Here is a 113,765-nt window from a genome sequence, read left to right on the forward strand (position 1 = left end):
CGGGAGAATTCAGGAACCGGCACGGACATTTGCGCAGCGATCGGCTAACGTTGCATCGGCGCCGTGGCGGCACGCCGACGTCCGTCGCGTGCGGGCCGGCGTTCGACCCACATCCAACAATCGACAAGGAGAACCGGTCATGACGAAGTCTCGCGTGGTTTCGGTGGCAGTGGCAGTAACGGCGTCGTTCGGTCTGCTGTTGACCGCGGCGCCGGCGGCATATGCGCAGGATCCGGCGTCCGCGCCTATTGAGAATCCGGCATCCGCACCGACGCAGAAGCAACTCGACAAGGCGCAGAAGAAAGCTGCCCGCAAGGCAGCGCGCGCGCGTCACGCGAAGGACCTGAAGGCGATCGGCACGGGCACCGGCTACCGGCTCACCAACGACCAGAGCAACTATCCGCAGAACGCGGTGGAGAAGGCGCCCGCGACGAAGGCGGCGCCGGCGCCGGCCGCGCCTGCATCGGGCCAGTAACGGCCGCAAACGGCTGCAAACGGCCGCAGGCGGCCGGCAAGGGCCGACGTTGGTTCAATGAAAAACGGCGCCGGGTTCGACCGGCGCCGTTCGCTCGTGTGTGTGCCGCGCAAGCGCCACGCGCCGCGGCCTCGGGGCCTCGGGGCTTCCCGGCACGCGCGGCATTCGTTCGCGTTACGACGCGAGCTTCGCGGCGAGTTCCGCGACGTGCTTGCCCTGGTAGCGGGCGATGTCGAGTTCGTTCGCGCTCGGCTGGCGGCTGCCGTCTGCGCCCGCGAGCGTGGTCGCGCCGTACGGCGTGCCGCCCGTGATCTCGTTCATGTTGACGAGCCCGCTGCATGCATAGGGCACGCCGACGATCACCATCCCGTGGTGCAGCAGCGTCGTGTGGAACGACGTGATGGTGGTTTCCTGGCCGCCGTGCTGCGTGCCGGTCGACGCGAACACGCTGCCGATCTTGCCGACGAGCGAGCCCTTCATCCACAGGCCGCCGGTCTGGTCGAGGAACGTGCGCATCTGGCCGGCCATGTTGCCGAAGCGGGTCGGCGTGCCGAAGATGATCGCGTCGTAGCCCGCGAGTTCGTCCACGGTGGCGACGGGGGCGGCCTGGTCGACCTTGACGCCGATCGCCTTCGCCTGGTCGGCGGGAATGGTTTCCGGCACGCGCTTGAGCGTGACCTCGACGCCGGGCACCGATTGCGCGCCCTCCGCGACGTGCTGCGCCATCGTTTCGACGTGCCCGTAGGACGAGTAGTAAAGAACGAGTACCTTGGCCATGTTGCGAATCTCCGATTAAGAAGGCCCCGCCTTCAGCGGGGCCCGAGGTTCCAAGCGGGCGTCATGCCCACTCGGCCGTCACTTCGACCGGACGCAGGTCGAATACCAGCACTTCGGCATCCTTGCCGTCGGCGAACGTCAGCGCCTGTTCGTCGCGGATGCGCGCGCCGTCGCCTTCGCCGAGCGTCACACCGTTGACCGTCACGCTGCCGCGTGCGACATGCACGTAGGCGAAGCGGCCCGGTGCCAGTTCGAGCGTGGCGCGCTCGTCGCCGTCGAACAGGCCCGCGTAGATCCGCGTGTCCTGACGGATCTTCAGCGAACCGCCGTTGCCGTCGGGCGACACGATCGGCGTGAGCTTGCCGCGCTTGTCGGCTTCCGCGATGTTCGTCTGCTGATAGCGCGGCTCGGCACCCTTCTCGGACGGTCCGACCCAGATCTGCAGGAAGTGGACGGGCGTCTCGTGCGAGTGGTTGAACTCGCTGTGACGCACGCCGGTACCCGCGCTCATCAACTGGACGTCGCCCGGCACGATCACCGACCCGGTGCCCATCGAATCCTTGTGCTCCAGCGCACCGTCGAGCACGTACGACAGGATTTCCATGTCGCGGTGCGGGTGCGTGCCGAAGCCGCGGCCCGGCGCGACGCGGTCGTCGTTGATCACCAGCAAGTCGGAGAAGCCGACTTGCTTAGGATCGTAGTAGTTCGCGAAAGAAAACGTGTGACGGGAGCTGAGCCAGCCATGCTCGGCACGGCCACGTTGGTTTGCTGCACGAGTCTCGATCATGATTTTTCCTGGATGTCGCCGGACCTCGGAAGTGGGCCCGGCCGTTCGTTGAGATGAATCTTAGGTCAATCTATTTGACAAATAAATGGCCGTGGAGATAATGACTGTCGCTATGGAGTGGACAATATGGAACTCAACGACCTGAGGATCTTCGTCGCGACCGTCGATGCGGGCAGCTTCACGGCGGCGGCCGACCAGCTGATGCTGTCCAAGCAGTTCGTGAGCCGGCGCACGATGGCGCTCGAGGCGTCGCTCGGCGTGCGTCTGCTGCATCGCAACACGCGCAATCTCGCGGTCACGGAATCGGGGCAGGAGTTCTATGCGCGCGCGCAGCGGATCCTCGCCGAGGTCGCCGACGCCGAGCAGGCGATGTCGGTGCGCAGCACCGAGCTGCACGGCTCGCTGAAGATCAGCGCGCCGCTGTCGTTCGGGATCACGCACGTGTCGCCGCTGATCGCGGAATTCCTGTCCGCGCATCCGGCCGTGCGGCTGAACGTCGACCTGACCGATCGGCGGGTCGACCTGATCGGCGAGGGCTTCGATCTCGTGCTGCGGATCGGCACGCTCGAGGATTCGACGCTGATCGCGCGAGCGCTCGGCGCGTGGCAGATGATCGCGTGCGCGAGCCCCGCTTACCTGAAGCGGCACGGCGCGCCCGCGACGCCGGCCGACCTCGCCGGCCATACGTGCCTGATGTACGGGCGCGAGCGGCGCGTCGGCTGGGAATTCCGGGTCGACGGGATGGCGCGCACCTTCGACGTGCAGGGGCCGCTCGTCGCGAACAACGGCGAAGTCGTGCGCGACGCGGCGATCGCGGGGCTCGGCATCGCGCTGCTGCCGCATTTCATCGTCGGCGCGGCACTCGACAGCGGCGCGCTGGTGCCGGTGCTCGACGCATACGCGCCGCCGCCGATCACGCTGAACGCGGTGTTTCCGCAGCACCGGGAAGGGTTCGTCACGCTGCGGACGTTCATCGGGTTTCTGGCCGAGCGGCTGGGGAAGGCCGTGCCGGCGGCGAACGGCGGCGCGGACCGGCGGCGGTAGAGGCGCGGGCGTGCGGCGCGTGCGGTGAATCGAAGCATAATCTCCGCAGGAGTTACGGAGATTGTTGAGTCATGCGGTGAATCGGTGGGATAATCTCCGCATCATGAGCGGAGATTACACCTTCATCTGGCAGTCGTCCGACTGGCCCGCCTGGCGCTTCGACCTCCCGGCACTCGCGACGTTACTGGTCGATGTCAGCCGTGCGCAAGGTGCGCTGGGCGGGAGACTGGCGGATGTCGGCCTTGCACTGCGCGACGAGGCCAGCCTGGCCGCATTGACGGAGGATGTCGTCAAGACCAGCGCCATCGAGGGCGACAACCTGAACGTCGCATCGGTCCGATCATCGATTGCGCGCCGGCTCGGCGTCGATATTGGGGCGCTGGCGCCGGTTGATCGCCATGTCGAGGGCGTGGTCGACATGGTGCTGGACGCGACGGCCCGTTCGGCGGAGGCGGTGACCGAAGCCCGGCTGCGCGGGTGGCATGCGGCGCTTTTTCCGACCGGCTATTCCGGGATGTCGCGGATCACCGTCGGCGCGTGGCGTACGGATGCGAGCGGGCCGATGCAGGTGGTGTCCGGGCCGATCGGCCGGCAACGCGTGCATTTCGAAGCGCCGCCTGCCGCGCGCCTGCCGAACGAGATCGAGCGCTTCCTGCGGTGGTTCAATGCGACGCCGGTCGAGCCCTTGCTGATCCGGGCCGGCCTGGCCCACCTGTGGTTCGTCACGCTCCACCCGTTCGACGACGGCAACGGCCGTATCGCACGCGCGCTCGGGGATCTGGTTCTGGCGCGCGCTGATCGGAGCCCGCAGCGCTTCTATAGCCTGTCGGCGCAAATCCAGCGCGAGCGCAATGCGTATTACGACGTGCTGGAGCGCACGCAGCGCGGTTCGCTGGACGTCACGGCATGGCTCGCGTGGTTTCTGGATGCGCTGGGTCGGGCCGTCGATCACGCGCACACGACGCTCGATGCGGTCCTGGTCAAGGCGCGCTTCTGGCAGCGATGTGCGGGCCTCGCGATGAACGAACGTCAGGTCAAGGTGATGAATCGCCTGCTCGATGGTTTCGAAGGGAAGCTGACGACCAGCAAGTGGGCCGCCCTCGCGAAGTGCTCGCAAGACACGGCGCTGCGCGATATCGAGCAGCTCGTCGCGCGCGGTGTGCTGCATCGCTCGTCGTCCGGTGGCCGGAGCACGAGTTACGAACTGGTGCCATTCGACGGCTGACGCCTGCTCGCGCTGCCGGCCTTCGCGCGTCGCCATCACGGCGCGAACAGGCAAGGCCGAGGCATCGTGCGCGTGATCGGTGTGGATGGCGCGCCCGGTTCGGGTTACGCTTCGGCGGGCGGGGCGAGTGCCGCATGCCGCGCCGGGCATTTTTACCTCGAACGTTGCGGGCATGGCGTTTCTACAGGCCCGCGAACCAGCGACGATCCAGGCCATGACAACCCAGAACCGATCGAGTGCTCGCGCCGGCGAGCGAGGGCAAGCTGCGCTTCGCGGCCGGCATGCGTGGAGCGTGACCCCGCGAGCCGCCATGATGTTGGCAATACTGACGATCGCGCCGATGGCCGCGCATGCGGCCGGCTTCGACTGCGCGAAAGCCGCTTCGCCGACCGAGAAGACGATCTGCGCGGACGCCGGGCTGTCGTCGCTCGACGGCCAGCTGGCGGCGGCGTGGAAGAAGACGCTCGCGAAAAGCGGCGATACCGCCGCGCTGAAGGCGGCGCAGTTGAAATGGCTCAAGCAGCGCGATCGCTGCGGCAACGATGCGTCGTGCCTCGGCGATCGCTATCGCGAGCGGCTCGCGAGCCTGAACGGCGCGCCGCTTGCGGCCGACCGCTGGCAACAGACGTGGTATCGCGACAGCGACAACCCGTCGTTCGGCGGCGTGCTGACGTTCACCGGCACGGCACCGCGTCTGCACTTCGAACTGAGTGGCAACAACGGCGCGAATACCGGCGGACTCGGCGGCGATATCGACCTGCACGGCGAGCGCGGCACGTTTCGCCAGGATCGATGCCGGCTCGATTTCAGCCGCAAGGGCGGCCGCGTGCAGGTCGCGCAGCAGGGCGGCGATGCCGATTGTGGCGCCGGTGCGGGCGTCGTGAATTCGGGCGAGTACGTGACGGCGTCGAAGGCGCAGGCGAGCCAGGCGGCTGACCTCGTGACGCTGAAGGTGCTGGCCGACGCGCACCAGAACGCGATCGCGCACACGCTGCTCGGCGCCGACTATCAGACGCTCGTCGATACGATCAACACCAGCGCGGACGAGCAGGATCTTGACGGCCTGAACGCCGACGTGAAGTCGTACTGGGTGCGCGGCATCGCGACGACGAACGCCGCGATCGTGATGCGCCGGGACACAGAATTGTGGATCGGGCTGCTCGTGTTCGATGCCCATGACAAGGTGCGCATGCGCTACTTCTCGAACGTGCCGGCGTGGAAAAAGACCGTGCCGAAGACCATTCGCGCCTGGCACGACAATCTCGACAAGACGCTGCCGATCGATTTGATGTGATCCGGCGGGCGGATGCGCCGTGCGTGACGAGGCCCTGGTCTTGGGCCAACGCGCTTCGCGATCGAGGGCCGGCCATCCTGGCGACTGTCTTCAAGCTCGGCCGTGATGCGAGCGGCATCCGGCAAGATGTCCGCACCGGAAGCGATCTACCTCGCTGTCTCGGGGTGGGGCAAATTCGGCGGCGAACCGTGGGTTCACGATTCGCTGATCGCTGATCGCCGACAGCTGCCCGTCATTCGAGCGTATACGTCAACGTGCCATATCCCAGTTGATCGAAGCCGCCGCTGTTGGGACCATAGTCGCCACCGCCGCCTTCCGGCGCGACCTTGCGGGCAAAGGCCTCGACGTCCGGCGCGGAGAGCCCTTTCAGCACGACGTAGTGGTTATAGACGAGTGCCCACACAGGGCGCTCGTTACCGCGCGAATTCAGCGAGATGACGGGCTGCGTGACATCGCTGTTCGTGTATTGCGTGTAAGGCACGTCCTTCCCGAGGTTGTATCGAGCGGCGTATTCCGCTGCGCGCAGGAACCGGTTGTCGTCATATCCGTAAAGATCGTCTCCCTGGCTCCAGGCCATCTGGCAGAACGCCCCGAGCAGCGCAATATCGAGCATGGCATGCCCCTGGTCGCGCCCGCTTTCCTGCAGCTGACCCAGCCCGTCCGGATACAACTTCCACACCACATGTTCGATCGAGCCGTTGCCGGCGCCATGCCTGAAATAGTCGACCGCTTCGGCGTAGATGTCGTGGCGATCGGTCAGGATCCCGATCGCCAGCATGGACGCCATGTTGGCGAGATCCCAGTTGGCCCAGTAGTGGTCGATCCTTGCGCCGTTGTGCCGAACCAGGAAGTCGTGGTTCATCGGATAGAACACGTCGAGCATCATCGACTGGAAGCGCCGGAAGTCGTCGGCGCGCCACAGGGGAGACGTGCGCAGGATTTCGCCCGCGTTCGCCAACTGGTAGCCGTAAATACCGGAAGCCAGGAACTTGTCGGAACTGCCGCCGATCGTCGTCAGCGTGCGCGACCACGCGTTCAGGACTCCTATCGCGTGTTGCGCGTAGGCGTCGTCGCCGGTGATCTTCCACCGAAGTGCCAGCGCGTAGGCCGCGGCGGCATCATTGAAGAGCGTCGCGTAATTTTCCGGGTGGTCGGGGTTTCGGCCGCGATAGATGGCCGGCTGCGGATTCGGCTTCCAGTCGAGCGAAGCATGCCGATTGGCAACCAGGCGTTGCCAGCCGTCGAACCACGGCTGCCGCCGCGCGGCGACGCTCTCGCGCATGCGCGTGAAATCGCGCTCCGTATGCAGCAGGCCGGGGTGCACAAAAGGCGCGCCGGCCATCCGGGCGCCGGGCACGGTCTTCAGCTGCGTGCCGGTGCGCGATCGAGATGAAACGGTCGCGTCGGCAGGGTGCTGCGCCACGGCGGCGCACGCGCCCAGCATCACCGCGCAAAGAACGGAAAGCGTGGCTGCTGTTCGCAAGGACGGACGAAATGCCATATGGCTCCGATGATGGTCGCGCGGTCTTGCCGAAAAGAACCGGCATGGATTCGAACCGGGACCGTCGCACGATGAACGGGCCGCCGGGAGAAAGCCGCGTTGCCGAGTATGAACGGTCATCGCGACGCGACGGTTGACAGTAAGCATGCCGTAAAGAATCGTTTGGATTCTTCGCATGCCTTGCGCCCGCCCGCTATCTCTTGTGCAACTGCCGCCCCCCCTCGAATGTCACATCCTGCGATCGATTTGGCGCGCATTGCATGTATCCGATCGCGGTTCAACAGCTAAGCTGTTACCGCACACCGGGCCCCGTCCGGCCATCATCGACTTTTGGTGCACACCCATGGCACGCAACCTCACTTTCTCTCTGGATATCGCATGGCGCACGCTGCTGAAGGACTTCGGCGTGCAGCCCGACCACGTGCTGCGCAGGGCGCGTCTGCCTGAAGACCTGTTTCATCGCGCAGATCGCGGGCTCGACACGGACGAGTACTTCCGCTTCTGGCGCGCGCTGGAGCTGGAAGCGAACGACCCCATGTTTCCGTTGCGCCTCGTCGAGATGGTCTCGGCCGAGGTATTCGATCCGCCGCTGTTCGCCGCCCTGTGCAGTGCCAACCTGATGCAGGCGGTGCAGCGCCTGGCCAAATACAAGCAACTTGTGGCGCCCATGAGGCTCGAGGTCGACGTGGATGAGGCCGGATCGCTGACGGTGTCGCCGCGCTGGTTGTCGGTGCAGACCGAGTTGCCCTATTCGCTGCAGGTGGCCGAGGTCGCGTTCTTCCTGCGGCTGGCTCGCCTGGCCACACGCGAGCCCGTGCAGGCATTGCGGGTGGCCCTGCCACAGCTTCCGCCCGCTAGCTGTGCGCCGCGCTACCAGCGCTTCTTCGGCGTGCCCGTTCAACGTGGCGAGCGTCCGGCCATTACCTTTGGCGCCGCCGATGCCCTGCGCCCGTTCCTGACCGTGAACGAAGGCATGTGGCGCGTGTTCGAGCCCGAACTGCGCCGTCGGCTCAGCGAACTGGACGCCACAGCCACGATGGCCGAGCGCGTGCGTGCGGTGCTGCTGGAGCTGCTGCCCGGCAACACGGCCACCATCGAGAAAGCCGCCGAGCGCCTGGGGCTGAGCAAGCGCACGCTACAGCGCCGCCTCGAAGACGAAGGGGAGAATTTCCGCTCGCTGGTGAACACCACCCGGGAAAGTCTTGCCCGCCACTACCTCGGGAGCACGACGATGACTGCCGGCGAAATCGCCTTCCTGCTCGGTTTCGAAGATCCCAACTCCTTTTACCGCGCCTTCCTGGAATGGACCGGGCAGACGCCGGATACCGCGCGCAATGCCATGCGCCTGAACTGAGAACGACACTCATGACCCTGCAAGAGAAACAACGCAAAGTGCTGCTGGCGGGTGCCACCGGACTCGTGGGCGGCCTGATGCTGAAGGCCCTGCTGGCCGACCGGACGGTCTCGGAGGTCCATGTGCTGAGCCGCCGCCCCCTGGCTGTGCGCGACCCCAGGCTCCAGGTCCACCAGGTGGATTTCGGCCGCTTGCCCACGCTGGCGCAGGTCGACGAGGTGTACCTGTCCATGGGCACCACGATCAAGGTGGCCGGCAGCAAGGAGGCCTTCCGAGCGGTGGACTTCGATGCCAACCTGGCCGTGGCGCAGGCCGCATTTGCGGCGGGCGCGCGGCGCGTGGGGCTGGTCAGCGCAGCAGGGGCGAATGCCCGGTCGTCCATGTTCTATACCCGCGTCAAGGGCGAACTGGAAGATGCGCTTAAGGCCATGCCCTTCACGGCGCTGGTCATCGCGCAACCTTCGCTGCTGCTGGACTACCGGGACGGCCTGGGCCAGGCCACGCGGTACGGCGAGATCATCGCGATCCCCGTCGCCAGACTGCTCGCGCCGATCCTCCCCGGCGCCTACAAGCCCGTACACGCCGAGGCCGTTGCCCAGGCGCTGGTACGAACCGTTCCCACGTCCCGGGGCGTGGTGGTCCTGCCTTCTGCCGAGCTGGTCCGGCTGGGCGCCGCGCAGAATTGAGCGAGATGGGAACGCGTTGGCTGCGCGCAGGCCTGCCTTTGATGCTGGCGATCGACGTGCTGATCGCTCCGCCGATCGCGCCCGCGGGCATGGACGATGCCGAGGGCCGGGAAACGGCACGGCGCCTGGGCTACGAGGCTGTCGTCGCGCAATTGCCTGCCATCCGGTCGGTCTTGCAGCGCCACGGCCTGGCAGCCCAGGTTGCACAGGCGCGAACGAAATCGCCCTGAGCCGCGTTCAGGCTGGCGCCGATCGCCATCCCTCTGGCGCGCGTGGCGAGTTCGCTGCGCAGCGTGGCAGTCTATGGTGAAGGCATCTTCACTCCATGAGGTTTCGCGATGATCGCCCGACGCAATCTTCTTTCCGCCGCCCTGCTGATTGGGCTGCTGGCCAGCCAGACGACCTTCGCGCAGGACGGCTGGTCGCTCGCCAGGCAGGCCGATGGCATCAGGGTCTACGTGCGCAACGTCGACGGATCGCCGCTGCGCGAATTCCGCGGCGAGGTGCAGATCCGGGCTACCCCCGATGACGTCGTCAAGGTGCTGCGTGACGCCGATGCCTACCGTCAATGGATGCCCGACGTGGCCGCTTCCGAACTGCTCAAGGCCACCGACACCGAGCAGTTCCATTACCTCGACAACAAGGCGCCCTGGCCGGTTTCCAACCGCGACGGCATCTACCACTTCACCTACACGAAGGCCGGCGACGGCGCGGTCACCGTGCGCGTGGAGGCGGTCCCCGACTACCTGCCGTTGCGCGAGGGCAAGGTGCGGATTCCGCAGGCCAAAGGTCAGTGGAAGCTGGTGCCCGACGCAGAGGGTGTGAAAGTCACCTATCAGATGCATGCATCCCCCGGCGGCGCCATTCCCGACTGGCTGGCCAACCGGACAGTGGTGGACACGCCCTACGGGACGCTCAAGGCACTGCGCAGCCGTGTGCAGGAGGCCGGCCGATGACCATCGCGCCTCGTGCGGCGGCGCGGATCGCAAGCCGTTTGGCGCATGACGCGAGGCAAGCGGCCTGCTTTTCCTGAAAAGCTAGCGGCAACTCAACAAACGAGGTGCGGCATGTCCACCACAGGAAAGAGAAAAACGGCTTTGGTCACCGGCGCATCGTCAGGCATGGGCAAGGCCATTGCCCAGCGCCTGATCAAGGACGGCTATCAGGTCTATGTCGCTGCGCGCAGTGTCGACAAGATGGACGACCTGGCGCGACTCGGCGCCGAGCCGCTGCGCATGGACCTCTCCAGGGACGACGAGATCGTCGATGGCGTCAAGTTCATCCTGTCCCGGACGGGCGGGGTGGACGTGCTGGTCAACAACGCGGGCTTCGGCCTGTATGGGCCGGTCGAGGAAATCGGCATCGACGAGGCGCGCTACCAGTTCGAGGTCAACCTGTTCGGCGCCGCGCGGCTCACGCAACTCCTGCTGCCGGCCATGCGGGCCAGGCGCTCGGGATACATCGTCAACATCACCTCGATGGGCGGCAAGATGTACAGCATCCTGGGGGCCTGGTACCACGCGACCAAACACGCACTGGAAGGCTGGTCGGACTGCCTGCGCCTGGAAGTGGCCGAGTTTGGCATCAAGGTCGTGATCGTCGAACCCGGCGTGATCGAGACGGGCTTCGGTGATGCCGCCACCGACAGCATCGTCAAGCGCTCGGCCAGCGGCCCGTATGGCCGGCTGGTGCAGATGGTGGCCAAGTCGATCAAGAACACCTACGGACACGGCACCGGTAGCGATCCGCGCGTGATCGCGGACGTGGTCTCCAAGGCCGTCTCCAGTCGCAAGCCGCGCACGCGCTATGCGGCCGGCAAGTTCGCCAAGATGCTGATCCGCATGCGCGTCTGGCTAGGCGACCGCATGTTCGACCGCATCATCCTCAGTCAGACGCGCTGACAGACCGTACGGCTTTTTTCCCCAACATGGAGGTATGCGATATGACATCGAAAGTCTGGTTCATCACGGGCGCCGCACGCGGATTCGGGCGCATCTGGGCAGAAGCCGCGCTGGCGCGCGGCGACAGGGTGGCTGCAACGGCCCGCAACGCGGGCTCACTGGACGTGCTTGCGGAGCGCCATGGCGACCGCGTACTTCCCTTGGCCCTGGACGTGACCGATGCGCAGCAGGTTGCGGACGCAGTCACGCAGGCGCACCAGCATTTCGGGCGACTCGACGTGGTGCTGAACAACGCCGGCTACGCGTTGGTCGGCGCCATCGAAGAAGCCACGGTCGACGACGTGAAAGCCGAATTCGAGACGAATTTCTTTGGCGCGCTGCGCGTCATCCAGGCGGCGCTGCCCGTCCTGCGCAGCCAGGGCAGCGGGCATATCCTGGGCGTCTCCAGCGTAGCGGGCATCGTGGCCGGTCCCATTTCCGGCCTCTACAACGCCTCCAAGTGGGCGCTGGAAGCCCTGCACGACAGCCTGGCGCAGGAAGTCGCCAACTTCGGCATCAAAGTGACGCTGATCGAGCCCGGTGCGTACGCGACCGACTTCGCGAGTCCCGCGTCCCTGAAGATCTCCGAGGGGCTGGAGGCCTACGCCGCGCTGCGTCAGCAAGCGTTCGCGCGGGGTGCGGCCATGGAATTCGGCGAACCGCAGGCCACGGCGCAGGCCGTGCTGCAGGTGGTCGATACGGACAAGCCGCCGTTGCGTCTGTTCCTGGGCACCGAGGGCATGCCCGTCGTGCGCGCGGCCTATGCGGCGCGACTGGCCGAGTGGGAGCAATGGGAGGCCGTATCGAATGCGGCCCAGGGCGTCTCGATCCGCCAGGCCATCGTTACCTGAGGTCATGCCGTGGCCGGTGCCATCGGCATGTCCGGCGGGTGCCGTTCGGCGTATTCGCGGGCCGAGGGGGCCTCGACGCTGCGCTGGCCGGCCCACCGCCGATCGCCGGCTGCCTTTGCATGGAAGGGAAAGCCGCGATAGCCCTTTCGTGTGAGATGCCCCGCCGGCCGCCTATGACGCGTTTGTTACGTGACAATTGTCCACTAAATCGAGACAGCCAATCTTGTTATGGCGGATTGATGATTTCCGGTGAGACAGTAGACTGCACCCGTGCTTCGCCAGAACCGTTCCGCAGCGCGCCACGACGGCGCGACCGGACGGATTCTTCGGCAGCGGGCCGGCCGGCCCGCGGTTCGATCGTGCGAGGCGGGTTCGTTGTCGATCCGTGAGTTCGCCGTTGCGGCGGACGTCGGCACCGAATGCGTCAAACCGTCAAATCAAGGTGATTGCTATGCGTTACGTTTCGCTGGAGTCGAAGAAGGACGAGCTGCTGCTGGCGGCTCGCGTGCTGCTGATGATCCTGTTCGTGCTGTTCGGCTGGCAGAAGCTGAACGGCTTCTCGGGCACGGTCGCGTACATGGCGTCGACGGGTGCGCCGTCGCCGGAGCTGTCGGCGGTGATCGCGGTGGCGGTCGAGCTGGTCGGCGGTGCGCTGATCGCGGTCGGCTTCTATACGCGTCCGCTCGCGCTGGTGTTCGCGGTCTATACGCTCGCGACCGCGTTGATCGGGCATCGCTACTGGGCGCTGCAGGGCATGGACCAGTACCTCGCGATGATCAACTTCTACAAGAACATCAGCATCATCGGCGGGCTGCTGTTGCTCGCGGTGAGCGGGCCGGGGCGGTATTCGTTCGACCGGAAGTAAGCGGGCGCGAGAATTCGTGCCGCACGACGGGCCCGGTGCGTGGAAGCGCACCGGGCCCGTGTTTCATCATCCGCCCGTCGTCGACGAGCGAGCGAAATCGACATCGGTTGCCGGTTCTCGTATAGATTGGGGCCCCTCATCCCCTTTCATCGTTGGCTACCGTGTCGCACCCGACCATCCTGCTCATCGGCGCGTCCGGCCTCCTCGGCCGTGCGGTTGCCGCATCGTTGTCCCGCGAAGCGTCGCTGACGCTCGTCGCAACCATCCGGAACCCGGACGCCGCGGGCGCGCGGCGCCTCGCGTTGCCGCCGGAAAACATCGTCCGACTCGACGTGCTCGATCAGCCGGCACTCGAGCGTCTGTTCGACACGCGCCGCCCGGCCGCCGTGATCATCTGCGCGGCCGAGCGCCGCCCGGACGTCTGCGAACGCGACCCCGCGGCCGCGCGCGCGATCAACGTCGACGCGCCGGCCCGCATCGGCGCGCTCGCCGCGCGCTACGGCGCGTGGACGCTCGGCATCTCCACCGACTACGTGTTCGACGGCAAGGCCGCGCCGTACCGCGAAGATGCCGTGCCGAACCCGCTGAACATCTACGGCCGCACCAAGCTGGAAGGCGAGGCCGCGTTGCTCGCCGCGTCGCCGCTTGCCTGCGTGCTGCGCCTGCCGTTGCTCTACGGCCCGATCGTCGACTGGCGCGAGTCGGCCGTCACGAGCCTCGTGCCGGCGATCGTCGCGTCCGCGCGAGCGGGCGCGGATGCGGTCGGCATGGACGCGTGGGCGATCCGCTATCCGACCTTCACGCCGGACGTGGCGGACGTGATCCGCGACCTGACGCTGCGCCAGCTCGCGGGCTCGCCGATCACGGGTATCCGTCATTGGTCGGGTGAGGAACCGATGACGAAGTACGACATCGCGCAACGGATCGCGGCCGCGCTCGGCATCGACGCCGCGCTCGCGCGGATCGACACGCCGGCCGATGCGACGCCGCGTCCGTACGACTGCCATCTGGATGCCGCGAGCGTGCGCGCACTCGGCATCGCGCATGCGACGCCGTTCGCGGCCGGGCTGCAAGCCGTGTTGCGCGACGGGCCGCCGCTGCCGTAAGCGCGGCGCGCCGCAATACCGCAACGTGTGGCAGCGGTCGGCGCCGGGGCGCGGCTGGACGTTACACTGCGCAACATTCCCGTTTGGCGGGAAGCGTCCGGGCCGCGAGGCGGCCCGTCCGGTTCGCCGATACCCTGGCGCATTCGAAAAATCACGCGAGCAAGCGAGAGCCGATCGTCGCGTGTCTTCGTATCGGATGCGATCGCGCGCGCGACCTCGTGCGTGCCCGTTTCCACCCGACTGCTTTCTGGCCGCGTTGCCGGACGAAGCGAAACGTTACGTCATCCATATCGATCTCGACACGTTCCATGCGCCGTGGCTCGGGACGAGCCCGGCTGAATCGGGGTTGATCGTGTCACCTGTCATCGTGGTTGCGTCCGCAACTGTGGGTTGCGGACGCAATCGTGGATCGATTCGGCAGTGCCGGCGACGTCCGGAGGATTTCGCGCTGACGACCCTACTGCGATTCGAGCCATGTGGCGACCGCATTGGCGTCGTCGGCATCCAGCGTATGAGCAACGGCTGTCATGACGGGGGAATTGGCACGTGTCTCGTTCTTGAAGAACTCGATCTGCCGAAGCAGATAGTTCACGTGTTGTCCGGCAAGCCGCGGGAACGCGCCGGCACCCTGGCCCTGCGGGCCATGGCACGACGCGCATGCCGGGGTCCCCCGGTGCGGTACGCCATGCTCGAAAATATCCTTCCCCCTGGCCATCAGCGCGGCGTTGCCTGCCTTGCCATGCACCGGTTCCTGATGCGAGTAATAGGCGGCAAGCGATGCAATCGTCGCATCGTCGAGCCGCGACGCAATACCCCACATATACTCGCGCGCATGCGTCTCGCCCCGCGTGTGCTCGCGGAAGCCCTTGAGCTGCACAGTGAGATATTCCGGTGTCTGAGCGCTTAGGCGCGGGAACATGGGTGATTCGCTGTGTCCCTGTGCACCGTGGCAAGTGGCACAGACCTGACGAGCCAGTTGCTCCCCGTCCTCGGCGCGTGCGTGCGACGGGACGCTGCCGATCGCGATGACGATCGGTAGCAGTGACATTGGCAAGAAAAACATCTTGTTCATCTTTCTTTGCTTCCAGTCGAACCGCGGTACAGCCAAAAAGCCGGTATCGGTCGCTTGCGTTGGTATCGATGTCTTCCCTGGCGAGCTCATGCTTGCGTAGCGATACTAAATACAGTGTGAGAGCGCCGGAGACGGATATCTTGACTGAAGTCAAATACGAGTGTATTTCGCCGCTCGCCGCGGCTGTTTCGCCGGTCCATCGCTGTCGTCCGTCTTTCACACGATCGCGCTGACGGCAGAGCGCATCCGGACCTCGAAAACCAGGTGCCGGATCGATGACAAGCACGAGCGATTCAGTCGGCAGGGCGCTTGTTCGAATCGGCCGACGCATGCCGACTTCGCGCGTTGCCGGGCCGGCACACTCTTTGATCTCCCTCAAAGCCGTCGCGTCGGCACACTTTGATGTCGAGCCGCAGCCGACCAAGATGGAAATTGTGGGCACTGGCTGACGGGCTCGCCGAGCAAGCGAGTCGATCGAGCGATCGCCAGTGCATTCCGCCTGTTTCCGTGAGGTCTGGTATGTCGTCGTTGGGGCCACGGGCCGCGATCACCGTCATCCTCCGTGAGCACGAGCGGCTGTCTGCCGTCGTCGAGGGCATGCGGCGCTATGTCCATCTGCTTGCGGCTGGCAAGCCCGTTCCGGGTCTCATGGTGTTCCGGGCGATGCTCTATTACATTCGAGAGTACCCCGAGCAGATACATCATCCGAAAGAGGAGCGCTACCTGTTTGCACCATTGCGGGATGTGGCTTCCGAATTCGACGGCGTGATCGACGAACTGGAGACTCAGCACGCGCGAGGTGACGGGATGTTGACCAATCTCGAACACGCGCTGACCCGGTACGAGTTGAAGGGGGCGCCCGCATTAGCGGCACTGGTGGCGCTGGTGGATGAATATGCCGAGTTCTATTCGGATCACCGGTTTACCGAGGAGACGCTGATTTTGCCGGCCGCGAGACGTTTGCTGTCAAACGAGGACTGGGCGGAACTTGACCTCGCCTTCGGAGCCAATCGCGATCCATTCGACGGGGTCAAGCTCGAAGCCGATCTCGGCAAGCTGTTCTCGATGATCGTCAACGCGATTCCGGAAACGGAAGATTAGCGGTTCGCGCGTCAGTCTCGGCCGAGGCTCTCGACCGAGCCAGGATGCCGGCTCCGTGTGTGCGACGCGCTCAGCGTGCGTCGTCTGCAAACAGCCGGTGCTCGGGTTCGGCCTGCTCGGTATCGAGACATTGCACGCGCCAGCGACCGGCATCCGGCGCGTGATGGGCATGCGGGTACCAGCGTGCCATGCCGGATGCGCCGACACTTGGCGCTTTGGCATTGCCGGACGCGAAGCCGTCAAGGACGATGAGCGGACGGCTGGCGTCGGGCACGGCAAGCCGGATGCCGTCGCCGGTCCGGGCAAGCGTCCCCCATGAGGGCATTGCCATCGCGTAGTGGCCTTCACACGACCACTTTTGCTCGTCGAAATCAAGCCAGACGATCGCATACGCCGACGGGCCGGCATGCGCGAACGTGTCGAGATGAACGGTGATGCGCATGGTGGATTCCTGTGATGAGTGACTGCGACATCCGGTGAGAGGGCATGGGTCCAGTCTAGGTTTGGCCGTGCGCCCGGCCTTGACGCACGTCAACCGGTCAAGCGGCATGACGGCCATCGACGATCGCTGGCTCGACGACTTCCGTCGTGGTTTTCTCGTAACGCTGACGACAAGCGTCGCGGGGGCTGCCGCCTGATCCTGACCAACTGGATCCGCCGCGGGCCGGCGTCGCGGAACCCGCGCCGCGCATCCGGATTTCCGCGGACATCTGGCCGGACGCGTCGGCCATGCAAGCGCGCTGAACGCCGCGCGCGGTCCGAAGCTGCATGCGCGGATCGCGCGGGACGGGTGCCGCTTCGGCACGTGAAACGCCGCGCCGGCGTCGAGGCTCGCGGGCCAAGGCCGGCGAGTGTGCGCCGGACCGCAAAAGTCCTCGAACATGACGGATGCGCACTGCTATCATTCGCGCCATGCCGCGCCTGTGCCAGGGTGCGGCGCCAGGCGGCGAGGAGGTCGCCGCCGAAGGCTCGCCGCGCGTTCGAACGCGGCGCGCCAGGTGTTGCGTGCCGATGTCATGCGGTTTTCGACGATGGTGTTGCGTTCGGCACACTTCGAAACCCTTACAGATGCCGGCAAACGATTCACACATCGCAACACAGATTGGCGGAACTTCGTGATAGGTTCTGCCATCGGAGGTTTTTTGAATAAAAACATGCCCAAAGAGGATGAATACATGACCCAGGCTCTGCAGGAACTCGAAGCACAACTTCGGGACCTGAACATCAAGCTGTCGGAAGCCAAGCAGAAGGAGAAGCAAGCCGCACTGGCGGCATTCAGGGAGCAGGTCCAGCTGTTGGGCATCTCGCAGCAGGAAGTGCTGAGCGCCCTCGGCTACATCGTCCAGCGAAAACGCAAGGCGCCTGCCAAGTATTACGATCCGACGACCGGCCGCTCGTGGTCGGGCCGCGGCCCGCGACCCAAATGGCTCGAAGGCCGGGATCTCGATACGCTGCTCGTCGACCGCGAGGCCAAAACCTGGTGGCCCGGGGACGATCAGGGCTGAGTCAGCACCGCGCCGGCACCGCGCCGGTGCCGTTCGACCCGCGCCGGCCTCACCACTCCCGCTTCATCCCGTTCTTTCGGTGTCCCGGCCTGACTGCGGGATCACCGGCTTCAACATCTTTCAAATTTATTACCGCCGCTGCCCGCTTCCGTTCCCGGAAGCGGGCAGCGCGGCGCTTTCTGCGTGCGCCCGTGCACGGGCCCGTCATGCGCGGGAACAGGCTTTAGAATGTCGCCCGGACATTTCCGGCGGGACACCATGGCAGCAAACATGAAATCTTCGGCGCTCGACGATCCGGCGGCGCCGCGCGGCGGGCAGGTCGGGGCGTACGCGTGGAAGGCGCTGGCCGGCTCGGCGATCGGCTACGCGATGGACGGCTTCGACCTGCTGATCCTCGGCTTCATGCTGCCGGCGATCACCGCGGCTTTGCAGCTGACGCCCGGGCAGGGCGGCGCGCTCGTCACGTGGACGCTGATCGGCGCCGTCGCGGGCGGCATTTTGTTCGGTGCCCTGAGCGACCGCTACGGCCGTGTGCGCGTGCTGACCTGGACGATCATGCTGTTCGCGGTCTTCACCGGCCTGTGCGCGTTCGCGCAGGGCTTCCGGGACCTGCTCGTGTATCGCACCATCGCGGGCATCGGCCTCGGCGGCGAATTCGGCATCGGCATGGCGCTCGCGGCCGAAGCGTGGCCGGCGAGCAAGCGGGCGCGCGTGTCGTGCTACGTCGCGCTCGGCTGGCAGGCCGGCGTGCTGCTGGCCGCGCTGCTGACGCCGCTGTTGCTGCTCCATATCGGCTGGCGCGGGATGTTCGTGGTCGGCGTGTTGCCCGCACTGCTCGCATGGGTGCTGCGCAACCGGCTGCACGAGCCGGAAGTCTTCGTGCGGCGCGCGACGCAGCCGCGGGCCAACGCGTTCCGGATGCTCGTCGCCGACGCGCGCACCGCGCGCACGAGCCTCGGCATCGTGATCCTGTGCTCGGTCCAGAACTTCGGCTACTACGGGATCATGATCTGGCTGCCGACCTTCCTGTCGAAACAGATGGGCTTCTCGCTGACGAAGTCGGGGCTGTGGACCGCGGCGACCGTCGTCGGGATGATGATCGGCGTCTGGACCTTCGGGCAGCTCGCCGATCGCATCGGCCGCAAGCCGACGTTCTTGCTGTACCAGCTCGGCTCGGTCGTGACGGTCATCGCCTACGCGCGCCTGTCGGACCCGACGGCGATGCTGTGGGCCGGCGCGCTGATGGGGATGTTCGTCAACGGGATGGTCGGCGGCTACGGCACGCTGATGTCCGAAGGTTATCCGACCGCCGCGCGCGCGACTGCGCAGAACGTGTTGTGGAATATCGGCCGTGCGGTCGGCGGCTTCGGGCCGGTGGCGGTCGGCGCGCTGGCCGCGCGCTACTCGTTCCAGACGGCGATCGCGCTGCTCGCCGGCCTCTACGTGCTCGACATGGTCGCGACGCTGTTCCTGATCCCCGAGCTCAAGGGCGTCGAACTCGAATGACGATGCGCGATGCGTGGCCGGGTTTCGCAGCCAGGTGCCGCGCCGCGGTTCAATTCAACGATTCATCACATCACCGGAATACATGATGCAACGCAACCACCGAACGATCGGCGTGATGGGCTCGGGCAAGGAACCGTGGCTCGCGTTTTCCGAGCCGCTCGGCGCATGGCTCGCGCAGGCCGGCTTCAACCTGCTGACGGGCGGCGGCCAGGGCGTGATGCTGGCGGTCGCGCGCGCGTTCGCCGGCGTGCCGGGGCGGGCCGGCCGGTCGATCGGCATCCTGCCGACGCAGGCCGATCCGCACGCGGGCTTCGTGCCGCTCGACGGCTACCCGCATCCGTTCGTCGAGATCCCGATCCTCACGCCGCTGCCGCGCCGCGAACCGGGCGCCGATCCGCACACCATCAACCGGAACTACGTGAACGTGCTGAGCAGCGACCTGATCGTCGCGCTGCCCGGCGGGCACGGGACCGCCGAGGAGATCGCGCTGGCGCAGCGCTGGCGCAAGCCGCTCATCTGCCTCGGGCCCAACGGCGCGTTTCGTGAGCTCGCCGCGGGCGCGACGTGCACGTCGTCGCTCGACGACGTGATCCGCTTCATCGACGCAGCGTTCGCGGCGGCGCTGCCGCATGCGGAGCCGGCGCAGCGATAGTGCGGCCGCGGCCGGGCGTCAGTCGCCGGGGGGGGCGGGTGCCGACGGCGGCTGGTCGTGCAGCCGGTCGGGCACGGCCCGTTCGGATTGGCGGTCGTGCATCCGCGGGCGTTTCCCGAACAGCGGGCGATCGTCGCGGGAGCGCGTCGGCGCGTGCCGGCGAGCGGCCGACGATCTGTCGGGGCGGCCCGACTGGCTGCCCCCGCACCGGTCAGCGCCCCGTCTTCAGTTGCGCCCACAACCGGTTCTGGAGCCGGCGAATCTCGGGCGGCATCGGCTTGAGCAGCGTCATCTTGCTCAGCACCTCGTCGGCCGGATAGACCGACGGATCGCGCGCGATCGCGGGCTTCACGAACTGGCGCGCGGCCTTGTTCGCGGTCGGATAGAACACCGCGTTGGTGATCCCCGCGTTGACCTTCGGGTCCTGCAGGTAGTTGATCCACTTCAGCGCGGCATCGCGGTTCGGCGCATCCTTCGGGATCACCATCATGTCGAACCACAGCAGCCCGCCTTCCCGCGGATTCGCGAAGCGGACCTCGTACGGACGCTTCGCTTCCGCCGCACGGCGATGCGCGATGCCGACGTCGCCGGAATAGCCGAACGACACGCACAGGTCGTTGTTCGCGAGATCGTTGATGTAACCCGACGAGTTGAACTGCGTGATGTACGGGCGCACCTTCTTGAGCACCTCGTATGCGGCGCGGTAATCGGCCGGATTCGTGCTGTTCGGATCCTTGCCCATGTACTGCAGCGTCGCGGCGAATACGTCGACGGCCTGGTCGAGGAACGATACGCCGCAGCTCTTCAGCTTCTCCATGTTGGCCGGGTCGAACACCAGCGCCCAGCTGTCGACCGGCGCCTTGTCGCCGAGCGCCTTCTTCACGGCCTGCACGTTGTAGCCGATGCCGTCGGTGCCATACGCCCACGGCACGCCGTACTGGTTGCCCGGATCGGCGTCGGCGACCATCTTCATCAGCAGCGGGTCGAGGTTCGACAGGTTCGGCAGCTTCGTCTTGTCCAGCGGCTGGTAGACGTTTGCCTGGATCTGCTTGGCCATGTAGTTCGACGTCGGCACGACGATGTCGTAGCCGGAGTTGCCCGACAGCAGTTTCGCCTGCAGCGTGTCGTCGCTGTCGTAGTTGTCGTAGCGCACGTGCAGGCCGGTCTGCTTCTGGAAATTCGGGATCGTGTCCGGCGCGATGTAGTCGGACCAGTTGTAGATGTTCAGCTCGCCGGCCGCCCGGGCGTGTGGGGTGACGACGGCGGCGATGCCCGCGACGGACATCATGGCGGCGGTTGCGATGGTGCGGCGAAGGGTGCGGAGTTGCATGGCTTGTCGTTCGTATCGGGGGGGGCTCGGCGGTTGGCTGCTCGCCGCGCCACGGTTCAAGGGATGGACGTGTGCAACCGGCCGGCGCGCGAAACGAACGCCGGCGGTGCCTGATGATCAGGAGTCCGTCCGGTCTACGCAGCGAATCGTGCCGACACGCAACGCGAGCCGATCCTGTCGCGAGTCACGCGACACGATGTGCAGGTCGAACGGAACGGAGGGGGCGCACTAAGGCAGCAGCGACGCCACGTCGTCGGTGTGGATCGCGACGTATGCGCGCGCGGCGACGGCGTTGTGACGGCGGACGGAACGGCGGGACAGGATGGTGTAGATCGACAGATGCAGGCGAGGACTTTGCCGGCGGTCACTGTCGCCGGTGGACGAGATCGATGCACGCACGTTGCGCGCATCGCCTCGTCTCCACCGCACCAGCGGGCCACGGATTCTCACGATTGCTCTCGACCGGGTTGTTGAAAGTATTGAACACCTGGCGACTCGCGGACGCTGGCCGTTTCACGTGTCGATCGCCGCATTTGCCGCGCGGCGGCAGCGGGACCGTCAGGCAAAACGAAAGCATGATGCAAAGCGAAATCGCCGAAACATCGCGTTCCTGTGAATCATCAGGTAAATCGCTGTAAGGATGTCTCCGGATTTTCCCTAGTGATTCGCACGTCGATGGATCGGGGCCGTCGAGCGTGAGTGCCAAGGCGTGCGTGACGTGTGCCGGCCGGGATGCGGCTGAAGTGATGAGAATATTCGACAGATTGCCGGCAGCACATGCGACATTTGCGGTTCGCGGCCGGCGTCACGAATGTCGGCCGCGGGGCGAAGCAACGCGCGTGCGGTCGTCAGGCGACCCGGATCCCCAGATTCTCGATCAGCATCGCGGCCTGGTCATACGAGATGGTCGCGCCGCGCAGCACGCCCGACGCGAGCAGCTTCGGCGTGCCGCCGAGCTCCACGTCGCGCAGGTCGGCCCCGTCGAACCGGGTGTCGTTCAGATGCGCGTTGCGCAGGCTGCCGCCTTCGAACACGGCGTCGCGAAAGTCCGTGCCGGCGAGATCGGCATCCGAGAAGTCGAGCGCCACGAGCCGCGTTTTCCGGAACGAGAAGCGGCGCAGGCTCGCGCCGACCAGCAACGTATTCGCGAATTCGATGCCGAGCGACTTGCATTCCTCGAAGTCGGCGCCGGTGAGCCTGCATTCGTCGAAGCGCGCCGAACCGAGCTTGCTGCGGCGCCAGCTCGTGTTGTTCAGATCGCAGGACTGAAACTGCGCGTCCTCGAGGTCGGCCGACGCGAAGCTCGTCTGGCGCGCGCGGCAGCGAATCCAGGCGGTCTGCGCGAGCGTCGCGCCGACGAACGACGCTTCCGCGAGCGCACAGCGCTCGAATCGCACGCCGCGCAAATCGAGCCGCGACAGGTCCGCACCTTCGAGATCGCAGTCTTCGAGACGAAGCGGCGCAGGCGAGCCTTCGACGAGAAGCAGCAGGTCGGCGCGATCGAGCGTTCGGCCGGAGACGGAAACTCCGCAGGTCGTCATGGGGTAGTCCGGTGTGAGTTGAAATGTTCGAGGCCGGTATCGGATGGTATCGGCCGGGCTGCGCGACATCGCGCGGGCGCCGCCGCTCAGCGCGCGGCCTTCATGCGGGCCGCGACCGGCTTGCCGGCCGGCTCGCGCTGGAACGTCCACAGGATGCGCATCTGCGCGCGCATCGCCTGCTCGTCAGCCGGAACCAGGCAGTACGCGAGCCCGATACGGCTGATCAGCGCGATGATGTCGTCGAGCGCGGGCACCCGCGCGCCGTGCATGGCGACATATTCACGGTACGGCTTTTCGAGCACGCGCTGCCACATCGGCGCGATGTTCTCGACGATGTAGCCGAACACGTCGGTGGACAGGCTCGTGGCCAGATAGTTGTGGTGAAAGCCGCCGTGATGACGGTCGCGATAGCGCACCGCGAAGCACACGCTCTCTTCGCAGTAGGCCTCGAAGTCGTGCTCGAAGGCGGTGAGCGCGCGCTGCATCTCGTCGAAGAACTCGGCGTTCTGGATGCCGATCACGCCCTGGATCAGCTCCTTTTTCGTGCCGAAGTAGCGGTACAGCGTGCGCCGCGAAATGTTCGCGCGGCGTGCGACGTCGTCGATCGACAAACGGTCGATCCCGTGCTCGATCATCGCGTCGAGCGTGGCGCGCAGGATCGCGCTTCGCCCGTCATTGACGCTGTCCATCCTGCTGGCGTCGCCCCAGCGCAGTTGCCGATCCATACCTTTCCTCGTTGCCGTGCGTTGCGCGGCGTGTGCCGATGAGCCGACCGAATGCGTCGGTTCGGAATTTTCGCATACGTTGTCACAAAAATGGAATTTGTGCCATTATGCGTCACAAAATAATCAGTTTGTGACATAGCGCCGGGTGCATCGACCTGCCCGGTGTGTTCCCGGCACGGTCCGCCACGCAGGTGCAGGGCTGCGCCTTTCGACTGGAAGGAGACGATCCATGACCGAATCATCCGCGCCGGCCACCCGGCATCCCGTTCACCGGATTCATGCCGCACCCATCGACGCGCGCTACGCGCGCGGCTGGCATTGCCTCGGGCTCGCCGACGACTACCGCGACGGCCGCGCGCACGGCCTGTCGATCTTCGGCACGCGCGTGGCGGTGTTCCAGGGCGAGGACGGGCAGTTGCGAATCCTCGACGGCTACTGCCCGCACATGGGCGCCGACCTCGGGCGCGGCCACGTCGACGGCAACGCGCTCGTGTGTCCGTTTCACGGCTGGTCGTGGGCCGGCGACGGCACCTGCACTGCGATTCCGTATTCGCAGCGCATCCCGCCGAAGGCGCGCATCAAGTCGTGGCCGGTGATGGAGCAGAACCGCCTGCTGTTCGTGTGGAACGATCCGGAGGGCAATGGGCCCGATCCGGCGGTCGAGATTCCGCGCATCGACGCGTGCTTCTCCGATGCGTGGAGCGACTGGGCGATCGTCAAGTGGGTGATCGACACGAACTGCCGCGAGCTGATCGACAACCAGTCCGACATGGCGCACTTCGGCCCCGTGCATGGCGCGCCGATCGACTACTTCTGCAACACGTTCGCGGGCCCGGTGGCCTACCAGAAGCTGCGCGGCGGCAGCACGCGGCTGGCCGGCAGCGGCGGGTTGACGGCCGACTCGGCCTACTTCGGCCCGGCATACCACGTCACGCTGATGACGGGCGAAGCGCAGGGGCAGCCGCTCAGGTCGATCCTGCTCAACAGCCACGTGCCGATCGACACGAACAGCTTCGAGCTGCGCTTCGGCGTGATGGTCGAGAAGAATCCGGCGCTGACGGACGAACAGAATCGCGCGATGGTCGACGGCTACGTGCTGGCCGCGCAGTCGGCATTTCGCGAGGACGTCGCGATCTGGGACCACAAGACGCGCGTCGACAATCCGCTGCTGTGCGAAGGCGACGGCCCGATCTATCGGCTGCGCCAGTGGTACCAGCAGTTCTACACGGACGTGGGCGAGCTGCCCGCGCGGCACGCGAGCGTCGAGGTGCACGAATACCGCGGCGAGCACGGCGCCTGGCGCCAACTCGCCGACGTGCCGGCCGATGCGGCAAGCTGCCTTGCCACGATCTGAGCGGAGGCGATCATGTACGACGATCGACACGATTCGTTCGGCGACGCCACGTACGACGTGGTGGTGGTCGGTTCCGGCGCGGGCGCGATGACGGCGGCGCTGCGCGCGCATGACCAGGGGCTGTCGGTACTGGTGGTCGAGAAGAGCACCGTCTATGGCGGCACCACGGCGGTGTCCGGCGGCGGCATCTGGATTCCGTGCAACGACCAGATCGCCGCGCTCGGCGGCAGCGATTCGTACGACGAAGCAATCATGTATTTGCGCGACGTGGTCGGCGAGGATTTCGACGCGCAGCGCATCGATGCGTATCTCGACAACGGCCCGAAGATGGTCGCGTATCTCGCGAAGCACGCGCACACGCGGTTCAATGCGGTGCCGCGTTATCCCGACTACTACCCGGACCGCAAGGGCGGCAAGCCCGGCTACCGGACGATGGAGCCGGCGGCGTTCGATGCCGCGCGTCTCGGCGCGCATTTCGACACGTTGCGCGCGCCTTCGCCGGCGACGCTGATCGGCGGGCGCGTCGCGATGACGCAGATCGAGGCGCACACGATCCTCACAAAGGAGCGCGGCTGGCTGCGGCTCGCCGCGCGCCTGATGCTGCGCTATGCCACCGATTTCAAATGGCGGCGCCGCACGCCGCGCGACCGGCGCCTGACGCTCGGCAATGCGCTCGTCGCGAGCCTGCGCGCGGCGCTCGAGCAGCGCGGCATCGCGCTGTGGCTCGCAACGCCGATGCGCTCGCTGCACACCGACGGCGTACGCGTGAACGGTGTGGTCGTCGAGCGCGACGGCCGGCCGTTCGGCATCCGTGCGACGCACGGCGTCGTGCTCGCGTGCGGCGGATTCGAGGCGAACCAGGCGATGCGCGACCAATACCTGCCGAAGCCGACGCGCGCCGAGTGGAGCGCGGCGCCGCCGATCAACACCGGCGACGGCATCCGCGCGGGGCTCGCGCTCGGGGCCGACGTCGCACTGATGGACTTCGTCTGGGGCGTGCCGACGGTGCGCGTGCCGGGCGAGGAGAAGCAGCGCGGGCTGTTCGTCGAGCGCTCGGCGCCGCGCTGCGTGATGGTCAACCGGCTCGGGCGGCGCTTCGTCAACGAATCGGCGCCGTATCCGGACGTGATCCACGCGATGTATGCGGACCATGCGAACACGCAGGCCAACGTGCCCGCGTGGCTGATCTTCGATGCCGAATATCGCAAGCGTTATCCATGCGGCGTGCTGCTGCCGGGCAGCGTGCAGCCGGACAGCAGGATCCCGCCCGGCTGGCTCGACTCGGTCATCTATCGCGCGGGCACGCTGGCCGAGCTGGCCGCGAAGATCGGCGTGGATGCGCAGGGGCTCGCGCAGACGGTCGAGCGGATGAACGGTTACGCGCTCACCGGCATCGATACCGAATTCGGCAAGGGCGGCAACCTGTTCGATCGCTACTACGGCGATGCGTCGTCGAAGCCGAATCCATGCCTCGGGCCGATCGAGCGTGCGCCGTTCTATGCGCTGCGGGTCGACCCGGGCGAGATCGGCACGAAGGGCGGCTTGCGTACCGATGCGCATGCGCGCGTGCTGCGTTCCGACGGTTCGGTGATCGACGGCCTCTATGCGCTCGGCAACACGTCGGCGGCCGTGATGGGCAAGACCTACCCAGGCCCCGGCTCGACGATCGGGCCCGCGATGACGTTCGGCTATGTCGCGGCCGATCACATCGCGGCCGCGCGGCGGGCAGCGGAGGCGGTTGCGCAATAGGCGAGGCGCGGAGGCGGGGCGGGACGCGATCGCCGGGTGCAGCGGATACGGGCGGCCGGCTGCTGCCGAAGCCGGGCGAGGGGCCGAGCGTCGCCGCGCAACTGGCCGGCCGTTTCGACCTGCGCTTCTTCGGCCGCGCCGACGACGGGCGGACGCTGCGCGTGAAAGTCACCGGCGATCGCGATCCGGGCTACGGCTCGACCGGGAAGATGCTGGGTCAGGCCGCACTCCGCCTCGCGCTGGATTGCAGCCGCGACGGTGAGAAGACCGGGCGCGGCGGGGGCTTCTGGACGCCCGCGACGATGTTCGACGAGCGCTTCGTCGAGCGCCTCGTGCGTCATGCCGGCTTGCGTTTCGAGGTGCTTTGAGCGTGTGGCGCACGCGTCCCGGTCGACAGGAATCGAAAAAACAAAGGATCGCGAATCAACGTGAGGAGGCAGCTTGCTGCAACCGCGGGTCCGACACGATCCCGCCGTGCTCGTAGATCTCGCGCGTGAGCCGCTGCAGGCCTGCGTCGCGGCGTGCGCGTCAGTGCGCGAACGTCTCGACGAGCGCGTCGACGACGACGCGCACCCGCGCCGTATGGGCAAGATCCTGATGGAGCACGAGCCACGTCTCGTACGGTTTCGTGCGGTGCCGTCCGGGCCAGATGCGTACCAGTTCCGGATCGCGCTGCGCGAGGTAGGCGGGCAGTTCCCCGAGCGCGAGACCGGCGCGCACGAACGTGGCCAGCATCAGGCTCGAATCGAGTTCGGCCACGACACGTCCGTCGGCGGCCGATTCGCCGGCCAGCGTGTCGTGCTGCTGTTGCATGACGCCCGGCTGGTAGCGCGCGATGTCGTGGCCCGCGAAGCGGCTGCCGGGCCGCGGTTCGCCGAAGCGATCGAGATAGCGCCGCGTCGCATAGAGCCCGACGTCCCAGCGCGCGAGCAGCCGCACGATCAGGTCGGGCTGGTCGGGACGCGTCGTGCGTACCGCGATGTCGGCCTCGCGGCGCGCGAGATCGACGATGCGCGTCGTGGTGCTCAGCAGCACGCGCACGTCGGGATGGTGTTGCTGCAATCGTTCGATCGCCGGTACCACGAAGTCGACCGCGAGCGCATCGGTCGTGGTCACGCGCACTTCGCCGGCCACGCGCGCGTCCGCGCCTTCGCTGCGCCGTTCGAACGACACGGCCAGCCGCTCCATGCCCTCCGCGGTATCGAGCACCTGCCGGCCGCTGTCGGTCAGCCCGAGCCCGGCGGTGGTGCGCAGAAACAGCCGGCTGCCCAGCGTGCGTTCGAGCGCACCGAGGCGGCGCCCGACCGTCGTCTGATCGATGTCCAGTTGCTCCGCCGCGCCGCGCAGCGTGCCGGCGCGATGCGCGGCGAGAAAGATGCGAATGTCGTCCCAGTTCATGTCGTGTCGTGGTGATGCAAATTTGCAGGGATGGCATGCGATTTCGTGCATTTTCACATGTCCGGTCGATCTCTACCATGCGGCGCCTGAGTTCAACCACATGCGCGCCGGGCGGACCGGCGTGCGAGGAGCCTTGTCGTGCCGCGTCTTTCCCTGATTCTCGTCATCGCGATGCTGAGTGCATTCGGCCTCATCGCGTCGGACGTCTACCTGCCCGCGATGCCGGGCATGGCCGCCGATTTCGGCGTCGCCGGCTGGCGGATGCCGCAGACCGTGTCCGCGTACCTGCTCGTGCTGGCGTTCGCGCAGCTGGCGTATGGGCCGCTGTCCGATCGTCACGGCCGCAAGCCGGTGCTGGTGGCCGGCATCCTGATCTACGTCGGCGGCTCGCTCGGGTGCGCGTCGGCCGGCAGTTTCGCGACGTTCGTCGCCTGGCGCATGGTGGAGGCGGCCGGCGCCGCGTCGGGGCTCGTGATCGGCCGCGCGGTGATCGCGGACACGTGCGACAAGCGGGTGTCCGCGAAGGTCTACGCGGTGATTTATCCGCTGGTGTCGCTGTCGCCGGCCCTGGCGCCGGCGCTCGGCGGGCATCTTGCCGCATGGGCCGGCTGGCGTGCCGACTTCCTGTTCGTCGCGGCATTCGGCGTGGCCGCGCTCGCGACGACGCTGGCGCTGCTGCCGGAAACCCGGCCCGCGCACGCACGCTCCCGCACGTCGCCGTTCGCCGGGTTCGGCAACGTGCTGCGCGATCCCGCGTTCCGCCGCTACACGGCGGTGGTGTGCGCGATCTACTGCGCGTGGTTCGTCTACCTGACGCAATCGCCGTTTCTGTTTGCGGCGGCGGGCGTGGACGAGGCGCGGCGCGGCTGGCTCTACCTGCCGCTGACGGCCGGCATCGTCGTCGCGAACGTCGTGGCGAAGCGCCTGCTCGACTGCTGGCCGTACGACCGCATCGTCGCGGCGGGCATCGTGTGCTTCGTGCTCGGCGGCGTCGCGTTCGGCGTCGCTCGCGCGTTCGGGATCACGGGCGTCGCCGCGACCGTCGTGCCGATGTGCATCGTCAGCCTCGCGAACGGTTCGTCGCTGTCGCTGGCCGTATCCGGTGCGGTGGCAGGCCAGCACGGCCATGCGGCGAGCGCGTCGGGGCTCGTCGGCTTTTGCCAGATCGGCAGCGCGGCGCTGGTCGCGACGCTCGTCAGTGCAACGGCCGGCACCGGGCAGACCGTGCTGACGATGTCGATCCTGGTGCTGTCGTTCGTTGCGCTCGCGGCATGCGTCGCGCGGCCGACGCGCGCGCGCGCGGTCGATCCCGCATGAGGCAGGAACAGGCGGAGGGCCGGGGCGCGGTGCGACCAGGGCGATCGCGGCAGTCGATATCAAAAGCAGTCCGAAGAAAGATCGCCACGCCGGGCGCGCAAGCCCGCTCGGTCCTGATCCTTCGTTCGCGGACGGCTCACGTGTCGTCGTTCGCGCCCGCTCGCGGCGTCTTGCCGGTCCAGCGCCGGTACGCATGGCGGAAGCTGCGCGGCTCGCTGTAGCCGAGCCGCTCCGCGATCGCGGCCACGCTCAGCGCGGGCTCGTCGAGCAGCCGCACCGCCTCCTGACGACGCACGTCGTCGAGCAGCGACTGAAACGTGATGCCGTCCTTGTCGAGCCGGCGTCGCAAGGTGCGCTCGGTCAGGTGCAGCGCGTTCGCGAGCGACGTCATCGACTTGAAGCGCGCGAGGTCGCGCGCCATCAACTCCTTCGCGCGATCGGCGAAACGCGTGCCGACCGACGCGGCCCACTGCCGTTCGAGCGCTTCGCATTGCCCGTGCAGCGCATTGAAGCTGACTTCGTTCGCGAGCCGCGGGGCTTCCGTGCCGTTCACGCTCGTGAACACGAGCCGGTTCTCGCCCGCATTGAACGTGACCGGGCAGTCGAAGTGGCGCGCGTAGTCCGCGCCGTTGCGCGGCGTGCGGCGGGCGAGATGCAGCTGCGCGGGCCATACCGGCTTGCCGACCAGATCGGACACGATCAGGCGCAGGCTCGACAGGCACATGTCGGTCTGGAACACCTCGAGGTCGGGTTCGCCGTTGTAGCGGCCGATCGTCACGCTCATCCCGTCCGCGTGCGCGTGCACGCGCACGTCGAAATACAGCCCCATGAACAGCGGAAACTGGCTCATGCACCGGAACGCCTGCATCACGGAGCCGCTGATCAGCATCGCGTAACCGGCGAGGCCGAGCGTCGACACATGGAGCCGCGCGCCGATCGACAGGCCGATCGACGGTACGCCGCTGCAGCGCAGCAGGTTGCGGAAGCAACGCTGCTCCTGGCCGCGATTCACGTGCAGGTTCGGCGACGCGACTTCGGCCGCGCCGAGGCCGGTGCCCTCGAGCAGCGCGGCGCCGTCAATGTGCCGGACGCGGCATTCGTCGAGCGCGACCGCGATCGCGTGCACGGTGGCGGGAATGTCTTCCTGGCGTCCGGCCGGACGCGCGAGGCCGAGCGCTGAACGCAGGCTGCGTTCGGCGCGGCTTTGGGGTCGATGGGACTTGCTGTCCATGGCGAAGGGCGGCAACGGGTTCGCGTAGAACATAGCCGGAATGTCCGCGAAACGCCAGAGGGCCCGCATCAGCGGGGGGGGCGGCCGCCCGCCACGCGTCCGGAAATATCCCCCGATTACGTCCGCTTTTCTCATTCGTCGTCGATTTTTTGGCGCACCACACTCGTTTCCGGATCGCGCAATGCCTGCACTGCCTGCATTGCCGACGAGACGAGTGTTGATGTCATGGACCACGCCACGTGAGGACAGCATGAAAGACACCAGGCCGGAGCAGCGCACGCCCAGCGCCGCGACAGACGACGTGCGGGCACGCACGGACGGGCACGCCGACGCAGGGCCACGCGCCGCGCATTCGCTCGGGCTGTTCACGCTGGTGATCTTCGGCCTCGCATACATGCTGCCGATGACGGTGTTCACGACCTACGGGATCGTCACGCGCGAAACCAACGGACACCTGACGATCGCGTATGCGGTCACGTTGGTCGCGATGCTGCTGACCGCGCGCAGCTACGGCCACATGGCGCGGCTGATGCCGAGCGCCGGTTCCGCCTATACGTTCGCGAGCCGCAACTTCGGCACCTCGGCCGGTTTCATGGTCGGCTGGGCGCTGCTGATGGACTACCTGTTCATCCCGATGATCAGCTATCTCGCGATCGGCATCTACATGAAACAGCTGTTCCCGGCCGTGCCGGCCAGCGTGTGGATCGTCGCGAGCATCGCGCTGGTCACCGGGCTGAACATCGTCGGCATCCGGCTCGTCAACCGCGTGAACCTGATCCTGATCGCGAGCCAGCTCGTGTTCATCGCGGTCTTCGTCGCGGCGGCCGCGCATGTCGCGAGCGGCGAGGGGCTGGCGCCGACGCTCGCGCTGCCGTCGTCGGACGACGCACGGGCGATCTTCGCCGGGTCCGCGATCCTGTGCCTGTCGTTCCTCGGCTTCGATGCGGTGTCGACGCTGTCGGAGGAAACGCGCGAGCCGCGCCGCACGGTGCCGCGCGCGATCCTGCTCTGCACGCTCGCAAGCGGCCTGCTGTTCATGCTGATCGCGTATGCGGGACAGGTGGTGTTCCCCGACTGGCATGCGTTCAAGGATCTCGATTCGGCCAGCCTCGAACTGATGCGGCGCATCGGCGGCGGCACGCTGTCGGCGCTGTTCGTCGCGGTCTACGTGGCCGGCTGTTTCGCGAGCGCGATGGCCGGCCAGGCGAGTGTCACGCGCGTGCTGTTCGCGATGGGCCGCGACCGGGTGCTGCCCGAGCGCGTGTTCGGCCACCTGCATGCACGGTTGCGCACGCCGGTGCGCGCGACGCTCGCGGTCGGCGTCGTGTCGCTGTCCGCGCTGTTCATCTCGCTCGATCTCGCGTCGACGATGATCAGCTTCGGCGCGCTCGTCGCGTTCGCAGTCGTGAACCTGTGCGTGATGCGCAGCTATCTCGGTCGCCCGGAACATCGCCGCTTCGCGGGCTGGATCAGGTTCGGCGCGGTGCCGGCGCTCGGCTTCGCGATGAACGTCTGGTTGTGGTCGGGCCTGTCGCGCCAGACCTTCTACGTCGGCATCGGCTGGCTCGCGATCGGGCTGTGCCAGCTGCTGTGGCTCACGCGCGGCTTCACGCGCCCGGCGCCGACGCTGTCGATGAACTGAATGACCGGCCGGCGGCTTCCGGCTGCGGGCCGCCGGTCTCGAATCCCTGAAGGAGGAATGACCCATGAACGGTATTGACGTCAATCTCGATGCGGACCTGCAGGCGCTCGGCAAGCGCCATCTGCTGATGCACTTCACGCACGCCGATGCGTATCGCGACCACGCGCTGACGGTGTTCGACCGCGGCGAAGGCTGCTGGCTCGTCGATCGCAACGGCAAGCGCTACTTCGACGGGCTCGCCGGGCTGTACTGCGTGCAGGTCGGCTACAGCCACGGCGCGGAGATCGGCGACGCGATCCGCGAGCAGATGGTGCGGCTGCCGTTCGCGACCAACTGGGGCTACGGCCACGAACCGGCGATCCGCCTCGCGCACAAGCTCGCGGCGCTCGCGCCGGACGGCCTGAACCGCGTGTTCTTCACGTCGAGCGGCTCGGAGTCGAACGAATCGGCGATCAAGCTGGTGCGCCAGTATCACCAGGCGCGCGGCGAGCCGCAGCGGCGCAAGTTCATCGCGCGGCGCGTCGCGTATCACGGCACGTCGTTCGGCGCGCTCGCGCTGAACGGGATGACCAACTTCCGCAAGCATTTCGAGCCGCTGATGGCGGGCGTGCGGCACGTGAGCAATACGAAGCGCTACGGGCGGCCGGAAGGCGAGACGGAGGCGCAGTTCACGCGCCATCTGCTCGACGAGATCGAAGCGCTGATCGTCCAGGAAGGGCCGGACACCGTCGCCGCGCTCGTCGTCGAGCCGCTGCAGAACGCGGGCGGCAGCCTGACGCCGCCGGCCGGTTATGCGCAGGGGCTGCGCGCGCTGTGCGACCGGCACGGCGTGCTGCTCGTGGCCGACGAAGTGATCTGCGGGTTCGGCCGGCTCGGCGAATATTTCGGGTCGACGCGTTACGGGCTGAAGCCGGACCTCATCACGTTCGCGAAGGGGATCGCGTCGGGCTACGTGCCGCTCGGCGGCGTGATCGCGAGCGACACGGTGGTCGACACCGTGCTCGCCGGCCCGCAGCAGATGTTCCTGCACGGCGCGACCTACGGCGGCCATCCGGTCGCGTGCACGGCAGCGCTCGCGAACCTGGCGATCATGGAGCGCGAAGGCGTGCTCGCGAACGTCCGCGCCAACGAGGCGGTGTTCCGCGAGACGCTCGACGGCCTGCTCGAGCTGCCGTGTGTCGGCGACGTGCGCGGCGACGGCTACCACTACTCGCTCGAACTCGTGACCGACAAGGCCGCGCGCCGCTGGGCGGCCGGCATCAGCGCGCAGACGTTCGTGTCGACGCTGCTCGCGCCCGCGATCTTCGAAGCCGGGCTGTTGTGCCGCGCGGGCGTCGACCACGAAGGCACGCCGATCGTGCAGTTCTCGCCGCCGCTCGTGATGTCGCGCGACGAGATCGTGTGGTTCGTCGCGAAGATCCGCGACATTCTCTCCGACACTTACGCGCGTGCGACGCGCTGAGCGCGGCAGCACCGTTCGTCATTCCAGGAGCCTTCGATGCGAACCTCACAACAGAGCTATATCGCCGGACAGTGGTGCGATCCGGCCGATGCGCGCGCGATCGACGTGATCGATCCGGCCACCGCGAAGCCGTATGCGCGGCTCGCGATCGGCGGGCCGGCCGACGTCGACCGCGCGGTCGGCGCGGCGAAGCGGGCATTCGACGCGTATTCGCGCTGGACGGTCGACGCGCGCGTCGCGCTGCTGCAGCGCGTGCTCGAGATCTACCGGCGCCGCTACGACGAAGTCGCGCGCACGATCAGCCAGGAGATGGGCGCGCCGATCGCGTTCGCGCGCGCGATGCAGGCCGCGGTCGGCACCGCGCATCTCGAACAGACGATCCGCGCGCTGCAGTCGTTCCGGTTCAGCACGCAGACTGATGCGCTGCTGGTGTCGCACGAGCCGATCGGTGTGTGCGCGCTGATCACGCCGTGGAACTGGCCGATCAACCAGATCGTCTGCAAGGTCGCGCCGGCGCTCGCGGCGGGCTGCACGATGGTGCTCAAGCCGAGCGAGATCGCGCCGTTCAGCGCGATCCTGTTCGCGGAGATCCTGCACGAAGCCGGCGTGCCGCCGGGCGTGTTCAACCTCGTGCACGGCTACGGGCATGAGGTCGGCGATGCGCTGTCGCGGCATCCGGACGTCGACATGGTGTCGTTTACCGGCTCGACGCGTGCCGGTGTCGAAGTCGCGAAGGCCGCGGCCGATACCGTGAAGCGCGTGCACCAGGAACTCGGCAGCAAGAGTCCGAACCTGATCCTGCCCGATGCCGACATCGAGGATGCCGTCACGCGCGGCGCGCGCAGCTGCTTCAGCAACAGCGGGCAGTCGTGCAACGCGCCGACGCGGATGTTCGTACACGTCGATCAGCTGGCCGCGGCCGAGGCGGCGGCGCGCGATGAGGCTGCGCGCACCGTCGTCGGCGATCCGCGTTCGCCGGAAACGGGCATCGGGCCGGTCGTCAGCCGCACGCAGTTCGACCGCATCCAGCAGCTGATCCGGCGCGGCATCGACGAGGGCGCGACGCTCGTCGCGGGCGGGCCCGGCCGTCCGGACGGGCTCCGCGACGGCTTCTACGTGAAGCCGACGGTGTTCTCGAACGTCACGCCGGACATGACGATCGCGCGCGAGGAGATCTTCGGGCCGGTGCTGTCGATCCTGACCTACCGGACCGAGGATGAAGCCGTGGCGCTCGCGAACGATTCGGTCTACGGGCTCGCGGCTTACGTGCAGACGAAGGATCTCGAGCGTGCCCGCCGCATCGCGGCGCGCTTGCGCGTGGGCAACGTGCACATCAACTATCCGGCGTGGAACCCGGCCGCGCCGTTCGGCGGCTACAAGCGTTCGGGCAACGGACGCGAGTATGCGGAGTTCGGCCTCGTCGAATATCTGGAGACGAAAGGCGCGACGGGGTACGCGTGAGCGGCGCTGGCCGACCGCCGCCGGACGGTCGGCTTTTGCCGCGAGCCGGCTTCGCGTGTGCCGACAGTCAGTTGTCCTCGCCATCCGCTGCGGCCGCGTCGGCGCCCGAAACGGGCGCGGCGGCCCGCCTGCGGATTTCGGAGTCGAGGATCAAGCGCCCGCGCAGCTTCCCTTTCATCCGTTTCACGTGCTTGGGCGCCTCGGTCATGTGCTCGACCATCAGCGCACGTACGCGCTCGGCATCGCGCGCTCGCGCGGCCAGCAGGATCTCCTTGTGGATCGACACGTTCGCTTCGCCGAAGCGCTTGTGCTCCGCGAGCGGCGTATCGTTCCTGAACTCGATCAGCTGCCGGATCATCTCGTTGATCAGCTCGCAGCTGAAGCGCAGGAAGGGGTTCGGGTTCGCGGCCGCGAGGATGTCGTGGAACGTCGTGTCCTCCTGCCGCTGGCGCAGCATGTGGCCGCGGTCGTGCACGCCCGACGCGCCGTCGCAGCACGCGATGTTCGCCTCCAGCGCCGCGAAGTCGCGCTCGGTCAGGTGCGGCACGGCGCCCGCCGCCAGCTCGGGTTCGAGGAGCTTGCGCACCGTGTAGATGTCGTCGATCGTCACGTCCTTGAAGAACAGGTAGTTCTGCAGAAGTTGCAGCGTGCGGTCGAGCGGCACCTCGACGACCATCCCGCCGCCCGACGGCCCCGTCGTGACCTTGATGAGCCCCTGCACCTCGAGCGACTTCAGCGCCTCGCGGATCGTGCTCTTGCTCACCGCGTACAGCTGCTGCAGTTCCGCCTCGCGCGGCAGGCGGTCGCCCGGTTTCAGATCCTTCTCGGTGATCAGCCGCTTGATCTCCTCGGCGACGAGATCCGCCCGCTTCGGCTGCTTGATTTCGACCGCGAGGCCCGCCCTGGCTCGGTCCATGACCATCTTCAAGACTCCTTTGTCTGACTGCGCGCCACATCGTCGTCGACGATCCGTTCGGGCGCGGGGTACGGAATTTTGCCTGATTGACACCAATTTTGATCAACTCTAGCATCAGGTTCATTCTATTTATCATGATAAATAGGATCAACCGGCAACGCGCATCCTGCAGGGCGTGGATACGGTTTGGGTTTGGCAGTCGGTCGCATCGTGTGTCCCCCTTTATCAGGAGCGTCAACTTGAATCGCCGAGAACTGTTGAAACTGGCCGCGCTGTCGGCCGTGCCGGGTGCGCTCGGCAGCATGTCGTCCCGTGCCGCATTCGCGCAGGGTTCGACCATCCAGCTTGCCTGCCCGGTGCCGATGTCGGGGCCGTTCGCCGCCAATGGCAAGTACGCCGATCTCGGCATGCAGCTCGCCGTCAGGCAATACGGCAAGGTGCTCGGTGCGCCGCTCGCGTATACGGCACTCGACACCGAGGGCAAGCCGGCGACCGCCGTGCGGCGCGTGCAGGAGATCGCGCAGCAGAAGGGGGCCCGCTTTTTCGCGGGCGGCATCCTGTCGTCCGAATCGCTGGCGATGGGCAAGGAAGTCCAGAAGGCGGGCGGCGTGTTCATCACGACGGCGGGCGCGGACGAACTGACCGGCAAGGACTGCAACGATGCGACGTTCCGCTGGTCGGTGCCGACCTTCGGCGCGATCGAGCAGACGGTGCGGCCGTTGCTCCAGATGCTGCCGAAAGCGAAGCGCTGGTACACGATCACGCCGCAATACGTGTTCGGCGAGGGCCTGCTGTCCGCCGCGAAGGCGATCTTCAAGGAGAAAGGCATCGAGCATGTCGGCAACAGCTACCACTCGCTCGCCGAGAAGGAGTTCAGCGGCTACCTGACGAACGCGGCGGCCGCGCAACCGGACGTGCTGCTGATCCTGAACTTCGGCTCGCAATCGTCGGACACGCTGCGCCAGGCCGTCAGCTTCGGGATGAAGCGCAACTGCACGATCCTGCTTGCGTGGGCGTCGGGCCTCGAGCAGTTCGAGGCGCTCGGCCCCGACATCTGCGACGGCGTGTATTTCGGCGCGCAGTACTGGCACGGCATCGATTCGCCGCTGAATCGCGACTTCGTGAAGCGGGCGAACGCCGCGTTCAAGGCGAACCCGAACTACAGCCTCGCCGGTTCGTACATCTGCTCGAAGATCCTGCTCGACGCGATGGTGAAGGCCGGCAGCGCCGATCCGAAGAAGGTCGTCGCGGCGATGGAAGGCATGAAGTACGACGGTCTCACGGGCCCGGAGGAAATCCGCAAGGGCGACCACCAGGTGCTGAAGAACTACTACCTGCTGAAGGGCAAGCCGAAGAGCCGGATGAAGAGCGCGGACGACTACGCGGATATCGTCAGCTCGGGCCAATCGTTCCTGTCCGTCGACAAGACGGGGTGCAAGCTCGCGTAACGCGATGCGCGCGTTCGCGGCCGTCGCGCGCCGCGGACGTCCGTTTCACTCCTTTCCGGTACGGAAGCCATGAACGTCTATCTGCTGCAGATCGTCAACGGCATCGGTGTGGGCATGCTGTATTTCCTGCTCGCCGTCGGCCTGTCGATCGTGTTCGGCCTGCTGCGCTTCGTGAACTTCGCTCACGGCGCGTTCTATCTGCTCGGTGCGTACCTGTGCTACCAGGCGCTGCAATGGTCGGCCAACTTCTGGGTTGCGCTCGCGGTCGTGCCGCTCGTCGTCGGCGCGTTCGCGTGGATCGTCGAGAAGCTCGTGCTGCGTCACGTGTATGCGCAACAGCATGAATTCCACATCCTCGCGACCGTCGGGCTCGCGCTCGTGCTGCAGGAGTGCGCGATCCTCGCGTGGGGCCCGCTCGGCGACAACGTGCCGCCGCCCGACGCGCTGAACGGTGTCGTGATCTGGGGCGGCTTCGTCTACCCGAAATACCGGCTGTTCGTGATCGCGTTCACGGCCTTGCTTGCCGGACTGCTGTGGTGGGTGCTCGAAGGCACGCGGCTCGGTAGTACGGTGCGCGCGGGCAGCGAATCGACGGAGATGGTGTCGCTGCTCGGTATCAACGTGACGCGCGTGTTCAGCCTCGTGTTCGCGCTCGGCGCGGCCACCGCCGCGCTCGCCGGCGTGCTCGCGGCACCGATCCGCGGCGTCGATCCGTTCATGGGCATCGAGGCGCTCGGCGTCGCGTTCGTGGTGGTCGTCGTCGGCGGGATGGGGAATTTTCTCGGGGCGCTCGTCGGCGGGCTGCTGGTCGGCATCGTGCAGAGCCTGATGAGCACGCTGTGGCCGGAAGGCGCGCGCTTGATGATCTACGTCGCGATGGCGGCCGTGCTGCTGCTGCGTCCGAACGGATTGCTGGGGAGGGCTGCATGATCGAATCGTCGAAACCGCTGCCGCCTGCGGCGGCAGCCTCGCCGCGCGCGCGGCCGTGGCACGGCGCGCTGCGGCGGCCGGAGGGCTGGCTCGCGGTGGCCGTCGCGTGCGTGCTGCCGCTGGCGCTGAGCTCGGGCTCGCTCGCGACCGAAGTGCTGGTGTTCGCGCTCGCCGCGCTCGGTTGCAATCTGCTGCTCGGCTATACGGGGCTGCTGTCGTTCGGGCAGGGCATCTTCTTCGGGCTCGGCAGTTACGCGGCGGGGCTGGTCCTGACGCACGGCATCCGGTCGATGACGGCTGCGCTCGTCGCGGCCGCCGTGCTCGGTGCCGCCGCGGCCGCGCTCGTCGGCTGGTTCTCGATCCGGCAGCGCGGCACTTACTTCGTGATGCTGACGCTCGCGTTCGGGCAGTTGTTCTACTTCCTCGCGTATACGACGCCGGATGTGACGGGTGGCGACAACGGGCTGCTCGACATCCCGCGCCCCGCGCTCGCCGCATTCGGGCATCCGCTCGTCTCGCTCGATTCGCCGTGGCGCTACTACGGCTTCGTCGCGGTGCTGTTCGTCGCGGTGTTCTGGCTGCTGCTGCGCGTATCGCGCTCGGTGTTCGGCCGGACGCTGCTCGCGATTCGCGACAACGAGGCACGCGCGGCGGCGGCCGGCTACGACGTGCAGCGCTTCAAGCTCGCGGCGTTCGTGATCTCGGGCGCGGTCACGGGCCTCGCGGGGGCGCTGCACGCGCTGATGACGGGCATCGCGCCGCTGTCGAACATCGACTATCACACGAGCGAGATGATCCTCGTGATGACGGTGATCGGCGGCACGGGCAACCTGTTCGCGTCGGTGCTCGGCGCGGCATTCTACGTGCTGTTCGCGGATTGGCTGTCGACGCTGTGGCCGCGCTGGCTGCTGTTGCTCGGCCTCGTGCTGATCGCGGTCAGCCTGTTCATGCAGCGCGGGTTGTGGGGACTCGGCGAACGCGTCGCGGCATCGCTGCGGCGCGCCGATCGCACTGAGGCTACGGCCAGGGAGCGGCAATGAGCGAAGCGATTCTCGAAGCGCGCGGCATCGTCAAGCGCTACGGCAAGTTCACGGCGCTGGGCGGCGTCGATCTGCGGATCATGCCGCGCACCGTGCATTCGGTGATCGGCCCGAACGGTGCCGGCAAGACGACGCTGTTCCATACGCTGACCGGCACACTGCCGATCACGTCGGGCTCGATCCTGTTCGATGGTCACGACGTGTCGCGCGAACCCGATCACAAGCGCGTGCGGCGCGGCATCGCACGTTCGTTCCAGGTGACGAGCCTGTTTCCGAACCTGAGCGTGCGCGAGAACCTGCGCGTCGCCGCGCAGGGCGTCGAATCGCGGCGCGCGCTGAATCCGTGGACACCGCCGCGCGGCGCACTCGCGCATGACGGCGTCGTCGACGAGGTGCTCGAGCGGCTCGGCCTGCAGCGCTTCGCCGACACGGCGGCGGGCGTGCTGTCGCACGGCCAGCAGCGCCGGCTCGAGGTCGGGATGGCGCTTGCGGCGCGGCCGCGCGCGATCTTCCTCGACGAGCCGACGTCGGGCATGGGCATCGACGACCTCGACGACATGAAGGCGCTGATCCGCGGCCTGCGCGACGACTACACGGTCGTGCTGATCGAACACAACATGGGAATCGTGATGGACATCTCGGACACGATCACGGTGATGCAGCAGGGGCGCGTGCTGGTCGAAGGCAAGCCCGATGCGATTCGCGGCGACGCGCGCGTACGCAGCGCGTATCTCGGCAACATGATCACCGGAGGCCGCGCATGATGCTCGACGTGAAGGAGGTTCACGCCTGCTACGGCAAGAGCCACGTGCTGCAGGGCATTTCGCTGAACGTGAACGAAGGCGAGACGGTGACGCTGCTCGGCCGCAACGGCGCGGGCAAATCGACCACGCTCAAGGCGATCGCGGGTGTCGTTGCGCCGACCGGCGGGACGGTGACGTTCGCCGGCCGGCCGGTGTCCGGGCAGCCCGCGCACCGGATTGCCGCGTGCGGTCTGTGCTTCGTGCCCGAGCATCGCGGCATCTTCCGGCTGCTGTCGGTCGAGGAAAACCTGCGGCTCGGCGCACGCCGCGATTCGCCGTGGCAGCTCGACGATATCTACCGGATCTTCCCGCGCCTGAAGGAGCGCCGCCGCAACGGCGGCGCGCAGTTGTCGGGCGGCGAGCAGCAGATGCTCGCGATCGGCCGCGCGCTGATGAACCACCCGCGGCTCTTGATGCTCGACGAGCCGGTCGAAGGGCTCGCACCGGTGATCGTCGAGGAGATCGTCGCGCAGCTGAAGCAGATCAAGGCGGCCGGCGTCGCGATCCTGCTCGTCGAACAGAACCTCGAAGTGTGCACGCAGCTTGCGGACCGCCACTTCGTGATCGAACAGGGCGTGATCGTCTACGAAGGCAGCAACGCGGCGTTCGCGGCCGATCACGAGGTGAAGGACCGTTACCTGGGTGTCGGCGTCGCGTAAGCGCCGGGCCCGTTCATTGCGAGGAATTCCACCGATGCAAGTTCTGGATTCGACACAGGGCGCCACGGCGTCCGGCCTGCGCGTCGACGGCGCGCGGCTGTGGGACAGCCTGATGCGTCTCGCGCGAATCGGCGCGACCGACAAGGGAGGCGTGTGCCGCCTCGCGCTCACCGAACTCGATCGCGAGGCGCGCGACCTGTTCGTCGCGTGGGCGAAGGAAATCGGCTGCACGGTACGCATCGATGCGATCGGCAACATCTTCGCGCGACGTGCGGGCGAACGCGACGACCTGCCGCCCGTGACGACGGGCAGCCATATCGACACGCAGCCGACCGGCGGCAAGTTCGACGGCAACTACGGCGTGCTCGCCGGCCTCGAAGTGCTGCGCACGCTCGACGACGCGGGCGTGCGCACGCGTGCGCCGCTCGAGGTCGCCGTGTGGACCAACGAGGAAGGCTCGCGCTTCGTGCCCGTGATGATGGGCTCCGGCGTGTTCGCGAGTGCGTTCACGCTCGACCACGCGCTCGCGCAACGCGATCGCGACGGCACATCGGTGGGCGATGCGCTGGCCGCGATCGGCTATGCGGGCGACGCGAACGGTGCGCATCCGGTCGGCGCGTATTTCGAAGCGCATATCGAGCAGGGGCCGGTGCTGGAGGCGCACGACACGACGATCGGCGTGGTCGAGGGCGCGCTCGGGCAGCGCTGGTACGACGTGACGGTACACGGGATGGAGGCGCATGCGGGACCCACGCCGATGGAACTGCGGCGCGACGCGCTGCTGGTCGCGGCCGATCTCGTGCGCGCGGTGAACGGCATCGCGCGTGCGCACCCGCCGCACGGGCGCGGCACGGTCGGCTGGGTCGACGTCCATCCGAATTCGCGCAACGTGATTCCGGGCCGCGTGACGCTGACCGTCGACTTGCGCGCGGCCGACGATGCGACGCTGGCGGCGATGGATGCGGAACTGCGCACGGCCTGCGCCGATCTGGGTGCGGTGGCCGACATGCGGATCGACGTCGAGCAGGTCGTGTATTTCGCTCCCCAGCCGTTCGACGCGGCACTCGTCGAGCGGGTGCGCGCGGGCGCAAGTGCGCTCGGGCTGTCGTCGATGAACGTGATCAGCGGCGCGGGTCACGACGCGGTGTATCTCGCACGCGTCGCGCCCACCGCGATGATCTTCGTGCCGTGCAAGGACGGGATCAGCCACAACGAAATCGAGGACGCCGATCCCGCCCACCTCGAAGCGGGCTGCAACGTGCTGCTGCATGCGATGCTCGGCGCGGCGGGCGTGGCGGAGGGCGCCACGCGATGAAGATCCTGATCGCCCGGATGAACCACGAAACCAATACGTTCTCGCCGGTGCCGACGCCGCTCGCCGCGTTCGGCCGCAACGGCCCCGACTGGGGTGACGACGCGTATCGCGCGAATCGCGGGATGCGCACCGCGATGGCCGCGTTCATCGATGCGGCGGCTCGCGCAGGCGCGGAGATCGTCACGCCGGTGTCGGCGGCCGCGAACCCGAGTGGGCCGGTTGCCGCCGACGCGTATGCGGCGATCTGCGACGCGATCGTCGCGGCCGCGCCCGGCTGCGACGCGGTGATGCTCGACCTGCACGGCGCGATGGTCGCCGAGCAGAGCGCGGACGGCGAGGGCGACCTGCTCGCGCGCGTGCGCGCCGCGCTGCCCGATGCGCCGATCGCGGTCGCGCTCGACCTGCACGCGAACGTCACGCAGAAGATGATCGACCATGCGGACGTGATCGTCAGCTTCAAGACCTATCCGCACGTCGACATGTACGAGACGGGCGAGCACGCGGCGCGTGTGCTGCTCGACCGGCTGCACGGCCGCGCACGGCCCGTGCTCGCGTGGCGGCAGCCGCCGCTGATGACGTCGACGCTGCGCAGCGCGAGCGCCGAAGGCGCGATGCGGCGCGCGGTGGAGGCCGCGCGCGCGGCCGAAGCCGACGGGATGCTGGCAGTATCGGTGCTGCCCGGCTTCTCGCTCGCGGACATTCCCGCGCCGTGCATCAGCATCGTCGTGGTCGCCGACGGCGACCGCGCGGCGGCCGACGCGGTGGCCGAGCGCATCGCCCGGCAGATCTGGGACGCACGCGACGAATTCGTCTACCGCAGCGCGCCGCTCGCGGAATCGGTCGCGCAGGCCGCGGCGCTGGCGCGCGGTGCGGACCGTCCGGTGCTGATGCTCGATCACGGCGACAACTGCATGTCGGGCGGCCCGTGCGACACGATGGACCTGCTGGAGGAAGCGCTCGCGCAAGGGCTCGACGGGATCGTCAGCGGGCCGCTGTGCGACCCGGATGCAGTCGCGGCGCTGATCGGCGCGGGCGTCGGCGCGACCGTGACCGTGCCGGTCGGCAACCGGATGCCGTCGCACGCCGGCGCGCGGCGCGCGCCGTTTCGGGCGACGGGCATCGTGCGCGCGATCACCGACGGCGAATACGTGATTACCGGGCCGACGTATACGGGCCAGCGCGCATACATGGGCCGCGCGGCGGTGCTCGATATCGGCGACGCGACGCTGGTCGTCACCGAGCGCACGCAGGAGCCGTGGGATCTCGGCGTGTTCGAGAGCGTCGGCATCGATCCGCGCCGCGCGCGATTCCTGCTGCTGAAGTCGCGGATGTACTGCCGCCCGGTGTTCGTGCCGATCGCGGCCGCGCTCGTCGAGTGCGACAGCCGCGGCGTGACCGGTTCGGACTACGGGCTGTTTCGCTACGAGCGGCTCGCGCGACCCGTGTATCCGCTCGACGACGTCGATCGGTGGGACAGCGCGGACGTGCGCACGACCTGAGCGGCGGGCGCGAGACGCCGGTTTCGCGCGCTTTCGTGCATCATGCGGTGGCATCGACCCGTCGAGCAGCAGGGTCGTGCCAGTCCTTGCGTCCGCAACCGATCCGGAGAACCGACCGCCATGCATTCGAATCGCTTTCGCCTTCGTCGCGCCCGCCTGCTCGCCGCGCTGACGCTCGCTACCACCGCCGTCACCGCCGTCACCGCGCACGCGGCCGACTGGATCGTGTCCGGCAACGACGGCAAGTATCAGCGCGTCGAAGGGCGCGACACCTATCTCGCGTCGCCGCCCGCCGACACGCTGACGCTGCTCGACGCGAGCGTGTTTCCGCCGAAGGTCGCGCTGCAGGTCGACGTCGAGAACGGCATCCAGGGCCCGCCGCAGGCCGTCGCGATCGCACCCGACGCGAAGCTCGCGCTGGTCGGCGCGCCGACGCGCTACGACCAGGGGGCGAGGCAACTCGTGTTCGATACGTTTGTGCAGGTCGTGAACCTCGCTGCGTCGCCGCCGGCGATCACGCGCATCGAACTCGGCACGCACCCGCAGGGGATCGCGATCGATCGGTCGGGCCGGCTCGCGCTGGCGGCGAACGTCGACGGCAGCGTGTCGATCCTGCGGATCGACGGAACGCAGGTGACGCTCGACGGCAACCTGAAGATCGGCAAGAAGCGGCTCGCCGGGATCAGTTTCACGCACGACGGCAAGCATGCGCTCGTGTCGCTGCGCGACGAGCAGGGCATCGCGGTGCTGAACGTCGACGACGGCAAGGTGACCGACAGCGGCACGCGGCTGAGCACGGGCGTCGCGCCCTACACGATCGACGTGTCGAGCGACAATCGCTGGGCCGTCGTCAGCAACGTCGGGCTCGCGGGGCTGCCGGGCTATACGGGCACGCTCGCGGGCGATGCCGATTCGGTCGCGCTGATCGACGTGTCGCGCACGCCGTTCCGCACGGTCCAGTACCTGACGGTGCCGTCGCTGCCGGAAGGCGTCGCGATCTCGCCGGACGGAAAGTGGATCGCCGTGCAGGCGATGGACGGCTCGAACCTGACGCCCGACAACCCGGGTCGCCACAAGCTCGGCAAGGTGGTGCTGTTCGAGATCCGCAACGGCCGTGCGGTGCAGACGAGTGAAGTGCCGGGCGGCGAAGCCGCGCAGGGCATCGTGTTTACCGCCGACAGCCGGCACGTGATCGTGCAGTTCAACGTCGAGCGGCAGCTCGCGCTGTATGCGGTGGAGGGCGGCAAGCTGCGCGATACGGGCAAGCGCATCGCGCTCACGGGCGGGCCGTCGTCGTTGCGGACGTTGCCGCGGTGATGGGTTGAAGCGTTCGACGGGCTGGCCGACGCGTGCGTCGCGCCGGTCCGGGATGCCGGGCTGCGCACGCAGCCCGAAGTTGCGACGACGGCGACGGTCAGCCGCCATCCGCTAGCCGAACTGCTCGCGCCGCTACGCGTTGCGCAGCGCCAGCCGTTCGCGCACGCGGCTCATTGACCGAGCAACGCCGGCAGGTTGCCCTCATAGAGATGAACGCCCGCGTGGACGGTCTGGAACCACGAACACGCATACAGCTTGCCGCCGCACATCCGCCATTTCTTGCAGAACGACAGATCTTCCGACAGCGAGCGCCCGTCGGGTTCCCTCAGGAATTCGAAATGCTCGTACATGGAGGTCGAATTCGGCGACAGGTTCCGATAGCTCGGCGGAAACTGGACCTGCGTCTCGGGATAGGTCTGCGCCATCGTGTCGAACACGGGGCGCGCGATCATCATCAGGCCGGCGCCGCCCGAGTGGATTTCGGAAACCGAATCGAGCTGGATCCGGGACTGTGCACCGTCCACCGCATACGCGGTCTGGCTGTAATCGGCGCTGAACAACGCGAGCCGCTCGGGCGGCGCCGACGGATCCGAGCGCGCGGCCTCGGCGACCGCCGCCCAGTTGATGCTCTTGGACGGATACAGCCCGAGCATCACGTCGTGCTGCTGTTCGAACATCCGGATCACGTCGCTGCCGCGAAAGCCGATGTCCGCATCGATGAACATCATGTGCGACAGGCCGCTGTGCAGGAAGCGCTCGACCGCGACGTTTCGTTGCTGATGCAACAATGCGGTGCCGCTCAGGTAGAAGTATTCGAACGCGAGGCCGGTGCTCAGGCACGCATGCTGGAGCTCCAGCAGCCCGTTCACGTAGGGCAGGTAACACATGCCGCCGTAGGCGGGCGTGGCGACGAAAATGCCTTGTTTCATGATCGGACGGCCTGCGTGGGCGGTGCCCTGTTCGTGCTGCGCGAGAATGACGACTCCGACCCGCATCTTACCCTGCGTCGCGGCCCGCCGGTCGGCGTTTTTCAGTGCGGCGGCGAAGCGCGTCTGTCGCTGCCGCGCGCGCCGCCGTCGTTACGGACGCAACAGGTCGAATCCGCCGAACACGACCACGCCGCTGAGCGCAATCATCGCGACCGAATGCTGGCCGAAATAGAGAATCGCGGCCGCGAGCCACGTGGTCAGGCAGAAGGCGCCGATGCGGGCCATCGTGAATTCCTCGAAATGCGTGATGAAGGGGGAGCGTGCCGAAGTCGGCGCGTCGCATGTCGATGCGGGCGCGGGGCTCGCGTTGCGACGGCGCCGGACGGCATCGCGTATCGGGCCCGACCGGGCGGGCACCGACGCGGGGTAGCCCGCGAGGCCTTGCCGGAAGCAGCCGGTGTGCTGCGGCAGCAGGCCAGCCGGCGATTTTACCAGCGTCGACGGCCGGCCAATCTGGCCCCTTCGCGACGATCGGCGGTACGCGCACGGCGCGGGCATCTCTGGGCATCTCAGGGCAGTTGGAAAGGCGGGGCTCAAGTTTCATCCGATGAATACCGTAAACCGGTTGCAAGGTTTCCCCTGTTCAACCGACCCGAGTCGCACACTCACTACGGACCGACACGATGCAGATCGACCCTTCTTCCGCCGCGCAGACCTCGCCAGCCGCTGGCAACGCGACCGCCGATCCGTCCGGCACCGGTGCCGCGTCGACGGCGACGTCCGCCGCGTCGTCGCAGGCGGGCGGTGCCGCGCAGTCGGACGGCGCAGGGCAGACGCCGGGCGCGTCGGGATCCTCGGCCGAGGATCCCGCGGTCAAGCAGTTGAAGCAACTCATCGAGCGCCTGCAGAAACAGCTTGCGCAACTGCAGCAGCAGATGGCGGCGGCCGCGCAGCGCGCGAAGCACGATCCGGCGGCGGCACTCGAGCAGCAGACGCTGGGCGCGGAAGCCAGCACGATCTCCGCCGCGTTGTCGACGGCGATCGCGCAGCTTGCGCAGGCGATCCAGAAGTCGGGCGGCTCGACGTCCGGCGCGCTGGTGTCGACGCAGGCCTGAAGGCGCGGCGCCGCGCCGTCGCGTACCGCAGCGCGTGGACGCGTCGCGGCACGCTGTCGCGCGCATTACAATCGCAAGCTCGTCTCCCTCGCAAGGACGGCAGAACGATGAACGCTGAATTCGCCGACGACGACCTCGTCCGCTTCGACGCGCAAGGCGGCACGCCGCTGCCGGCGGCCGACGCCGAAGGATGGCTGGACCACGACGGCGCGCGCATCTGGCACGCGTCGTTCGGCCACGGCCCGCCCGTCGTGCTGCTGCACGGCGGCCTCGGCCACGGCGGCAACTGGGGCAACCAGGTGCCGGCGCTGCTCGCGGCCGGTTACCGCGCGATCGTGATCGACAGCCGCGGCCACGGCCGCAGCACGCGTGACGATCGCCCCTATTCCTACGAACGCATGGCCTCCGACGTGCTGGCGGTGCTCGATGCGCTGCGCATCGAGCGCGCACGCTTCGTCGGCTGGAGCGACGGCGCGTGCGTGTCGCTCGTGCTGGCCGCCCGCGCGCCGGCGCGTGCGGCGGGCGTGTTCTTCTTCGCGTGCAACATGGATCCGGGCGGCACGAAGGAGATGGTGCCGAGCCCGCTGATCGACCGCTGCTTCGCGCGGCACCGCAAGGACTACGTGCGGCTGTCCGCGACGCCGGACCGTTTCGACGCGTTCGTCGCCGCCGTCAGCGAAATGATGCGCACGCAACCGGATTACCGCGCGGCCGACCTCGCGGCGATCGCCGTGCCGGTCGCGATCGTGCAGGGCGAGCACGACGAGTTCATCCGCCCCGACCATGCAGCGTATCTCGCGCGCACGATTCCGGGCGCAACGCTGACGATCCTGCCGGGCGTGAGCCACTTCGCGCCGCTGCAGCGGCCGGCGCGCTTCAATGCCGCGATGCTGGCGTTTCTCGACCGCTTGCCGGACTGACACGCGCGAGACCGGTTCACGCGCCGCATAAGATTTTCTTTAGGCTCGCGCAACATATCGTCGATTGTCGGCTGGCGGCCGGCAGCGGATAGTCCTGCTTCGACGGGACGGCTGGCGCGGCGTCCGCGCGGCGCGGCCGAATCCGTTGTTAATGCAACGATCTGAAAATCGAAGGAACCGCACCCATGCGATTCAACGCGATCCGCATCGCCGCGACCCTGTTCGTCGCCGCATGCGCCGCCGCCACGGCCGGCCGCGCGGCCGCCGCCACGCAGGACGAGATTCACGACACCGTAACCCGCCACGTCGCACCGCAGATGAAGCAGTTCGCCATTCCCGGCATGGCGATCGGCATCGTCGCCGACGGCAAGCCTTATGTGTTCGACTACGGCGTGATGTCGACGCAAACCGGCCAGCCGGTGACCGGCGACACGCTGTTCGAGATCGGCTCCGTCAGCAAGACGCTGACCGCGACGCTCGCATCCGACGCGCAGGAGGGCGGCGAGCTGTCGCTCACGGATCCGGCCGACAAGTATCTGCCCGCGCTGCGGGGCAAGCCGTTCGGCCGCGTGACGCTGCTCGAGCTTGGCACGCACACGCCCGGCGGGATGCCGCTGCAGGTGCCCGACAGCATCCGCGACGACGCGGGCCTGATGCGCTATCTCGACGCGTGGCGTCCCGCGTACGCGCCGGGCACGCGCCGCACCTATTCGAACGTCGCGATCGGGATGCTCGGGCAGCTCACCGCGAAGGCGATGAATCGCGACTTCGCGGGGCTGATGGAACAGCGGCTGTTTCCCGCGCTCGGGATGACGCACACCTACATCAACGTGCCCGCCGCGCGGCAGGCCGACTATGCGCAGGGTTATACGCAGGACGGCAAGCCGATCCGGATGACGGGCGGCATGCTGTGGCAGCCGGCGTACGGCGTCAGGACGACGGCGGCCGACCTGTTGCGCTTCGTGCAGGCGAACATGGGGCTCGTCGAAGCGGCGCCGCGGCTGCAGCGTGCGCTCGAACGCACGCACACCGGCTATTTCCGCGCGGGGCCGTTCACGCAGGACCTGATCTGGGAACAGTATCCGTATCCGGTCGCATTGCCGACGCTGCTCGCGGGGAATGCGCCGCCGATGCTCCACGACGCGACGCCCGCGACCGAACTCAAGCCGCCGCTCGCACCGCGCCCGGACGCGTGGATCAACAAGACGGGGTCGACCAACGGCTTCAGTACCTATGTCGCGTTCGTGCCCGCGAAGCGGCTCGCGATCGTGATGCTCGCGAACCGCAGCTTCCCGATCGAGGATCGCGTGAAGACTGCGTACCGGATCGTCGAGTCGCTGGGCGGCAAGCCGTAGCCTGGAGGATCCGGCACTGACGCGGCGCCGGCGCCGATCTTCCCGCCCGGATCAAAACTCTTTTCATGATCCGCCTCTTTCGCCGCGCGCGCGCGGCATCGATACTGACGCTACAGGCCGCGTTGCGCAGGTTCGACGCGCAGCACGGCCGGCATCGTCGGCCCGCGCCCATCCGAACACCGGTGCGCGCGGGCCGACTTATTTCCGCGAGGCGCGGGCAGTTTCGCGGCCTCGCCATCGGAGCGGTGGATGAAGGGCATCAAGGTATTCGTGACGGGCGCGGCCGGCTACATCGGCGGCTCGGTGGCCGCACGGCTGGTATCGGAAGGGCATGTCGTCACCGGGCTGGCGCGCGACGGCGAGAAGGCCGCGACGCTCGCGGCGGCCGGCATCATGCCGGTCGTCGGCACGCTCGACGACACGGCGCTGCTGCATGCGTTCGCGAGCGACGCGGACTGCGTGATCAACGCGGCGAGCAGCGACCACCGCGCATCGGTCGAGACGATCGTCGCGGCGCTGAGCGGCTCGGGCAAGACGTTCCTGCATACGAGCGGCACCAGCGTGATCGCCGACGACGCGCAAGGCGCGCACGGCGACGCACCGGTGTTCGACGAAGCGACGCCGGTCGTCGCGCCGGCCAAGCCCGAGCGCCGCGCGATCGATCAGCTGGTGATGTCGGCGGCGATGCTCGGCATTCGTTCGGCCGTGATCTGCAACAGCATGATCTACGGCGACGGGCTCGGCATCCGGCGCGACAGCGCGCAGCTTCCGCTGCTCGCGGCGATCGCGCGCGAGGCCGGCGCGGTCCGCGTGATCGGCAAGGGGTTGAACCGCTGGTCGAACGTGCATGTCGAGGACGTCGCCGATCTCTACGTGCGCGCGATGCGGCACGCGGCGCCCGGCGCGCTGTATTTCGCGGAGAACGGCGAAGCGTCGTTCGCGGACATCGGCGCGGCGCTCGCCGCGCGTCTCGGTTTGCCGTCGGTCGTCGAGTGGGACATCGCCGAGGCCGAGCAGGTGCTCGGCCACTCTCGCGCGCATTTCTCGCTGGCGTCGAACAGCCGCGTGAAAGCCGTGCGCGCGCGGCAGGAACTCGGCTGGACGCCGCGGCACGGCGCGATGCAGGACTGGATCCGCCACGACATGCCGATCGCGGCCTGACGCCGCAGAATTGCTTCGCAGCACGCAGCACGCAGCACGCAGCACGCAGCACGCAGCACGCAGCACGCAGCACGCAGCACGCAGCACGCAGCACGCAGCACGCAGCACGCAACACGCAACACGCAACACGCGCCCTCCCGGGCGCGTGCGGCCCCCGGCCTGCGATCGCATCGGTCGGACAATATTAGCCGCGCATTCTTGAATCCAAATCAACTATGATTCGCGCCGGCTCCCGCTTATCAAACGGGCGCTGCGGCACTATCGTGACGATTCTGAAACCGTCACCGATTCCCGACCATGAAGACCACCCTCGACGAGATGCTCGCATTCGTGACCATCGCCGATACCGGCTCGTTGACGGGGGCGGCGGACAAGCTCCACCAGCCGACGTCGGTGATGAGCCGGATCCTGCGGCGTCTCGAGGAAAAGCTCGACACGACGCTGATCCGCCGCACGACGCGCCGGCTCGAAGTGACGGAAGAGGGCACGCTGTTCCTCGAATACGCGCGCGAGATCATCGCGTCGGTCGAATTCGCCGAGGAACAGCTCGCCAGCCAGCGCGAGAAGCCGGCCGGGCGGTTGCGCATCAACGCGGCGATGCCGTTCATGCAGCACGTGATCGCGCCGATGATGCCGGGCTTTCGCGAAGCGTTTCCGGCGATCGCGGCCGAACTGCATACCAGCGACGAAATCATCGACCTGCTCGAACAGCGCACCGACGTCGCGATCCGGATCGGCGAGCTGCGCGATTCGACGCTGCATGCGCGCAAGCTCGGCAGCAGCCGGCTGCGCATTCTCGCGAGCCCCGCGTACCTGGAGAAGGCCGGCGTGCCGACGCGCGTGGCCGATCTCGCGAACCACACGCTGCTCGGCTTCGTGCAGCCCGAAACGCTGAACCACTGGCCGCTGCGCACCGCGGACGGCGACGTATACCGGATCCATCCCGCGCTGCAGGCGTCGAGCGGCGAGACGCTGCTGACGCTCGCGCTGAACGGCGCGGGCATCGTGTGCCTCGCCGACTACATGACGGGCACCCATCGCCGCGACGGCAGCCTCGTCGAGGTGCTGGTCGACGACACGACCGAATTCCGCCAGCCGATTCACGCGGTCTACTATCGCAACGCGACGCTGTCGTCGCGCATCGTCAGTTTTCTGGACTACTTGAGCGCACAGCTGAAGGAAGGCGGCGATATTGACTGAAGGGGCGCGCAAACCGCCGCTCGTCTCGTGCGAAGGGCGACGTGTTCGATCGATATCGGGCACGTCGCCCTTTTTTTCGTGGCGACCGACGCGACCAACGCGACCGATGCGCCGCACCAGCCGCATCGCACCAACCCGCCTACTGCCCGAGCGCGGTCATCAGCCTGACCTGCGCGAGCATCTCGTCGGTGCGCGCCTGTGCGAGCGAATCCTCGGCCGCGAGCAGCGAGCGCTGCACCTCCAGCGTGTCGATGAACGCCGATTCGCCGCTGCGCCACGACCGGTTGATCTGCGCATAGGCATCGCGCGCATTCGACGCCGCGCGTTCGAGGCGCTCGGTCCGGCTGTGATCGCGGGCGGTCGCGGCCAGCGACGTTTCGACGTCGCTGACCGCGCCGAGCACGGCGGAGCGATAGGCGGCGACGGCCTGATCGGCCTGCGCGCGTCGCAACGCGACGATGCTGCGGCGCCGTCCGCCGTCGAACAGCGGCGCGCTCGCGCCGGCGCCGGCCATCCAGGCGAGCGAACGCGCGAGCGTCGCGCCGGAGAAGCCGTCGACGGCCGCGCCGATCACGCCGATCAGCTGCAGGTGCGGCCTGAGATCGGCTTCGGCCACGCCGATGCGCGCATACGCGGCGACGACCCTCGCTTCGGCGGCGCGCACGTCGGGCCGGCGGCGCAGCAGGTCGGCCGGCGTGCCGATGCCCGGCGCCGCTGCCGTCCACACCGGCCCCGGCGCGGGCGGATCGAGTTGCGCATAGACGTCCTGCGGCGTCGCCGCGGTGATGATCGACAAGCGGTGAATCGCGGCCTGCCGCTGCAACTGCAGCGCGGGCAACTCGGCGAGCGTGGTTTCCGCCTGCGCGGCCGCACGGTCGACGTCGGCGATCGGCACGACGCCCGCGTCGAACAGGCGCCGCGTCGATGCCTCGGTGCCGCGCTGACTCTCTGCGTTCGCCTCGACCAGCGCGAGCCGCTGCTCGAGTCCCCGCACCGTCACGTAGGTGCGCACGGTTTCGTCGATCGTCGCGATCCGCACGGCCGCCGCGTCGTTCTGCGCGGACGCGATGTCGGCGTCGGCGGCCGACACGCCCTGGCGGATGCGCCCGAAGATGTCGATTTCCCACGCGACGCTCGCATTCAGGTCGAACGCATTGCCGGTCGTCGGCGTATCGGTCGGGAACGCCTGCGACGCGGACAGCCGCCGACGGCCGGCGCCCGCATTCAGATCGAGCGACGGGAACCACTGCGACGCGGCGCCGATCCGTACCGCGCGCGCCGCGTCGATGCGCGCGACCGCCGCCTTCAGGTCGAGGTTGTTGGCGAGCGCGCGATCGACCAGCCGGTCGAGAACCGGATCGTGAAAGCCGTGCCACCACGCGTCGGTCGCGGCGGCAGGGCCGGCGGCGACGAGATCCGCGTTCGCGTAGGTCGCGGCGAGCGGCGGCGGGGCGACGGTAGCGACCGGTGCGCTCGTGCACGCGGTCAGGACGGCCGCCGCGGACAGCGCGGCCACGAGTCGGATGAATTTCATTGCACCACCTCCGCGGCCGCCGCCGCAACGCCGGATTTGCGCGTCGCGAGCCGGCGGACCAGCACATAGAACACGGGCGTGAACAGCAGCCCGAAGAACGTCACGCCGATCATCCCGAAGAACACGGCTGCGCCGACCGCTTGGCGCATTTCCGCGCCGGCGCCTTCGGAGATCACGAGCGGCAGCACGCCGAGAATGAACGCGAGCGACGTCATCACGATCGGGCGCAGCCGCTGCACGCACGCGTCGACCACCGCGTCGACCAGCTCCGTGCCGTCGGCCTCGAGCTGCCGCGCGACCTCGACGATCAGGATCGCGTTCTTCGCGGCGAGCCCGACCAGCACGATGAAGCCGATCTGCGTGAGGATGTTCACGTCCTGGCCGAGCGCGCGCACGCCGAGCGACGCGGCCAGCAGGCACATCGGCACGATCAGCAGGATCGACACCGGCAGGCTCCAGCTGCCGTACTGCGCGGCGAGCACCAGATAGACGAGCAGCACGCACAGCGGGAACACGAGCAGCCCCGTGTTGCCGGCCGTGGTCTGCTGGTACGACAAGTCGGTCCATTCGAACGAGATGCCCGGCGGCAGCACCTGCTTCGCGAGCGTCTCCATCGTCTTGATCGCAAAACCGGAACCGAGGCCGGGTGCGGTATCGCCGTTGATCTCGGTGGCCGGATACAGGTTGTAGCGCGGTGCGCGATCGACGCCGAGCGTGTCGTCGATGCGCGTGACGCTGCCGATCGGCACCATGTCGCCGTCGCGGTTGCGCACCTTCAGGCGCCCGAGGTCGGAGGCCGTCACGCGGAACGGCAGGTCGGCCTGCGCGGTGACGCGATAGGTGCGCCCGACGATGTTGAAGTCGTTGATGTAGGTCGAGCCGAAATACGTTTCGACCGCATCGTTGATCTCCTGGCTCGGCACGCCGAGCATCTCCGCCTTCTCGCGATCGAGCTCGACGTGAACCTGCGGACTCGTCGCCGAGTAGGGCGTATAGACGCCGACCATGCCGGGCGTGCGGTTCGCGGCTTCGACGAGATCCTGCGTCGCCTTTGCGAGCGCGGCCGTGCCGAGGCCGTTGCGGTCTTCGAGCCGCATCGCGAAGCCGCCCGTGCTGCCGAGGCCCTGCACCGGCGGCGGCATCGCGACGACGATCGACGCTTCGGTGATGCCCGCGAGGCGCTTGCGCAGCTCGGCCGCGATCGTGTCGATGGTGAGGCCCTGCGCCTTGCGTTCGGGCCAGGGCTTGAACACCGGGAACAGGCCGGCGCTGTTCGCCGAATTCGTGCCGGTGGCCGCGTTGACGCCGGAGAACACCGGCACGCGCGCGACGCCCGGCACCGACAGCGCGATGTCCTCGATCTTGCGCGCGACCGCGCTCGTGCGTTCGAGCGTCGCGCCGTCGGGCGTGCGCACCAGCACCACCAGGTAGCCGCGATCCTGCGCGGGAATGAAGCCCTTCGGGCTCGATACCAGCAGATAGCCGGTCGCCGCGATCAGCACGACGTACAGCACGCTCATCGCGGGGATGATCCGCACGAGCTTCCTGACCAGCGCGCCGTAGGCGTCCGACACGCGCTGGAACACGCGGTTGAATGCATCCGCGAAACGTTGCACCGCGCGCGTGAGCGGCGCGAGCAGCGCGGCCGTGCGCGACGTCGACGCCGGCGCATCGTGCGCGGGGTCGTGCGCCTTCAGCATCGTCGCGGACAGCGCGGGCGCGAGCGTGACCGACGTGAAGAACGAGATCGCGGTCGACACGGCGATCGTCACGCCAAACTGGCGGAAGAACTGGCCGGAGATGCCCGGAATGAACGAGGTCGGCACGAACACCGCGCACAGCACCAGCGTGATCGCGAACAGCGCGCCGCCGACTTCCTTCATCGTCAGCAGCGTCGCATCGCGCGGCGCGGCGCCGGCCGCCAGGTGCCGCTCGACGTTCTCGACCACGACGATCGCGTTGTCGACGACGATCCCCACCGCGAGCACGAGGCCGAACAGCGTCAGGTTGTTGATCGAGTAGCCGAGCACGGCCATCGCCGCGAACGTGCCGACCAGCGACACCGGGATCGACAGGATCGGGATGATCGACGGCCGCCAGCCCTGCAGGAACAGCAGCACGACGAACACCACGAGCACGACGGCCTCGTAGATGGTCTTCACGAGTTCGTGGATGCTGTCGCCGATGAACGCGGTCGGGTTGTAGCCGATGTTGTAGACGATGCCCTTCGGGAACGCCTTGCCGAGCTCGGTCATCTTCTTCTCGACCGCGTCCATCGTCGCGACCGCGTTCGCGCCGGGCTGCTGCAGCACCTGCAGCGCGATGGTCGGGTGACGCAGCATGTAGCTGTCGGTCGCGTACGCGAGCGCGCCGACCTCGATGCGCGCGACGTCCTTCAGCCGCACGAGACGCCCGTCCTGCCCCTGCTTGACGACGATGTCGCTGAAATCCTCGGGCCGCTTCAGGCGCCCTTCGAAGATCAGGTTCGGCTGGAACGCCTGGTTCGTGATCGGCGCCTGCGCGACCACGCCGCCCGCGAGCTGCGTGTTCTGCGCGCGCACCGCGGCGATGAGGTCGCGCGGGCTCAGGCCGAACGACGCGACGCGCTCCGGGTCGAGCCAGATGCGCATCGAGTATTCGCGCGCGCCGAGCGGGTTGATGTCGCCGACGCCGTCGATCCGCTTCAGCACGTCGGCGACGTTGCTGATCGCGTAGTTCGACACGTACAGCGGATCGTAGCGCTGGTCGGGCGAGTAGATGAAGATCGTGCCGAGCTGCGTCGGCGACGACTTGCGGACCGACACGCCGCTGCGCTGCACGGGCTCGGGCAGGCGCGGCGTCGCGAGCGCGACGCGGTTCTGCACCAGCACCTGCGCCTTGTCGACGTCGGTGCCGGGCTTGAACGTCGCGGTGATGTTCAGGCTGCCGTCGGAGGTCGCCTGGCTGTACATGTACAGCATGTCCTCGACGCCGTTCACTTCCAGCTCGATCGGTGTCGAGACGGTTTGCGACACGGTTTCCGCGGACGCACCCGGGTAGCTCGCCTGGATCACGACGGTCGGCGGCGCGATGTCCGGATACTCGGACACCGCGAGCGAGAAATAGGCCAGCGCGCCGGCGATGGTCAGCACGATCGACAGGACGATCGCGAGCACCGGCTGCTGGACGGACAGGCGGCCGAGGTTCATTGCGCGCTCCCGGTCGCGGTGCTGGACGCAGCGGTTGCGTTCGCAACTTTTTCGGAATTCGTCGCATTCGCCATCTGCGCCGCATCGATCGCGCGCGGCACCGCGTTGACCTGATCGCCGGCCTGCACGCGCTGGAAGCCGTCGACGATCACGCGGTCGCCGGCCTTCAGCCCGGCATCGATTTCGCGCAGGTTGCCGAACAGGCGGCCGGGCGTCACCGGGCGCACCGACACGGTGCCGTTCGCGTCGACGAAATACAGCACGCGGCGCGTCGCGTCGGTCGCGACGGCCGAATCCGGCACGAGCAGCGCCGCGTGTGCGACGCGGCTCGACAGCGACACGCGGCCGAACTGGCCGGGGCTCAGGCGTCCGTCCGGATTCGCGACGCGCGCGCGCTGGCGTAGCGTGCCGGTCGAGTTGTCTAGGCGGTTGTCGACGAAATCCATCGTGCCCGACAGCGACGGCTTCGCGTCGCCCGGCAGCGCGATCGCCACCTGTCGCGACGACGCGCTGCCGCCATGTTGCGCGGCTTCGCGCGTGTAGCGCAGGTAGCTTTCCTCGTCGACGTCGAAGTAGATGTCGATCGGGTCCTGCGACACGATCGTCGTCAGCACCGTGGCTTCGCTGTCGCCGCCCTTCACGAGGTTGCCCTCGCTGACGCGCTTGCGGCTGATGCGCCCCGACATCGGCGCGACGATGCGCGTGAACGACAGGTCGAGCCGCGCGCGTTCGAGCGCGCCTTGCGCGCTCGTCACGTCGGCCTGCGCGCTTTGCACGGCCTGGCGGCGCTGGTCGTACAGGCTCTGCGCGATGGTGTCGGTCTTGATCAGGACGCTGGCCCGCTCGAAATCCTGCCGGCTCAGCTTCAGTTGCGACTGCGCGCGCTCGAGCGTGCCTTGCGCGGCCGTCACCGCCGCCTGGTACGGGCGCGGATCGATGACGAAGAGCAGGTCGCCTTTTTTCACGGTCGCGCCGTCCTGGAACGCGACGCGTTCGAGATAGCCGCTCACGCGCGGGCGCACGTCGACCGTGTCGACCGCTTCGAAACGGCCCGTGTAGACGTCGACGTCGTTCACGTTGCGCGCGACGGGCGCGCTGACGATCACGTTCGGCTTCGGGGCCGGCGCGGTGTCGTCCGACCGGCAGCCCGTCAACGCGAGCAATGCGGCGAGCGGAAGGGCGGCCAGCACGGCCGGTCGCGCGAAGCGCTTCAATCCTGGGTAGCTGTTCATGTTGTTCGGGGTATCGAATGACGCGCACGGCGCCGGATGGTGCGCAGTATCGTGCGTGGCGAGCGATGGATAAACGGACGCGGCGTCATAAGAACTTGTACTGCGCAGTCACGAATCGCGCGGTGCGGCGACGATGCGCGCGGCAGGGGCGTGATGCGGGAAGCGGCGCGACGACGCGCGGCCCGAATGCCGGTTCAGGCGATTCGGGCTGGCGATGCGGAGGGGATGGACGAGCGGGGGCGCGTGGCGGGCAAGGTGCTCGCGCGCGCGTCGATGCCGCTCAATGACCGCGATAGATCGCGTCGCGGCCGTTGGTCGTCAGTGCGCGGCCGGATGCGCTGGTGCCGGTGCCTTCGCTGCCGTAGCCGGTCGTGTCGGCTGCCGGTGCGGTGTTCGGAGCCGCGTTCGATGCCGCTTGCGCGACGGCGTTTTCACGCACCCGCTTTTCGGCGGCGAGGATCGCGACCGGATACTGGTTGTGGTCCAGTGCCGGCGTATAGCCAACGGCCGCGAGGCGGGCCATTTCGGCCTTCACTTCGGCGCGGGTCAGCGGGCGGTCATGCTGCTGCGCGAACGAAACGGCCGGCGTGGCGATGATCAGTGCGGCAAGCGTGGAAGAAACGAGCGTTTTCATCATGGGTACCTATCGGGTCGAGTGAACCGCAACCACGTCGTCGTCGTTGCGAGTGCTGTCAATATAGGTATCCCGACGCCGCGGAAAAACGGGCCGCCGGCGAAATCATTTTTGACCTGGAATCACGAATCGGCGGTCGATGCAAACGATCGAGCCCGCACACGGCGGCCGGCCGGTCACGCGCGTCCCATGATCCGCGTGCCGAGCGAGATGCCGAGCGCGGACAGCGACGCATTGGCCGCGAGCTGAGCAGCCTCCCAGCGCGACAGCGCGGCGTCGAACGCGTTGGCGGGCACGCCGCCGCGCAGCGCCTCGGCAAGACCGACCGCGTTCTCCGCCGCTTTCGCGACACCGGCGGCCGTATGCGGCCGCACGAGGCAGGCCGCGTCGCCGAGCAGCACGGCGCGGCCGAACGCCATGCGCTCGACCGCGAGATCGAGGATCGCTTGGGCGAACGGCGCCTGTGTCGCGTCGACGAGCGCGGCGAGCGTCGGTGCGAGCATCCGGCGGCCGGCGTTCACGAGTTCGAGCCGGTTGTCGTCGCGCATCGCGCCGGGCGGCAGCGAGCCGTCGCGCTGCGTGCCGTCCTGGCCGAGAAACAGCGACGGCAGGCGATCCTGCGCGAGCCGCCGGTACCAGACCCAGTTCACGCGCCGCTTGCCGGGCGCGATCGCGCCGTCGCGGCCGGGCACCAGATAGGTCAGGAACAGATGGGCGTCGCCTTGCTGGAACGTGAAGCGGTCGCGCAGCACCTGCAGCACCGGGTCGGGAAGCAGGTGCTCGTCGACGAGCCCGCGCCACGCGACATACCCCGCGTATGCGGGCCGCGCATCGGGCAGCAGCTGCGCGCGCACGGCCGAGCGGCCGCCGTCGGCGCCGACCAGCAGGTCGGCCTGCTCGACGCGGCCGTCCGAGAAATGCGCGACCACGCGCGCGCCGTCCTGCTCGAACCGGTCGAACGCGACGCCGGCGTGCAGGACGTCGGCGGGCAGCGCGCGCTTCAGCGCCGTATAGATCACGTTCCATGCGGTCTGCGTCTGCGGCATGTAAAAGCGCTGCACGATCCGGTCGTGTTCGTCGACGTAGATCCGGTCGCCCGAATCGACGCCCGCATCGCGCGGCACCGGCACGCCGCCGAATGCGAACGCGCGCTCGATCGGCGGCTGCAGCACGATGCCGCCGCCGCGACTGTCGAGATCGTTCGGCGATTGCTCGAACACCTTGACGCGCCAACCGGCCGCACGCAGCGCGGTGGCCGTGAACAGTCCGCCCACCGATCCGCCGACGACGATCGCCGACGGGCCCGAAACATCGCTCATGATTGCTTTCCCCCGATGATTCGCCGCACGCGGCGGTTCAACCTTCCCAGTGCGCGAGGAAGTCGAGCAGCAACGCGTTCACGCGCTCCGGCTGCTCCTCCTGCGGCAGGTGCCCGCACTGCGCGATCGGCTCGGCGCGCAGGTTCGTCGCCATGCTTTCCCACACGGACTTCATGTCGAACAGCTTGCCGACCGCGTAGAAATCCTCGCCCCAGATGGCCATCGTCGGGCAGGCGATCGGGACGTCGGCGTCGACGAGATCCTGCTGCACGTCTTCCGCGTTCGCGCGGTAGTCGGCCAGCGCGCCGCGCACGGCGCCCGGGCGCCGGTACGCACGCACGTACGTGTCGAACGCGTCGCCGGAGATCGCGTGCGGGTTGTAGCACCAGTCGGCGAAGAAATGGCTCAGCCACTCGGCTTCCTTGCCGGCGATCAGTGCCTCGGGCAGGTCGGGCACCTGATGGAACAGGAAGAACCAGTACGCGCGCGCGGTTTGCGCGGTCATGTTCTGCGCGACGATGCGCGTCGGCACGTTGTCCATCACGACGAGCCGGTCGACGCGCTCGGGGAAGTCCTTCGAGAAGCGCGTCGCGACGCGCGCGCCGCGATCGTGGCCGACGAGCGCGATGCGGCCGATGCCGAGCGCATCGAGCAGGCCGGCGAGATCGCGCGCCATGTTGCGCTTGTCGTAGCCGGCGGCCGGCTTGTCGGTTTCGCCGTAGCCGCGCAGGTCGGGCGCGATCACGCGGTAGCGCCGCGCGAGCGCCGGGATCTGGAAGCGCCACGCGAAGCTGGTTTCCGGGAAGCCGTGCAGCAGCACGACGGCCGGCCCGCTGCCGGCATCGATGTAGTGCTGGCGGATGCCGTTCGCGGTGACGGTGTGATGCGTGATCGAAGGCGCGTCGTGGGTCATCGGGTGGTCCCTGTCCGGTTCGGTGTGCGCGCAGCCGGAGGCGGGCGCAGATGCCGTTCGAGGATAGGCGAAGCGATCGGCGCGCCGGATAAATTGTTCTGAAATCGTCTGGCGGCGCGCGCCGGCCCGGATTACGCGCGCCGGCGGCGCCGGCCGCCCGCGCCGGATGCGAGCTGCTTCAGCGTCGCGGGCGTGCCGTGGAGAAACGCATCGACCAGCCGTTCGATTTCGGTGTCGAGATCGTCGGGCACCGGCAGGCCATAGACCCACTTGCGGACGCCGAAATAGAAGATGCTCGCGTGCAGGCTCCAGACCAGTTCGATTTCCGCGTTGCGCTGTGCCTCGGTCGCCGGCGTCGCGATGTCGTACTCGTGCCGCAACTCGCGCAGCACCGGCAGGAACACGCGTTCGCGCAGCCGCGACAGGTAGCGCGTGTTGAAGCCCTCGCGGCTGAGCCCCGCGAAGATGAAGGTGCGGATCCATTCGCGCCGCAGGATGGTTTGCGCGTACGCGCGATAGAACGTGACGAGCCGTTCCTGCAGCGGGACCGTGCGGTCCGCGATCAGTTTTTCCCAGTCGGAGTTCCACGTGTAGATCTCGTCGTACACGCGGTCGATCAGCGCTTCCTTGCTCGGGAAGTACCGGTACAAGAGCGGCTGGGTGACGCCGATTTGCCGCGCGAGTTCGCGCGTGCTGCCGGAAAAGCCGTGCGTCGCGAAGTGCTCGATCGCCTTCTCGACGATTTGCCGCTCGCGCGCTTCCGGCGCGAGCCGGCGGCCCGGCGTGACGGCGTTGCCGTCGGCGTCCGTCCCGCGCTCGCGGGCCGGCGTGCTGCGTTTTCTTTCGGTCATGCATCGGCTCCTGATGGCGCACTTAAGCTATCGATCGAAAAATAACACGATCGGACCGTGCGGGCCGATCGCTGCGCCGAGGTCGCTGCGATGCGGGAGCGTTTGCCTAAGCGTACCGCGTCGCGTCGACCCCGCAGTCCGGCCGGGCGTCCGGGCGGCATATTCAGGAAAATTCAGGGCCGCCGCCATGACATTAAGACGTTCCTTAACTAGTCTTGCTTCCGAACCGCCGTTGGGACCGGACGCCAGTCGGCGCCCCCGGGCCGTTCGGCGTAACCGGAGCGGAACATGCGTTATCTGAACTCGCCGGACGCAGGCAGCACGTGCGCCGGCGCAACCGTCGCCATCCAGGAAGCCGGGCCATGCCGACGCAGCCGGTAACCGCGGCCGCGGCGCCCGACCACGTGCGCGGCGAAGACGTGTTTCTCGCGTCGATCGCCGGCTACGTCGACACGCTCGGCTTCGTCGCGCTGTTCGGCCTGTTCACCGCGCACGTCACCGGCAATTTCATCCTGATCGGCTCGGGGCTGGCCGGCGTCGGGCAAGGGCTCGTGATCAAGTGGCTCGCATTCCCGGCCTTCATCGCCGGCATCGTCGGCGCGCGCGTGCTCGACCACCGGATGCGTTCGCTCGGCCACGGCCCGCGCGCGCGTTCGCTGTATGCACTGCAGGCCGTGCTGCTGGCCGGGTTCATGCTGGCCGGCGTGATGGCGTCGCCGATCGCGGACGCCGACGCACCGCGCACGATCCTGTGCGGCCTGCTCGGCGCCGCGGCGATGGGCGTCCAGAACGCGCACGGCCGGCTGACGGCGCGCTCGGTCGTCGCCAACACGGTGATGACGGGCAACGTCACGCAGGCGGTGATCGATGCATTCGACTGGCTCGTGCCGCTCGCCGCGCCGGCCGAACGCGAAGCCGCGCGCGTGCGGCTGCGGCGCACGCTGCCGCCGGTCGCGGGCTTCGCGCTCGGGGCCGGCGCGGGGGCCGCGGCCTACGTGTCCGCCGCGTTCTGGGCGCTGGCGTTGCCGCTCGCGGCCTTGTGCTTCCTCGCCTATCGATCCGGCCGGCCCGACGACGGGCCGGCGTCACGCTGAATCCGCGCGCGGCGTATGGCCGCGCTTGTCATTTTCAAGGAGATTTCGATGATTGCACTGAAGTTGCGACAGGTATTGCGGATGATGGCCGCATCGACGGCCATGTTCGGCGCATTGCTGGCGAGCGCGCCGGCCCACGCGGACGAGACGCGCCTGCTCGATACCTCGTCAGGGAAGGTGCCGGCCGTCGCGGTCGGCCCGCAATACGACACGACGCACGTGTGCGTCGCGCCGGAAGACTTCGACCGCTTCACCGACAGCTTCGTCGCGACGTTCGGCGGCAAGAAGTCGCAACAGGGCGTGTTCCAGGTCACGCCGACGCCGAGCCAGACGATGTCGCAGCTCGTGCTGACGCCGGTCGGCACGATCTCGGTGTTCGGCTTCAAGACGCCGATCCCGTATCCGTTCTGCGAGGAGCGCACCGGCTATCTCGTCACCGACATGGACGTCGCGATGAAATCGGCGCGCGCGCACGGCGCGGACGTGGTCGTCGACACGTTCCCCGATCCGATCGGTCGCGACGCGATCATCCGCTGGCCGGGCGGCGTGAACATGCAGCTGTACTGGCACACCCAGGCGCCGCACTACGACCCGCTGCAGACGGTGCCGGAGAACCGCGTGTACGTGTCGCCGGAAAGCGCGAGCAAGCTGGTGCACGACTTCGTCGCGTTCTCGCGCGGCAAGGTCGTGTCCGACGTGCGCAAGGCGCCGGGCATCGAGATCGGCCGGCCGAACGACACGTATCGCCGCATCCGCATCGAGTCGGGCTTCGGCAAGATGACGGTGCTGGCGACCGACGGCCGTCTGCCGTATCCGTTCGGGCGCGAAATGACCGGCTACGAAGTGCCGGACCTCGCCGCCACGCTGGAGAAGGCCAAGGCCGCCGGCGTGACCGTGCTGGTGCCGCCCTTCACGTCGGACGGGCGCGATGCGGCGCTCGTGCAGTTCCCGGGCGGCTACGTCGCCGAGATCCACGCGCGGTCGAAGTAATGGCGCATCGGGCGATGAGGCGAGCGTGGCGGGGCGTGCTGCCGGCCGCTGTGCTGGCGGGCGGCGTCGCGACGTACGCCGGGACGGCGGCCGCCGCCGAGGACACCGCGGCGCCGGTGCCGGCGCCGACCTCGGCCGCCGGCACGACGTGCACCGCGAAGCGGCCCGCGGTGCTGTTCAACCGCTGGCAGGAAGACTGGTCGGTGCTTGCGAATCCGTGCGTGCCGCGCAAGCCGCTCGACGGGCTGAAGTACATCCCGCTCGGCGGCGACCCGTCGACCTACCTGTCGCTCGGCGCGAACCTGCGCGAGCGTTTCGAGCTGAACAACGCGCCGCTGTTCGGGCTCGGCGCCGCGCACGACGACAACTACGTGATCCAGCGCGCGACGGTGCATGCGGACCTGCGTTATGCCGGGAATTTCCAGGCGTTCGTCCAGTTCGTCGATGCGCGGCCGTTCGGCAAGGACACGGTCGGTACGGTGGACAAGGATCAGCTTGACATCGAGCAGGCGTTCGTCGCGTATGTCGATCAGCTGGGCGGCGGCACGTTCAAGGCGCGTGTCGGCCGGCAGGAGATGGCGTACGACCTGCAGCGGTTCGTGTCGGTGCGGGACGGCCCGAACGTGCGCCAGGCATTCGACGCGCTGTGGGCGGATTACGAAATCGGCAACTGGCGGCTGATCGGCTATGTGACGCGCCCGGTGCAATATCGCAACGACGCGGTGTTCGACGACGTGTCGAATCGGCACCTGCGCTTCGACGGCGTGCGGATCGAGCACAACGCCGTGGGCCCAGGCGAACTGTCGGCCTACTGGTCACGCTATACGCGCGACAACGCGCGCTATCTCGCCGGCGCCGGCACCGAGCGGCGCGACGTGTTCGACATGCGCTACGCGGGCAAGTCTTCCGGGTTCGACTGGGACGCCGAAGCGATGCTGCAGACCGGCCACATCGGCCAGGACACGATCGGCGCATGGGCGTTCGGCGCGCTCGGCGGCTACACGTTCGCGAAAGCGCCGGGCACGCCGCGCATCGGCATTCAGGTCGACGGCGCGTCGGGCGACAAGCATCCCGGCGACGGGCGCATGGGCACGTTCAATCCGCTGTTCCCGAACGGCTATTACTTCACGCTCGCCGGCTACACCGGCTACAGCAACCTGATCCATGTGAAGCCGTCGCTGACGTTCAAGCCGGCCAGCAACGTGACGGTGCTGACCGCGGTCGGTTTCCAGTGGCGCCAGACGACCGCCGACGCGATCTACGGGCAGGGGATGCAGGCGGTGCCCGGCACGGCCGGCAAGGGCGGCGCGCGCACGGGCATGTATGCGCAGGCGCGCGTCGACTGGCTCGTCAATGCGAACGTGGCGCTGGCGGTCGAGGCCGTGCATTTCCAGGTCGCCGATTCGATTCGCGCGCTCGGCGCGCGCAATGCCGACTACGTCGGCATGGAGGCGAAGTTCGGCTGGTAACGCGGCAATCCGCACCGCGTCGCGCGGCTCACGGCTGCGCGCGTGCCAGCGCCTCGACGAAATCGATGAACGCGGTGACGCGCTTCGAGCCGCGCTGATTCGGCAGGTACAGCGCGGTCACGACCGAGCGCGCCGCATCGGGTGTGACGTCGTACGCTTCGAACAGCCTGCGCAGGCGGCCCGACTGGACATCGGCATCGACGAGCCAGTCGGGCAGCAGCGCGATGCCGGCGCCGTCGAGCACGGCCTCGCGCAACACTTCACTGTGATTCGATTTCAGGCGCCCGGCGACCAGCACCCGCGTCGTGCCGCGCGCATCGGCGAACGACCACGCCTGCTGATCGCCGCCGAAGTGAAAGCGCACGCACGCGTGATCGACCAGTTCGCCCGGCGTTGCCGGCGTGCCGTGCGCGTCGAGATAGTCGTGGCTCGCGACGACATAGCGCTGGAACGTCGCGAGCTGCCGTGCGACGACCTCCGCGGAAGGCGCCGCTTCGCCGAGCCGGATCGCGACGTCGATCCGGCCGGCGACGAGATCGACGCGTTCGTCGGTGAGCTGCAGGTCGAGGTCGAGTTTCGGATGGCGCGCGAGGAAGGCCGCGACATGCGGCGCGATGCGGCGCACGCCGTACGCGACCGGCACCGACACGCGCAGCGGCCCGGACGGCTCGTCGCCGCGATCGGCGACGAGCGCGTCCGCTTCCGCGAGTTCCTCGAGCAGCCGCTTCGCGCGCGCGTAGTAGAGCGAGCCGGCATCCGACAGCGTGACCTGGCGCGTCGTGCGGTTCAGCAGCGCGGTGCCGAGCGATGCCTCGAGCGCATCCACCGCGCGCACCACCGACGAGGCCGCGAGATCGAGACGCCGTCCCGCGCTCGAGAAGCCGCCGGCTTCCGCCACTTCCACGAACGCGCGCAGCGCGGAGAATTTGTCCATGTCGTTGCCTCGTACGTCGGTGTCGTTGTGCGTGCCGCAACGATGCGTTGCGTGCCGTTCGCATTCTATCGTCGGTCGGCAAGCGCTATCTTCGGACTGCAATCAACAGGAGAGCGCAATGCATGCCGTCGAAGTCACTGTCACCTACGATCTCATCTGCCCGTGGTGCTGGATCGCCGAGCGCAGGCTCGCGGAGGCGATCGACGAAGCCGGGCCGGCCGGCTACGTGAGCGTCCGGTTCGTGCCGTTCGAACTGAATCCGACGATGCCGGCCGGCGGCATGGACCGCAAGGCGTACCGCAGCGCGAAGTTCGGCAGCTGGGCGCGCTCGCAGGCGCTCGACGCGCACGTGGCCGATGCCGGCCGCGCGGCGGGCCTCGTGTTCGATCACGCGCGCATCGCGCGCACGCCGAACACCCGGCTCGCGCACCGGCTCGTATGGTTCGCGCAGCAACGCGGCAGCGCGGTCGCGCTCGTCGATGCGCTGTTCGCCGCGTATTTCCGCGACGGCCGCGATATCGGCGACGCGGACGTGCTCGTCGAGATCGCGATCGGCGCCGGCTTGCCGGGCGATACGGTGCGGGCGTTCCTCGCATCCGGCGAAGGGCTCGACGCGGTGATCGCGCTCGAGGCCGACGCGGTGCGCGCAGGCATCGCGTCGGTGCCGTCGACGCGCATCGGATCCACCGTCGTCAGCGGCGCGCAGCCGACCGCCGTGTTTCGCGGCGCGTTGCTGGCCGCGCAGCGCGCGCATGACGCGGTAGCCTGAAGCGGTAGCCTGAAGCGGTGCCTTGAAGCGGTGCCCTGAAGCCCGGCCGGTGCCGTTCCGGCCCGGCTTCAGAACGTTTCATGTCCGCCTCAGGACAAGGGCGCGAGCGGCCGGTAGGCTCGATGTCGCGCGTACAGGCCCGGCCGACTGTCGGATCGGCAAGCATCGCGCGACGTCGACACGCAACCGGGGGATCGGACATGAACTCACTGAAGCGGCGCATGCGCGCGCTGCGCGCGGGCGGCGTGCCGGTCAACTACGACGCGACGCCGCTGCGCTGACCGAATGACGTGCGCGACGGTGTCAGCGCGTCATGCCGCGCCGCCATGCGCCGGGCGGATGGCCGACGATGCGCGCGAAGATGCGGTTCAGGTGGCTCTGGTCGGCGAAACCGCAGACGGCCGCGATTTCCGCGAGCGTCATGTCGGTCGTCTCGATCAGATGGCGGGCCCGGATCACGCGCTGCTCGAGCAGCCACTGATGCGGCGTGCGCCCCGTCGTGCGCGAGAACGCGCGGATGAAATAGCCGCGCGACAGATCGCATTCGCTCGCGACTTCCTCGATCGATACGCCGAGGTTCGCCTTTTCCAGCAGCAGTTCCTTCGCGAGCGCCGTCTTGGCCGGCGACAGCAGGCCCTTGCGCTGCAGGTCGCGCGCCTGCGCATTGCCGTAGCGGCTGGCGAGATGCGCGCCGATCGCGACCCCCATCTGCTCGACGAACAGCGTGTTCAGCGCGCCCGGCACGTCGAGGCTGTCGGCGACCGCGTGCGCGAGATGGCCGAGCACCGGGTCCTGCACGTCGGGCGCGCAGGTCAGGCCACCGATCGCCGTGCCGTCGTGTTCGCGGCCGAGGCGGTCGAGATAGCTGTGCGACAGCTCGATCAGCACGAAATCGAACTTGCCGTACAGGTCGGCGCGGAAATTCCGGGAAAAGTCGCGAATATAGATCGAGTCGTGCTGGAACCGCCGCTCGGATTTGCCGGCGCCGCCGTAGATCGTGCGCCGGTGGCCGTCGTTCAGCGACACGCCGATCAGGAAGCCGCGATCGCTCGCGGCCATCTCGATGCGCTCGAAGTGTTCGTCGCGCATGCATTTGCGGTGGAGCGTCAGGCCGCCGACCGACCGGTCGATATCCTTGGACAACAGGCTCGACACGCATCCGAGCGTATCTTTCGGCACCGCCGCGGGCACTGCGGCGAAAGGATCTGACATGACGGAACGTCCTTCAATGGGGTACGGCATACGAGCAGTTTTACGTGCAAGTTTATACGGCACACACATCCGGCTCAGCATAACTTGAATAAATGTCCGCTTGCTGACGAAAAAATCGCCGTGCGGCCGAGCGCCGGCGCCGACGCTCGACCCGCTGGCGGAAGCGACAGGTCGAACGATATCGCCCCATTTATATCCGCGCGGCCCGCGTATCCGCCACGGGCCGAGGCGGGGGGCGCCAGTGCATTTTCGTTCAAGATTTTTATTGATATGGCGTTTAGACTCGGGCCACTTTTTGAGACTCTGCGCCCGCCTGCCGTGCAGGCCGGCGCGGACTCCCCGCCCCGGTGAACCGCGTGTTCACATGGCGGTCATCGTGGGGAACCTGGAGGCGGCCATGATCCAGATCGGGAATTTGTCGGTGGATTTCGAGCAGCGCGACATACGCGACCACGGTGCGTCGTTGCGTATCGGCGCGCGTGCGCTCGACATACTGGAAGTATTGCATCGCGCGAACGGCTCCCTCGTCTCGAAGGACGACATCATGGACGCGGTGTGGCCGGGCCTGATCGTCGAGGAGAACCGGCTGCAGGTGCACGTCGCGACGTTGCGCAAGGCGCTGGGCCCGAACCGCGACCTGATCAAGACGGTGCCGGGCCGCGGCTACCTGCTGATCGCGCACCCGCCGGTCGCGCATGCGGTGGCGCCGCGCGCGTCCGAGGTTGCGCCCGAAGCGGCCGCGGCACCCCATCCGGCGCCGCTCGTCGGGCGTCAGACCGAGATCGGGCAGATCGTCGACATGCTCGAGCGGGCATCGGTCGTCACGCTGGTCGGCGCGGGCGGCATCGGCAAGACGAGCCTGGCCGAGCGCGTCGCGCATGAACTGCGCGGCCGCGCCGGCGAGCGCGTGCTGTTCGTGGAACTGGCGCGCGCGGCGACGCGCGACGACGTGCTGCGCGCGATCGGCGCGGAACTCGGGCTCGACGCGGATGGCGTGCCGGCCGTCGAACGGATCGGCGAGGCCTTCGCCGCGTCGCGCGGCCTGCTCGTGCTCGACAATGCCGAGCACGTCGTCGACCTGGCGGCCGACCTCGTCGAAACGCTGACGTCGCACGCCGCGCCGCTGCGCGTGCTCGTGACGAGCCGCGAGCCGCTTCATATCTCGGTCGAGGCCGTGTTTCGCGTGAGTCCGCTGGCGGTGCCGGACGCCGATGCCGGCGTCGACGAGATCGTGCGCCATTCGGCCGTCGAGCTGTTCCTCGCGCGGGTTCGCGCGGCCACGCCCGATTGCGCGGTCGATGCGGCCGGCATGCGGCTGATCGGCGACATCTGCCGGCGCCTCGACGGGCTGCCGCTCGCGATCGAGCTGGCCGCCGCGCGGGTCGCGACGCTCGGGCTCGAGGTCGTCGCGGCGCGTCTCGACGACCGGCTGAACCTGCTGACGGGCGGGCTGCGCTCGGCGTTGCCGCGCCATCAGACGCTGCGCGCCACGTTCGACTGGAGCTACGTGCTGCTGGATGCGGCCGCGCGGTCGCTGTTTCGCCGGATGGCCTGCTTCGTCGGCCCGTTTACGTTCGATGCCGCGCGTGATGTCGCGATGGACCCGGGCATGCCGTCTGCCGAAATGATCGCGCTGCTCGGCGAACTGGTCGCGAAGTCGCTGGTGACCGTCGAGTTCAACGGCGCGCAGGCGCGCTACCGGCTGACCGAATCCACCCGCGCGTACGCGCTCGAAAAACTGCGCAACGAAGGCGAGTTCGACACGGTCGCCGCACGTCATGCGCGCTACGAACGCGAGCAGGCGGAGGCCGCGATGGCGGCCCAGGCCCAGGCCGCGCATGCGGCCAGCCTGGGTGTCGGCGCGGGCATCGCGCCGCTACGCGAACTCGCCGCGGCCGGGCCGCCGGCCGCGGAAATCGACGCGCTGGCGCATGCGTTGCTCGAGCCGGCGCGCATGCGCGAAAGTTCGATCCCGGCGAGACGCGCGCTCGACGCGCTCGATGCCGGCGCCCACGGCGCCGTCGACGCGGCACGCGAGATGCGCCTGCGCGCGGCCTATGCGGCGGCGCTGCTGCATACCGACGGCGATACGCACACGGCCGCCGCGACGTGGGACAGGACGCTCGGTCTCGCGGGCCGGATCGGCGACGAGGCGTTCGACGCGCGCGCGCTGGTCGGGCTGTGGAACACGATGCTGACGCGCTCCGACATTCATGAATCGCTGCGCTACGCGACGCGCTTCGAGCGGGCCGCGGAGCGGCGCGGTGACCGGCCGCAGCGGCTGCTGGCGGACGCGATGGTCGCGACCTCGCTGCATTACTTCGGCGAGCATGCGCAGGCGCGCGAGCGGCTGGAGGCGGCGACGGCCGAGCTGGCCGTCGCCGGCGAGCCGCCCTGTGCGCAGGCGGCGCTGGGCATCGACGTCGCGACGCTCGGCCGGACGATGCTGACGCGGCTCGTCTGGCTGCAGGGCGATGCGGAATATGCGATGCGGCAGGCCGCGCAGGCGGTCGAATGCGCGCGCCGCAGCGGCTCGGCGCCGGCATTGTGCGTGGTGCTCGGCGCCGCGGCCGTGCCGATGGCGTTGTCCTACGGCGATCACGACGCGATTTCCGATTATCTGGCGACGCTGCGCTCGACCGCCGATGCGCACGGGTTCGACATCTGGCGCAGCCACGCCGAGTGTCTCGCCGGGCAGTTCGACATGCAGGCCGGCCATCCCGGCGCCGGGCTCGCACGGCTCGAGCCCGCGCTGCGGCGCATCGAAGCGAGCGGCTTCCGGCGCCTGCTCGCGCCGCTGGTCGTCGCCTACGCGGAAGGGTTGACGCGCACGGGCCGCGCGGCCGACGCGTGCACGAAGCTCGACGCGACGCTCGCGCGCTGCCGCGCGCACGGCGAGCATCTGTTCGTGCCGGAACTGCTGCGCGCGCGGGGGCTGGCGATGCTCGAACAGGCCCGCACCGCCGATCCGGATCTCGCGATCGCGTGCGAAGCCGACGGGCACCGTCACCTGCTGATGGCGATTCATGCGGCGAACGGCCAGGGTGCCGCGATGTGGGCGCTGCGCGCGACGCTGGACCTGGCCGATCACCTGATCGAGCGCGGGCGCACCGCGCAGGCGTCGTCGCTGGTGGCCGACCTGTCGGGGCATGTCGACCCGCAATCGCGGGCGTTCGACGTGCGCCGCCTGGCGCGCCTGCAGAACTTCGTTCGCCCGGAGACGGCTGCGTCGACGGGCCTGACGCGCAAGCGACGCGAGGCGGCGGATGCGATGCAGTCGGCGGCGTAACGGCGTGCCGGGCCCGCGCCGGGCGCCGTCGCGTCCGCGCGCCGCGGCGCGGCGGCCTGATCGTGCAATGTTCAAGGGGGAAGGGATGGTCGGTGTATCGTCAAACCGGGTGCATGCCGCGTGCGGCCGCATGCCGGCGTTCGGCGCGAGCAGGGGGGGCTGACGGTGCTCGACACGACGGCATTCGCCGAAGCGGCGGACCTCATCGTCTACAACGGCAAGATCGCGACGCAGGACGCGCGGCAGTCGTTCGTGACCGCGCTCGCGGTGAAGGACGGCCGGATCCTCGCGAGCGGCAGCGGCCGCGACGTGCTGCGCCATGCGCGCGACGGCACGCCGCGCATCGACCTGAACGGCCGCACCGTGATCCCGGGGCTGAACGATTCGCACCTGCACATGATCCGCGGCGGCCTGAACTTCAACCTCGAGCTGCGCTGGGACGGCGTGCCGACGCTGGCCGACGCGCTCGGCATGCTGCGTCGCCAGGTGCTGCGCACGCCCGCGCCGCACTGGGTGCGCGTGGTCGGCGGCTGGACCGAATTCCAGTTCGCGGAAAAGCGCGGGCCGACGGTGGCCGAGCTCAACGCGATCGCGCCCGACACGCCGGTCTTCATCCTGCACCTGGGCGACAGCGCGCTGCTGAACGCGGCCGCGTTGCGCGCGATCGGCTACGGCCGCGACACGTCCGATCCGCCCGGCGGCGAGATCCAGCGCGATCGCCTCGGCCGGCCGACCGGCATGCTGATCGCGCGCCCGGACATGGGGATCCTGCATGCGGTGCTCGAGCGCGCCCCGAAGCTCGGCCACGACGAGCAGATCAATTCGACGCGGCATTTCATGCGCGAACTGAACCGTTTCGGCGTGACGAGCGCGATCGACGCGGGCGGCGATTTCCAGGCCTATCCGGACGACTACGCGGCGATCATGGCGCTCGCCAAGCGCGGCGAACTGACGGTGCGCATCGCATACAGCCTGTTCGTGCAGCAGGCCGGGCGCGAGCTCGACGACTACACGCGGTGGGTGACGCTGGCCAAGCCCGGCGACGGCGACGCGTTCCTGCGGATGAACGGCGCCGGCGAACTGCTGGTGTATTCCGCGGCCGATTTCGGCAATTTTCTCGAACCGCGCCCCGACCTGCCCGACGCGCTCGAGGCGGAACTGGCTGTCGTGGTCCGGCTGCTGGTGCGGCACCGCTGGCCGTTCCGGCTGCACGCGACCTACGACGAATCGATCGGCCGCTTCCTGAACGTGCTGGAAGCCGTGAACCGCGAGCTGCCGTTCGACGGGCTGCGCTGGTTCTTCGATCATTGCGAGACGATCTCGGATGCGAACATCGCGCGTATCGCCGCGCTCGGCGGCGGCGTGACGGTCCAGCACCGGATGGCGTTCCAGGGCGAGTACTTCATCGCGCGCTACGGCGCGGAAGCGGCCGCGCGCACGCCGCCGATCCGAGCGATGCTGGCGGCCGGGCTGCCGGTCGGCGCGGGTACCGATGCGACGCGCATCGCGAGCTACAACCCGTTCCTGTCGCTGTACTGGATGGTGTCCGGGCGCACCGTCGGCGGCACGGCGCTTTACCCCGAATGGAACCGGCTCGGCCGGATGGAAGCGCTGCGCCGCTATACGGTCGGCAGCGCGTGGTTTTCGAACGAAGACGATCGCAAGGGCGCGCTGGTGCCCGGCCAGTACGCGGATTTCGCCGTGCTGACGGACGACTACTTCACGATCGACGAGGCGCAGATCAAGACGCTCTCCTCGGTGCTGACGGTCGTCGGCGGCAAGGTCGTGCATGCGGACGACGAGTTCGCGCCGCTGGCGCCGCCGCCGTTGCCGGTCAGCCCCGCGTGGTCGCCGGTGGTCGAATTCGGCGGTTTCGGCCGGCGTCGTCCCGCGGCGGCGGTGTCGCTGCGCGCAGCGGCCGGCGGCAGCGCCGCTGCCGCCCGCGCGGACGCCGGTGCCGGGCGCGGTCCCGCGGCGCGTTTCGCGCGGCGCCTGCAGGTGGCTGCGCGCGAAGTCGTCGAGCAGTGCGAAGCATTCGGTTATCCCGGCGTCGCCTCGTAGGCGGCAGGTCGGCGGGCCGGCGCGTGCGGCCCGATGAACAGACAATTTTCCGCCCCGGCGCGGGGCAGAAGGAGACGAGATGAGTGGAGCGCCGACGTGCGCACCCGCCGATGACGAAGTCGCCGGCGTTCGCATTCCGCGCACGCCGATGGCGATCGAAGCGGCCGAAGCGGCGTGTGCATCGTTGCCGCCGGTGCTGACCGGTCATGCATGCCGGGTGTTCGTCCTGGCGTCGCTTGCCGCGCGCCGTGCCGGCGAGACCCTCGATGCCGATGCGCTGTACGTGGCCGCGATGTACGCGAACATGGGACTGAGCCCCGCCTATTGCCGCTCGAGCGCGCGCTACGAGGTCGACAGCGCCGATGCCGCGCACGCGTTCCTGCTGCGGCATCACATGTCGCCGGGCCGGTGCGACGACGTGTGGCGCGCGATCGCGCTGCATACGACGCCCGGTGTGGCCGCGCGCGTCTCGCCGCTGGCGCGCGCGCTGGCCGAGGCCGTGGCGGCTGACCTGATGGCCAGCGGCTTCGACGCGTATTCGGCGGACGAGCGTCGGGCGCTGCTCGCCGCATATCCGCGCGAAGACGGGTTCGGCGACGCGTTCCTCGATGCGGTCGCACGTGGCGTCGCGCACCGGCCGGCGTCGACGTTCGGCACGTGGAGCGCCGATGTGCTCGAGCGTGCCGACCCGGATTTTCAGCGGCCGAATTTCTGTGGGCGCGTGCTGGGTGCGCGCTGGAAGGACGTTTGACGGCGTCGTTTCGGGGCCGGTGGCGCGGGCTTGCAGCGGTGGCAGCTTGGCCGCTGCTGCGGCGCCGGGGCGTTGAGGCGTTTAGATGCTCAGACGTCCATGCGTCCAAGCGCTCAGGCACTGAGGCGCCCAAGCGCCCAAGCGCCCAAACGTTCAAACGTTCAAACGTTCAAACGTTCAAACGTTCAAACGTTCGCGCCCGCCGCGTCGTGACGCGCATAGTCGACATAACCCGCGCGGTCGCCGCCATACCAGCCGACCGTCTTCGGCGCGGCGAGCGGCGCCTTCGCCGCGATGCGCTCGACGAGATCGGGGTTCGCGATGTAGGCGCGCGCGAACGCGACGAGATCGGCGTCGCCCGCGTCGATCAGCGCATTCGCGGCCTCCGGCGCGATGCCGCCGTTGACGATCAGCGTGCCGCGATACGCGTTGCGCGTGTTGGCGACGATCCGCGGCAGGTCCGGCTCGCCGCTCCAGCCGTTGGTATCCGCCGCGTGCAGATACGCGACGCCGGCTTCGTCGAGCATGCGGCCGACGTACGCATACGTCGCATCCGGATCCGCGTCGCGCACGTTGTTGTACTTCGCGTACGGCGAGATGCGCACGCCCACCCGGTCGAGCGGCAGCACGCCGCCGACCGCGTCGACGATTTCCTCGAGGAAGCGCGCGCGGTTCGCGAGCGAGCCGCCGTAGCGATCGTCGCGGCGGTTCAGCGTCGACGACAGGAACTGGTGCGGCAGGTAGCCGTTGGCCGCGTGAATCTCGACGCCGTCGAAGCCGGCCGCCTTCGCGCGCAGCGCGGCCTGGCGGAATTCCTCGACCGTCGCGGCGACCTCGTCGGTCGTCATCGCGCGCGACGGCGTCGCGTGAATCTTCGTGTAATAACCGTTCTGCAACTGCGCCCACACTTGCAGCTGTTCGAGATCGTCGTTGACGCCGGACGGCGACAGCGGCGCCGCGCCGCCGAGCAGCGTCAGCGAGCTGACCCGGCCGCCGTGCCACAGCTGCGCGAAGATGCGCCCGCCTTCCGCGTGGACCGCGTCCGTGATCTGCCGCCAGCCGGCCGCCTGCTCGTCGGTGACGAGCCCGGGCGTCAGTTCGAATGCCGCGGAGGCCGGGCTGACGTTGGTCGCCTCGGTCACGATCAGGCCGGCGGACGCGCGCTGCGCGTAGTATTCGGCCATGAGTTCGGTCGGCTGGCCGCGCGACGGCGCGCGCGAGCGCGTCATCGGCCCCATCACGATACGGTTGGGAAGCGGCAGGCCGCGCAGATCGTAGTGGCTGAGCAGGGAAGACATGAAGGATTCCTCTTCAGTGGAGCAGGGCGCCGCCGCATGTCGTCCGGTTGCGGCCGGTGCGGCGGCTGGCGCTGCGAAAAGTCGGAGATGACGTGCCGGCAGCATTCCGGTGCGCGAAGCAACCGCTCGGGATTCGCGCGTGAACCGGTGCCGGCGCCGGTTCAAGCCTGTGCGTGGCGTTGCGCGTGCGGCCGCCCGATCACGAGGTAGTGGGCGAGCGCGACGATCGGGAACGCGCCGGCGACGGCCGCGACGAGCGGCCAGCCGCCATGCTCGTACAGCGGGCTCGCGAGCGCGGAGCCGACGGCGCCGCCGACGAAGATGCTGGTCATGTACAGCGCGTTCAGGCGGTTGCGGCTCGCCGCATGCAGCGCGTAGATCTCGCGCTGGCCGAGCACCATGTTCATCTGTACCGCGAAGTCGAGCACGATGCCGGTGACGACGAGGCCGTACAGCCCGGCACCGTGGACCAGTGCAACCGCATACGACAGTGCGCCGGCGACCAGCGCGATCAGCGTCGCCCGCACCGTGTGCCCGGCATCCGCGAGGCGGCCGGCGACGGGCGCCGACGTCGCGCCGATCGCACCGACCAGCGCGAACAGGCCGATGGCCGATTGCGACAGGCCGTAGTGACGCGTGAGCTCAACCGGCACGGCGGTCCAGAACAGGCTGAACGACGCGAACATCAGGCCCTGGTAGAACGCGCGATGGCGCAGCACCGGCATCGTGCGGACCAGATGCAGCAGCGAGCCGATCAGTTCGAAATAGGTCGCGCGGTGATCGGGCTGGCGCGACGGGATCGTCAGCGCGAGCACGGCGGTCACGAGCGTCATCAGCACGGCGGCGGCCGCGAACACGAAGCGCCAGCCGAACGCGTCGGCCACCACGCTCGACAGCGGGCGCGCGAGCAGGATGCCGAGCAGCAGCCCGCTCATGATCGTGCCGACCACGCGGCCGCGGGAATGATCGGGCGCGAGGTGCGCGGCGAGCGGCACCAGGATCTGCACGGCGACCGAGCTGAAGCCGATCAGCAGCGAGATCGCGAGGAACGGCCCGGGCGTATGCACCAGCGCCGCCGCCGCGAGGCTCGCGATCGACACGACGGCGGTCGTGATCATCAGCTTGCGGTTTTCGAGCAGGTCGCCGAGCGGCACGATGAAGAACAGGCCGAGCGCGTAGCCGATCTGCGTCAGCGACACGATGAGGCTCGCGGTTTCGCCCGACATGTGCAGGCTGGGTGCGATGAGTTCGGTGATCGGCTGCGCGTAGTACAGGTTCGCGACGATCGCGCCGCAACTGAACGCGAACAGCAGGATGAGGCCCTGCGTGAGCTTGGCCGCGTGCCCCTGGGGCGCGAGCGAGGTGGATTCTGCTGACATGGTCGACTCCTTGAAGAGAGCGGTCGGGGCCCGTTTGTCCGTCGGGCGTTTCGGGATGTGTCGCGGCGAAGCGGAAGCCGCCGCATTGCCGTCAAGATTATTGATCGATCGATAACAAGGGAATACGCCCGCTGCGCAATCGAGCATTGCGCGGCGCGCAAAGGGGCCGGAGCGCGCGCGGGTTCATGCGCGGGCACCGAGGCCGAATTCGGCCGCGCGCCGCATGCCGGCGTCGGCGAGGCCGGCCAGCGCGACCCGGCGCGTGGCTGCCCACGATGCGGTCCGCGCCGCGACGTCGTGCGCGTCGGGCGGCAGCGTCTGCGCGAGCGTGACGGCGTCGGCGAGCGCCTGCGACATGCCGGATGCCGAGTGGGGCCGCAGCGTGCACGCCGCGTCGCCGACCAGCGCGATGCGGCCGCCGGCGAACGCGGGGCTCAGCACATCGAACACGGCCTGGACGGTCGGTGCTGCGGTCGCGTCGACCAGTTGCGACAGCACCGCCGGCAGTCGCTCGCGTGCCAGCACGCCGAGCGCGGTGTGCGAACGCATCGACAACCGCCCCGGTTCGGCCGAGGTGCCGGGCGGGCGGTCGCCGATCCCGGCCAGATGGCCGCGCAACTGTTCGAGATCCGCTTCGCTGCGATACCAGATCCAGTTGAAGCGTCGCGTGCGCGCGCCCGGCCTGCCGTCGGCTGCGGGAATCTGGAATGCCATGAACAGTTCGCCGGGCTGGCGATGGAGCGTCAGGTTCTCGACGAGCAGTTCGATGCCCGGCGCATCGAACGAGGCTTCGTCGACGACGCCGCGCCATGCGAAATAGCCGGCATAGCGCGGCGCGTAGTCGGGAAACAGCGCGGTGCGCACGCGCGAGCCCGTGCCTTCCGCCGCGACCAGCAGGTCCACCCGTTCGCGCGCGTCGCCGATCCGCAAGTCGACGCCGTCCGGGTCGCGGCTGTCCACGGTGACCGGGCTGTCGTGGCGGATCATGTCTTCCGGCAGCATCGCGCACAGTGCCCGGTACACGATGTCCCACGACGAGAACGGCAGCCACTGGCAGGCGTCGTCGACGATCCGGCCGGCACGGTCGATCCAGCGCCGGCGGCGCGTCGGCACCGTCGCGATCGCGAGCCGGTAGCCGCCGCCGTGTGCGTCGAGAAAGGCGGTCATGCGGCGCAGTACCGCGACGCCGCCGCCGTGATCGGGAAACGGCCGGTCGCGTCGCTCGTAGACGCGGACTTCGTGGCCGATGCAATTCAGCGTGACGGCGGCAGCCAGGCCCGCGATGGAGCCGCCGGCGATCGCGATCTTCATGATGGCCTCTCGTCGCGGGCCTCCGGCGCGGATATCGCGGATCGCGAAGCCCATGAAACCAGTCTGGATCGCGCGGGCTGAATTGTCCTAAAACGCCGCCTTAAATCACTTGATTCATGCGCTGCGCGACGCGGGCGGCCTTCAGCCTCGCTGGCCCTGCAGCGTCGGGATCTGCGCGAACAGGCCGGCGAGCCAGTCGACGAAGACCTTGAGCTTGACGGGCGTGTGGCGGTTGGGCGGATACAGGATCGAGATCGGCCGCGGCGGCGTGTTGAAATCGGTCAGCACCTCGCGCAGGCGCCCCGATTTCAGGTACGGCTCGACCAGGTACAGCGAGGTCTTGATCAGGCCGATCCCCGCGACGCCGCATGCGATGTAGGTGTCGGCGTCGTTGACCGCGACCGTGCCGCACATCTGGATGATGCGCGTCTCGCCGTCGACGACGTAGTCCCACGGCCGCGGCCGGCCCGTATCGGCCGACATGTGGCTGACCGCGATGTGCTGCGCGAGGTCGTCCACCGTGTCGGGCGCGCCGCAGCGCTCGAGATACGCGGGGGCCGCGCAGGTGCAGGTGGTGAGGCTGCCGATCCGTTTCGCGACCAGCCCCGAGTCGTCGAGCGCGCCGATGCGCACGACGCAATCGACCCCCTCGCCGACGAGGTCGATCTGCCGGTCCGTCACGCCGAGTTCGACCGAGATGCCCGGGTGGGCGGCGAGGAATTCGGGCAGCGCGGGCACCATGATCTGTTTCGCCATCGCCGGCGGCAGGTTCACCTTCAGGCGGCCGCGCGGCACGTTGCGCGCCTGCGAGACGGCCGCTTCCATGTCGTCGATCTCGCGCAGCACGCCGACGCAGCGTTCGTAATAGGCCTGCCCGTCCTCGGTCAGCGAGATGCGGCGCGTCGTGCGGTTCAGCAGCCGGCAGCCGAGATGCTGTTCGAGCGTGCTCAGCAGCGCGGACACGCGCGGCGTCGTGAGCCCGGTGGTGTCCGACGCGCGCGTGAAGCTGCCCGTCTCGACGATGCGCGTGAACACGCGCATCGAAAGCAAGGTATCCATCGTTCAGAAATCTCCAGCCTGTCGGGTTGCCGGCGCCGGTCCGTGCCGGCGCGGTCGGTTGTGAGGTGCGGCTATGCGTCGATCCGTTTCCTGAGCGAATCGCCGGCGAACGGCATTTCGCGCATGCGCTGGCCGGTCGCGTCGAAGATCGCGTTGGCCAGCGCGCCGGCGGTCGGCCCCATCGACGCCTCGGCCGCGCCGAGGAACGGCGCACCGGGGCGATTGATCAGATGCACCTTGATGCTTTGCGGGGCCGAGCCGAACCGCAGGATCGGATAGCTGCTCCAGTCGAAACTGCGAATGCGCTGCGTATCGTATTGCAGCGCCTCGTACAGTGTCCAGCTGGCGGCCTGCACGATGCCGCCCTCGATCTGGTTGCGGATGCCGTCCGGCGACACGACCTGGCCGGCGTCGACCGCGACTTCCGCGCGATCGAGCGTCACGTGGCCCGTCTCCGGCTCGACCGTGATCTCGATCGCGATCGCGACGTAGGCCATCAGGTTCTTGTACTTGCCGAACGCGAAGCCGACGCCGCGGTTGCGCGCGCGCGGCGGCCGCGGCCAGCCGAACCGGGCCGCGGCGAGCTGGATCACCTGCCGCGCGCGAGGGTCCTGCATGTGGCGCAGGCGGAATTCGACCGGATCGACGCCGGCGGCGTGCGCGAGCTCGTCCATGAAGCTCTCGATGGCCCACACGTTGGTGTGCGCGCCGAGCGAGCGCATCGCGGAAGTCTGCAGCGGCATCGTCGGCGAGAAGTTGTTGACGATGTGCATGTTGGGCAGCGCGTAGAGCGGGATCGCGTTGCGATCGCCGCCGCCCTCGGGCTGCAGCATCGGCGTCGACGGCGCGGACACGAACGGCGGCTCGAGCATCCGCGCGGGCAGCAGCCGGCCGGCGTTGACGATGCGCTCGTTGTGCGAACTGCTCCACAGCGCATAGTTCCAGTCGACGATGCGACCGCCCGCGTCGAGCGACGCGCTGAGCTCGGTGACCATCGCCGGCGTGAAGTGATCCCACGTATGTTCCTGCTCGCGCATCCATTGCACGCGGATCGGCTTGCCGGGCATCGCCGCCGCGATCAGCGCCGCATGCGCGGCCGCATCGTCCGCGCCGTTGTGCCCGTAGCAGCCGGAACCCTCGGTGTGAATGCAGCGCACGCTCGCCTTCGGCAGCGACAGCATCTCGGCGAGGGCGTCGCGCAGCGGGTAGACGCCCTGCGAGTGGGTCCACACCGTCAGCGTGCCGTTCTCGAGATGCGCGACCGAACACGACGGCCCGATCGAGCCGTGCAGCAGGTAGTTCTTCAGGAACGTGGCGGACAGCGTCTTCGTCGCAGGCGCGGTGGGCGCATGCGTGTTGGCGATTTCGATGCGCTGGGTCGCGATTCGCTTCAGCTCCGCGTGGACCGTCGCGCGATCGGGCAGCGCGCGGCCGCCGGACCAGCGGCAGCTTGCGGCCAGCGCGCGCTGCGCGACGACCGCCTGCCATTCGCCGTGCGCGACGACCGCGAGCATGCTGCCGTTGCGCACGATCCGCACGACGCCCGGCATCTTCAGGATCGCGGCTTCGTCGAACGACTGCAGCGCCGCGTCGTACACCGGCGGCATCACGACGCGCGCGTGCAGCATGCCCGGCAGTTCCATGTCCTGCACGTAGCTGACGCCGCCCGTGACCTTGTTCGGGATGTCGACGCGCGGCAGCGACGTGCCGATCACGGTGAACGTGGCCGGGGGCTTCAGCGGCGAGGTCGGCGTCGCGTTGCGGTGCAGGTCGACGGTGCGCACCGCGTCGCCGTAGCGCATCGTGCGGCCGTCCGGCGCCTTGATGACGGCATCGGCGACGGTGAGCGTGCGCGGATCGACGCCGAACTGCTTCGCCGCGCCGTCGACCAGCAGCCCGCGCACCTGCGCGGCGGCGTTCAGCAGCGCGGAGCCGCTGTCCGCCATCGTGTGGCTGCCGGCCGTCAGGCCCTCGTCCGGCGACGCGCCGGTGTCGGCGGTCAGGAACGTGATCAGCGAGGGCTTCATGTTCAGCTCCTCGGCGGCCACCTGCAGCAACGCGGTGCGCACGCCGGTGCCGAGCTCGACCTTGCCGGTAAACACGGTGACCTTGCCGTCGGGCGCGATCTTGATCCACGCGTCGAGCAGCGGGTTGGTCTTGAGGCTGCCGGCCAGCGTTTCGGTGGCCTTCGCGACGTGGACGGCGGCGCCTTCGTCCGCGATCACGACTTCGGCGGCCGCGCGCGCGGCCGGCGCGAGGCTGAACGCGACGAAGAGCGCGCCGGAGACCATGAAGTGCCGGCGGCCTTCGTCGATGTCGTCGGGTGCGTTCATCAGATTCCCTTGCTGATCATGACCGGCGCGGCGGACGGTTCCGGCTGCGGCAGGCCCGCGACCTGGCGCACGGCGGCCAGGATCCGCATGTGGGTGCCGCAACGGCACAGGTTCGGTTCCATGTGGGTGCGCAGCTCGCGTTCGGTCGGTTTCGGGTTGCGTTCGAGCAGCGCCTGCGCACGCATGATCATGCCCGCGATGCAGTAGCCGCACTGCGCCGCCTGGTGGTCGATGAACGCCTGTTGAAGCTTGCCCGGACGGTCGGCCGTGCCGAGGCTTTCGACGGTTCTGACGCGGCGCTCGCCGAGCGCGGCGACCGGAATCAGGCACGAGAACATCGGCTTGTCGTCGACGATCACGGTACATGCGCCGCATTGCCCGAGGCCGCAGCCGAATTTCGCGCCGTGCAGGTGCAGGTCGTTGCGCAGCGCGTACAGCAGCGGCGTCGACGGATCGATGTCGAGCGTGTGCCGCACGCCATTCACGGTGAGGGCGATCATGGTGCGCGGTCCTCCTTTCTGAGCTTCGCGGCTAGGGTGTCGATGCCGCTCCATGCGGGGCGATCGGAATACGTCTCGCGCAGGTAGGCGGCGAGATCCGCGATCTGCGCGTCGTCGTACTGGTCGAGGTAGGACGGCATGTAGTTCAGCGTGTCCTCGCCGTGCCAGCCGATGCCGTTGAACATCATCTGGATCGCGTTGCGCGGCGTGTCGGCATGGATGGCCGTGCTGAACGCGAGCGTCGGCCGCTCCCCGATCGACTGCATCGGCGAGGCCGGCCCGTGACACTGCGCGCACGACGCCTGGAACAGCACCGCGCCGCGCTGCGCGGCCGGCGTCGTCGGGCCGTGTTCCGCGGTGGCCGTCGTTGCGGGACGCGCGGCGGCCGGCTTCTGGATGGACAGGATGTACGCGGCGATCGCCTCGACGTCTTCCGCCGGCACCGTCGCGAGATCGCGCGTGACCGGCAGCATCGGTCCGGCAGCCGCGCCGTGCTCGCTCGCGCGGCCGGTGCGCAGGTACGTGACCAGTTGCGCTTGCGTCCACGGCCGGGCCGCGTTGCCGAGCGTGTTGAGCGGCGGCGCGTCCCAGCCGTCGACGATGCCGCCGTCGAACGCCTTGCCGGCCTGTTCGCCGCCGATTGCGTTCAGCGGCGAATGGCAGGACGCGCAGTGCCCGAGGCCGTCGACGAGCATCTTGCCGCGATTCCATTGCGCGGATTGCGACGGATCGGGCTGGTACGCGCCCTCGCGCAGGAACAGCACGTTCCAGAACGCGACCAGCGGCCGGAAGTTGAGCGGGAAGATCAGGTCGTTCGCCGGCGTCTTCGTCTGCACCGGTTCGCGCGTCATCAGGTACGCGTATGCGGCCTCGATGTCCTGGTCGGACATCCGCGTGAAATGGATGTACGGAAACGCCGGGTAGAGCGGATGGCCGTCGCGGGCGATGCCGCTGCGCAGCGCGCGCGCGAACGCGGCCTGCGACCAGCGGCCGATGCCCGTGTCGGCATCCGGCGTGATGTTGGTCGCGTAGATCGTGCCGAACGGTGTCGCGAGCGGCAGGCCACCGGCGAACGGCTTGCCGTCCTTCGCGGTGTGGCACACGACGCAGTCGCCGAGCGCGACGACGCGTGCGCCCGCGCGCACGAGTTGCGGATCGAAAGACGTGCGCGCGGGCGGATCAACCGGCGCGATCGACGGCCGGACCATGATGCCGATCGCGACCGCGAGACCGACGACCGCGACAACCGCCGCGCCGAACCAGAGTCGTTTGTGCTTCATGCGTACTCCCGGCGAGCCGGTTCCGGCGTCATGCGGTCGGCGGGGCAACGGAGCGGACGCCGGCCGTGCGGTTCGCACGCCGCGGCGCGGATCCGCTTGCCGTGACAGGCGGGCCAGCGCGCGCGGCTTTGCCGGCGCGTGCCGGCGCAGGAAATTGCAGCAGGGGCCGCCGGGTGGCGACGGTGCATCGCCGACCGGTTCGGCCATGACAAGCCGGTCCGGCGGCAGCGATTCGCGGCGGAGATCATGTCGTCGCTCCAGGAGAGGTGTGTCGCGCACGCGGTCCGTGGCCCGCTCGGCGACTGATGGGGGCAGTCTACGCTGGCGGCAGCGCCGTTTCCTGAAACCGCGCTGAAACGTTCTGAACGCAGGCGGCGGGCGGGTTCCGGGGCGCGGCCGCGATCGTCGGCCGTTTCGTCTGCCGTCATCTGCGCGCGATCGGTGCCGGCACCGGCGCAAGCATCGCGTGCGGTTCCTTCGTGCGCTGCGGCGCGTTGTGGACCATCGTGTATGCGTAGTCGACGCCCATCCCGTATGCGCCGGAATGTTCGCGCACGATGTTCATCACGGCATCGTAGGTTTCGTGCCGCGCCCAGTCGCGCTGCCATTCGAGCATCACCTGCTGCCAGGTGACCGGTACCGCGCCGGCCTGGATCATGCGCTGCATCGCGTACTCGTGCGCTTCCTTCGACGTGCCGCCCGATGCGTCGGCGACCATGTAGATCTCGTATTCGCCTTCGTCCATCGCGCACAGCGCGAAGGTGAGATTGCACACCTCCGTCCACAGACCGGCCGCGACCACTTTCTTGCGACCGTTCTTCGCGAGTGCGTCGCGCACCTTCTGGTCGTCCCACGAGTTCATCGACGAACGTTCGAGGACGGGCTGGTTCGGAAAGACGTCGAGCAGTTCCGGGAACGCATAGCCGGAGAAGCTCTCGGTCTCGACCGTCGTTATCGTGGTCGGAATGTCGAAGGCCTTCGCGGCCTTCGCCAGCCCGACCGCGTTGTTCTTCAGCGTCTGCCGGTCGATCGACTGCACGCCCAGTGCCATCTGGGGCTGCAGGTCGATGAACAGCATCTGGCAGTTATGGGGCGTCAGGACATCAAGTTTAGGATTACGCATGATATTGGCCTCGCGGGTCGAATGGAATGCATGACGGAGCCCGAATGGCTGCGCCGCGCCGGGTCGACGCAGCGGGTTTGCTGAATGAAATCGCGCGCCGACGTGTCAAGCTTAGAAGCGGGAATCGGTCGGCGGAAATAAAACGTTATGAATCGGTGCCGATGCGACGTGCGCGTGCCGACGCGCGAACCGCGCCGGCAGCGCGTCAGGGCGTCAGGGCGGCGTGCCGAGGCCGAACGAGGCGGCCAGTTGCGGCCCTTTCTCGAGCAACGAGATCACGTCCGCCCGTCGTCGTACCGACCATTGCGCGAGACGCTCGACGACATCGGCCGCGTCCGCCGGCAGCGCTTGCGCGAGCGACACCGCATCGCTTGCCGCCTTCGATGTGCCGGACGCCGTATGCGGGCGCACGGTGCACGCCGCATCGCCGATCAGCACGACGCGGCCGTCGACGAAGGCGGGGCTCAGCGCGTCGAAGATCGCCTGGTTGAACGGCGTGCGCGTGGCGAGCACCAGTTGCGACAGGGATGCCGGCAAGCGCGCTTGCGCCAGTTGCCGCAGCGTGCCGACGACCTCGTCGGCCAGCATCCCCGGATGCACCGACGCGTGATGGACGTTGCCGTGACGATCGGTCAGGTGGCGGCGCAGCGCCGCGCGATCGGTTTCGTTGCGATACCACAGCCAGTTGAAACGGCGCGTGCCCGGCGCGAGCGAGCCGTCGAGCGCGGGAATCAGGAAGGCCATGAACAGCTCGCCCGGCGCCTTGTGAAGGGTCATGTTCTCGACCAGCGGCGCGATCGCGGCAACGTCGAAATCGGCTTCGTCGACGATGCCGCGCCACGCGAGATAGCCCGCGAATGACGGCGCGTAGCCGGGAAACAGGTGCGTGCGCAGGGTCGAGCCCGACCCGTCGGCCGCAACCAGCACGTCCGCGCGAACGTGTTCGTCGCCCAGGTGCACGTCGACGCCCGTCGCGTCCTGCGTGAAGCCGCTGACCGCGCGGCCATAACGGATGCGTCCGCGCGGCAGCGTGTCGCACAGCGACCGGTAGACGGCGTCCCACGACGAGAACGGCAGCATTTCGGGTTCGTCGCGCATGACGATGCCGGCGCGGTCGATCCAGCGCCGCCGACGCGTCGGCACGCTGATCATCTGCCGGCAATGACGGCCATGCTGTTCGAGAAACGCCATCATGCGGCGCAGCACGGCCACGCCGCCGCCCTGGCCGCGCAGCGGAGACGGCGCGCGCTCGTAGACCGTCACGTCGTGCCCGATGCAATCGAGCGTCAGCGCGGCCGCGAGACCGGCGATCGAGCCGCCGGCAATGGCTATTTTCATCGTGCGTGACTCCTTGTTCGAAAGGCGGCATGGCGGTACGGTGACCCGGCTGCGCGGCGACGTTTGCCGTGCCGTGCCGACGGCTCGCCGGATGATGGCATGTCGGCCGGCGGGCTGCGCCGATCGTGCAAGCGTCGTCGCGCGAGCGCGACATGGCGGCCCGATCGCGCTAGATCCGCAGCAGTTTCCCCGCATTGCCGCCGAGTATCAGCGCGCGCTGGTCCGCGCTCAGGTCGAGCCGGTCGAGAAAACGGACCGGCTGTTCGTAACCCATGTCGAAGCAGTAGTCGCTGCCGAGCACGAGCCGGTCGACGCCGACGTTCGCGATCAGGAAGTCCAGCACCGGCCCGGAATGGGACACCGTGTCGTAGCTGAAGCGCCGCAGATAGCTGCTGGGCTTCTGCGCGAGCCGGCGCGTTTCGGGGCGCACGGTCCAGCCCGCGTCGAGGCGCCCCGCGACGATCGGCAACGCGCCGCCGGCATGCGGCAGCGTGAAGTGCAGGTTCGGATGACGGTCGAGCACGCCGCCGAGGATCAGGTGCGCGCCGGCGATCGCCGTGTCGAACGGATTGCCGAGCAGGTTGCTCAGGTAGAAATCGCCGAGCCGTGCGCCGCCGACCGTTTGCTGCGGATGCAGGAACACGGGCAGGTTCAGTTGCTCGATGCGCGCGAAGACCGGTGCGAACGACGGGTCGTCGAGATCGCGATTGTCGATGTTGGTGCCCATGTACACGCCGCGCACGCCCGGCAGCTGCGCGGCGCGCTCGAGTTCGTCGATCGCGTCGGTCGCGTTCAGCATCGGCAGCGTCGCGAGTACGACGAAGCGCGTCGGATGCCGCTCGTAGACGCGCGACGCGGCCGAGTTCCAGTCGCGCGCGAGCTTCGCATTGAACGGCCGGTCGGCCCAGTACGCCATCGGCACGCTGAGCGACAGCGCCTGGACGTCGACGCCGGACGCATCCATGTCCCGCAGCCGCGCATCGACGTCGATGAACTTCATCGGCAGCGGCCCGAGGCCGCCGGCGGGCGTGCGGAACGTGAACGACGCGTCGTCGCACGTGAACGACCCGCCGAAGCGCTTGCCTTCGCCGCCGACCAGATTGCAAAAGCTTTCCGGGTAGTAGTGCGCGTGGATGTCGATCGCGCGCGGCCGCTGCAGCGGCGCGGTGGCCGATGCGGCCGGCGTGCTCGCGGTTGCGGCGGCCGATGCCGAACGGCCGGCCAAGGCCGTGCCGGCGAGCGCGGCGAACGTGCCGAGCAGGCGTCGCCGGGCCGGCGACGGGCAGCAGGTGCAGGTCAACGTGGGATGTCTCATGAGGATGTCGGCTCTTCGAATCGTGCGGCTCAGCCGCGTTGCGTGATGCCCGTTGTGGTGCCCATTTCGCACGCGACGAGCTGGGTGTCGAACTGCGCACGCTCGTGTCGCGCGCGGGCCGAGCGATCGGTGACGGAGAACAGGACGACGCCGGCGAACGCCGCCGCCATCGAGAACAGTGCCGGGTATTCGTACGGATAGACCGCATGCGCATGACCGAGCACCGTCACCCACACCGTCGGGCTCAGCACCGTGAGCGTGACGGCGGTGGCGAGCCCGAGCAGGCCGCCGAGCACCGCGCCGCGCGTCGTGAGCCCGCGCCAGTAGATCGAGAGCAGCAGCACCGGAAAGTTCGAGCTCGCCGCGATCGAGAACGTGAGGCTGACGATGAACGCGATGTTCTGCTTCTCGAACGCGACGCCGAGCAGGATCGCGAGCACGCCGAGCACCACGGTCGTCGCGCGCGCCACGCGCATTTCCTCCTGGTCGGATGCGCGTCCGCGGCGCAGCACGTTCGCGTAGAGATCGTGCGAGATCGCCGACGAGCCCGCGAGCGTGAGTCCGGCGACCACGGCGAGGATGGTCGAGAACGCGACCGCGCAGATGAAGCCGAGGAACACGTTGCCGCCGACCGCGTGCGCGAGGTGGATCGCCACCATGTTCGCGCCGCCCGTCACGGCGCCGGACGCGTCGTGGTATTGCGGGTCCGGCGCGACGAGCGCGATGGTGCCGAAGCCGATGATCACGATCAGCACGTAGCCGACGCCGACGATGCCGGTCGCATGGAGGATGCTCTTGCGGGCAGCCTTGACGTCGCCGACCGTGAAGAAGCGCATCAGGATGTGCGGCAGGCCCGCCGTGCCGAAGATCAGCGCGAGGCCGAGCGACACGGCGGCGACCGGATCGGAGACCAGGCCGCCCGGACGCAGGATCGCCGCATGCTTCGGATGCACGCTGACTGCCTGCGCGAACAGTGCGTCGAGGCTGAAGCCGAAACGGCCGAGCACCATGAACGCCATGAACGCCGCGCCGGCGAGCAGCAGCACGGCCTTGATGATCTGGATCCAGGTGGTCGCGAGCATCCCGCCGAAGAATACGTAGACGACCATCAGCACGCCGACGACGAGCACCGCGACCGTGTAGTCGAGGCCGAACAGCAGCTCGACGAGCTTGCCCGCGCCGACCATCTGCGACACGAGATACAGCAGCACGATGACGATCGAGCTCGACGCCGCGAACGCGCGGATCGGCCGTTGCCGCAGGCGATAGGACACGACGTCGGCGAGCGTGTACTTGCCGAGGTTGCGCAGCGGCTCGGCGATCAGGAACAGGATGATCGGCCAGCTCGCGAGAAAGCCGACCGAATAGATCAGGCCGTCGTAGCCGCTCGTGAACACCAGCGCGGAAATGCCGAGCAGCGATGCCGCGGACATGTAGTCGCCGGCGATCGCCCAGCCGTTCTGGAACGCGGTGATCCGGCCGCCGGCCGCATAGTGGTCGGCCACGCTGTGATTCTTGCGCGCGGCCCAGCGCGTGATGACGAGCGTCGACGCGACGAACAGCAGGAACATGCCGATCGCGACCGGGTTGTGCCCGTGTGCGATCGCCGCGGGGCCGGCCGCGAACGCCGGTGCCGTGCCGGCGGCGGCGATCGCGGCGAGGAGCAGGCGTTTCATGGCGTGTCTCCGTGACGAAGGGACGCGACGAGCGCGTCGTGGACCGAATTGGCCTGGAATACGTACAGCGCGACGAGCGCGAACGTGACGACGAACATGCCGAAGCCGACCGGGATGCCCCATGGCGTCGGCCGGCCCGGCACGATCGGCTGGCCGAGCAGCGTCGGCGAAAACGCGAGCGTCAGGATGAACGCGAAATAGAGGGTGAGCATGACGAGCGTCAGCGACCAGGCGAGCAGCCTTCTGCGCCTGACGAGCGTGCGAAAACGGGCATCGCGCAGCAGCGGATGGGCGGCCTGCGCCGGCGAGTCATGCGCGGGCGCGGTGCCGGCGGTGGCCGGAAGCGGGTGGTTCACGGTGTCTCCTCGATGGATCGAATGTCGCGGCCGGGCGTCGGGCGTCGCGCGTCTCGTGCGCGGCGCCCGCCCGTGCCCGGCTCGGAAATGCGGCTCAGAAATGCGGCGGCACCGCGGTTTCCCGCATCACGACTTCCGGCGTGCGATAGCGCTCGGCCATTTCGCGCTCGGTGTCGTTTTTCAGTTGTGCCTGCATGTACGCGCCGAGATGGCGCGCGTGCTGCACGATCGCGACGCCGAAGGCGGTGCGCGTCTCGCTGTATTCGCACAGCGCGTCGAGCGTGTCGGCGCGCGTGGCGAGCGACGCGACGAGCGCGAGCGCATCGCCGGCCGCCTTCGTGACGCCCATTCCGCAGTGCGGCCGCGCGACGAATGCGGCGTCGCCGAGCAGCGCGATCCGGCCGAACGCCATGCGCGGCACTTCGAGGTCGTAGATCGGCTGGAACAGCGGCTGCGTCGCGCGTGCGACGACTTCGGCGAACTGCGGCGCGAGCAGCGCGTGGGCCGCGTCCTCGAGATCGGCGAGGACGTCGCGCCGGATCAGCGTCGGCGGAATGCCGCCGGCCCACAGCTTGCCGGTCTCGTCGGTCAGCAGGTTCGGCAGGTCGGTGTCTTCGCGCGTCGCGCGATACCAGACGAAGTTGTAGCGGCGCTCGCCGGGTTGCGTGCTGTTGCCCTGGCCGGCGACCGGGTAGCCGAGGATCTGTTCGTGCGGCGGCAAGCCGAACGCGAACTTGTCGAACAGGCTCGCGTGGGTCGCTTCCGACAGCGCGGCTTCGTCGACCAGCCCGCGCCATGCGACATAGCCCGCGTATTGCAACTGCGCGTCCGGCAGCAGCCGCTCGCGAATCGCGGAGCGGAACCCGTCGGCGGCAATGACGAGATCGGCATGCACGACCGAGCCGTCGGACAGCGTGATAGACGCGTGCTCCGGCCCGTCCGCGACGTCGGTCACGACGGCGCCCGCGTGATAGTGCTGATCGGGCAGCGCCGCACGCAGCACGTGGTACATCTTGCTCCACGCGGTGAGCGTCTGCGGCAAGCGCCGTTCCGATTCCACGGCGCCGTCCTGCGACAGCGTGATGCGCGACTCGACCTTGACGCCGATCGACGCGTCGATGCGCACGCCCGCGGCGAGCATCACGTCGAACAGTTCCGGATGCGTGACGATGCCGGCACCACGGCCCGACAGCGCCTCGGGCACGCGTTCGTAGACGTCGACGTCCCAGCCGTTGCGCAGCAGGAGGTTGGCGGCGAACAGCCCGCCCAGCGAGCCGCCCACGATCGCGGCCTTGCGTTTGCTTGCAGTGATGTTGTTCATGTCAGTCTCCGGTGGATGCGCCGGCCGATGCGGCCGCGTCGGGAAGCGCGAGGCCCTCGACCTCGGCGGCAGGGAAGTTGAGTTCGATCGTCACGCCGGACGGATCCTCGATGAAGACCTGGTGCAGACCGAGGCTCGGCACCGTGCGGTCGCGCCACGGGATGTTCTCGGCGCGCAGCGTGCGCCACGTCGCCTCGACGCCGGTCGCGAGGAACGCGATGTGGTCGACGGTGCCGGTGCCGGCGGCCGGCAGCGCCTTGTCGCCGAGATAGGCGGCAAGGCCGTCCGGATTGGACGGATCGACGCCGATGATGTGCACGGTGCCGTAATCGGCCTCGTCGCCGCCCTTGTAGAGCCATGCGCCGGGAAAGTCGAACGGCGGACGATAGCCGCGTTTGAAGCCGAGCACGCGTTCATAGAACCGGCACGATTTCTCGAGATCGAGCGTGCGGATCGAGTAGTGCGCAAGTCTGGATACAGGCATGGGACACCTCGTGTTTATCAGTCGATAAGTTATCGTTCGATAAATTCTAGTAGAAAAGATCGGCAGGACAAAGCCGCGATCGAGCGGTGTTTACCCGCAGTGGAAATGGGTGCCGGATGCCGGCGCGCGATGCGCTACGACGCGATTTCGCCGGCCATGACTTCGTCCGCGTAGCACCATACCCAGCGCTCGCCCGGCTCGATCGAACGGGCGAGCGGATGGCCGGTTTCGTGGAAATGCCGGCTCGCGTGGCGATTCGGCGACGAGTCGCAGCAGCCGACCTGCCCGCAGGTCAGGCACAGGCGCAGATGCACCCACCGGCTGCCGGACTTCACGCATTCCTCGCAGTAGTCCTTGTCGGTGTGCAGGACGCGCGCTTCGCCGAGGTGACTGCAGGTAGTAGTCATCTTTCGCTCCGATGCCGGCGCCGCAGAGCGCTCGCAGCGCGGCCGGCACGAAGCTGCAAGCGGAGGTGGACAGGATTCATTGTGGACGGTCGTGGCGCGAGCGGACCTTAATTCTTATTAAACGTCGCGGCGCGATGGCGACGACGACGTACAGTCGCAAGTGCGGCCGGGGTGCAATGTCGCGGTGCGGTCGCCGGGAGGGCTTCATGACGCAGTCTCAGCATGTCAGGGTAATCGGTTTGCCGAACAGCAGGGAAGCCTACGCAATTCGCGATTTCCTGAAGCGCGGCGTGGTCGAGTACGCGTGGTGCGAACTGACGTCCGACACCGATTGCGTGCGCGAGCTGGGCATCGCGCCGCTGCGCGACGTCCGGCTGCCGGTCGTCGTCTTTCCGGACGGTACGTGCATGTACCAGCCGACGCTGCCGGAGATCGCCGCCAAGCTCGGCTGGGTCGCGCGGCCGCGCTTCATCGAGTATGACCTGTCGATCTACGGTGCCGGCCCGGCGGGCCTGTCGGCTGCCGTCTACGCGGCATCGGAAGGGTTGCGGGCCGTCGTGATCGAGCGCGATGCGGTCGGCGGACAGGCGGGGACGAGTTCGCTGATCGAGAACTACATGGGATTCCCGGACGGCATACCGGGCGCCGAGCTGGCCGAGCGTGCGCGCCAGCAGGCGGTCAAGTTCGGAGTCGAGCTGCTGATGATGCGCGAGGGCGTGCATGCGACGTTCGTCGACGGCAAGATTCGCGTCGACCTGGCCGACGGCTCGATTCTGACCGCGCGCGCGAACATCTGCGCGACCGGCATCGAATACCGCAGCCTCGGTCTGCCGGACGAACAGCGCTTTCTCAACGCGGGCCTGTTCTATGGCGCGGGATCGAGCGAGGCGCCGATGTGCGAGGGCAAGCACGTGTTCATCGTCGGCGGCGGAAATTCGGCCGGGCAGGCGGTGATGAACTTCGCACGGCACGCGCGTGAAGTCACGATGATCGTGCGCGGCGCATCGCTCGCGGCAACGCTGTCGCGCTACCTGATCGACCGGATCGAGCGCATGCCGAACGTGACCGTCCGCTACGGCACGACCGTCGACGCGTTGCAGGGCGACGGCCGGCTCGAGGCGATCGTGCTGCGCACGGAAGACGGCGCGCGGGAAGTGCTGCCGGCCACGCACCTGTTCGTCTGCATCGGTGGTGCGCCGAACACCGAATGGGCGAGGGACACGAACATCATTCGCAACGAGAGCGGCTACCTGGTCACGGGCAGCGACCTCTACGACTGTCCTGAATTCGGGCGCGTGTGGCCGCTCGAGCGCCGGCCCTACTATCTCGAAACGAGCGTGCCGGGTTCGTTCGCGGCGGGCGACGTCCGGTCGGGCTCGGTCAAGCGGGTGGCGTCGGCGGTCGGCGAAGGGGCGATGGCCGTGACCTTCGTGCACCGCTTCCTGAGCGAGGACGCGCAGCGGCAGGGCGGAGCCTGAGCCGTGCTGCGCCGGCGCCGCGATGCGTTGGCCGCCGGTATCAGCTGCGCGTCGACACCGGCAGCCGGAACGTCATCACGGTACCGTGCCCGTCGCGCGGCGCGGCGTCGAGCGTGCCGCCATGCGCCTCGATGATCGAGCGGCAGATCGCGAGTCCCATTCCCATGCCGTGCGATTTCGTCGTGAAGAACGGATCGAAGATCCGGTTGGCGATGTCCGCAGCGATGCCGGCGCCGCGATCGGCGATGCGGACGACCGCATGGCCGTCGCTGACCTGCGACGCGATTTCGAGTTCGCGCTGCGTGACGAGTCCGTCCATCGCGTCGAGTGCATTGGTGACGAGATTGAGGATCACCTGCTGGATCTGGGTGCGGTCGGCCATCGCGCGCACGCCGTCGCAGTGCAGGTCGACGCGCAGCACCACCTGCTTCGCGTCGATTTCCGTTTCGGTGAGACGCAGCATGTCGCGAATCAGGTCGTCGATCGCGACCGGCGCCAGCGCGGGCGGCGTTTGGCGCGCGAGCGATCGCAACGCGCGGACGATGTCGGCCGCGCGCACGCCGGATGCACGGATGTCGTCCAGGCTCGCGAGCGCCTCGCCGAGATCGGGTTGCGGGCCGCGCAACCAGCGCATGCCCGCGCCGGCGCTCGACACGATGCTCGTCAGCGGCTGATTGATCTCGTGCGCGATCGACGCGGCGAGTTCGCCCATCACCGTCATGTGCGCGGTGCGCGCGAGCTCGGTGCGCGCGTGCCGCAGCGCGGCCTCGGTCTCGACCCGGCGCGCGTTCTCGTCGATCAGTTCTGCGTAAAGCCGCGCGGATTCGAGCGCGTTGGCCGCCTGCGGCGCGAGCACTTCCAGCATCGCGATGCGCCGCGGCGAGAACACGCCGTTGCTCAGTGCATTCTCGAGATACAGCACGCCGACCAGCGCGCCCTGTTTCAACAGCGGCAGGCAGAACAGCGAGCGCGTCGGGTGCGCGCGCAGGCTGTCGACGTGATCGGGAACGCCGTCGCGCTGCGCATTCTCGAGCACGATCGGCTTGCGCGTGCGCGCGACGGTGTTCAGGATCGACAGCGGCACATCCTGTTCGGTGGGTTCGCTGCGGGCGATGTCGACGATCACGTCGCTGCCCGCGATGCGCGCCACCGCTTCGATGGTCAGCCGGTCGCGCCGGTTGAGCAGCAGCAGGCCATAGCGGGCGCCGGCGTACACGAGCATGTTGCGCATCAGCGTCTGGATCAGGCGCTCGAGCACGATTTCTTCGGACAACGAATGGGCGGCACGCATCGCGAGCGCGAAATCGAGATCCTCGCGCGCGGGCGCGGCCGGGCCGCCCGGCGACGGATCCATCACGAGGAACGGATGCTGCGCTTCCATCGCCCGCGTCTTGCCGGTCGCGCCCCAGCGCCGGTAGCACGCATGGGCGAGCCGCAGCTGATGACGGGCCTGGCCGGCGAGCCCGAGCGACGCGGCATGCTGCGCGGCCCGCTCGTGCGCGAGCGCCTGTTCGTGCACGAAGCCGTGTTCCGCCGCGAGGCTGGCCGACGTTTCGTACTGCTGCATCGCGACCACGTGCTCGCCGCGCACGCGCGCGAACTCGGCATCGATCAGCGCGAGCTTGTTGAGAAACGTTCCGGGATTTCGCTCGCTCCACGCCGCGAAGCGGGCGCGCTGGGGCGCGAAGCGTTCGAGCATGCGTTCGGGCGGCGTTGCGCCGTCGTCGCATGCGATCCCGGCCAGCACGGTGAACAGGTGGAAATCGGCAAGCATGATGTGCGCGGGCGTCGACCATGCACTCGACGCGGCCGCATCGAGCGATGCGCGCGCCGTCGCGGCGTCGCCGAAGATGAAGGCCGCCTGGCCGGCGAGCACGTCGGTCCAGAACGCCAGGACCGACATCGGGGTCCGCGATGACGCACGGGCACGCCAGCTGCCGATCAGCCGGTCCTGGCCGAACTGCAGCGCATCGATGAATTCGGATTGTGTGGAGACTAGGTCGGTGATGTCGTCGTAGTGCGCGCCACGCGCGATCTCCAGCAGCGGGTCGATTTCGGCGCGGATCGCGGGCAGCGCCTCGCCCATCGACAACAGATCGCTGACGATGTGATTGCAGCTGTAGCACATCCATCGCAACTCGGCGCTTGCATTGCCCGCGGCTTTCGCATCGCGTGCGCGTTCGAGTGCGTAGGACAGCGGCTGGGTCCAGACGCTCACCTGGTCGAGCGCGATCAGCGTGGCGGAGCGATAGCGCTCGAAGCCGTGGCGATCGACCAGCGCGAGCGCGACCTTGGCGAATTCGAAGCCGTCTTCATACGCGCCGTGGTGCTCCGCGATGCTCACGCCGTACCACGCGAGCCCCTGCACCGACGCGGCGGTGACGCCGTGGCGCAGCGTCAGCCGCACCATCGTCGCGAAATGCAGCAGCATCAACCCGCCGCTCGGATAGAACATCGCGGCTTCGAGCGCGGTCAGCAGTGCCATCGTGGCTTCGACGCGCGTGTCGGTCATCACGGGCAGGTCGACCAGGTCGGCGATGGCGCGGCCGTCGAGCGCCGCGTGCACCGCATCGCAGGCCGCCGCGAGATCGGCCTCGACCGGCTCGGCGGGCAGTTCGACGCCGAGCAGCGCCAGCCCGGCCAGCGCGACGTCGATCGCTTGCCGGTAGTGCGACTCCACCGTGAGCTGGGCGGCCTTCAGCCGATGCGCCTCGGCCCGGTCGGCCGGCGTGCGCGTCCGCGCCATGAGCGCGTCGATCGCGTCGGACGCCTGCGCGGTGGCGCCCATCGCGAGCAGCAGGCCGCTGTGCAATATGCCGATCCGGCTGGCGAGACCGTAGTGTCGCGACCACGCATGCGGGCCCAGCAGCGCTTGCGCCGACGCGAGAAACGACAGCGCCCGATCGCGCGCGGCGGCCGTGGCCGCGGCCTCCGCGGCGTCGACCAGCGCACCCGCAAACGCGAGCGCGCGTGCGTCGTCGAGCGGCGCGCCTTTCGCCAGCTCGATCTGGGCGGCCAGTGCCAGCCGGGATTCGGGTGACGGCGTGCCCGCCCGGGCGAGCATCGCGGTGGCGATCCGGGCGTGGCGCCGCGCGCGCTCCGGGCTGCCCGTGAGCGCGTAGACGGCTTCGAGGATGCGGTCGTGAACGAAGCGCCAGCGGGTGCCGGAAAGCGACACGAGGCCCATCTGTCGCGCCGGGTCCATCCAGAAGCGGAGTTCGGCCAGCGTCTTGCCGGCGGCGGCGCCCAATAGCGCTTCGTCGGTGTCGATGCCGATGCAGGCCATCAGCGCCAGCAGCGTTCTCGATTCGTGCGGCAAGCGCTGCATCCGGATCGCGAGCAGGCTGACCACGTTCTCGGTCTGGTGGCGCGCGTCGATGTCGTCCTCGTTCCAGTGCCACGTTTGGCGCGCCGGATCGTAGCCGAGCAATTGCTCGTCGATCAGCGTGCGCAGCAGTTGCTGGATGTAGAACGGATTGCCGCTCGTCCTGCGGTGCACGATGTCGCCGAGCCCGGACAAGCGGGCCGGCGCTTCCCCGAGCATGCCGGCCAGCATGCGCGTGACGTCGGGCGCATCGAGCGGCGCGAGCGTCAGCGACGACAGGCGGCCGGGATCGAGCTGCTCGAGGAAGCGACGGAACGCCGGCGAGTAGTCGTCCAGCGGGCCGCTCCGGTAGCCGGCGACGATGCAGAAATGCGCCGGCGGATCGAGCGCGATCGAGGCGAGAAAACCGAGCGTCGCGTCATCGGCCCACTGGATGTCGTCCAGTGTCATGACGAGCGGTTCGGCCGGTGCGGCGAACGCGCGGCATGCATTCACGACGATCTGGCACAGATGGAATGCCGGAACCGCATCGGTGTGGTCGAACGCGACGGGCTCGACGTCGAGGAGCCAGCCGGTTTCCGGGAAGATCGCGGCAAGCAGGCTCGCCTGACGGCCTACGCAGTCGCGCAGCCGCGCGGCGATCGCCGCGATTTCGTCGTCGCGCCTGGCCAGCGCGCTGCCGAACAGTGCGCGCAACGCCTGCAGCACGGGCGCGTACGGCCGCGCGGGCTGGAACCGGTCGACCTTGGCCGACGTGCACCACCCGGTGCGCGACACGGCGCGCGCATGACGGACGAAGTGTTCGGCGAGCGCGGTCTTGCCGACGCCGGCCGGTCCGTCGATCAGGACGATGGCCGTTTCGCCGGTCTGCCTGACCGCGGCGAGGATCGCCTCGAGCCGATGAATTTCCGCGTCGCGGCCGACCGGCAGGTCGAGCGAATGCAGGCTGGCGAACGGATCGCGGCCGCCGAGCGCGAACGGCTCGACGCGGCCCGCTTCCCGCCAGTCGTGCAGGATCCGCTCGAGATCGTGCTGCACCGTTTCGCAGGACGGGTAGCGATCGGCCGGTTCCTTGGCGATCAGCTTCAGGATCAGGTCGTTCAGGATGGCCGGTACGTCGCCGCGAAACGCCGCCGGCGGCGACGGTTGGATGGCGACGTGCGCGTGGACCCACTCGGACGTCGACGCGGCCTTGTAAGGCATCGCGCCCGTCAGCAGGCGGAACAACGTGATGCCGAATGCGTACAGGTCGGCACGCTCGTCGACGGAGGCGCCTTCCGATACTTCCGGTGCCGCGTATGCGGCGAACTCCGTGCGTATCGTGCCCGCCGCCGCATGGTTCGTGCCGCGATCCCGCGCATGCGCGAACGAGCGGAGCATGACCGTGCCGTCCGGTGCGACGACGAAACTGGCCGGCTGGAGATCGCCGTGCAGCCAGCTGCGCCGATGCAGTTCGCCGAGCGTGCGCGCGGCGCCGATCGCCGTGTCGAGAAAGACGTCGAGCGGCAGCCGGCCGTCCGCCAGCGTATCGAACGCGCGGACGTCCCGGCGCGGATAGACGAGTACCGGGCCGTCGGCCGCGCGGATCAGCGCCGTCGGCGTGAGCGCCCAGGCCGGTTCCAGGGTCCCGGCCAGTGCGTATTCCTGCTCGAACTGCCGGCAGCGCTGATCGAATTCCCAGCCGGTCTGGCGCGCCGACCACACGTGTCCCGTCGCGGCGTCCGTCAGGTCGAACGTCAATACGTCGCCCGAGCGCACGACATTCGACAGGCTGGCGCGCGCGAGCCATTCGGCATCGATCCGGTTCGAGTCGTCGGGGTCACGCAAGGGCTGATTCACGGTGGCGCGGCAGAATGAGTGGAGCAGGGCGAAAACGGCTCACGATGCGGGATCGGCCGGGCTCGGTCGCCGCACGTCCGTGCGGCGACCCGTGCATTGTCCGACAGCCCGGCGGATTTTGCAGTACCCCCGAGGCCCCGACGACCACCGATGCCGGACTAGACCTATGGATAATGTTCGCGGCGACGGTTGCGAACTACGATACGGTCAAGCCTCCCGGCATGCATCGCTGCCCGCCGGACGGGCCATCCAGAAGCGCGCCGTCGCGAGGCGGCGCAAGGTGCCACGCAGCATAAGCGAGTGCGGATCATGTACACGTTCGGGCGGGTGACGGTTTCCATTGAATGCCGCGAAGTCTGCGTCGACGGGCAGCCCCGGTATATCGGTGCCCGGGCATTCGAGATCCTCGAGCTGCTGGTGAAGGCGGCCGGCAGGCTCGTGTCGAAGGACGAGATCATGCAGGCCGTGTGGCCGAACACGATCGTGGTCGAGAACAACATCCAGGTCCACATCTCGACGCTGCGCAAGCTGTTCGGCGGCAAGCACGGGTGGATCCGGACCGAATCGGGCCGCGGCTACCGGCTCGCGCCGCCGGCCGACCTTGCGTGGGGCGAGCGCCGGCCCGCCGCGCTCGAACCGGCCGGCGGTGCCCGCGCGGGTGCTGCGCCGCGCAAATGTCCGATGATCGGCCGCGAGTCGGAAGCGGCCGAACTGCACGGATTGCTCGAGCACGAAGCGCTCGTCACGCTGGTCGGCCCCGGCGGCGTCGGAAAGACGCATCTGGCGCTGGAGGTCGCGACGGCGTGGTCGGCGGCGCACGGGATCGAAATGGTCCGGGTCGATATGGCCGGGTTGCAGGCCGGGGCGACGCCTGCGTTCGCGGTACTGGACGCGCTCGGTCTGCCGGGCGGCGCGAGCGCGGGACCGGCGGAGGTCGTGCGGGCGATCGGTCAGCAGCGCGTGATGCTGGTGTTCGACAACGTCGAGCCGTACGTCGACGAACTGGCGGATCTGAGCGAAGCGATCGCGGATGCGAACCCCGGCGCGACCCTCGTCGTGACGAGCCGGGAACCCTTGCGCGTCGCGGGCGAGCGCGTCTATCCCGTCGGGCCGCTGCCGGTGCCGCCGACGGGCGCGAACGCCGGCGAGATCGTGGCGAGCGGCGCGGTCCGCATGTTCCTGGCGCGCGCGCGCGCGATGGGTACGGACCTCCCGGCGGACGCGAAGACGCTCGACGCGATCGCGACGATCTGCCGTCGCCTGAGCGGCCTGCCGCTCGCACTCGAGCTCGGGGCGGCCCGTGTCGCTTCGCTCGGCATCGAGGGGCTGGCGGCGGATCTCGACAAGTCCGTGCTGTCGCTGTCCGGCGGCCTGCGCACGGCCCATCCGCGCCAGCAGACCCTGAGGGCCACCATCGAGTGGAGTTATCGGTTGCTCGACGCGATGGAGCGCACCGTGCTATGTCGTCTCGCGGTGTTTCCGGATGCGTTCCGGCTCGACGCGGCCTGTGCGCTCGCCGCCTGCGACGAAATGGGTGCGGAGGAGGTACTCGACTGTCTCGTCGGCCTTGCGTCGAAATCGCTGCTGGTCGTCCATTCGGTCGGACTGTCGAAGCGGTACTCGTTGCTCGAGGTCGTGCGCGCGTATGCGCTCGAGAAACTGGCGGAATCGGGCGAGGCCGGGCGCCTCCACGCGCGGCGCGCGTCGTTTGCGACCGACGCGCTCGCGGACGCGCCGCAGCCGGCGTCGGCACCGGCGTCGACGCAACCCGTGCTGGTTGCCGGGGCGTGGGCGTGAACCGGCGCCGCACGGACGTCGCGCGCAGCGGCGACCCCTGTCGTTGCGGCGCGAGCCGCACGGCGATGTTCTCGATTGGCACAATTTTCAGGTTCTTATTTCATGGCCCTTGTTTGCATCATCGATGACGATGCGTCGGTCCGAAAGAGTCTTGCCAGCCTGCTGAAATCGGCGGGCCATACAGCGTTGCCGTTCGCGTCGGGCGAGGAATTCCTCGCTGCCGGCCCGCTCGACGACGCGGCGTGCGTGCTGCTCGACCTGAAGATGAAAGGCATGAGCGGTCTCGACGTCCAGCGCCTGCTGGTGCGGCGCAACGCGACGCTCCCGGTCATCTTCATGTCGGCGCACGGCGACGACGAGTCGGTGCGCCGGGCGCTCGCGCAAGGCGCGGTCGCGTTCCTGCGCAAGCCGTTTCCATCGGACGACATGCTCGACCTGATCGATCGGGTCGCATCCGGCGCACCGCCTGCGTGACCGACCGGTCCGCGGTCATCCGCGTGCCGCGGCGTTTCCGCGCGGTCCCGTCTCGGCTTATCATTCGATAACGAAGCGGATACCTACACAGGGAGTGCGATGGCGAGCACGCCGAATATGACTTCTGATCGCAAACAGGGCGCGGGGGAACCCGCGCCGGTCGTCTATGTGGTCGACGACGACGAAACGCTGCGGCGCGCGCTGAGCGCGCTGTTGCGCTCGGCGGGATTTCGCGTCGAGACGTTCGCGACGTCGCGCGCGTTCCTCGCATTCGAGCGGCCCGACGTCCCGAGTTGCCTGATCCTCGACCTGCGCCTGGCCGGGGAGAGCGGGCTCGCCGTTCAGGAGGAAGCGGTGCGTGCGGGCCTGAACGTGCCGATCCTGTTCATGACGGGTTACGGCGACGTGGCCACCACCGTCAAGGCCATGAAGGGCGGCGCGCTCGATTTCCTGACGAAACCGTTCGACGACGACACGATGCTCGATGCCGTCGGCCGCGCGCTGGCCCGCGACGGCGAACGCCTCGCGCGCGAGCGTGAGCTGGATGCGGTGCGGCGGGCCTATGCGTCGTTGACGCCGCGCGAACGCGAAGTGATGAGCCAGGTGATCGCGGGCCTGATGAACAAGCAGATCGCGTCGAATCTCGGGCTGCAGGAAATCACGGTGAAGGTGCATCGTGCGCAGGTGATGAAGAAGATGCAGGTCCGCACGCTGCCGGATCTCGTGCGTCGGGCCCAGGCGCTCGGCGTTCGCCCGGTCGGCGCGGGCGGCTGAGCCGGGGGCGACAGAGCAGGCGCCTGAGCAGGCGCGCCGGCCCGCTGGACACGACGGGATCGGCACGCACGTGCCGGCGCGGCGCCCGATGCCGCGAACGGCGACGTTCATGCGGCCACTTCGCGGTCGGCATCGGCGGCATGCGTGACCGCGCGTGCATGGTGCCGGGCGGCCGGCCGCGGGTCGCGGCCGCCGTCGAACGCGGCGACGAGATGTTCGGCCAGCGTCCTGACGCGCGCGGGCAGGTTGCGGCGCGAGTGGTAGAGCAGTGATGCGTCGAGATCGCCGACCTGCCAGTCGGGCAGCAGGCGAACGAGCTCGCCGGCGCGCTCGAGCGGCCGCGCGAGATGTTCCGGCAGCACGGCGAAGCCAGCGCCGCGCGTCGTGGCGAGAATCAGCGTGTCGAGACAGTTCGAGCGAATCGCGCCGGCCAGCCGGATCGCGGCGGTCGCGCCCGTGCGCCGGTGCCGCAGCGGCCACATCGAAGCGCCGCTGCCCGGTTTGCCGCCGTGCGCGTCCGTGCGTTCGAGGGCCTGCGGATCGTCGGGTGCGCCGGCAGCCGCGCGAAACCGCGGGCTCGCGTACAGTCCCATCGCAATGCGTCCCAGGCGTCGCTCGACGCAGGTCACGCTCGACGTCCGTTCGGTGACGATCGACAGGTCCGCGGCGCCGCTGAACGCCGCGCTCGGATGATCGACCCAGTCGACGCGGATACGCACGAGCGGATACCGCCGATTGAAATCGGCGAGTACCGGCACCAGCCGATCGGCGCCGAACAGGTTCGAGACCTCGATCGAGACGTCGCCCTGCACGTCGCTCGCATTGGTGTGACAGCACACGGAAAAATGCTCGTATTGCGCAAGCAACGCGATCGCCTGTTCGAGCACGTCGTGGCCGACGTGGGTCAGCGTCACCTTGCGCGTCGTGCGATGGAACAGCAGCACGCCGAGCGACGTTTCAAGGCACTGGATGGTGCGGCTGATGGACGGCACGCCGAGCCGCAGGGCGTCGGCGGCTTTCGTGAAGCTGCCTTGTTCGGCAACCGTCTTGAGAATCTCGAGCGCTTTCAGGCGATCCATGACACGTCCCGCTGCGGTGAGTGCGTATGGGAGCAATGTATGCGGCGCATCCGCGCGGAACAACACAAAAAACGTTAGTAAAGCTTAAGAGCGGCGTGAAAATGCTGAAGGCCGTTCGTGCGAAACCGGCACGCACGCTCAGTCCGATGCGGACCCGCCCGGCGCGTACGCATCGCCCGTCGCGGCCGACGCCGGCGGCGTCCATCCGCCGCCCAGCGCGCGCACCAGGCCGATCGTCGCGATGGCGAGCGACTGGCGGCTGTGAATCAGCTGGCGTTGCGCGCTCAGTGCATCGCGGTCCGCGTCGATCACCTCGAGATAGCTGACGTAGCCGTGCGCATAACGGCTCAGCGACAACCGCGCGGCCGCCTCGGTCGCGTGCGCCGCGCTGTCGTAGCGCGCGATCCGCTCCTTCTGCGCGGCGATGTCGTTGAGCGCGTCCTGAACCTCGCGCAACGCGCCGAGCGCGGTCGCGCGATAGTTCGCGTCGGCGAGGTCCGCGCCGGCCGACGCGGCGGCCACCGCGGCGTCGCGCTTGCCGCCGTCGAACAGCGTTTCGGCGACGCTCGCGCCGAGCCCCCACAGCGAACTGTTGCGATCGAGAAACGTGCCGAGATCGCGGCTCGCGAAACCGCCCTGCGCGGTCAGCGTCAACGTCGGCAGCCACGCGGTGCGGGCGACGCCGATCTCGAGCGACGCCGCGTCGGCACGGCGCGCGGCCGCGTAGACGTCGGGCCGTTGCGCGAGCAGCGCGGACGGCAGGCCGGGCGGTACGTCCGGCACGCGCACGAGCGATGCGGTGGGCGCGACGGCGAATGTGGTCGGCGACACGCCGGTCAGCACGGCGAGCGCGTCGACGAGGTTCTCGCGCAGCCGGCGGCTGTCCGCGAGATCGGCGCGTGCCGTATCGAGATCGGCCGACGCGCGCAGCGCGTCGAGATCGCTCGCCGCGCCGGCCCGCACGCGCGCGGCGATCACGTCGAGCGCGGTGCGGCGCAGCTCGATCGCGCGTGCGAGCGTCGCGAGATCCTGTTCGACGAAATGGAGCGTCAGGTAGTCGGCCGCGACGTCGGTCGCCACGCGCAGGCGCACCGCCGCGCGATCCGCGTCCGCCTGCAGCACGTTTTGCCGGCCAATCTCGGCGTCGCCGCGCAGGCGGCCCCACAGATCGACTTCGTAGCTCGCGGTGAACGGCACCGACCAGTTGTGCATCGTGCGTTTCGGCAATGCGTTGTCGACCGTGCCCGACACGCGCGAGCGGCTGAACGACGGCGCGACGCCGACCGTGGGCGCCAGCGCGGCTTCGCGCACGCCGAGCAGCGCCTGCGCCTGGTCGACGCGCGCCGCGGCGGCGCGAAGGTCGGGATTGCCGGCGAGCGCGGCCTCGACGAGCGTGACGAGCGGCGGCGCGCCGAACCATGCGGGCCACTCGGCGAGCGGCGCGGCGGGTGGGTTCGCCGCATCCGCATGGCGGAACGGGGCCGGTCCGACCGGTACGGGCGCAAGCGGTCGCGGCGCGATCGTGCATGCGCTCAGCAGGCCGGCGGCGAGCAGGGCGGCGAACGGGGCGGCGATGCGGATCATGGCTGCGCGCGCTCGGGTTGCAGCGTGACGACGACCGACAGGCCGGGCCGGATGCGCGGCTCGGTCACCGCTTGCCCGTCGAGCAGGATCTTCACGGGCACCCGCTGCGTGACCTTCGTGAAGTTGCCGGTCGCGTTGTCGGGCGGCAGCAGCGAAAACTGCCCGCCGGTCGCGGGCGACAGGCTGTCGACGTGGCCGCTGAAGGTCCGCTCCGGCAGCGCGTCGAAGCGCAATTGCACGGCGTCGCCGGTGCGCACGTGCCGCAGCTGGGTTTCGCGGAAGTTCGCGACCACCCACGGGTGCGGCTCGACGAGCGTGAGCAGTGCCTGGCCGGGCGCGACGTGCTCGCCGGTCTCGACGGTCTTCTTGCCGACATAACCGTCCGACGGCGCCACGACGGTCGTGTATTGCAACTGGAGTTCCGCGTCGCGCAATTCGGCGTCGTTCTGGTTCGACACGGCGGCCGCCGCCTGCCACGCGGCCTGCGCGCTGCGCCATTGCGCGTCGGCCGCGTCGATGCGCGCGCGGGCGGACTTGCGGGCCGCGTTGGCCGCATCGAATTCCTGCTGCGACAGCCCGCGCGGCGTTTCGCGGGTCAGCTCGCGGGCCCGCGCGTAATCGAGCTCGGCCTTCTCGGCATCCGCATGCGCCGACACGCGCGTCGCGTCGGCCTGCTCGACCAGCGCCTTCGCGCGGCTCGCATCGGCGTGTGCCTGCGCGACGCGCGCCCGCTGCAGCGCGACGCGCACGTCGAAATCGCGCGGGTCGAGCCGCACGAGCGGCTCGCCCGCATGCACGAACCGGTTGTCGTCCACCAGCACGCGCTCGACCGTGCCGGCCACGCGCGGCGAGATCACGTGCAGATGGCCGGTCACGTACGCGTCGTCGGTGCCGCGTTCGTGCGCATCGTATTCGTAGACCAGCAGCGCGACGAGCAGCAGCGCGCTGGCGGCGATCAGCACGACCGGCCACTTGCGCGAACGCGCGGCGGGAACGGACGGCGAGTCCGGCGGGTTCGGGGTCATGGTCGGGATACTCCATCGTGCGGACGACTTTCTTCGTATCGCGCTATGCTTGCGCGAGCCTCATATGCGGGAGCCGCTCGACGATGAACACCACGTTCGCCCCCGGTGGCGCGACACCGGGGCCGGCCGCCGCGCCGGCCGCCGACATACCGACGTTTCGCTCGATCGCCGCGATCGCGTCCGTGCTGCTCGGCGCGATCATCGCGACGCTGACGTCGCGCATCACGTCGCTCGGGCTCGCCGACGTGCGCGGCGCGCTCGGCGTCGGGTTCGACGAAGGCGCGTGGATCAACACGGCGTTCACCGCGTCGCAGATGTTCGTCGGCCCGCTCGCGATCGCGGCGGCCTTCGTGTTCGGCACGCGCCGCGTGCTGCTGGCGGGCGCCTCGGTGTTTCTCGTCGTCGAAACCGTGCTGCCGCTGTGCACGAACTTCGGCACCTTCATCGCGTTCCAGAGCCTCGCCGGCTTCGCGTCCGGCGTGTTCGTGCCGCTGACCGTCGGGTTCGTCGTCCGCACGCTGCCGCCGCGGCTGATCCCGTTCGGCATCGCCGCGTATGCGATGAACCTCGAGATGTCGCTGAACCTGTCCGCGACGCTCGAAGGCTGGTACAGCGAACACCTGAGCTGGCGCTGGCTGTTCTGGCAGAACGCGCTGCTGACGGTGCCGTTCATCGTCTGCCTGCTGCTGTCGCTGTCGAACGAGCCGGTCAAGCGTTTCGTGTCCGGCATCGACACGCGCGGCATGCTGCTCGGCGCCGGCGGGTTCGCGTGCCTGTGCATCGCGCTCGACCAGGGCGAACGGCTGTTCTGGTTCCAGTCGCCGCTGATCGTCGCGCTGCTGTGCATCGGCATCCTGATGATTGCCGCGTTCCTGATCCACGAACTCACGTCCCGGCAGGCCGGGCTCGATCTCGGCTACCTCGCGCTGCCCAACGTCGCGCTGCTGATCCTGCTCGTCGGTCTCGTGCGCTTCACCGTGCTCAACACGAGCTTCATTCCGTCGGTGTTTCTCGCGAGCACCTACGGGCTTCGCCCGCTGCAGATCGGCGATACGCTGCGCTGGATCGCGATTCCGCAACTGCTGTTCGCGCCGTGCGTCGCGTGGCTGCTGCAGCGCGTCGATCCGCGCCGGCTGATCGTGGCCGGTTTCCTGATGGTGGCGGTCGCGTTCGCGCTCGGCGCGCGTCTCACGCCCGCGTGGGCCGAGCCCGACTTCATCCCGTCGCAACTGCTCCAGGCGCTGGGCCAGACGATGGCGCTCACGTCGGTCATCTTCTTCTTCGGCAAGCATGTGACGGCCGAGCACGCGCTGACGTTCGGCGCCGTCGTGCAGACGACGCGCCTGCTGAGCGGGCAGCTCGGCACGACGTCGATCGCGGTGATCCAGCGCATCATGGAGGCTACCCATTCGAATCTCGTCGGTCTGCATGTCACGCTGTCTGATCCGCAAACGCTCGCGCGGCTGCGGGCTGGCGCGGCGTCGCTCGTGTCGCACGGCGCCACCTTCGCCACGGGCGACCAGGCGACCTATGCGCTGCTCGACCGGGCGGTCCGGGTCCAGGCGACCACGCTCGCGCTCGCGGACAATTTCCGGGTCGCGATGGCGTTCGCCGTCGCGGGGGTGTTGATCGGCATCCTGCTCAGGCCGGCGCGCGCGCCGTCGCCATGAGCCCCCGGCATCGCGCAGCGACGATCTTAGCGATCGCGCTCGCCGCGACGGAATGGCGCCGGGCTGAAAATTCCTGAATCTTCCTGAACGGCGCGCCGGCGCCAGGGCCGCGCGCGCCGTGCCGCAGCGCTTACGCCTTCAGGAACGCGAGCAGTTCAGCATTGATCAGGTCGGCGTTGACGACGCACATCCCGTGCGCGCCGCCGGGGATCACCTTCAGCTGCGCGTGCTTCACGATCTTCGCGGACAGGCGCGCCGAATCGTCGATCGGCACGATCTGGTCGTCGTCGCCGTGCAGGATCAGCGTCGGCACGTCGATCTTCTTCAGGTCCTCGGTGTAGTCGACCTCGGAGAATTCCCTGACGCACTGATACTGGCCGTACACGCCGCCCATCATGCCCTGCGCCCAGAACGCGTCGATCGTGCCCTGCGACACCTTGACGTTCGGCCGGTTGAAGCCGAAGAACGGCACCGCGAGATCCTTGTAGAACTGCGAACGGTTTTCGGCGACGTTCTTGCGGATGCCGTCGAACACGTCCATCGGCAGGCCGCCCGGATTGGACGCCGATTTCACCATCTGCGGCGGCACCGCGCCGATCAGCACGGCCTTCGCCACGCGCTTCGTGCCGTGCCGGCCGATGTAGTGCGCGACTTCGCCGCCGCCGGTGGAATGGCCGATGAGCGTAGCCTCGCGCAGGTCGAGCGCATTCATCAGCGCCGCCAGGTCGTCGGCGTACGTGTCCATGTCGTTGCCCTGCGACGGCTGGCTCGAGCGGCCGTGACCGCGCCGGTCGTGCGCGATCACGCGGTAGCCGTGCTGCACGAGGAACAGCATCTGTGCGTCCCACGCATCGGCGCACAGCGGCCAGCCGTGCGAGAACACGACCGGACGGCCGCTGCCCCAGTCCTTGTAGTAAATCTGCGTACCGTCTTTGGTGGTGATCGTGTTCATCGCATGGGCTCCTTGATGGGCGGAAGCGGCGTGTTTGGGGGCGGCGGCGGCAGCGGCCGGCAGCGCGGCGGCGGCAACGGCGGTCGCGCCGGCCAGCAGCATGTCTCGGCGGCGCGCCGAGGGAATGGCGTCGTGATCTGCGGGACGCATGAGGACTCCTTGAACGTGCGGTGCAATGGTGCCGCGTTGGATTTGAAGGGTTTCGGATCCGCCCGCGAGCGGCGCTCGCGCGGGCAGCCGGCGCGTTCGCGTTCGCGCACCGGCAGGCACGCAAGGGCACGAACGAACGCCGACAGGAGGCTATCCCGCGACCGCGCGGCGCGTACTGAAATCGTGCTGAATTGTCGTGAACGCGGCCGCCGCGCGGCGCGCGAGCGCACCCGCCAGAAAAATTAAGCCCGGCGTAAAGACTCTTCAGCGGCGGCCCGTTATCGTCGGCATCAGGTCATCCCGTCGCGGATCTTGCCGGTTCGCGGCGGCGGATGACGCATCGCGATGCGTGCGGGTGCGAGACATCCGGCCCGTCGCCACTTGCCCGGATACGCCGCCATGGACGCCTTCAATCGCTGGGAACACGTGATGACGCTGCTCGACCCGTCGGCCGCCGCGCGTCACCACGCGCCGCCGCCACTTCGCGACCCGGACGCCGCGTGCCGTCGCCACCGCGACGAAGTGCCGGCCGCGTCGAGCGACGGCATGCGCCGCCGATGCGCGATCGTCGCGGCCGAGCGGCAGACCGATTCGTCGGTCCTGATATCGTGGAGCGATCCCACGCGCTTTCGCTACGACGAGCAGCGCTGGATCAGCGCCAAGTCGCGCGGTCTCGGGCGCTGCGCGCTGACCGGCATCACGATCCGTGCCGGCGATGCGATCTACAAGCCGCAATGGCGCGGCGCGAAGCGCCCGGCGAACTATCGGGACGTGATCCTCACGTCCGAGCTGAACCGCTTCATCGCCAGGCTGTCGCGGTCATGACGCGGCGCTACGCGCGCCGTCCGTCGGCACCGGCCGGCGGCCGCCTGATCACCACCGAGGAATCCGCATGAGCACGTTCACGACACGCGACGGCGTTTCGATTCACTACAAGGACTGGGGCGCCGGCCGCCCGGTCGTGTTCATTCACGGCTGGCCGCTGAATGCGGACATGTGGGACGTCCAGATGCATCATCTCGCGTCGCACGGCATGCGCTGCATCGCCTACGACCGGCGCGGCTTCGGCCGCTCCGGCCAGCCGTGGACGGGTTACGACTACGACACGCTGGCCGACGATCTCGCGACGCTGATCGAGACGCTCGGGCTGCGCGACGTGACGCTCGTCGGCTTTTCGATGGGCGGCGGCGAGGTGGCGCGCTACATCGGCCGGCACGGTACGCGGCACATCGCGAAAGCCGTGCTGATCGGCGCGGTGACGCCGCTGGTCGCACGCCGCGACGATCATCCCGACGGTGTCGACGTTGCCGTGTTCGACGGCATTCGCTCGGGCATCGTCGCGGATCGCGCGGCGTTCCTCGAAAACTTCTGGCCGCTGTTCACCGGTTCGAACCGGCCCGCGTCGACGATCTCGCGCGCGGCGCTCGACTGGACGACCTTCATGGCGTTGCAGGCCGGCTTGAAGGGCACGCTCGATTGCGTCGGGGCGTTTTCCGAAACCGATTTCAGGGCGGATCTCGACCGGTTCGACGTGCCGACGCTCGTGATTCACGGCGACGACGACCAGACGGTGCCACTCGCGCTGACGGGCGCCGCGACCGCGAAGCGCGTGCCGCGAGCGACGCTGAGCGTCTACGAGGGCGGGCCGCACGCGCTGTATCTGACGCACGCGCAACGCCTGAACGACGAACTGCTGGCGTTCGTCCGCGCGTGATGCGGCGGCGGAGCGACGCGGCGCGGCGGCCACTGCCGGCTGCTCGCGCTCACTCCGCCCATTTCGACCCGAGCACCAGGCCGCAGAAATTCGTCCGACGATAGTCCGGGTCGCAACGCTCGAGCACGTCGGCGACGACGTTGCCGAACGCGGTTTCGGGGCGATGCGCGGTGCCCGCGGCGAGCGCCTCGAGGAACAGCTCCTTGAAGCACGGGCCGCGCGGCCACGCGTGCACGATCTCGTCGCGTTCGGCGCGGTTGACTTCGTCGAAATGCAGCGCGAAGAGATCCGTCTCGATGCCCGCGCCGAGCAACGCGGTCAAGGGCGTCATGCAAGGATGGACGCCGAAGCTCGTGTGCAGCGCGATCGCGCGCCAAACCTCGGCCGCGTCTTCCGCGGCGACGCCGTATCCGCCGAGGAACGCGTGCGCGACGTTCGCGCCGTCGACTTCGTAGCGCCGGCGCGAGTGCCGGTGGCGTTCCGTCAGTCCGATGTCGTGGAACAGCGCGGCGACGTACAGGAGCTCGGCATCGAAGGCGATGCCGCGACGCGTGCCGATGACCGATGCAAACGCGAACACGCGCATCGCATGCCGGAACAGGAGTTCAGGCCCGCTGACGCGCACGGTCGCGGCCGCTGCCCGTGCGAGCGCGCTGTCGGGAATCGGGATGCCGGCGATACGGTGCCCCATGGTCGTCCTCCTCGCGGCGTGACGGCGCTCGCCCGGTACCCACATCGTCTCGCGCCGCGCGGCTGAATGTCTTGAGCGTGGCCTGAATCGTTCTGAACGGAAAAATCGACCGTTCGGCACATCTGGAATCGGTTCTGCCGAAATCTCGCGAGTCATTTTTCCCGAAGTGGAAATGCAATTCATTCAAATCGCCACGGCAAATGATCGGGTTGCAGAAACGAATCCGGAATGGCGAAGTTCTGTCACATGAAACGGGTTCATCGGTGAATCACTATTTCGCGCATCGATGGTGTGCCTCGGCCGCTCGTGGTTTTCATCGATTCAAAAAATTTGTCCATTGGGTTCTGATAATTTGAATCATCGATCGGAGCGAATGCCGTAGCATTGGCAACGCGGCGGTGTCATTCCTGACAGGGCATCAACGAATGGAAACGATTAGAAATTCACATGATCCGGATTGGAACGCTTCACGTCTTTCTCGACAGACGTGAAATTCGCTCGAACGGCAAACTGCTGAGAATCGGCAGTCGCGCATTCGAAATTCTCGAACTCCTGATTCGGGCGAACGGCGCATTGGTATCGAAAGACGAGATCATGCAGCGCGTGTGGCCGCACACGGTCGTGGAGGAAAACAACCTGCAGGTGCACGTCGCCGCGTTGCGCAAGGCGCTCGCCGACGATCGTAACCTGATCGTCACGGTGCCGGGGCGCGGCTACCGGCTGGTTGGCGGACAAGCCGAGCGCGCGGCGCCCGTGCATCGCGCGACGTCGCGGCTGGCGCTTGCCCCGACGGAACTCGTTGGCCGGGAACAGACGGTCGCCGAGGTCCTGGCCGCGCTCGACACCGCACGCGTCGTGACGCTGGTCGGTGCCGGCGGCATCGGCAAGACGCGGGTTGCGCTCGAAGCGGCGATGCGCGCCGAAGCGAGCTTTCCGGATGGCGCCGCGTTCGTATCGCTCGCCACGGTGGCGTGTCCGCAATTCGTGCCCGACGCGCTGGCCGGCGCCTTTGAACTCGTGCAGCCGGCGGGATCGCTGACGCTCGAAGCGGTGCTCGCCAGCGTCGCGCATCGGCGCATGCTGCTGGTGCTCGACAATTGCGAGCATCTGCTCGACGCTGCGGCGCGGATCGCGACCGCGCTGACCGAGGCGGATGCCGGCCTGTGCGTCCTCGCGACGAGCCGCGAGGCGCTGCGCATCCAGGGCGAACGACTGTGTCCGGTCCCGCCGCTCGAGGTGCCCGGCGAGGGCGCGGACGAACGCGAGACCGCGGGCGCGAGCGCGGTGCAGCTGTTCTCGGCGCGTGCCCGCGCCGCCGACCCGCGCTTTCCGCTCGACGAACGCAGCCTGTCACTGATGGCGTCGGTCTGCCGGCGTCTCGACGGCCTGCCGCTCGCGATCGAACTGGCCGCGGCGCGCGCGGCCGTGCTCGGCATCGACGTGCTCGCCGCGCATCTCGACGACCATTTCCGGTTGCTGACCGGTGGTTTTCGCACGGCGTTGCCGCGTCATCAGACGCTGCAGGCGATGTACGACTGGAGCTACCGCCTGCTCGGCGACACGGAACGTTTGCTGTTGCGCTGGCTCGGCGTGTTCCGGGACGGCTTCTCGATCGACGCGGTGCGGGAGATCGTCGGCACGAAGGGACTGACCGACGCCGATCTGCTCGACACGATCGCCGGCCTCGTGTCGAAATCGCTGCTGAGCCTGGAGAGCACGCACGGCGCGCCGCGCTACCGGCTGCTGACCACGACGCGCGCCTATGCGCTGCAGCAACTCGAGAACAACGGCGAATGCGCGGCCGCCGCGCGCGCGCATGCGAACTACTTCCACACGCTGTTCAGGCTGGCGCCCGGCGACACCGGCGGGCGGCTCGTCGAATCGCGGCTCGACGTGATCCGGCGCGAACTCGGCAATCTGCGCGCGGCGCTCGACTGGGCGTTTTCGCCGAACGGCGACGCGCAGGTCGGCATCGCGCTGGCGGCGGTCGCGGTGCCCTGCCTGTTCGACCTGTCGCTCGTGGACGAGTGTCGCGAACGGGCGCGCGCGGCGCTCGACGCGATGCGCGATCTCGACGATACGCCCGAGCGTGCGGATGCACGCGTGCGGCTGCTGGCCGCGTATGCGGCCGCGCTCGCGCATACGTCGGGGCCGACGCAGATCGCGCACGACGCCTGGTCGGAAGTGCATGCGCTCGGGTTCGAGGCGGGCGAGGCCGAACTGCCGCCGCGCGACGCGTAGCGCGGCGCGCCGACCGCGCATTCAGAACGTTTCAGGCCGAACACAGGACCCGGCCGGCCGGCGCGTCTACATTGCATGCGCGGGGACTGTCCGCTCATCGCTGTCGCGACGCCACCGACTGCCGGCGCAGGGTCCCCGCCCGTCGCGAAGCACGCCCTCAGCCCATTCCAGCATGCCGAACCTGTCCGTCACGGTCGCTTACGGCGCGCCGATCGTTCTTGCCGACCTGATCGCCTGGCGGCTGCTCGGGCGCGGCCGTTCGACGACGAAAGCCGTGTGGCGCTGCGCATCGTTCGCAGCGTTGACCTACGTGCTGTTCTCGACCGGCGTGAGCCCGCTCGCGGTGCCGCTGTCGCCCGACCGGTTCGACCGGCTCGCGATCCAGGCGATCGGCGTCGCATGGTGGCTGCAGTGCGCGCTGGTGTTCAGCCTGATGCTCGATCATCTGCTGCTGCCGCGCGCATGGCGCAACCAGCGGCTGTTCCACGACATCGCCGCGGGCGCCGTGTTCGGTGCGGCCGCCGTCGCCGCGCTGGGCTACGTGCTGGGGCTGCCGCTGAGCGGCGTGGTCGCGACGTCGGGGGCGGTCGCCGTCATCCTCGGGCTCGCGGTCCAGAACACGCTGAACGACGTGTTCTCGGGCCTGGTGCTGAATACCACGCAGCCGTTTCGTCTTGGCGACACGGTGGCGATCGGCGCGCTGGAAGGGCGCGTCGTCGAAAGCAACTGGCGCGCGACCAAGCTGATCGACAGCCTCGGCAACCTGGTCGTCGTGCCGAACAGCGTCGCGGCCAAGGCGGCGATCGTCAACCTGAGCGAACCGGCGAACGTGTACGGCGTGACGCTGACGATCGAGCTCGACCCGCAAGCGCGGCCCGCCGTCGTCGTCGATGCGCTCGCGCATGCCGCGGCCAGTTCGCTGGACGTGCTCGCGAGTCCGGCGCCGATCCCGGTCGTCAAGGCGTTCAGGACCAACTCGATCGAATACGAACTCGTCTGTTACGTCGACTCGCTGCAGAAAAAGATCGACGTCCGCAACCGGCTCTACGATCTGGCCCACCGGCATCTGGCTGCCGCGGACGTCGCGCTGCGCCCGCTGACGGGCGCACCGGCGGCGCCCGGTCCGGCGTCGCGCGGGCAACGCCTGCTGCGCGCGGTCGAGCTGTTCAGGCAGCTCGACGACGCGGACCTGGCGATACTGGCCGATGCGCTCGCGTCGCGCGTGTTCAACAAGGGCGAGGTGATCTACGCGTCGAACTCCGACGCGCGCCTGCTGACGATCGTCGCGGCCGGCGTCGCGGCGGTGTTCGTGCCCGGCGCGACGGGCGACACGGAAGTCAGGCGGATGGCGCCCGGCGACGCGATCGGCCAGTCCGTCGTGCTCGCCGGCACGCAGCTGCATGCGAGCGTCTACGCGGTAACGGCCGTGACGGCCTATCAGCTGAGCAGTCGCGACCTGTCACCGCTGATCGCGAGGAAGCCCGAACTGGGGCGGCTGATGTGCGAATCGCTCACCGAGCACATCGCGACCGAGGAGAAGATGCGGATGCCGCCGGCCGCGAGCGCGCATGCGTCGTTCAGCCTGATCGAGTGGCTCGAGAAGGAGATGAAGCGCCTGCACGATTCGTTCGGCTGACGCGGCGGGCGGCGGGCGACGGCGGTCGCGGCCGCGAAGAGAGCGGGCTCAGGCGAGCGCGGTGAACCGGTCGACGAGATCCGGGCGGTCGAGTTGTTCGACCCACCAGTGCAGCGCGCGTCCGGCCTCGTCGCCGCGCCACGCGAGGTAGCACTGGGTCGTGTCGCGCATGCCGGTCACCTGGCGTGCGACCAGCTTGCCTTGCGCGATCGCGCGTGCCGCGATGCACTCGGGGAGCGTGCCCACCGCGAGTCCTTCGCACTGCGCGGCCAGTTTGGCGGCGAGGGTAGGGACGGCGAGATACGGCTGCCCCGCGTCGACGGCGATCGAACGCGGCGGCAGCTCGCGGGACGTATCG

Annotated in this window: 97 protein-coding genes and 2 pseudogenes (1 of these 99 only partly in view); 54 read left to right on the plus strand and 45 right to left on the minus strand. The window is 68.6% G+C overall.

What is annotated here, in order from left to right; all coding sequences use genetic code 11:
• Positions 1–139 precede the first annotated feature (139 nt).
• Entirely contained in the window at positions 140–475 is a 336-nt protein-coding gene (locus U4Z31_RS11625) for a hypothetical protein (RefSeq protein WP_044847701.1), read from the plus strand.
• A 174-nt stretch (positions 476–649) separates the two neighbouring features.
• Here the strand turns inward: U4Z31_RS11625 and wrbA are convergent, their stop codons facing one another.
• Both wrbA and U4Z31_RS11635 read right to left on the minus strand, forming a co-directional pair.
• On the minus strand, positions 650–1,252 hold the full coding sequence (gene wrbA, locus U4Z31_RS11630; protein WP_124646406.1) for an NAD(P)H:quinone oxidoreductase: 603 nt from the start codon (positions 1,250–1,252) through the stop codon (positions 650–652).
• 61 nt (positions 1,253–1,313) lie between these two features.
• Positions 1,314–2,039, minus strand: coding sequence for a pirin family protein (locus tag U4Z31_RS11635; RefSeq protein ID WP_044847699.1), 726 nt, complete (start codon positions 2,037–2,039; stop codon positions 1,314–1,316).
• A gap of 126 nt (positions 2,040–2,165) precedes the next feature.
• On the opposite strand from U4Z31_RS11635, the gene U4Z31_RS11640 reads away from it, so the two are divergent.
• From U4Z31_RS11640 to U4Z31_RS11650, 3 genes are all read left to right on the plus strand, one after another.
• Positions 2,166–3,083 (plus strand): LysR family transcriptional regulator, encoded by a 918-nt coding sequence (locus U4Z31_RS11640; protein WP_321802449.1) that lies wholly within the window; start codon positions 2,166–2,168, stop codon positions 3,081–3,083.
• 103 nt (positions 3,084–3,186) lie between these two features.
• Entirely contained in the window at positions 3,187–4,308 is a 1,122-nt protein-coding gene (locus U4Z31_RS11645) for a Fic family protein (protein ID WP_321810411.1), read from the plus strand.
• A gap of 310 nt (positions 4,309–4,618) precedes the next feature.
• Positions 4,619–5,602, plus strand: a complete 984-nt coding sequence (locus U4Z31_RS11650) for a lysozyme inhibitor LprI family protein (protein ID WP_321810412.1) — start codon at positions 4,619–4,621, stop codon at positions 5,600–5,602.
• A 232-nt stretch (positions 5,603–5,834) separates the two neighbouring features.
• Here the strand turns inward: U4Z31_RS11650 and U4Z31_RS11655 are convergent, their stop codons facing one another.
• A complete protein-coding gene (locus tag U4Z31_RS11655) occupies positions 5,835–7,103 on the minus strand; it encodes an alginate lyase family protein (protein ID WP_321810413.1) in 1,269 nt (422 codons plus the stop codon).
• Between the two features lie 343 nt (positions 7,104–7,446).
• On the opposite strand from U4Z31_RS11655, the gene U4Z31_RS11660 reads away from it, so the two are divergent.
• The 8 genes from U4Z31_RS11660 to U4Z31_RS11695 all read left to right on the plus strand — a co-directional run bounded on the left by U4Z31_RS11660 (position 7,447) and on the right by U4Z31_RS11695 (position 13,905).
• A complete protein-coding gene (locus tag U4Z31_RS11660; protein ID WP_321810414.1) occupies positions 7,447–8,457 on the plus strand; it encodes an AraC family transcriptional regulator in 1,011 nt (336 codons plus the stop codon).
• Between the two features lie 11 nt (positions 8,458–8,468).
• Entirely contained in the window at positions 8,469–9,143 is a 675-nt protein-coding gene (locus tag U4Z31_RS11665; RefSeq protein ID WP_321810415.1) for an NAD(P)H-binding protein, read from the plus strand.
• Positions 9,144–9,184: 41 nt separating this feature from the next.
• A complete protein-coding gene (locus tag U4Z31_RS11670; RefSeq protein WP_124646403.1) occupies positions 9,185–9,373 on the plus strand; it encodes a hypothetical protein in 189 nt (62 codons plus the stop codon).
• A 108-nt stretch (positions 9,374–9,481) separates the two neighbouring features.
• On the plus strand, positions 9,482–10,099 hold the full coding sequence (locus tag U4Z31_RS11675) for an START domain-containing protein (RefSeq protein WP_044847693.1): 618 nt from the start codon (positions 9,482–9,484) through the stop codon (positions 10,097–10,099).
• 111 nt (positions 10,100–10,210) lie between these two features.
• Positions 10,211–11,044 carry an oxidoreductase gene (locus tag U4Z31_RS11680; protein WP_044847692.1) on the plus strand — a complete coding sequence of 278 codons (834 nt, stop codon included), beginning with the start codon at positions 10,211–10,213 and terminating at the stop codon, positions 11,042–11,044.
• A 41-nt stretch (positions 11,045–11,085) separates the two neighbouring features.
• Complete coding sequence (locus U4Z31_RS11685) at positions 11,086–11,934, plus strand: SDR family oxidoreductase (RefSeq protein ID WP_321810416.1); 849 nt, start codon at positions 11,086–11,088, stop codon at positions 11,932–11,934.
• Between the two features lie 451 nt (positions 11,935–12,385).
• Positions 12,386–12,799 (plus strand): DoxX family protein, encoded by a 414-nt coding sequence (locus U4Z31_RS11690; protein ID WP_044847690.1) that lies wholly within the window; start codon positions 12,386–12,388, stop codon positions 12,797–12,799.
• Between the two features lie 161 nt (positions 12,800–12,960).
• Positions 12,961–13,905, plus strand: coding sequence for an SDR family oxidoreductase (locus U4Z31_RS11695; RefSeq protein ID WP_321810417.1), 945 nt, complete (start codon positions 12,961–12,963; stop codon positions 13,903–13,905).
• Between the two features lie 457 nt (positions 13,906–14,362).
• On the opposite strand, the gene U4Z31_RS11700 is transcribed toward U4Z31_RS11695, so the two are convergent.
• Entirely contained in the window at positions 14,363–14,977 is a 615-nt protein-coding gene (locus U4Z31_RS11700) for a c-type cytochrome (RefSeq protein ID WP_321810418.1), read from the minus strand.
• Positions 14,978–15,496: 519 nt separating this feature from the next.
• On the opposite strand from U4Z31_RS11700, the gene U4Z31_RS11705 reads away from it, so the two are divergent.
• Complete coding sequence (locus tag U4Z31_RS11705; RefSeq protein ID WP_124521235.1) at positions 15,497–16,078, plus strand: hemerythrin domain-containing protein; 582 nt, start codon at positions 15,497–15,499, stop codon at positions 16,076–16,078.
• A 70-nt stretch (positions 16,079–16,148) separates the two neighbouring features.
• Here the strand turns inward: U4Z31_RS11705 and U4Z31_RS11710 are convergent, their stop codons facing one another.
• Positions 16,149–16,520, minus strand: coding sequence for a DUF3564 family protein (locus U4Z31_RS11710; protein WP_044847687.1), 372 nt, complete (start codon positions 16,518–16,520; stop codon positions 16,149–16,151).
• Between the two features lie 189 nt (positions 16,521–16,709).
• Here U4Z31_RS11710 and U4Z31_RS37185 point away from each other — a divergent pair.
• From U4Z31_RS37185 to U4Z31_RS11725, 4 genes and pseudogenes are all read left to right on the plus strand, one after another.
• Positions 16,710–16,887 (plus strand): annotated as a pseudogene (locus U4Z31_RS37185) (RNA-directed DNA polymerase); the annotation flags it as partial.
• A gap of 366 nt (positions 16,888–17,253) precedes the next feature.
• Positions 17,254–17,583 (plus strand): H-NS family nucleoid-associated regulatory protein, encoded by a 330-nt coding sequence (locus U4Z31_RS11715; protein WP_044847685.1) that lies wholly within the window; start codon positions 17,254–17,256, stop codon positions 17,581–17,583.
• 258 nt (positions 17,584–17,841) lie between these two features.
• Positions 17,842–19,089 carry an MFS transporter gene (locus U4Z31_RS11720; RefSeq protein WP_321810419.1) on the plus strand — a complete coding sequence of 416 codons (1,248 nt, stop codon included), beginning with the start codon at positions 17,842–17,844 and terminating at the stop codon, positions 19,087–19,089.
• A gap of 85 nt (positions 19,090–19,174) precedes the next feature.
• Positions 19,175–19,741, plus strand: coding sequence for a DNA-binding protein (locus U4Z31_RS11725; protein ID WP_321810420.1), 567 nt, complete (start codon positions 19,175–19,177; stop codon positions 19,739–19,741).
• A 211-nt stretch (positions 19,742–19,952) separates the two neighbouring features.
• Here the strand turns inward: U4Z31_RS11725 and U4Z31_RS11730 are convergent, their stop codons facing one another.
• From U4Z31_RS11730 to U4Z31_RS11745, 4 genes are all read right to left on the minus strand, one after another.
• Positions 19,953–21,029 carry a polyamine ABC transporter substrate-binding protein gene (locus tag U4Z31_RS11730; RefSeq protein ID WP_415750281.1) on the minus strand — a complete coding sequence of 359 codons (1,077 nt, stop codon included), beginning with the start codon at positions 21,027–21,029 and terminating at the stop codon, positions 19,953–19,955.
• Positions 21,030–21,299: 270 nt separating this feature from the next.
• On the minus strand, positions 21,300–21,470 hold the full coding sequence (locus tag U4Z31_RS11735; protein WP_221622533.1) for a hypothetical protein: 171 nt from the start codon (positions 21,468–21,470) through the stop codon (positions 21,300–21,302).
• 449 nt (positions 21,471–21,919) lie between these two features.
• Positions 21,920–22,612 carry a pentapeptide repeat-containing protein gene (locus U4Z31_RS11740; protein ID WP_321810422.1) on the minus strand — a complete coding sequence of 231 codons (693 nt, stop codon included), beginning with the start codon at positions 22,610–22,612 and terminating at the stop codon, positions 21,920–21,922.
• A gap of 86 nt (positions 22,613–22,698) precedes the next feature.
• A complete protein-coding gene (locus tag U4Z31_RS11745; RefSeq protein WP_321810423.1) occupies positions 22,699–23,337 on the minus strand; it encodes a helix-turn-helix domain-containing protein in 639 nt (212 codons plus the stop codon).
• 229 nt (positions 23,338–23,566) lie between these two features.
• On the opposite strand from U4Z31_RS11745, the gene U4Z31_RS11750 reads away from it, so the two are divergent.
• From U4Z31_RS11750 to U4Z31_RS11760, 3 genes and pseudogenes are all read left to right on the plus strand, one after another.
• Positions 23,567–24,691: a Rieske 2Fe-2S domain-containing protein gene (locus U4Z31_RS11750; RefSeq protein ID WP_124892664.1), complete on the plus strand. Its 1,125-nt coding sequence runs from the start codon at positions 23,567–23,569 to the stop codon at positions 24,689–24,691.
• A gap of 12 nt (positions 24,692–24,703) precedes the next feature.
• The gene (locus U4Z31_RS11755; protein ID WP_321810424.1) at positions 24,704–26,440 is read left to right on the plus strand and encodes an FAD-dependent oxidoreductase; all 1,737 of its coding nucleotides are present in this window, start codon (positions 24,704–24,706) and stop codon (positions 26,438–26,440) included.
• Positions 26,441–26,499: 59 nt separating this feature from the next.
• Positions 26,500–26,808 (plus strand): annotated as a pseudogene (locus U4Z31_RS11760) (saccharopine dehydrogenase); the annotation flags it as partial.
• A gap of 160 nt (positions 26,809–26,968) precedes the next feature.
• Here U4Z31_RS11760 and U4Z31_RS11765 read toward each other — a convergent pair.
• Positions 26,969–27,838 (minus strand): LysR family transcriptional regulator, encoded by an 870-nt coding sequence (locus U4Z31_RS11765; RefSeq protein ID WP_124521223.1) that lies wholly within the window; start codon positions 27,836–27,838, stop codon positions 26,969–26,971.
• A gap of 138 nt (positions 27,839–27,976) precedes the next feature.
• Between U4Z31_RS11765 and U4Z31_RS11770 the strand changes: the two genes are divergently transcribed.
• Entirely contained in the window at positions 27,977–29,155 is a 1,179-nt protein-coding gene (locus U4Z31_RS11770; RefSeq protein ID WP_124521221.1) for a multidrug effflux MFS transporter, read from the plus strand.
• Between the two features lie 136 nt (positions 29,156–29,291).
• On the opposite strand, the gene U4Z31_RS11775 is transcribed toward U4Z31_RS11770, so the two are convergent.
• Complete coding sequence (locus U4Z31_RS11775; protein WP_124521219.1) at positions 29,292–30,386, minus strand: AraC family transcriptional regulator; 1,095 nt, start codon at positions 30,384–30,386, stop codon at positions 29,292–29,294.
• A gap of 250 nt (positions 30,387–30,636) precedes the next feature.
• On the opposite strand from U4Z31_RS11775, the gene U4Z31_RS11780 reads away from it, so the two are divergent.
• The 3 genes from U4Z31_RS11780 (at position 30,637) to U4Z31_RS11790 (ending at position 34,951) form a co-directional block, all read left to right on the plus strand.
• The gene (locus U4Z31_RS11780) at positions 30,637–32,028 is read left to right on the plus strand and encodes an APC family permease (RefSeq protein ID WP_321810425.1); all 1,392 of its coding nucleotides are present in this window, start codon (positions 30,637–30,639) and stop codon (positions 32,026–32,028) included.
• Between the two features lie 64 nt (positions 32,029–32,092).
• On the plus strand, positions 32,093–33,490 hold the full coding sequence (locus U4Z31_RS11785) for an aspartate aminotransferase family protein (RefSeq protein ID WP_321810426.1): 1,398 nt from the start codon (positions 32,093–32,095) through the stop codon (positions 33,488–33,490).
• 36 nt (positions 33,491–33,526) lie between these two features.
• Positions 33,527–34,951: an aldehyde dehydrogenase family protein gene (locus tag U4Z31_RS11790; RefSeq protein ID WP_321810427.1), complete on the plus strand. Its 1,425-nt coding sequence runs from the start codon at positions 33,527–33,529 to the stop codon at positions 34,949–34,951.
• A 67-nt stretch (positions 34,952–35,018) separates the two neighbouring features.
• On the opposite strand, the gene U4Z31_RS11795 is transcribed toward U4Z31_RS11790, so the two are convergent.
• Positions 35,019–35,873, minus strand: a complete 855-nt coding sequence (locus U4Z31_RS11795) for a FadR/GntR family transcriptional regulator (protein ID WP_124571231.1) — start codon at positions 35,871–35,873, stop codon at positions 35,019–35,021.
• A gap of 233 nt (positions 35,874–36,106) precedes the next feature.
• Here U4Z31_RS11795 and U4Z31_RS11800 point away from each other — a divergent pair, with 233 nt between their 5' ends.
• The 8 genes from U4Z31_RS11800 (at position 36,107) to U4Z31_RS11835 (ending at position 44,878) form a co-directional block, all read left to right on the plus strand.
• Positions 36,107–37,315 (plus strand): ABC transporter substrate-binding protein, encoded by a 1,209-nt coding sequence (locus tag U4Z31_RS11800; protein ID WP_321810428.1) that lies wholly within the window; start codon positions 36,107–36,109, stop codon positions 37,313–37,315.
• A gap of 69 nt (positions 37,316–37,384) precedes the next feature.
• Positions 37,385–38,245: a branched-chain amino acid ABC transporter permease gene (locus U4Z31_RS11805; RefSeq protein ID WP_044847063.1), complete on the plus strand. Its 861-nt coding sequence runs from the start codon at positions 37,385–37,387 to the stop codon at positions 38,243–38,245.
• A complete protein-coding gene (locus U4Z31_RS11810) occupies positions 38,242–39,285 on the plus strand; it encodes a branched-chain amino acid ABC transporter permease (protein WP_321810429.1) in 1,044 nt (347 codons plus the stop codon). The genes U4Z31_RS11805 and U4Z31_RS11810 overlap by 4 nt, the downstream gene beginning before the upstream one ends.
• Positions 39,282–40,049, plus strand: a complete 768-nt coding sequence (locus tag U4Z31_RS11815) for an ABC transporter ATP-binding protein (protein WP_124667137.1) — start codon at positions 39,282–39,284, stop codon at positions 40,047–40,049. The genes U4Z31_RS11810 and U4Z31_RS11815 overlap by 4 nt, the downstream gene beginning before the upstream one ends.
• On the plus strand, positions 40,046–40,747 hold the full coding sequence (locus U4Z31_RS11820) for an ABC transporter ATP-binding protein (protein WP_044847066.1): 702 nt from the start codon (positions 40,046–40,048) through the stop codon (positions 40,745–40,747). Before U4Z31_RS11815 ends, U4Z31_RS11820 begins: the two co-directional genes overlap by 4 nt.
• Positions 40,748–40,781: 34 nt before the next feature.
• Complete coding sequence (locus tag U4Z31_RS11825) at positions 40,782–42,062, plus strand: Zn-dependent hydrolase (protein WP_321810430.1); 1,281 nt, start codon at positions 40,782–40,784, stop codon at positions 42,060–42,062.
• On the plus strand, positions 42,059–43,561 hold the full coding sequence (locus U4Z31_RS11830; RefSeq protein ID WP_321810431.1) for a M81 family metallopeptidase: 1,503 nt from the start codon (positions 42,059–42,061) through the stop codon (positions 43,559–43,561). The genes U4Z31_RS11825 and U4Z31_RS11830 overlap by 4 nt, the downstream gene beginning before the upstream one ends.
• Before the next feature lie 120 nt (positions 43,562–43,681).
• Positions 43,682–44,878 (plus strand): beta-propeller fold lactonase family protein, encoded by a 1,197-nt coding sequence (locus U4Z31_RS11835; protein WP_321810432.1) that lies wholly within the window; start codon positions 43,682–43,684, stop codon positions 44,876–44,878.
• A 170-nt stretch (positions 44,879–45,048) separates the two neighbouring features.
• Here the strand turns inward: U4Z31_RS11835 and U4Z31_RS11840 are convergent, their stop codons facing one another.
• The gene (locus U4Z31_RS11840) at positions 45,049–45,807 is read right to left on the minus strand and encodes a hypothetical protein (protein WP_321810433.1); all 759 of its coding nucleotides are present in this window, start codon (positions 45,805–45,807) and stop codon (positions 45,049–45,051) included.
• A gap of 150 nt (positions 45,808–45,957) precedes the next feature.
• Positions 45,958–46,092, minus strand: a complete 135-nt coding sequence (locus U4Z31_RS11845; RefSeq protein WP_006750603.1) for a hypothetical protein — start codon at positions 46,090–46,092, stop codon at positions 45,958–45,960.
• A gap of 398 nt (positions 46,093–46,490) precedes the next feature.
• Between U4Z31_RS11845 and U4Z31_RS11850 the strand changes: the two genes are divergently transcribed.
• The 5 genes from U4Z31_RS11850 (at position 46,491) to U4Z31_RS11870 (ending at position 51,558) form a co-directional block, all read left to right on the plus strand.
• Positions 46,491–46,922: a hypothetical protein gene (locus tag U4Z31_RS11850; protein WP_321810434.1), complete on the plus strand. Its 432-nt coding sequence runs from the start codon at positions 46,491–46,493 to the stop codon at positions 46,920–46,922.
• 107 nt (positions 46,923–47,029) lie between these two features.
• Entirely contained in the window at positions 47,030–47,842 is an 813-nt protein-coding gene (locus tag U4Z31_RS11855; RefSeq protein WP_321810435.1) for an alpha/beta hydrolase, read from the plus strand.
• A gap of 185 nt (positions 47,843–48,027) precedes the next feature.
• The gene (ampC, locus tag U4Z31_RS11860; protein ID WP_321810436.1) at positions 48,028–49,197 is read left to right on the plus strand and encodes a class C beta-lactamase; all 1,170 of its coding nucleotides are present in this window, start codon (positions 48,028–48,030) and stop codon (positions 49,195–49,197) included.
• 249 nt (positions 49,198–49,446) lie between these two features.
• Complete coding sequence (locus tag U4Z31_RS11865) at positions 49,447–50,358, plus strand: NAD-dependent epimerase/dehydratase family protein (RefSeq protein WP_321810437.1); 912 nt, start codon at positions 49,447–49,449, stop codon at positions 50,356–50,358.
• A gap of 297 nt (positions 50,359–50,655) precedes the next feature.
• Entirely contained in the window at positions 50,656–51,558 is a 903-nt protein-coding gene (locus tag U4Z31_RS11870; RefSeq protein WP_124488041.1) for a LysR substrate-binding domain-containing protein, read from the plus strand.
• A 139-nt stretch (positions 51,559–51,697) separates the two neighbouring features.
• Here the strand turns inward: U4Z31_RS11870 and U4Z31_RS11875 are convergent, their stop codons facing one another.
• The 7 genes from U4Z31_RS11875 to U4Z31_RS11905 form a co-directional block, all read right to left on the minus strand.
• Entirely contained in the window at positions 51,698–53,092 is a 1,395-nt protein-coding gene (locus U4Z31_RS11875; RefSeq protein WP_321810438.1) for an efflux transporter outer membrane subunit, read from the minus strand.
• The gene (locus U4Z31_RS11880) at positions 53,089–56,280 is read right to left on the minus strand and encodes a multidrug efflux RND transporter permease subunit (protein ID WP_321810439.1); all 3,192 of its coding nucleotides are present in this window, start codon (positions 56,278–56,280) and stop codon (positions 53,089–53,091) included. Before U4Z31_RS11880 ends, U4Z31_RS11875 begins: the two co-directional genes overlap by 4 nt.
• Entirely contained in the window at positions 56,277–57,512 is a 1,236-nt protein-coding gene (locus tag U4Z31_RS11885) for an efflux RND transporter periplasmic adaptor subunit (protein ID WP_321810440.1), read from the minus strand. Before U4Z31_RS11885 ends, U4Z31_RS11880 begins: the two co-directional genes overlap by 4 nt.
• Positions 57,513–57,792: 280 nt before the next feature.
• Positions 57,793–58,149: a DUF4148 domain-containing protein gene (locus tag U4Z31_RS11890; RefSeq protein WP_321810441.1), complete on the minus strand. Its 357-nt coding sequence runs from the start codon at positions 58,147–58,149 to the stop codon at positions 57,793–57,795.
• A gap of 173 nt (positions 58,150–58,322) precedes the next feature.
• Positions 58,323–59,465 carry an FAD binding domain-containing protein gene (locus U4Z31_RS11895; protein ID WP_321810442.1) on the minus strand — a complete coding sequence of 381 codons (1,143 nt, stop codon included), beginning with the start codon at positions 59,463–59,465 and terminating at the stop codon, positions 58,323–58,325.
• Positions 59,466–59,502: 37 nt separating this feature from the next.
• Positions 59,503–60,378 carry an alpha/beta hydrolase gene (locus U4Z31_RS11900; RefSeq protein WP_321810443.1) on the minus strand — a complete coding sequence of 292 codons (876 nt, stop codon included), beginning with the start codon at positions 60,376–60,378 and terminating at the stop codon, positions 59,503–59,505.
• A gap of 131 nt (positions 60,379–60,509) precedes the next feature.
• Positions 60,510–61,229, minus strand: a complete 720-nt coding sequence (locus U4Z31_RS11905; protein WP_044847096.1) for a TetR/AcrR family transcriptional regulator — start codon at positions 61,227–61,229, stop codon at positions 60,510–60,512.
• Between the two features lie 362 nt (positions 61,230–61,591).
• Here U4Z31_RS11905 and U4Z31_RS11910 point away from each other — a divergent pair, with 362 nt between their 5' ends.
• The 3 genes from U4Z31_RS11910 to U4Z31_RS11920 are packed head-to-tail and all read left to right on the plus strand — an operon-like array spanning position 61,592 to position 64,782.
• Positions 61,592–62,323: a YoaK family protein gene (locus tag U4Z31_RS11910; RefSeq protein WP_044847097.1), complete on the plus strand. Its 732-nt coding sequence runs from the start codon at positions 61,592–61,594 to the stop codon at positions 62,321–62,323.
• A 48-nt stretch (positions 62,324–62,371) separates the two neighbouring features.
• Complete coding sequence (locus U4Z31_RS11915; protein WP_321810444.1) at positions 62,372–63,313, plus strand: glyoxalase; 942 nt, start codon at positions 62,372–62,374, stop codon at positions 63,311–63,313.
• Positions 63,314–63,327: 14 nt separating this feature from the next.
• A complete protein-coding gene (locus tag U4Z31_RS11920) occupies positions 63,328–64,782 on the plus strand; it encodes an alginate export family protein (protein ID WP_321810445.1) in 1,455 nt (484 codons plus the stop codon).
• 28 nt (positions 64,783–64,810) lie between these two features.
• Here the strand turns inward: U4Z31_RS11920 and U4Z31_RS11925 are convergent, their stop codons facing one another.
• The gene (locus U4Z31_RS11925) at positions 64,811–65,716 is read right to left on the minus strand and encodes a LysR family transcriptional regulator (protein ID WP_321810446.1); all 906 of its coding nucleotides are present in this window, start codon (positions 65,714–65,716) and stop codon (positions 64,811–64,813) included.
• 118 nt (positions 65,717–65,834) lie between these two features.
• Here U4Z31_RS11925 and U4Z31_RS11930 point away from each other — a divergent pair, with 118 nt between their 5' ends.
• On the plus strand, positions 65,835–66,485 hold the full coding sequence (locus U4Z31_RS11930; RefSeq protein WP_321810447.1) for a DsbA family oxidoreductase: 651 nt from the start codon (positions 65,835–65,837) through the stop codon (positions 66,483–66,485).
• A gap of 303 nt (positions 66,486–66,788) precedes the next feature.
• Here the strand turns inward: U4Z31_RS11930 and U4Z31_RS11935 are convergent, their stop codons facing one another.
• Complete coding sequence (locus tag U4Z31_RS11935; protein WP_321810448.1) at positions 66,789–67,697, minus strand: AraC family transcriptional regulator; 909 nt, start codon at positions 67,695–67,697, stop codon at positions 66,789–66,791.
• 397 nt (positions 67,698–68,094) lie between these two features.
• On the opposite strand from U4Z31_RS11935, the gene U4Z31_RS11940 reads away from it, so the two are divergent.
• The 3 genes from U4Z31_RS11940 (at position 68,095) to U4Z31_RS11950 (ending at position 73,798) form a co-directional block, all read left to right on the plus strand.
• On the plus strand, positions 68,095–70,986 hold the full coding sequence (locus tag U4Z31_RS11940; RefSeq protein ID WP_321810473.1) for an ATP-binding protein: 2,892 nt from the start codon (positions 68,095–68,097) through the stop codon (positions 70,984–70,986).
• A gap of 165 nt (positions 70,987–71,151) precedes the next feature.
• Complete coding sequence (locus U4Z31_RS11945) at positions 71,152–73,047, plus strand: amidohydrolase (RefSeq protein WP_321810474.1); 1,896 nt, start codon at positions 71,152–71,154, stop codon at positions 73,045–73,047.
• Between the two features lie 79 nt (positions 73,048–73,126).
• Positions 73,127–73,798: a phosphohydrolase gene (locus tag U4Z31_RS11950; protein ID WP_321810449.1), complete on the plus strand. Its 672-nt coding sequence runs from the start codon at positions 73,127–73,129 to the stop codon at positions 73,796–73,798.
• 185 nt (positions 73,799–73,983) lie between these two features.
• On the opposite strand, the gene U4Z31_RS11955 is transcribed toward U4Z31_RS11950, so the two are convergent.
• The 15 genes from U4Z31_RS11955 to U4Z31_RS12025 form a co-directional block, all read right to left on the minus strand.
• On the minus strand, positions 73,984–75,096 hold the full coding sequence (locus tag U4Z31_RS11955; RefSeq protein WP_321810450.1) for an alkene reductase: 1,113 nt from the start codon (positions 75,094–75,096) through the stop codon (positions 73,984–73,986).
• 161 nt (positions 75,097–75,257) lie between these two features.
• On the minus strand, positions 75,258–76,475 hold the full coding sequence (locus U4Z31_RS11960) for an MFS transporter (RefSeq protein WP_321810451.1): 1,218 nt from the start codon (positions 76,473–76,475) through the stop codon (positions 75,258–75,260).
• A 183-nt stretch (positions 76,476–76,658) separates the two neighbouring features.
• On the minus strand, positions 76,659–77,786 hold the full coding sequence (locus U4Z31_RS11965) for a hypothetical protein (protein ID WP_321810452.1): 1,128 nt from the start codon (positions 77,784–77,786) through the stop codon (positions 76,659–76,661).
• Between the two features lie 141 nt (positions 77,787–77,927).
• Positions 77,928–78,845, minus strand: a complete 918-nt coding sequence (locus U4Z31_RS11970; RefSeq protein ID WP_044847103.1) for a LysR family transcriptional regulator — start codon at positions 78,843–78,845, stop codon at positions 77,928–77,930.
• 71 nt (positions 78,846–78,916) lie between these two features.
• Positions 78,917–81,178, minus strand: a complete 2,262-nt coding sequence (locus tag U4Z31_RS11975; protein WP_321810453.1) for a xanthine dehydrogenase family protein molybdopterin-binding subunit — start codon at positions 81,176–81,178, stop codon at positions 78,917–78,919.
• Positions 81,178–81,678: a (2Fe-2S)-binding protein gene (locus tag U4Z31_RS11980; protein WP_321810454.1), complete on the minus strand. Its 501-nt coding sequence runs from the start codon at positions 81,676–81,678 to the stop codon at positions 81,178–81,180. The genes U4Z31_RS11975 and U4Z31_RS11980 overlap by 1 nt, the downstream gene beginning before the upstream one ends.
• Positions 81,675–82,958 (minus strand): cytochrome c, encoded by a 1,284-nt coding sequence (locus U4Z31_RS11985; protein ID WP_321810455.1) that lies wholly within the window; start codon positions 82,956–82,958, stop codon positions 81,675–81,677. Before U4Z31_RS11985 ends, U4Z31_RS11980 begins: the two co-directional genes overlap by 4 nt.
• Before the next feature lie 424 nt (positions 82,959–83,382).
• A complete protein-coding gene (locus U4Z31_RS11990) occupies positions 83,383–84,081 on the minus strand; it encodes a hydrolase (protein ID WP_321802569.1) in 699 nt (232 codons plus the stop codon).
• Between the two features lie 213 nt (positions 84,082–84,294).
• Positions 84,295–85,419 carry an FAD-dependent monooxygenase gene (locus U4Z31_RS11995; protein WP_321810456.1) on the minus strand — a complete coding sequence of 375 codons (1,125 nt, stop codon included), beginning with the start codon at positions 85,417–85,419 and terminating at the stop codon, positions 84,295–84,297.
• A gap of 169 nt (positions 85,420–85,588) precedes the next feature.
• Positions 85,589–86,734: an amidohydrolase family protein gene (locus tag U4Z31_RS12000; protein WP_321810457.1), complete on the minus strand. Its 1,146-nt coding sequence runs from the start codon at positions 86,732–86,734 to the stop codon at positions 85,589–85,591.
• A 29-nt stretch (positions 86,735–86,763) separates the two neighbouring features.
• Positions 86,764–88,410, minus strand: coding sequence for a cation/acetate symporter ActP (gene actP, locus U4Z31_RS12005; protein WP_321810458.1), 1,647 nt, complete (start codon positions 88,408–88,410; stop codon positions 86,764–86,766).
• Complete coding sequence (locus U4Z31_RS12010) at positions 88,407–88,766, minus strand: DUF485 domain-containing protein (RefSeq protein WP_321810459.1); 360 nt, start codon at positions 88,764–88,766, stop codon at positions 88,407–88,409. The genes actP and U4Z31_RS12010 overlap by 4 nt, the downstream gene beginning before the upstream one ends.
• Positions 88,767–88,860: 94 nt before the next feature.
• Positions 88,861–90,087 (minus strand): FAD binding domain-containing protein, encoded by a 1,227-nt coding sequence (locus U4Z31_RS12015; protein WP_044847112.1) that lies wholly within the window; start codon positions 90,085–90,087, stop codon positions 88,861–88,863.
• 1 nt (position 90,088) lies between these two features.
• Positions 90,089–90,571 (minus strand): VOC family protein, encoded by a 483-nt coding sequence (locus U4Z31_RS12020; protein ID WP_124529611.1) that lies wholly within the window; start codon positions 90,569–90,571, stop codon positions 90,089–90,091.
• A gap of 134 nt (positions 90,572–90,705) precedes the next feature.
• Positions 90,706–90,978 carry a UBP-type zinc finger domain-containing protein gene (locus tag U4Z31_RS12025; protein WP_321810460.1) on the minus strand — a complete coding sequence of 91 codons (273 nt, stop codon included), beginning with the start codon at positions 90,976–90,978 and terminating at the stop codon, positions 90,706–90,708.
• 206 nt (positions 90,979–91,184) lie between these two features.
• Here U4Z31_RS12025 and U4Z31_RS12030 point away from each other — a divergent pair, with 206 nt between their 5' ends.
• Positions 91,185–92,456, plus strand: a complete 1,272-nt coding sequence (locus U4Z31_RS12030) for an NAD(P)/FAD-dependent oxidoreductase (RefSeq protein ID WP_321810461.1) — start codon at positions 91,185–91,187, stop codon at positions 92,454–92,456.
• 40 nt (positions 92,457–92,496) lie between these two features.
• On the opposite strand, the gene U4Z31_RS12035 is transcribed toward U4Z31_RS12030, so the two are convergent.
• A complete protein-coding gene (locus tag U4Z31_RS12035; RefSeq protein ID WP_321810462.1) occupies positions 92,497–97,608 on the minus strand; it encodes an AAA family ATPase in 5,112 nt (1,703 codons plus the stop codon).
• Positions 97,609–97,929: 321 nt separating this feature from the next.
• Here U4Z31_RS12035 and U4Z31_RS12040 point away from each other — a divergent pair, with 321 nt between their 5' ends.
• The 3 genes from U4Z31_RS12040 (at position 97,930) to U4Z31_RS12050 (ending at position 100,665) form a co-directional block, all read left to right on the plus strand.
• Positions 97,930–99,417 carry a winged helix-turn-helix domain-containing protein gene (locus U4Z31_RS12040; protein ID WP_321810463.1) on the plus strand — a complete coding sequence of 496 codons (1,488 nt, stop codon included), beginning with the start codon at positions 97,930–97,932 and terminating at the stop codon, positions 99,415–99,417.
• A 102-nt stretch (positions 99,418–99,519) separates the two neighbouring features.
• A complete protein-coding gene (locus tag U4Z31_RS12045) occupies positions 99,520–99,891 on the plus strand; it encodes a response regulator transcription factor (protein WP_321802591.1) in 372 nt (123 codons plus the stop codon).
• A gap of 117 nt (positions 99,892–100,008) precedes the next feature.
• Positions 100,009–100,665, plus strand: coding sequence for a response regulator transcription factor (locus tag U4Z31_RS12050; RefSeq protein WP_321810464.1), 657 nt, complete (start codon positions 100,009–100,011; stop codon positions 100,663–100,665).
• 107 nt (positions 100,666–100,772) lie between these two features.
• Here U4Z31_RS12050 and U4Z31_RS12055 read toward each other — a convergent pair whose 3' ends face one another.
• The 3 genes from U4Z31_RS12055 to U4Z31_RS12065 form a co-directional block, all read right to left on the minus strand.
• Positions 100,773–101,744, minus strand: a complete 972-nt coding sequence (locus U4Z31_RS12055; RefSeq protein WP_321810465.1) for a LysR family transcriptional regulator — start codon at positions 101,742–101,744, stop codon at positions 100,773–100,775.
• Positions 101,745–101,882: 138 nt separating this feature from the next.
• On the minus strand, positions 101,883–103,328 hold the full coding sequence (locus tag U4Z31_RS12060) for an efflux transporter outer membrane subunit (protein ID WP_321810466.1): 1,446 nt from the start codon (positions 103,326–103,328) through the stop codon (positions 101,883–101,885).
• Entirely contained in the window at positions 103,325–104,353 is a 1,029-nt protein-coding gene (locus U4Z31_RS12065; RefSeq protein WP_321810467.1) for an HlyD family secretion protein, read from the minus strand. Before U4Z31_RS12065 ends, U4Z31_RS12060 begins: the two co-directional genes overlap by 4 nt.
• A gap of 83 nt (positions 104,354–104,436) precedes the next feature.
• On the opposite strand from U4Z31_RS12065, the gene U4Z31_RS12070 reads away from it, so the two are divergent.
• Complete coding sequence (locus U4Z31_RS12070) at positions 104,437–106,023, plus strand: MFS transporter (protein WP_044847121.1); 1,587 nt, start codon at positions 104,437–104,439, stop codon at positions 106,021–106,023.
• Between the two features lie 130 nt (positions 106,024–106,153).
• Here U4Z31_RS12070 and U4Z31_RS12075 read toward each other — a convergent pair whose 3' ends face one another.
• Complete coding sequence (locus tag U4Z31_RS12075; RefSeq protein ID WP_321806232.1) at positions 106,154–106,975, minus strand: alpha/beta hydrolase; 822 nt, start codon at positions 106,973–106,975, stop codon at positions 106,154–106,156.
• Positions 106,976–106,978: 3 nt separating this feature from the next.
• Between U4Z31_RS12075 and U4Z31_RS12080 the strand changes: the two genes are divergently transcribed.
• From U4Z31_RS12080 to U4Z31_RS12090, 3 genes are all read left to right on the plus strand, one after another.
• Positions 106,979–107,371 carry a hypothetical protein gene (locus U4Z31_RS12080; protein ID WP_321810468.1) on the plus strand — a complete coding sequence of 131 codons (393 nt, stop codon included), beginning with the start codon at positions 106,979–106,981 and terminating at the stop codon, positions 107,369–107,371.
• A gap of 153 nt (positions 107,372–107,524) precedes the next feature.
• Positions 107,525–107,950: a DUF3331 domain-containing protein gene (locus U4Z31_RS12085; protein ID WP_044847123.1), complete on the plus strand. Its 426-nt coding sequence runs from the start codon at positions 107,525–107,527 to the stop codon at positions 107,948–107,950.
• Positions 107,951–108,017: 67 nt separating this feature from the next.
• Positions 108,018–108,839: an alpha/beta fold hydrolase gene (locus U4Z31_RS12090; RefSeq protein ID WP_124892600.1), complete on the plus strand. Its 822-nt coding sequence runs from the start codon at positions 108,018–108,020 to the stop codon at positions 108,837–108,839.
• A 49-nt stretch (positions 108,840–108,888) separates the two neighbouring features.
• On the opposite strand, the gene U4Z31_RS12095 is transcribed toward U4Z31_RS12090, so the two are convergent.
• Positions 108,889–109,530, minus strand: a complete 642-nt coding sequence (locus U4Z31_RS12095; RefSeq protein WP_321810469.1) for an HD domain-containing protein — start codon at positions 109,528–109,530, stop codon at positions 108,889–108,891.
• Between the two features lie 447 nt (positions 109,531–109,977).
• Between U4Z31_RS12095 and U4Z31_RS12100 the strand changes: the two genes are divergently transcribed.
• Both U4Z31_RS12100 and U4Z31_RS12105 read left to right on the plus strand, forming a co-directional pair.
• Entirely contained in the window at positions 109,978–111,771 is a 1,794-nt protein-coding gene (locus tag U4Z31_RS12100; protein ID WP_321810470.1) for an ATP-binding protein, read from the plus strand.
• Positions 111,772–111,943: 172 nt separating this feature from the next.
• Positions 111,944–113,407: a mechanosensitive ion channel family protein gene (locus U4Z31_RS12105; RefSeq protein ID WP_321810471.1), complete on the plus strand. Its 1,464-nt coding sequence runs from the start codon at positions 111,944–111,946 to the stop codon at positions 113,405–113,407.
• A gap of 48 nt (positions 113,408–113,455) precedes the next feature.
• Here U4Z31_RS12105 and U4Z31_RS12110 read toward each other — a convergent pair whose 3' ends face one another.
• On the minus strand, positions 113,456–113,765 hold the 3' portion of the coding sequence (locus tag U4Z31_RS12110) for a LysR family transcriptional regulator (protein ID WP_044847128.1). Its footprint extends 599 nt past the window's final position; only the last 310 of its 909 coding nucleotides appear in the window; its start codon lies off the right edge, out of view — the gene reads right to left on this strand; it ends in the stop codon at positions 113,456–113,458.

Source organism: Burkholderia sp. BCC1985 (assembly GCF_905339915.1).
GTDB lineage: Bacteria > Pseudomonadota > Gammaproteobacteria > Burkholderiales > Burkholderiaceae > Burkholderia.

Bases quoted from the DNA above. Each gene is read 5' to 3' on its own strand.
- U4Z31_RS11625 (WP_044847701.1), top strand. From the start codon at position 140: ATGACGAAGTCTCGCGTGGTTTCGGTGGCAGTGGCAGTAACGGCGTCG.
- wrbA (WP_124646406.1), bottom strand. From the start codon at position 1,252: ATGGCCAAGGTACTCGTTCTTTACTACTCGTCCTACGGGCACGTCGAA.
- U4Z31_RS11635 (WP_044847699.1), bottom strand. From the start codon at position 2,039: ATGATCGAGACTCGTGCAGCAAACCAACGTGGCCGTGCCGAGCATGGC.
- U4Z31_RS11640 (WP_321802449.1), top strand. From the start codon at position 2,166: ATGGAACTCAACGACCTGAGGATCTTCGTCGCGACCGTCGATGCGGGC.
- U4Z31_RS11645 (WP_321810411.1), top strand. From the start codon at position 3,187: ATGAGCGGAGATTACACCTTCATCTGGCAGTCGTCCGACTGGCCCGCC.
- U4Z31_RS11650 (WP_321810412.1), top strand. From the start codon at position 4,619: ATGATGTTGGCAATACTGACGATCGCGCCGATGGCCGCGCATGCGGCC.
- U4Z31_RS11655 (WP_321810413.1), bottom strand. From the start codon at position 7,103: ATGGCATTTCGTCCGTCCTTGCGAACAGCAGCCACGCTTTCCGTTCTT.
- U4Z31_RS11660 (WP_321810414.1), top strand. From the start codon at position 7,447: ATGGCACGCAACCTCACTTTCTCTCTGGATATCGCATGGCGCACGCTG.
- U4Z31_RS11665 (WP_321810415.1), top strand. From the start codon at position 8,469: ATGACCCTGCAAGAGAAACAACGCAAAGTGCTGCTGGCGGGTGCCACC.
- U4Z31_RS11670 (WP_124646403.1), top strand. From the start codon at position 9,185: ATGCTGGCGATCGACGTGCTGATCGCTCCGCCGATCGCGCCCGCGGGC.
- U4Z31_RS11675 (WP_044847693.1), top strand. From the start codon at position 9,482: ATGATCGCCCGACGCAATCTTCTTTCCGCCGCCCTGCTGATTGGGCTG.
- U4Z31_RS11680 (WP_044847692.1), top strand. From the start codon at position 10,211: ATGTCCACCACAGGAAAGAGAAAAACGGCTTTGGTCACCGGCGCATCG.
- U4Z31_RS11685 (WP_321810416.1), top strand. From the start codon at position 11,086: ATGACATCGAAAGTCTGGTTCATCACGGGCGCCGCACGCGGATTCGGG.
- U4Z31_RS11690 (WP_044847690.1), top strand. From the start codon at position 12,386: ATGCGTTACGTTTCGCTGGAGTCGAAGAAGGACGAGCTGCTGCTGGCG.
- U4Z31_RS11700 (WP_321810418.1), bottom strand. From the start codon at position 14,977: ATGAACAAGATGTTTTTCTTGCCAATGTCACTGCTACCGATCGTCATC.
- U4Z31_RS11705 (WP_124521235.1), top strand. From the start codon at position 15,497: ATGTCGTCGTTGGGGCCACGGGCCGCGATCACCGTCATCCTCCGTGAG.
- U4Z31_RS11710 (WP_044847687.1), bottom strand. From the start codon at position 16,520: ATGCGCATCACCGTTCATCTCGACACGTTCGCGCATGCCGGCCCGTCG.
- U4Z31_RS11715 (WP_044847685.1), top strand. From the start codon at position 17,254: ATGACCCAGGCTCTGCAGGAACTCGAAGCACAACTTCGGGACCTGAAC.
- U4Z31_RS11720 (WP_321810419.1), top strand. From the start codon at position 17,842: ATGGCAGCAAACATGAAATCTTCGGCGCTCGACGATCCGGCGGCGCCG.
- U4Z31_RS11725 (WP_321810420.1), top strand. From the start codon at position 19,175: ATGCAACGCAACCACCGAACGATCGGCGTGATGGGCTCGGGCAAGGAA.
- U4Z31_RS11730 (WP_415750281.1), bottom strand. From the start codon at position 21,029: ATGATGTCCGTCGCGGGCATCGCCGCCGTCGTCACCCCACACGCCCGG.
- U4Z31_RS11740 (WP_321810422.1), bottom strand. From the start codon at position 22,612: ATGACGACCTGCGGAGTTTCCGTCTCCGGCCGAACGCTCGATCGCGCC.
- U4Z31_RS11745 (WP_321810423.1), bottom strand. From the start codon at position 23,337: ATGGATCGGCAACTGCGCTGGGGCGACGCCAGCAGGATGGACAGCGTC.
- U4Z31_RS11750 (WP_124892664.1), top strand. From the start codon at position 23,567: ATGACCGAATCATCCGCGCCGGCCACCCGGCATCCCGTTCACCGGATT.
- U4Z31_RS11755 (WP_321810424.1), top strand. From the start codon at position 24,704: ATGTACGACGATCGACACGATTCGTTCGGCGACGCCACGTACGACGTG.
- U4Z31_RS11765 (WP_124521223.1), bottom strand. From the start codon at position 27,838: ATGAACTGGGACGACATTCGCATCTTTCTCGCCGCGCATCGCGCCGGC.
- U4Z31_RS11775 (WP_124521219.1), bottom strand. From the start codon at position 30,386: ATGGACAGCAAGTCCCATCGACCCCAAAGCCGCGCCGAACGCAGCCTG.
- U4Z31_RS11780 (WP_321810425.1), top strand. From the start codon at position 30,637: ATGAAAGACACCAGGCCGGAGCAGCGCACGCCCAGCGCCGCGACAGAC.
- U4Z31_RS11785 (WP_321810426.1), top strand. From the start codon at position 32,093: ATGAACGGTATTGACGTCAATCTCGATGCGGACCTGCAGGCGCTCGGC.
- U4Z31_RS11790 (WP_321810427.1), top strand. From the start codon at position 33,527: ATGCGAACCTCACAACAGAGCTATATCGCCGGACAGTGGTGCGATCCG.
- U4Z31_RS11795 (WP_124571231.1), bottom strand. From the start codon at position 35,873: ATGGTCATGGACCGAGCCAGGGCGGGCCTCGCGGTCGAAATCAAGCAG.
- U4Z31_RS11805 (WP_044847063.1), top strand. From the start codon at position 37,385: ATGAACGTCTATCTGCTGCAGATCGTCAACGGCATCGGTGTGGGCATG.
- U4Z31_RS11810 (WP_321810429.1), top strand. From the start codon at position 38,242: ATGATCGAATCGTCGAAACCGCTGCCGCCTGCGGCGGCAGCCTCGCCG.
- U4Z31_RS11815 (WP_124667137.1), top strand. From the start codon at position 39,282: ATGAGCGAAGCGATTCTCGAAGCGCGCGGCATCGTCAAGCGCTACGGC.
- U4Z31_RS11820 (WP_044847066.1), top strand. From the start codon at position 40,046: ATGATGCTCGACGTGAAGGAGGTTCACGCCTGCTACGGCAAGAGCCAC.
- U4Z31_RS11825 (WP_321810430.1), top strand. From the start codon at position 40,782: ATGCAAGTTCTGGATTCGACACAGGGCGCCACGGCGTCCGGCCTGCGC.
- U4Z31_RS11830 (WP_321810431.1), top strand. From the start codon at position 42,059: ATGAAGATCCTGATCGCCCGGATGAACCACGAAACCAATACGTTCTCG.
- U4Z31_RS11835 (WP_321810432.1), top strand. From the start codon at position 43,682: ATGCATTCGAATCGCTTTCGCCTTCGTCGCGCCCGCCTGCTCGCCGCG.
- U4Z31_RS11840 (WP_321810433.1), bottom strand. From the start codon at position 45,807: ATGAAACAAGGCATTTTCGTCGCCACGCCCGCCTACGGCGGCATGTGT.
- U4Z31_RS11845 (WP_006750603.1), bottom strand. From the start codon at position 46,092: ATGGCCCGCATCGGCGCCTTCTGCCTGACCACGTGGCTCGCGGCCGCG.
- U4Z31_RS11850 (WP_321810434.1), top strand. From the start codon at position 46,491: ATGCAGATCGACCCTTCTTCCGCCGCGCAGACCTCGCCAGCCGCTGGC.
- U4Z31_RS11855 (WP_321810435.1), top strand. From the start codon at position 47,030: ATGAACGCTGAATTCGCCGACGACGACCTCGTCCGCTTCGACGCGCAA.
- ampC (WP_321810436.1), top strand. From the start codon at position 48,028: ATGCGATTCAACGCGATCCGCATCGCCGCGACCCTGTTCGTCGCCGCA.
- U4Z31_RS11865 (WP_321810437.1), top strand. From the start codon at position 49,447: ATGAAGGGCATCAAGGTATTCGTGACGGGCGCGGCCGGCTACATCGGC.
- U4Z31_RS11870 (WP_124488041.1), top strand. From the start codon at position 50,656: ATGAAGACCACCCTCGACGAGATGCTCGCATTCGTGACCATCGCCGAT.
- U4Z31_RS11875 (WP_321810438.1), bottom strand. From the start codon at position 53,092: ATGAAATTCATCCGACTCGTGGCCGCGCTGTCCGCGGCGGCCGTCCTG.
- U4Z31_RS11880 (WP_321810439.1), bottom strand. From the start codon at position 56,280: ATGAACCTCGGCCGCCTGTCCGTCCAGCAGCCGGTGCTCGCGATCGTC.
- U4Z31_RS11885 (WP_321810440.1), bottom strand. From the start codon at position 57,512: ATGAACAGCTACCCAGGATTGAAGCGCTTCGCGCGACCGGCCGTGCTG.
- U4Z31_RS11890 (WP_321810441.1), bottom strand. From the start codon at position 58,149: ATGATGAAAACGCTCGTTTCTTCCACGCTTGCCGCACTGATCATCGCC.
- U4Z31_RS11895 (WP_321810442.1), bottom strand. From the start codon at position 59,465: ATGAGCGATGTTTCGGGCCCGTCGGCGATCGTCGTCGGCGGATCGGTG.
- U4Z31_RS11900 (WP_321810443.1), bottom strand. From the start codon at position 60,378: ATGACCCACGACGCGCCTTCGATCACGCATCACACCGTCACCGCGAAC.
- U4Z31_RS11905 (WP_044847096.1), bottom strand. From the start codon at position 61,229: ATGACCGAAAGAAAACGCAGCACGCCGGCCCGCGAGCGCGGGACGGAC.
- U4Z31_RS11910 (WP_044847097.1), top strand. From the start codon at position 61,592: ATGCCGACGCAGCCGGTAACCGCGGCCGCGGCGCCCGACCACGTGCGC.
- U4Z31_RS11915 (WP_321810444.1), top strand. From the start codon at position 62,372: ATGATTGCACTGAAGTTGCGACAGGTATTGCGGATGATGGCCGCATCG.
- U4Z31_RS11920 (WP_321810445.1), top strand. From the start codon at position 63,328: ATGAGGCGAGCGTGGCGGGGCGTGCTGCCGGCCGCTGTGCTGGCGGGC.
- U4Z31_RS11925 (WP_321810446.1), bottom strand. From the start codon at position 65,716: ATGGACAAATTCTCCGCGCTGCGCGCGTTCGTGGAAGTGGCGGAAGCC.
- U4Z31_RS11930 (WP_321810447.1), top strand. From the start codon at position 65,835: ATGCATGCCGTCGAAGTCACTGTCACCTACGATCTCATCTGCCCGTGG.
- U4Z31_RS11935 (WP_321810448.1), bottom strand. From the start codon at position 67,697: ATGTCAGATCCTTTCGCCGCAGTGCCCGCGGCGGTGCCGAAAGATACG.
- U4Z31_RS11940 (WP_321810473.1), top strand. From the start codon at position 68,095: ATGATCCAGATCGGGAATTTGTCGGTGGATTTCGAGCAGCGCGACATA.
- U4Z31_RS11950 (WP_321810449.1), top strand. From the start codon at position 73,127: ATGAGTGGAGCGCCGACGTGCGCACCCGCCGATGACGAAGTCGCCGGC.
- U4Z31_RS11955 (WP_321810450.1), bottom strand. From the start codon at position 75,096: ATGTCTTCCCTGCTCAGCCACTACGATCTGCGCGGCCTGCCGCTTCCC.
- U4Z31_RS11960 (WP_321810451.1), bottom strand. From the start codon at position 76,475: ATGTCAGCAGAATCCACCTCGCTCGCGCCCCAGGGGCACGCGGCCAAG.
- U4Z31_RS11965 (WP_321810452.1), bottom strand. From the start codon at position 77,786: ATGAAGATCGCGATCGCCGGCGGCTCCATCGCGGGCCTGGCTGCCGCC.
- U4Z31_RS11970 (WP_044847103.1), bottom strand. From the start codon at position 78,845: ATGGATACCTTGCTTTCGATGCGCGTGTTCACGCGCATCGTCGAGACG.
- U4Z31_RS11975 (WP_321810453.1), bottom strand. From the start codon at position 81,178: ATGAACGCACCCGACGACATCGACGAAGGCCGCCGGCACTTCATGGTC.
- U4Z31_RS11980 (WP_321810454.1), bottom strand. From the start codon at position 81,678: ATGATCGCCCTCACCGTGAATGGCGTGCGGCACACGCTCGACATCGAT.
- U4Z31_RS11985 (WP_321810455.1), bottom strand. From the start codon at position 82,958: ATGAAGCACAAACGACTCTGGTTCGGCGCGGCGGTTGTCGCGGTCGTC.
- U4Z31_RS11990 (WP_321802569.1), bottom strand. From the start codon at position 84,081: ATGCGTAATCCTAAACTTGATGTCCTGACGCCCCATAACTGCCAGATG.
- U4Z31_RS11995 (WP_321810456.1), bottom strand. From the start codon at position 85,419: ATGAAAATAGCCATTGCCGGCGGCTCGATCGCCGGTCTCGCGGCCGCG.
- U4Z31_RS12000 (WP_321810457.1), bottom strand. From the start codon at position 86,734: ATGAGACATCCCACGTTGACCTGCACCTGCTGCCCGTCGCCGGCCCGG.
- actP (WP_321810458.1), bottom strand. From the start codon at position 88,410: ATGAAACGCCTGCTCCTCGCCGCGATCGCCGCCGCCGGCACGGCACCG.
- U4Z31_RS12015 (WP_044847112.1), bottom strand. From the start codon at position 90,087: ATGAACAACATCACTGCAAGCAAACGCAAGGCCGCGATCGTGGGCGGC.
- U4Z31_RS12020 (WP_124529611.1), bottom strand. From the start codon at position 90,571: ATGCCTGTATCCAGACTTGCGCACTACTCGATCCGCACGCTCGATCTC.
- U4Z31_RS12025 (WP_321810460.1), bottom strand. From the start codon at position 90,978: ATGACTACTACCTGCAGTCACCTCGGCGAAGCGCGCGTCCTGCACACC.
- U4Z31_RS12030 (WP_321810461.1), top strand. From the start codon at position 91,185: ATGACGCAGTCTCAGCATGTCAGGGTAATCGGTTTGCCGAACAGCAGG.
- U4Z31_RS12040 (WP_321810463.1), top strand. From the start codon at position 97,930: ATGTACACGTTCGGGCGGGTGACGGTTTCCATTGAATGCCGCGAAGTC.
- U4Z31_RS12045 (WP_321802591.1), top strand. From the start codon at position 99,520: ATGGCCCTTGTTTGCATCATCGATGACGATGCGTCGGTCCGAAAGAGT.
- U4Z31_RS12050 (WP_321810464.1), top strand. From the start codon at position 100,009: ATGACTTCTGATCGCAAACAGGGCGCGGGGGAACCCGCGCCGGTCGTC.
- U4Z31_RS12055 (WP_321810465.1), bottom strand. From the start codon at position 101,744: ATGGATCGCCTGAAAGCGCTCGAGATTCTCAAGACGGTTGCCGAACAA.
- U4Z31_RS12060 (WP_321810466.1), bottom strand. From the start codon at position 103,328: ATGATCCGCATCGCCGCCCCGTTCGCCGCCCTGCTCGCCGCCGGCCTG.
- U4Z31_RS12065 (WP_321810467.1), bottom strand. From the start codon at position 104,353: ATGACCCCGAACCCGCCGGACTCGCCGTCCGTTCCCGCCGCGCGTTCG.
- U4Z31_RS12070 (WP_044847121.1), top strand. From the start codon at position 104,437: ATGAACACCACGTTCGCCCCCGGTGGCGCGACACCGGGGCCGGCCGCC.
- U4Z31_RS12075 (WP_321806232.1), bottom strand. From the start codon at position 106,975: ATGAACACGATCACCACCAAAGACGGTACGCAGATTTACTACAAGGAC.
- U4Z31_RS12080 (WP_321810468.1), top strand. From the start codon at position 106,979: ATGGGCTCCTTGATGGGCGGAAGCGGCGTGTTTGGGGGCGGCGGCGGC.
- U4Z31_RS12085 (WP_044847123.1), top strand. From the start codon at position 107,525: ATGGACGCCTTCAATCGCTGGGAACACGTGATGACGCTGCTCGACCCG.
- U4Z31_RS12090 (WP_124892600.1), top strand. From the start codon at position 108,018: ATGAGCACGTTCACGACACGCGACGGCGTTTCGATTCACTACAAGGAC.
- U4Z31_RS12095 (WP_321810469.1), bottom strand. From the start codon at position 109,530: ATGGGGCACCGTATCGCCGGCATCCCGATTCCCGACAGCGCGCTCGCA.
- U4Z31_RS12100 (WP_321810470.1), top strand. From the start codon at position 109,978: ATGATCCGGATTGGAACGCTTCACGTCTTTCTCGACAGACGTGAAATT.
- U4Z31_RS12105 (WP_321810471.1), top strand. From the start codon at position 111,944: ATGCCGAACCTGTCCGTCACGGTCGCTTACGGCGCGCCGATCGTTCTT.